Annotated in this window: 59 protein-coding genes, 10 tRNA genes, 1 other RNA gene, 1 pseudogene and 1 riboswitch; of the genes and pseudogenes, 28 read left to right on the top strand and 43 right to left on the bottom strand. The window is 71.7% G+C overall.

All coding sequences use genetic code 11. The features are described from left to right. Positions 1 to 571: 571 nt before the first annotated feature. Entirely contained in the window at positions 572 to 1,075 is a 504-nt protein-coding gene (locus BLT97_RS34060) for a MarR family winged helix-turn-helix transcriptional regulator (RefSeq protein WP_093617326.1), read from the bottom strand. A 158-nt stretch (positions 1,076 to 1,233) separates the two neighbouring features. Here BLT97_RS34060 and BLT97_RS34055 point away from each other — a divergent pair, with 158 nt between their 5' ends. Beyond that, the gene (locus tag BLT97_RS34055; protein ID WP_245769698.1) at positions 1,234 to 2,553 is read left to right on the top strand and encodes an MDR family MFS transporter; all 1,320 of its coding nucleotides are present in this window, start codon (positions 1,234 to 1,236) and stop codon (positions 2,551 to 2,553) included. Between the two features lie 15 nt (positions 2,554 to 2,568). Here the strand turns inward: BLT97_RS34055 and BLT97_RS34050 are convergent, their stop codons facing one another. The 3 genes from BLT97_RS34050 to BLT97_RS34040 all read right to left on the bottom strand — a co-directional run bounded on the left by BLT97_RS34050 (position 2,569) and on the right by BLT97_RS34040 (position 6,572). Next, positions 2,569 to 3,174, bottom strand: coding sequence for a tetratricopeptide repeat protein (locus BLT97_RS34050; protein ID WP_093617324.1), 606 nt, complete (start codon positions 3,172 to 3,174; stop codon positions 2,569 to 2,571). A 41-nt stretch (positions 3,175 to 3,215) separates the two neighbouring features. Next, positions 3,216 to 4,877, bottom strand: coding sequence for an ATP-binding SpoIIE family protein phosphatase (locus BLT97_RS34045; protein ID WP_093617322.1), 1,662 nt, complete (start codon positions 4,875 to 4,877; stop codon positions 3,216 to 3,218). Positions 4,878 to 5,168: 291 nt separating this feature from the next. After that, the gene (locus BLT97_RS34040) at positions 5,169 to 6,572 is read right to left on the bottom strand and encodes an NAD(P)/FAD-dependent oxidoreductase (protein WP_093617320.1); all 1,404 of its coding nucleotides are present in this window, start codon (positions 6,570 to 6,572) and stop codon (positions 5,169 to 5,171) included. A gap of 402 nt (positions 6,573 to 6,974) precedes the next feature. On the opposite strand from BLT97_RS34040, the gene BLT97_RS34035 reads away from it, so the two are divergent. After that, a complete protein-coding gene (locus BLT97_RS34035) occupies positions 6,975 to 7,790 on the top strand; it encodes a TetR/AcrR family transcriptional regulator (RefSeq protein WP_093617318.1) in 816 nt (271 codons plus the stop codon). Between the two features lie 190 nt (positions 7,791 to 7,980). Beyond that, positions 7,981 to 9,873, top strand: coding sequence for a sigma-70 family RNA polymerase sigma factor (locus BLT97_RS34030; RefSeq protein WP_093617316.1), 1,893 nt, complete (start codon positions 7,981 to 7,983; stop codon positions 9,871 to 9,873). Positions 9,874 to 9,913: 40 nt separating this feature from the next. Here the strand turns inward: BLT97_RS34030 and BLT97_RS34025 are convergent, their stop codons facing one another. The 4 genes from BLT97_RS34025 to BLT97_RS34010 all read right to left on the bottom strand — a co-directional run bounded on the left by BLT97_RS34025 (position 9,914) and on the right by BLT97_RS34010 (position 17,594). Beyond that, positions 9,914 to 13,297, bottom strand: coding sequence for an AfsR/SARP family transcriptional regulator (locus tag BLT97_RS34025; RefSeq protein WP_093617314.1), 3,384 nt, complete (start codon positions 13,295 to 13,297; stop codon positions 9,914 to 9,916). 108 nt (positions 13,298 to 13,405) lie between these two features. Further along, positions 13,406 to 13,909 carry a GNAT family N-acetyltransferase gene (locus BLT97_RS34020; RefSeq protein ID WP_093617312.1) on the bottom strand — a complete coding sequence of 168 codons (504 nt, stop codon included), beginning with the start codon at positions 13,907 to 13,909 and terminating at the stop codon, positions 13,406 to 13,408. Positions 13,910 to 13,955: 46 nt separating this feature from the next. After that, positions 13,956 to 15,155 carry an alanine--tRNA ligase-related protein gene (locus BLT97_RS34015; RefSeq protein ID WP_093617310.1) on the bottom strand — a complete coding sequence of 400 codons (1,200 nt, stop codon included), beginning with the start codon at positions 15,153 to 15,155 and terminating at the stop codon, positions 13,956 to 13,958. 330 nt (positions 15,156 to 15,485) lie between these two features. Then, positions 15,486 to 17,594, bottom strand: a complete 2,109-nt coding sequence (locus tag BLT97_RS34010; protein WP_093617308.1) for an asparagine synthase-related protein — start codon at positions 17,592 to 17,594, stop codon at positions 15,486 to 15,488. Positions 17,595 to 18,260: 666 nt separating this feature from the next. Between BLT97_RS34010 and BLT97_RS34005 the strand changes: the two genes are divergently transcribed. The 4 genes from BLT97_RS34005 to BLT97_RS33990 all read left to right on the top strand — a co-directional run bounded on the left by BLT97_RS34005 (position 18,261) and on the right by BLT97_RS33990 (position 23,544). Then, positions 18,261 to 19,706, top strand: a complete 1,446-nt coding sequence (locus tag BLT97_RS34005) for an NsdA family TPR-like regulatory protein (protein WP_093617306.1) — start codon at positions 18,261 to 18,263, stop codon at positions 19,704 to 19,706. Positions 19,707 to 19,880: 174 nt separating this feature from the next. Further along, on the top strand, positions 19,881 to 21,083 hold the full coding sequence (lhgO, locus tag BLT97_RS34000) for an L-2-hydroxyglutarate oxidase (protein WP_093617338.1): 1,203 nt from the start codon (positions 19,881 to 19,883) through the stop codon (positions 21,081 to 21,083). Between the two features lie 103 nt (positions 21,084 to 21,186). Then, complete coding sequence (gene trmB / locus BLT97_RS33995) at positions 21,187 to 22,002, top strand: tRNA (guanosine(46)-N7)-methyltransferase TrmB (RefSeq protein ID WP_176953988.1); 816 nt, start codon at positions 21,187 to 21,189, stop codon at positions 22,000 to 22,002. 96 nt (positions 22,003 to 22,098) lie between these two features. Then, positions 22,099 to 23,544, top strand: a complete 1,446-nt coding sequence (locus BLT97_RS33990) for a PrsW family intramembrane metalloprotease (protein ID WP_425442812.1) — start codon at positions 22,099 to 22,101, stop codon at positions 23,542 to 23,544. A gap of 54 nt (positions 23,545 to 23,598) precedes the next feature. On the opposite strand, the gene BLT97_RS33985 is transcribed toward BLT97_RS33990, so the two are convergent. From BLT97_RS33985 to BLT97_RS33935, 11 genes are all read right to left on the bottom strand, one after another. Then, positions 23,599 to 24,543 (bottom strand): aldo/keto reductase, encoded by a 945-nt coding sequence (locus tag BLT97_RS33985; RefSeq protein ID WP_093617304.1) that lies wholly within the window; start codon positions 24,541 to 24,543, stop codon positions 23,599 to 23,601. Between the two features lie 237 nt (positions 24,544 to 24,780). Then, the gene (locus BLT97_RS33980; RefSeq protein ID WP_093617302.1) at positions 24,781 to 25,833 is read right to left on the bottom strand and encodes a M23 family metallopeptidase; all 1,053 of its coding nucleotides are present in this window, start codon (positions 25,831 to 25,833) and stop codon (positions 24,781 to 24,783) included. 11 nt (positions 25,834 to 25,844) lie between these two features. Next, positions 25,845 to 26,032: riboswitch (cyclic di-AMP (ydaO/yuaA leader) on the bottom strand. A 201-nt stretch (positions 26,033 to 26,233) separates the two neighbouring features. After that, a complete protein-coding gene (locus BLT97_RS33975; RefSeq protein ID WP_245769697.1) occupies positions 26,234 to 27,379 on the bottom strand; it encodes a PP2C family protein-serine/threonine phosphatase in 1,146 nt (381 codons plus the stop codon). A 133-nt stretch (positions 27,380 to 27,512) separates the two neighbouring features. Continuing rightward, positions 27,513 to 27,586: transfer RNA gene (locus BLT97_RS33970), tRNA-Met, on the bottom strand. A gap of 93 nt (positions 27,587 to 27,679) precedes the next feature. After that, on the bottom strand, positions 27,680 to 28,375 hold the full coding sequence (locus BLT97_RS33965) for an alpha/beta fold hydrolase (RefSeq protein WP_093617298.1): 696 nt from the start codon (positions 28,373 to 28,375) through the stop codon (positions 27,680 to 27,682). A 76-nt stretch (positions 28,376 to 28,451) separates the two neighbouring features. Next, a tRNA-Lys gene (locus BLT97_RS33960) sits at positions 28,452 to 28,524 on the bottom strand. 103 nt (positions 28,525 to 28,627) lie between these two features. Then, positions 28,628 to 30,163, bottom strand: a complete 1,536-nt coding sequence (locus tag BLT97_RS33955) for an FG-GAP-like repeat-containing protein (RefSeq protein ID WP_093617296.1) — start codon at positions 30,161 to 30,163, stop codon at positions 28,628 to 28,630. Next, the gene (locus tag BLT97_RS33950; RefSeq protein WP_245769696.1) at positions 30,163 to 32,250 is read right to left on the bottom strand and encodes an FG-GAP-like repeat-containing protein; all 2,088 of its coding nucleotides are present in this window, start codon (positions 32,248 to 32,250) and stop codon (positions 30,163 to 30,165) included. Before BLT97_RS33950 ends, BLT97_RS33955 begins: the two co-directional genes overlap by 1 nt. A 262-nt stretch (positions 32,251 to 32,512) precedes the next feature. Then, entirely contained in the window at positions 32,513 to 35,254 is a 2,742-nt protein-coding gene (locus tag BLT97_RS33945; RefSeq protein ID WP_245769699.1) for an FG-GAP repeat domain-containing protein, read from the bottom strand. A 243-nt stretch (positions 35,255 to 35,497) separates the two neighbouring features. Continuing rightward, entirely contained in the window at positions 35,498 to 37,705 is a 2,208-nt protein-coding gene (locus tag BLT97_RS33940) for a DEAD/DEAH box helicase (RefSeq protein ID WP_093617290.1), read from the bottom strand. Between the two features lie 337 nt (positions 37,706 to 38,042). Further along, positions 38,043 to 38,573, bottom strand: coding sequence for a hypothetical protein (locus BLT97_RS33935; RefSeq protein ID WP_093617288.1), 531 nt, complete (start codon positions 38,571 to 38,573; stop codon positions 38,043 to 38,045). 238 nt (positions 38,574 to 38,811) lie between these two features. Here BLT97_RS33935 and BLT97_RS33930 point away from each other — a divergent pair, with 238 nt between their 5' ends. From BLT97_RS33930 to BLT97_RS33910, 5 genes are all read left to right on the top strand, one after another. Then, complete coding sequence (locus BLT97_RS33930; RefSeq protein WP_093617286.1) at positions 38,812 to 39,162, top strand: metallopeptidase family protein; 351 nt, start codon at positions 38,812 to 38,814, stop codon at positions 39,160 to 39,162. A 109-nt stretch (positions 39,163 to 39,271) separates the two neighbouring features. Further along, positions 39,272 to 40,933, top strand: coding sequence for a metallophosphoesterase family protein (locus BLT97_RS33925; protein WP_093617284.1), 1,662 nt, complete (start codon positions 39,272 to 39,274; stop codon positions 40,931 to 40,933). Between the two features lie 96 nt (positions 40,934 to 41,029). Then, positions 41,030 to 41,102 (top strand) — tRNA-Glu (locus BLT97_RS33920). Positions 41,103 to 41,140: 38 nt separating this feature from the next. Beyond that, positions 41,141 to 41,215, top strand: a tRNA-Asp gene (locus tag BLT97_RS33915). 23 nt (positions 41,216 to 41,238) lie between these two features. Further along, a tRNA-Phe gene (locus BLT97_RS33910) sits at positions 41,239 to 41,312 on the top strand. Positions 41,313 to 41,365: 53 nt separating this feature from the next. Here BLT97_RS33910 and BLT97_RS33905 read toward each other — a convergent pair. The 4 genes from BLT97_RS33905 to BLT97_RS38145 all read right to left on the bottom strand — a co-directional run bounded on the left by BLT97_RS33905 (position 41,366) and on the right by BLT97_RS38145 (position 44,036). Next, positions 41,366 to 42,232, bottom strand: a complete 867-nt coding sequence (locus BLT97_RS33905; protein ID WP_093617281.1) for a cytochrome c biogenesis CcdA family protein — start codon at positions 42,230 to 42,232, stop codon at positions 41,366 to 41,368. After that, positions 42,229 to 43,014, bottom strand: a complete 786-nt coding sequence (locus BLT97_RS33900; protein WP_093617279.1) for a DsbA family protein — start codon at positions 43,012 to 43,014, stop codon at positions 42,229 to 42,231. Before BLT97_RS33900 ends, BLT97_RS33905 begins: the two co-directional genes overlap by 4 nt. Before the next feature lie 82 nt (positions 43,015 to 43,096). Further along, the gene (locus BLT97_RS33895; RefSeq protein ID WP_093617277.1) at positions 43,097 to 43,603 is read right to left on the bottom strand and encodes a hypothetical protein; all 507 of its coding nucleotides are present in this window, start codon (positions 43,601 to 43,603) and stop codon (positions 43,097 to 43,099) included. A 55-nt stretch (positions 43,604 to 43,658) separates the two neighbouring features. Then, complete coding sequence (locus BLT97_RS38145) at positions 43,659 to 44,036, bottom strand: hypothetical protein (RefSeq protein ID WP_176953986.1); 378 nt, start codon at positions 44,034 to 44,036, stop codon at positions 43,659 to 43,661. A gap of 113 nt (positions 44,037 to 44,149) precedes the next feature. Between BLT97_RS38145 and hrpA the strand changes: the two genes are divergently transcribed. The 3 genes from hrpA (at position 44,150) to BLT97_RS33875 (ending at position 48,743) form a co-directional block, all read left to right on the top strand. Next, a complete protein-coding gene (gene hrpA, locus BLT97_RS33885) occupies positions 44,150 to 48,082 on the top strand; it encodes an ATP-dependent RNA helicase HrpA (protein ID WP_093617275.1) in 3,933 nt (1,310 codons plus the stop codon). Between the two features lie 125 nt (positions 48,083 to 48,207). Further along, positions 48,208 to 48,282 (top strand) — tRNA-Asp (locus BLT97_RS33880). A gap of 209 nt (positions 48,283 to 48,491) precedes the next feature. Then, positions 48,492 to 48,743, top strand: a complete 252-nt coding sequence (locus tag BLT97_RS33875; RefSeq protein WP_093617273.1) for a DUF6274 family protein — start codon at positions 48,492 to 48,494, stop codon at positions 48,741 to 48,743. Between the two features lie 514 nt (positions 48,744 to 49,257). Here BLT97_RS33875 and bldC read toward each other — a convergent pair. Beyond that, positions 49,258 to 49,464, bottom strand: a complete 207-nt coding sequence (gene bldC, locus BLT97_RS33870; protein WP_003949541.1) for a developmental transcriptional regulator BldC — start codon at positions 49,462 to 49,464, stop codon at positions 49,258 to 49,260. 518 nt (positions 49,465 to 49,982) lie between these two features. Continuing rightward, on the bottom strand, positions 49,983 to 50,903 hold the full coding sequence (locus tag BLT97_RS33865) for a DUF8083 family protein (RefSeq protein ID WP_093617271.1): 921 nt from the start codon (positions 50,901 to 50,903) through the stop codon (positions 49,983 to 49,985). A gap of 233 nt (positions 50,904 to 51,136) precedes the next feature. Between BLT97_RS33865 and BLT97_RS33860 the strand changes: the two genes are divergently transcribed. Next, a complete protein-coding gene (locus BLT97_RS33860; protein WP_093617332.1) occupies positions 51,137 to 52,249 on the top strand; it encodes a Leu/Phe/Val dehydrogenase in 1,113 nt (370 codons plus the stop codon). Between the two features lie 341 nt (positions 52,250 to 52,590). Next, a complete protein-coding gene (locus tag BLT97_RS33855; protein WP_093617269.1) occupies positions 52,591 to 52,842 on the top strand; it encodes a DUF3073 domain-containing protein in 252 nt (83 codons plus the stop codon). Between the two features lie 182 nt (positions 52,843 to 53,024). Here BLT97_RS33855 and purM read toward each other — a convergent pair whose 3' ends face one another. The 3 genes from purM to BLT97_RS33840 all read right to left on the bottom strand — a co-directional run bounded on the left by purM (position 53,025) and on the right by BLT97_RS33840 (position 56,916). After that, a complete protein-coding gene (gene purM, locus BLT97_RS33850; RefSeq protein WP_093617267.1) occupies positions 53,025 to 54,107 on the bottom strand; it encodes a phosphoribosylformylglycinamidine cyclo-ligase in 1,083 nt (360 codons plus the stop codon). Between the two features lie 56 nt (positions 54,108 to 54,163). Beyond that, complete coding sequence (purF, locus tag BLT97_RS33845) at positions 54,164 to 55,693, bottom strand: amidophosphoribosyltransferase (RefSeq protein ID WP_093617330.1); 1,530 nt, start codon at positions 55,691 to 55,693, stop codon at positions 54,164 to 54,166. Positions 55,694 to 55,809: 116 nt separating this feature from the next. Then, on the bottom strand, positions 55,810 to 56,916 hold the full coding sequence (locus tag BLT97_RS33840) for a hypothetical protein (protein ID WP_093617265.1): 1,107 nt from the start codon (positions 56,914 to 56,916) through the stop codon (positions 55,810 to 55,812). Between the two features lie 19 nt (positions 56,917 to 56,935). Between BLT97_RS33840 and BLT97_RS39145 the strand changes: the two genes are divergently transcribed. Together BLT97_RS39145 and BLT97_RS33835 are read left to right on the top strand one after the other, a co-directional pair. Then, positions 56,936 to 57,226: a putative leader peptide gene (locus BLT97_RS39145; RefSeq protein WP_425442811.1), complete on the top strand. Its 291-nt coding sequence runs from the start codon at positions 56,936 to 56,938 to the stop codon at positions 57,224 to 57,226. A 163-nt stretch (positions 57,227 to 57,389) separates the two neighbouring features. Then, the gene (locus tag BLT97_RS33835; protein ID WP_245769695.1) at positions 57,390 to 58,841 is read left to right on the top strand and encodes a sulfatase family protein; all 1,452 of its coding nucleotides are present in this window, start codon (positions 57,390 to 57,392) and stop codon (positions 58,839 to 58,841) included. A gap of 121 nt (positions 58,842 to 58,962) precedes the next feature. On the opposite strand, the gene BLT97_RS33830 is transcribed toward BLT97_RS33835, so the two are convergent. The 6 genes from BLT97_RS33830 to purS all read right to left on the bottom strand — a co-directional run bounded on the left by BLT97_RS33830 (position 58,963) and on the right by purS (position 65,361). Beyond that, positions 58,963 to 59,757, bottom strand: a complete 795-nt coding sequence (locus BLT97_RS33830) for an META domain-containing protein (protein ID WP_107407055.1) — start codon at positions 59,755 to 59,757, stop codon at positions 58,963 to 58,965. Positions 59,758 to 59,894: 137 nt separating this feature from the next. Continuing rightward, complete coding sequence (locus BLT97_RS33825; RefSeq protein ID WP_093617259.1) at positions 59,895 to 60,686, bottom strand: maleylpyruvate isomerase family mycothiol-dependent enzyme; 792 nt, start codon at positions 60,684 to 60,686, stop codon at positions 59,895 to 59,897. A gap of 78 nt (positions 60,687 to 60,764) precedes the next feature. Continuing rightward, complete coding sequence (locus BLT97_RS33820) at positions 60,765 to 62,045, bottom strand: hypothetical protein (RefSeq protein ID WP_143041427.1); 1,281 nt, start codon at positions 62,043 to 62,045, stop codon at positions 60,765 to 60,767. Positions 62,046 to 62,162: 117 nt separating this feature from the next. Next, a complete protein-coding gene (purL, locus tag BLT97_RS33815) occupies positions 62,163 to 64,412 on the bottom strand; it encodes a phosphoribosylformylglycinamidine synthase subunit PurL (RefSeq protein WP_093617255.1) in 2,250 nt (749 codons plus the stop codon). After that, positions 64,412 to 65,092, bottom strand: a complete 681-nt coding sequence (gene purQ, locus BLT97_RS33810; RefSeq protein WP_093617253.1) for a phosphoribosylformylglycinamidine synthase subunit PurQ — start codon at positions 65,090 to 65,092, stop codon at positions 64,412 to 64,414. The genes purL and purQ overlap by 1 nt, the downstream gene beginning before the upstream one ends. Then, complete coding sequence (gene purS, locus BLT97_RS33805) at positions 65,089 to 65,361, bottom strand: phosphoribosylformylglycinamidine synthase subunit PurS (protein ID WP_093617251.1); 273 nt, start codon at positions 65,359 to 65,361, stop codon at positions 65,089 to 65,091. The genes purQ and purS overlap by 4 nt, the downstream gene beginning before the upstream one ends. Positions 65,362 to 65,768: 407 nt before the next feature. On the opposite strand from purS, the gene BLT97_RS33800 reads away from it, so the two are divergent. The 8 genes from BLT97_RS33800 to BLT97_RS33765 all read left to right on the top strand — a co-directional run bounded on the left by BLT97_RS33800 (position 65,769) and on the right by BLT97_RS33765 (position 70,794). Further along, positions 65,769 to 66,104: a histone-like nucleoid-structuring protein Lsr2 gene (locus tag BLT97_RS33800; protein ID WP_093617249.1), complete on the top strand. Its 336-nt coding sequence runs from the start codon at positions 65,769 to 65,771 to the stop codon at positions 66,102 to 66,104. A gap of 166 nt (positions 66,105 to 66,270) precedes the next feature. Continuing rightward, positions 66,271 to 66,342 (top strand) — tRNA-Gly (locus tag BLT97_RS33795). An 80-nt stretch (positions 66,343 to 66,422) separates the two neighbouring features. Continuing rightward, positions 66,423 to 66,498: transfer RNA gene (locus BLT97_RS33790), tRNA-Gly, on the top strand. Between the two features lie 193 nt (positions 66,499 to 66,691). Then, positions 66,692 to 67,672, top strand: a complete 981-nt coding sequence (locus BLT97_RS33785) for an ABC transporter ATP-binding protein (protein ID WP_093617247.1) — start codon at positions 66,692 to 66,694, stop codon at positions 67,670 to 67,672. Continuing rightward, positions 67,669 to 68,463 carry an ABC transporter permease gene (locus BLT97_RS33780; RefSeq protein ID WP_245769694.1) on the top strand — a complete coding sequence of 265 codons (795 nt, stop codon included), beginning with the start codon at positions 67,669 to 67,671 and terminating at the stop codon, positions 68,461 to 68,463. Before BLT97_RS33785 ends, BLT97_RS33780 begins: the two co-directional genes overlap by 4 nt. A 22-nt stretch (positions 68,464 to 68,485) precedes the next feature. Next, positions 68,486 to 70,072, top strand: coding sequence for a sensor histidine kinase (locus BLT97_RS38775; RefSeq protein WP_245769693.1), 1,587 nt, complete (start codon positions 68,486 to 68,488; stop codon positions 70,070 to 70,072). Then, positions 70,069 to 70,683, top strand: a complete 615-nt coding sequence (locus tag BLT97_RS33770; protein WP_093617245.1) for a response regulator transcription factor — start codon at positions 70,069 to 70,071, stop codon at positions 70,681 to 70,683. Before BLT97_RS38775 ends, BLT97_RS33770 begins: the two co-directional genes overlap by 4 nt. A gap of 35 nt (positions 70,684 to 70,718) precedes the next feature. Beyond that, positions 70,719 to 70,794: transfer RNA gene (locus BLT97_RS33765), tRNA-Gly, on the top strand. 144 nt (positions 70,795 to 70,938) lie between these two features. Here the strand turns inward: BLT97_RS33765 and BLT97_RS33760 are convergent. The 6 genes from BLT97_RS33760 to ffs all read right to left on the bottom strand — a co-directional run bounded on the left by BLT97_RS33760 (position 70,939) and on the right by ffs (position 80,550). Beyond that, a complete protein-coding gene (locus BLT97_RS33760; RefSeq protein ID WP_093617243.1) occupies positions 70,939 to 71,844 on the bottom strand; it encodes a phosphoribosylaminoimidazolesuccinocarboxamide synthase in 906 nt (301 codons plus the stop codon). Between the two features lie 116 nt (positions 71,845 to 71,960). Continuing rightward, positions 71,961 to 73,478: a N,N-dimethylformamidase beta subunit family domain-containing protein gene (locus tag BLT97_RS33755; protein WP_093617241.1), complete on the bottom strand. Its 1,518-nt coding sequence runs from the start codon at positions 73,476 to 73,478 to the stop codon at positions 71,961 to 71,963. 284 nt (positions 73,479 to 73,762) lie between these two features. Further along, entirely contained in the window at positions 73,763 to 75,907 is a 2,145-nt protein-coding gene (locus BLT97_RS33750; protein ID WP_093617239.1) for a hypothetical protein, read from the bottom strand. 351 nt (positions 75,908 to 76,258) lie between these two features. Further along, positions 76,259 to 77,512: a phosphoribosylamine--glycine ligase gene (gene purD, locus BLT97_RS33745; protein ID WP_093617237.1), complete on the bottom strand. Its 1,254-nt coding sequence runs from the start codon at positions 77,510 to 77,512 to the stop codon at positions 76,259 to 76,261. A 484-nt stretch (positions 77,513 to 77,996) separates the two neighbouring features. Next, positions 77,997 to 80,387: a DNA polymerase III subunit gamma and tau gene (locus BLT97_RS33740; protein WP_093617235.1), complete on the bottom strand. Its 2,391-nt coding sequence runs from the start codon at positions 80,385 to 80,387 to the stop codon at positions 77,997 to 77,999. A gap of 64 nt (positions 80,388 to 80,451) precedes the next feature. Further along, positions 80,452 to 80,550: signal recognition particle sRNA small type (ffs, locus tag BLT97_RS33735), an RNA gene on the bottom strand. A gap of 108 nt (positions 80,551 to 80,658) precedes the next feature. On the opposite strand from ffs, the gene BLT97_RS33730 reads away from it, so the two are divergent. Continuing rightward, a tRNA-Ser gene (locus BLT97_RS33730) sits at positions 80,659 to 80,743 on the top strand. Between the two features lie 66 nt (positions 80,744 to 80,809). On the opposite strand, the pseudogene BLT97_RS33725 reads toward BLT97_RS33730, so the two are convergent. The 3 genes and pseudogenes from BLT97_RS33725 to BLT97_RS33715 all read right to left on the bottom strand — a co-directional run. Beyond that, positions 80,810 to 81,308: pseudogene (locus tag BLT97_RS33725) on the bottom strand (site-specific integrase); the annotation flags it as partial. Continuing rightward, entirely contained in the window at positions 81,224 to 81,919 is a 696-nt protein-coding gene (locus BLT97_RS33720) for a helix-turn-helix domain-containing protein (RefSeq protein ID WP_245769692.1), read from the bottom strand. The pseudogene BLT97_RS33725 and the gene BLT97_RS33720, both read right to left, overlap by 85 nt. A gap of 177 nt (positions 81,920 to 82,096) precedes the next feature. Further along, entirely contained in the window at positions 82,097 to 82,573 is a 477-nt protein-coding gene (locus BLT97_RS33715; RefSeq protein ID WP_093617233.1) for a hypothetical protein, read from the bottom strand. Positions 82,574 to 83,508: the final 935 nt, after the last annotated feature.

Here is an 83,508-nt window from a genome sequence, read left to right as displayed (position 1 = left end):
TCTCAGCGTCCTCGCTGATGTGCCATCCCAATGGGATGGACTTTTTCAAAGGAACCGCGTCCGACCTAATGGTCGAGACGGGGTTGTCAATCTGGCGTTGACTTTTGGCACGCTGTTGAGTTCTCAAGGAACGGACGCTTCCTTTGTACTCACCCGCAGAGACATTCTCTGGGGCTTTCCTCCGGGCTTCCCTTCGGTGTTTCCGACTCTATCAGACTCTTTCGGGCCCGATTTCCTCGGTGCTTTCCGGTTCTCGCTTTCGCGTTTCCCTTCCGGCGGTGTCGACTCTATCAGATCCTTTCGGGCCTGATTCCCGGTCAACTCGGGTTGCCTTTGCGGCTGTTGGGCCGTTCCGACGTCCAGAACCTTAGCGGATTCTCCGGCCGGCTCATAATCGGGCCGTTCGGTTCCTGTGAATTGATTTTCGGGCGCGCGAAGGCGCACGTAATTCAATCCCCAGGGGAATCGTGCGTTGGTTTGGTGTGCCGCTGTGAGCGGCGAGAGTGGCTGCCGCAGAACCGTTCCGGCTCCGTGACAACTCGAAGAACCTTACGGATCGAGCGGGGGTGTGTCAACCCCCGAGCTCGACCCGTTGCAGGAGCCGGGTCAGGAGCTCCCCCAGGACGCCCCGCTCCTTCGCGGAGAGGTCCTGGAGCAGGTCCTCCTCGAAGGTCGTGGCCAGCTCCATGGCGTCCAGCCACTTCTGCCGCCCGGCGTCCGTCAGGCCCACGATCACTCGTACGCGATTGGTCTCATCACGATCCCGGGTAACCAGACCTTCCGCGACCATGCGGTCGATCCGGTGGGTCATCGCGGCCGGGGTGAGGCCGAGCTGCTTGGCCAGGTCGCCGGGGCCCATGCGGTAGGGCTGGCCGGCGAGGACCAGGGCCTTGAGGACCTCCCACTCGGCGTTGCTGATGCCGAGGGTGGCGGTCTGGCGTCCGTAGGCGACGTTCATGCGCCGGTTGAGGCGGCCGAGGGCCGAGACGATCTGCTCGACCTGGGGGTCGAGGTCGGCGAACTCCCGCTGGTAGGCGGCGATCTGTTCGTCGAGCGTCGGCTCGTTCTCAGGCATGCCCCGGAGTATGACACGACCCCGCTTTGCGTTTAAGACCTTCGATGTTTATTGTTTAGGTCCGAACTTTAGCTTTGAAGTCTTCAGGTCGAAGGTGCACTGGTCAGGTGGCCCGTCGCGTCCTGCCTGGGCTTCGCTCGTATGAAGGCAGGTGAGAAGTGACCCAGGCGATGGGTGCCGCGATGCGGCGGATCCACGTGGGCAACGCGCTCAGCGCGTTCGGCCTCGGCTTCACCGTCCCGTTCCTCTACGTCTACGTGGCGCAGGTGCGGGAGCTCGGTGCGACGACGGCGGGTCTCGTGCTCGCCGTCTTCGCGGTGGCCGCGCTGGTGGTGCTGCCCTTCACCGGGCGTGCGGTCGACCGGCGCGGGCCGCTGCCGGTCCTGATGGTCGCCCTGGTCACGGCCGCGGTCGGTGCGATGAGCCTCGGGCTTGCGAACAACGCGCAGACCGTGATCGCGTCCGCCGCGCTGCTCGGTGCCGGTCAGGCCGTCATGCAGCCGGCGCTCGCGACGATGATCGTGGAGTGCTCCACCGCCGAGACCCGTACGCGGGCCTTCGCGACGCAGTTCTTCCTGCAGAACCTCGGACTCGGTGTCGGTGGCCTCATCGGCGGCCAGATCGTCAAGCACGAGCGGCCGAGCGACTTCACGCTGCTGTTCGCCATCGAGGCGTCGATGTTCCTGCTGCTCGTGGTGGTCATGGCCACCGTGCGGCTGCCGCGGCAGGCGCGGATCGCGGATGCGACCCCGCAGGCCGAGGGCGGGATGAAGCGGCTGTTCCAGCACCGCGCCATGGTGCAGCTGTGTGCGCTGGGCTTCGTGATGTTCTTCGCCTGCTACGGGCAGTTCGAGTCGGGGCTCTCGGCGTACGGCGTCGAGGCGGCGGGGATCTCGCCGTCCACGCTCGGCTTCGCGCTCGCCGCCAACACCGGCGCGATCGTGGTGGCGCAGTTCCTGGTCCTGAAGTTCGTCGAGCGGCGCGAGCGGTCCAAGGTGATCGCCTCCGTCGGTCTGCTGTGGGCCGTCGCGTGGATCTTCGCGGGGTACGCGGGGCTCGGGCACGGCAGCCAGGCGATGGCGACCGCGGCCTTCATCTCCACGTACGCGCTCTTCGGCCTCGGTGAGGCGATGCTGTCGCCGACCGTCGCGCCGTTGGTCGCGGACCTCGCGCCGAGCGGCATGGTCGGGCAGTACAACTCGGCCTTCGCGCTGGTCAAGCAGCTGGCCCTGGCGGTCGGTCCGGCGATCGGCGGGCCGATGGGCGCCTCGCTGCACGCCCCGTACATCCTGACGTTCATCGTCTTCTCGCTCGGCATCACGGTGCTCGCGGTCAAGCTCGGCAAGCAGCTGACGCCGGCGCAGAACCACCCGTGGGCCGTGCGGCAGGCGGCCGTGGCGGCGAAGGAGCGCGCGGCCGAGGATCCGGCCGGCCCCGGTGCCGTGCCCGCTACAGCGACAGCGACAGCGGCCGTCTGACCGGCTGCTGTTCGGCTACGCGTCCTCGGAGACGGACTGGCCCGCCCGCGCGGCGGCCAGTCCGTCTTCTGCTTTACGGGCCAGGGCGCCGGCGGTCGGTTCCTTGCTCGCGGCCGCGAGGGCGAGCAGGGCGCGGCACTCGGTGGCCGCCTCCTCGTAGCGCTCCAGGCGGTTGAGGGTGTGGGCGCGGTCGGCGCGGAGCTTCAGAGTGAGCGGGTGCTCCGGGGCGTGGATGCGCTCGTAGAAAGGGAGCAGCTCGTCCTGGCGGCGCAGGGCCTCGGCCGGGTCGCCCTGTTCGCGCACGGCCAGGGCGCACAGCGCGAGGGCCGCGAGCGCGAGGTGGTCGTCGGGGCGCTGGGCGCGGTGGGCCGCGAGGTCGTGGGCCTCGGTCTCGGCCTCCTCGTACCGGCCGAGGGCGAAAAGGACCGTGGCCAGGACGACGCGCGCCGTGGCCGCGAGCTGGTGGGCCGGGCCGAGTGCCTTGTCGGCCACGTCGATGACCTGGCGGATCAGCGTCTCCGCCTCCTGGGGGCGGTCCTCGTGCAGCAAGGACTGGGCCTGGCGGATGCCGCGCTGGACGCCGGCGGTCTCGGGGGAGCTGAGGCGGTCGAGGAAACCCATGGAGGGGAGGCTATGCCGGGGGTGCAGGTGGGCGGCACCCCCTAGAGCGCACCGGACTGCTTGAGGGTGAACTCGCACCACACCGCCTTGCCGCCGCCCGGTGTCCGGCGCGAGCCCCAGTTCGAGGCGAGGGCGGCGACGATCGCGATGCCGCGGCCCGCCTCGTCGGCCGGCTCCGCGCGGCGGCGCAGCGGCAGGTGGTCGTCCCCGTCGGTGACCTCGATGATCAGGCGGCGGTCGGTGCGGCGCAGCCGCAGGCGCATCGGCGGGGTGCCGTGCTGGAGCGAGTTGGCGACGAGTTCGCTGGCGGCGAGGACGCCCGCTTCGCAGAGCTCGGGCGGGAAGCGCCAGCTGGCCAGGACTCCGGTGGCGAAGGCGCGGGCGCGCGGCGCCGCTTCCACACCGCCGAGGAGTTCGAGCGAGGCGCCGCGGAACAGCTCGGCGTCGGGGCCGGTGTGCTCGGGGTGCTGGAGGACCAGGAGCGCCACGTCGTCGTCGTGGTCGGCGGTGACGCCGAGCGCGCGCAGCAGGCGGTCGCAGATCACCTGCGGGGTGCCGGTGGCGCCGGCCAGGGCGCGCTCGAGCTGGTCGACGCCGTGGTCGATGTCCTCGCTGCGGCGCTCGACGAGGCCGTCGGTGTAGAGGACGGCGGTGGAGCCGGGCGGGAAGTCCATGGAGCCGGAGGCGTGCAGCCAGCCGCCGGTGCCGAGCGGGGGTCCGGTGGGCTCGTCGGCCCGGTGCAGTGCGCCGAGTTCGTCCCGTACGAGGATCGGCAGGTGGCCCGCCGACGCGTAGGTGAGGCGGCCCTCGTGCGGGTCGTGGATCGCGTAGACCATCGTGGCGATCTGGCTGGCGTCGATCTCCGAGGCGAGCCCGTCGAGGAGCTGGAGCACCTCGTGGGGCGGCAGGTCGAGGCGGGCGTACGCGCGCACGGCCGTGCGCAGCTGGCCCATCACCGCGGCGGCGCGCACCCCGCGGCCCATGACGTCGCCGATGACGAGGGCGGTGCGGCCGCCGCCGAGGGTGATCACGTCGTACCAGTCGCCGCCGACCGCCGCGTCCGCGCCGCCGGGCTGGTACGTGGCGGCGATGCGCAGGTCGTCCGGCTGCTCCAACTCCTGGGGCAGCAGCGAGCGTTGGAGCGTGACGGCGGCTTCGCGGTGGCGGCGCTCGCTGGCACGCAGCCGCTCGGCGGCCTCGGCGTGGTCGGTGACGTCGGTGGCGAAGAGCAGGACGCCGGCCTCGCCCTCGGTCCCGGGGTGGGACGCGTCCTCGCTCTCCGGGTGGGAGGCGCCGGTGGTCAGCGGGGTGCAGGTGAAGGTGTACGAGCGACCCGAGGGCACCTTGCGCGACTTGACCGTGCGCGGCTTGCCGCTGCGCAGGACCTGGTCCAGGAGCGGGAGCAGGCCGAGCTCGCGCAGCTCGGGCAGGGCGTCCTCGGCGGTGGCGCCGCGCTCGCGCGGGCCGAAGGAGGCGGCGTACGCCTCGTTGACGTAGGCGATGCGGTGCTCGGGGCCGTGTACCAGGACCATCAGGCCGGTGATGCGGTCGAGGATCTCGCGGACCGGCAGGTCCTCTACGTCGGGGGTCGGCGCGTCGGAGCCGTGCTCGGCTCGGGCGGCGGGCACGGAACCCCGGTCGGACCGCGCGGCGGCGCGGCGCTGCGTACCGGGGAGCCTGGCGCTCCAGCGCGTGAAGTTCACGGAGGGAAGCCTCATGGAGGTCGTCGGGGCGTGGTGCCCTTGTGTTGTGGGGCGCTCCGGGGTCAGGGCGCGCCCGCTCGGTCTGGGTGGGCCGGTCCGCCGCTCGGCGGGCGACCGGAACGCTCCGGCCGGGGCGGGCCGGACGCACGGGTCAGGTGGCTTTCGGCTGCACCGGTCGGGTGCCTGTCGGAGCACCGGCCGGATGGCTGCCGGTGCGGACGTCGGTCAGTCTGGCCGACCGCACTGACATCCGTCAGACGCCGGTCCGCGCGGCGGAGTTCCTCGATCCGGTCAGGACGACTCCTTCGGGCGTTCGCCTCCGGCCGCGAGTTCGAATTCCGCACGCGGATGCTCGAGCGAGCCGAGGGAGACGATCTCGCGTTTGAACAGGCCCGACAGAGTCCACTCGGCCAGGACCCGGGCCTTGCGGTTGAAGGTCGGGACCCTGCTGAGGTGGTAGACGCGGTGCATGAACCACGCAGGGTAGCCCTTCAGCTTGCGTCCGTAGACGTGCGCGACACCCTTGTGCAGGCCGAGAGAGGCCACCGAACCGGCGTATTTGTGCGCGTAGTTCGTCCGCGGCTGTCCCTTGAGCGCGGCCACGATGTTGTCGCCGAGCACCCTCGCCTGGCGGACGGCGTGCTGCGCGTTGGGCGCGCATTCCTTGCCTTCCTCCGAGGTCACGTCCGGTACGGCGGCCGCGTCGCCGGCCGCCCAGGCGTGCTCGACCCCGTCGACGGCGAGCTCGGCGGTGCACTTGAGCCGGCCGCGTTCGTTCAGCGGCAGATCGGACGCGGCGAGGATGGGATGCGGCTTGACGCCCGCGGTCCATACGAGGGTGCGCGTCGGGAAGCGCGAGCCGTCGTCGAGCACCGCGACCCGGTCCTCGCAGGAGTCGAGCCGGGTCTCCAGACGCACGTCGATGTTGCGCCGCCGCAGCTCGCTGACCGTGTACTTGCCCATCTCGGGGCCGACCTCCGGCAGGATCCGGTCGGAGGCCTCGACGAGGATCCACTTCATGTCCTCGGCGCTGACGTTGTGGTAGTACCGGGCCGCGTAGCGCGCCATGTCCTCCAGCTCGCCGAGGGCCTCCACGCCCGCGTAGCCGCCGCCGACGAACACGAAGGTCAGCGCGGCGGAGCGGACGGCGGGGTCGCGGGTCGAGGACGCGATGTCCATCTGCTCGATGACGTGGTTGCGCAGGCCGATGGCCTCTTCCACGGTCTTGAAGCCGATGCCGTAGTCCGCGAGCCCCGGGACCGGCAGGGTGCGCGAGATCGAGCCGGGGGCGAGGACCAGTTCGTCGTAGGTGAGCTCGATCGGTCCCGTGCCCTCCTCGTCGGTGGCGAGGGTGGTGAGGGTGACCGTCTTCTTGGCGTGCTGGATCGAGCGGGCCTCGCCGATGACGATCCGGCAGTGCTTGAGGACGCGGCGCAGCGGGACGACCACGTGGCGCGGCGAGATGGACCCGGCGGCCGCCTCCGGCAGGAAGGGCTGGTACGTCATGTACGGCTCGGGCGTGACCACCACGATCTCCGTGGCACCGCTCTTGAGCTCGGCGGCGAGCTTCTTCTGCAGACGCAGCGCGGTATAGAGGCCGACATAGCCGCCGCCCACGATGAGAATGCGCGTGCGGGGCGCGTCGGAGGTCCCGGTCCGGTGGGCGGGGTGGGTCCCGCGGGAATCAGCCGTCACCTTCCCATGAGGCACCCGCGTCACGTGTTTGTCCACAGGCCCGGCAATTTGTGTGACCGTCCGCGGCGGGGTGCGCGCCGCCCCCGTACGCGCTGCGGCTTGGAAAAATACGCAGGTCAGCAAGGAGCCGAACCCGCCCTGGCAGCAGGCCAAAAAGGGACGGACCGGGGTGTACTCCGATCGGGGGGCGCTCCGTGCGGAACTGGCCCCTTCTGAATTGACTCCGGCTCAACTATGTTCGTGTGACGTCGGGGTGTGGGGGGTGTACTGCTTCAGGCGCGATGCGCAGGGTTCGCGGAGGGATCGCGGACGGCGCGCGGGCAGGGTTCGCGGACGGTCCGCGCACACCGAAACGACCAGGCGGGGAGTCTCCGGGGGGAGACGTCATTACCGGGGGAATGCATGCACATTCGTGATTCTCGTTGGGGCGCTGCATCCGCATCGGCCCCGGCTTCTGCTGCTTCGGCTTCGGCCGCATCAGCTTCTGCTTCCGTGCTGGGTGACGGCGCGGTGCGCCGCGGCGCGGACGGCGGCCGTACGACGCCGCTGCGCGTGGACGCCCAGCGCAACCTCGAGCACGTCCTGCGCGCGGCGCGTGAAGTGTTCGGCGAGCTGGGCTACGGGGCGCCGATGGAGGACGTGGCGCGCCGGGCGCGGGTCGGCGTCGGGACCGTCTACCGGCGGTTCCCGAGCAAGGACGTGCTCGTACGGCGGATCGCCGAGGAGGAGACGGCCCGGCTGACCGACCAGGCCCGCACCGCGCTCGGCCAGGAGGACGAGCCGTGGTCGGCGCTGTCGCGCTTCCTGCGCACGTCGGTGGCCTCGGGCGCCGGGCGGCTGCTTCCGCCACAGGTGCTGCGCGTGGGCGTGGCCGACGAGGCGGGCGCGGAGGGCGAGTTCGAGGACGCGCGGGTGCCGCAGCAGCGGCAGTCGGCCGCGGGCCTCGCGAGCCCGGAGCTGCGGCTTGTGGAACAGCGCGGGATACCCGCCGACGAGGTGGACGACGCCGGGGCGGCGGCGCTGCTCGAGGTGGTCGGTCGGCTCGTGGAGCGGGCGCGGGCAGCCGGTGAGCTGCGGGCCGACGTCACCGTCTCGGACGTGCTGCTCGTGATCGCCACGGCGGCGCCCTCGCTGCCGGACGCGGCGCAGCAGGCGGCGGCTTCGGCGCGGCTGCTCGACATCCTGCTCGAAGGGCTGCGGTCGCGGCCTGCGCGGTAGGAGTACAGGGCCTCAACTCCGTTGCCGGACAGGCCTTTTGGGCTGCCCCGAACGGGTGAACCTCGCTGATTCGTGAGGGGAAGTCACCCCGGATGAGTGGTTGCTGTGCATCCGGGCTCGGCGGGGTTCCTTCGTATGGCACGCTTTCCCGGGTGTTCGGGACCGAGTGTGCATGCGGGGGCTTCGCGCGATGAGCGTTGACGGGCGGGAAGAGCCGTTCGCCGGGGGCGGTGGGCCGGCGGACGGCGGACTGCCGGCGCGGCAGGTGCCGAGCCAGGGAGGGCCTTCCGAGGTGCCCGCGCCCGCCGGTGAGGCGGCCGAGCCCGGGGTGCCCGCGCAGCGCGAGCCCCAGGCATCGCTCGCCGACGACCTGCTCGCCGGGGGTGAACCACCGGTCTCCGACGCGGACTTGATCCGCCGCATGCGCGAGGGCGACGACTCGGCGTACGAGGAGCTCTACCGTCGGCACGCCGAGGCGGTGCGCCGCTATGCGCGCACCTGCTGCCGTGACGCCCACACCGCGGACGACCTCACGTCCGAGGTGTTCGCGCGCATGCTCCAGGCGGTGCGCGGCGGTTCGGGTCCCGAGCACGCCGTACGGGCGTATCTGCTCACGACCGTACGGCGGGTCGCGGCGGCCTGGATCAAGTCGGCGAAGCGGGAGCAGCTCGTCGAGGACTTCGCGGTGTTCGCCACGCAGGCGGCGCGCTCCTCCGAGGTGTCCGACGACGACACGCTCGACCTGGGCGCCGACGTGCTGGCGATGCACGAGGCCGAGCGGTCCATGGTCATGCAGGCCTTCCGCAGCCTCTCCGAGGAGTGGCAGGCCGTCCTGTGGCACACCGAGGTCGAGGACGATCCGCTGAGCGCGGTCGCCCCGCTGTTCGGGCACACCTCCACCAACACCACGGCGCAGCTGGCCAGCAGGGCCCGTGAAGGGCTCAAGCAGGCGTACCTCCAGGCGCATGTGAGCGGGTCGCTGGCCGAGGACGACGAGTGCGCGCGCTATGCCGACCGGCTCGGCGCGTATGCCCGCGGGCGGCTGCGCACCCGGGCCGAGCGCGGTCTGCGCAAGCACATGGAGGAGTGCGCCAAGTGCCGGCTCGCCGCGAGCCAGATCAAGGAGCTCGCGGGCGGCATTCCGGCGCTCGTGCCGGTCGCGGTCATCGGCTGGTTCGGCGCCGCGGGCTACACGGCGAAGGTGGCCGGGCTCATCGGCGGCGGTGCGGCGGGTGCCGCGGGGGCGGGTGCGGCCGCGGCCGCGTCGGGCGGCTCCGGTGGTGCGGCCGCGGGTGGTGCCGCCGCGGGCGAAGGGCTCGGCGCGCCGGCGAAGGCCGGTATCGCGGCGGCCGTGGTGGTCGCGGCGGGTGTCGCGGTGGCCCTGGCGCTCGCGGGTGACGAGGCCGAGCCGAAGGCCGATCCGAAGCCGAAGCCGCCGCCGGTGTCGCAGCCGGTGGTGCCGCAGAAGCCCAAGCCCTCGCCGAAGCCGGAGCCTCCCGCGCCGCCGGTGGCCGCTCCGGAGCCGACCCCCACGCCGACGCCTCCCCCGCCGGAGCCGAAGCCCACCCCGAAGCCGACGCCTCCGCCGAAGCCCAAGCCGACGCCCACCCCGACGCCGCCGCCTCCTCCCCCGCCGCCCGCGCCGGCCCCGGAGGCGTACCACATCAGCGAGTTGCAGTACGGGATCTTCGGGGACGGCACCCAGCCCGAGGTGCGGCTCGGGGAGTCCAGCTGGCTGTGGCAGCGGCAGGGGCTCGGGATCGCGGGGCAGCGGTACGCGCACGGGGTGACCGTGCACGCGTACTCCTCCGTGATGATCGACCTCAACCGTGAGTGCACGGCCTACGACGCGTACGCCGGGGTGGACGACCTCACGTTCGGGCACGGGGCCGTGCGGTTCTCCGTGTACGCGGACGGGGAGCGGCTCTGGCAGTCCGGGGTGGTGCGCGGCGGGGAGCCCGCGGTGCCGGTGCATGTGGATCTGACCGGGCGCAAGACGCTGCGGCTCGTGGTGGAGCCGCATTCGGTGGTGGATACGCCGGCGCTGGTGGACTGGGCCGAGTCGCGGATCAGTTGCCGGTGAGGGCGGCCTGCCGGGTGCGGGTGATCCGGAGGGCAGCTATCTAACCGAGGTGGTGCAGCAACGCCAGCGCGTCCTCCGGTGTGAGGCGTTCGCCCGTCGCCGTCTCCTTCTCGTACGCGTCCTCGCCCAAGTGCTCGCGCAACTCCCCGGCCAGCGCGGCCAGTTCCGAGCGGTCCGGCTCCGGGGTCGGCAGGGCGCCGCGCCACTGGGCGGCTGCCGCGAGCAGGCGGGCGGCGAGCGGGGCGGCCGAGACCGCGAGGCTGACCGCCGCCGCTTCGGCCAGGACCGCCAGGACGGGCTCCGCGCACTTGTCGCGGATCGCGAGGCGCAGCCCGTCGACCGCCTTCGGCAGCGCCGCTTCCGGCCCCGACTCCCTGAAGGTGATCTTCGCGTCGGCGTGGGCGATCCCGGCCTCGAACTGCGGGGGCGGGGTGCCGCGGGCGCCCCAGGCCACGCTCGAGCGCCATTCCGCACGGGCCCGCGCCACATCGCCCTCGGCCAGCGCGATGTGGGCGGACAGGAGGCGGACGAACGCGCGGGTGTCCAGGACTCCGTAGCGCTCGCTCTCGCTGTCGGACTCCGCGATGGCGCGCCGGGCCAGCGGCAGGTCGCCCGCGCGGTAGGCGATCTCGGCGAGCCGGGCGATCAGGAGCGGCGCCTCCGAGTACACCCCCATCTCGTACGCGAGATGCAGCCCTTCCTCGTACTCCGCCTGCGCCTCGGCGAAACGGCTGCGGGCCATCGCCGCCTCGCCCACCGCCGTGCACACATGGGCCTTGAGCCAGCGGTCGCCGACCTGACGGGAGAGCCGGCGCAGCTCCGCGAGGTCCTCGTCCACGGAGTCGAGCCCGCCGCGGCTGTCGACCGCGATGTGGGCGCGGAAGAGCAGGGCGACGCAGACCTCCCAGGGTCCGCCGTAGGTGCGGCAGGCCTGCGTGGCCGTGTCCATGGCCGCGCGGCCGTCGGTCGAACCGTCGAGCACGAAGGTCGTGAAGGGCCACAGGAGTCCGGGGAAGGTGGCGGACTGCGGGATGGGGCGCCCGAAGACCTCCTGGAGCAGGGCCAGTTCGGTGCGCAAAGACGGGTCGTCGAAGGGCATGCCGGGCGCGGAGTCCGAGAGGAGGAAGAGGCGGAGCAGGCGCAGGCGCATGCGGGGCCAGTAGCGCGGATCGGCCTCCGCCTCGGGGCCGAGCGGGCGGCCGTCCGGGCCGGTCGGGTCCGCGCCGAGCGCGAGGGCCGCGGCGCCCCAGTCGGCGCCCTCGCGGCGGTAGTTGCGCAGCGACCAGAACCAGCCCATCGCGAGGGCGAGCTCGAGCGCGGTCCGCTCCTCGCCCGCATCGATGGTGCGCCGCAGCACCGCGCGCAGGTTGTCCAGCTCGCGCTCCACCCGCTGGATCCAGGGCAGTTGGTCCGCGGTGCGCAGCAGGGGGTCGGCCCGCCGCATCAGCTCCAGGAAGTACGCGGTGTGGCGGGCGAGCGCCGCCGCGCGGGTCTCGGGGGCTTCGGCGGCGCGCTCGGTCGCGTACTCGTGGATGGTCTCGAGCATGCGGTAGCGCATCCCGTCCTCGCCGCCGCGCGAAGGCGCGGCCACGATCAGGGACTTGTCGACCAGCGCGCCGAGCAGCAGGGCTGTGTCGCCGGTGCAGACCGCCTCGGCCGCGGGCAGGTCCCAGCCGCCCGCGAACACGGACACCTCGCGCAGGAAGGTGCGCTCCTTCTCGTCGAGCAGGTCCCAGGACCAGTCGACCACCGCGCGCAGGGTCTGCTGGCGGGGCAGCACGGTGCGACTGCCCGAGGTGAGGAGCTGGAAGCGGTCGTCGAGGCGGTCGGCGATCTGGCGCGGTGTGAGCAACCGGAGCCGGGCGGCGGCCAGTTCGATCGCGAGGGGCAGTCCGTCGAGCCGGGTGCAGATCTCCGCGACGGCCGCGCGGTCCTGCTCGGGGTCGAATCCCGGGCGCACGGCGGCGGCCCGCTCGGCGAAGAGCCGGTGGGCGGTCTCTTCGGGCAGCGGGTCGACGGGCCGCACGGACTCGCCGGGCACCCCGAGCGGCTCCCGGCTGGTGGCCAGGATCCGCATCCGGGGGCAGTGGGTGAGCAGGGTCTCGGCGAGCCGGGCGGCGGCTTCGATGACATGTTCACAGTTGTCAAGGATCAGGAGCAGGTCGCGCTCGGCGCAGAACTCGGTGAGCAGCGCGACCGGGTCGTCGTGCGCGACGGAGAGCTCGCTCGTGAGCAGCACCGTGTCCCTGAGGCCCAGCGCGCTGACCACGGCTCCGGGCACGGCGTCGGCCCGGTCCAGCGGGGCGAGCTCGGCGAGCCAGGCCGGGGCGGGGTGGCCGGCCGCCGTCTCCTCCGCGAGGCGGGTCTTCCCGGAGCCGCCGGGACCGGTGAGGGTCACGAGTCGTGCTCTCTGCAAATCCGAACGGATGGCGGCCAGTTCGGGTTCCCGCCCGACGAAGGAGGTCAGCCGCGGGCGGAGGTTGCCGGTGGCGGAGGGGCGGTCGGGGTGGCGGTCGGGGGCACGGTCGCGTTCGTGGGCGTGGTGGCCGTCCCGGCCAGGGTCACTGTGGGGCGCGTGTGGCGGTGGGGTGACAGTGGTCGGGTCGCCCGTCGTGGCGTGCGGCTCCGCGGTCTGGGCCGAGACCGAAGCCGAGTCCGAGGCCGAGTCCGCGGGCGAGTCCGAGGGCGATGCCGAGTCCGATGCCGAGTCCGAGTCCAGCAACTCCCCGTACAACCGCCGCAGTTCAGGCCCGGGATCCGTGCCGAGGCCGTCCGCCAGCGTGCGGCGCGCCGTCTCGTAGGCCGCGAGCGCGTCCGCGCCCCGCCCGGTGGCCCGCAGCGCGCGGATCAACTGGGCGTGCAGCGGCTCGTCATAGGGGTGTACGGCGAGGAGTTCCCGTACTTCCGGAACGAGCTCGCGCCCGCGCCCGAGCCGCAGATCCGCCTCGATCCGCGCCCGCACCGCCTCCAGGCGCTGCGCCTCGGGGCGGGCGGCGGCCGCGCGGTCGGGCAGGTCGGCGAGCGCGGGCCCGCGCCACAGGGCAAGGGCTTCGCGCAGGATGCGGGCGGCCGCGTCCGCGTCGCCGTCGTCGAGGGCGGTGGCCCCTTCGCGTACGAGCGCTTCGAAACGGTGCAGGTCGACCTCGGCCGGATCGGCGGCGAGCCGGTAGCCGCCGGGCACGGACTCGACCGCGTCCTTGCCGAGCGCACGGCGCAGCCGGCCGACGAGCGCCTGGAGCGCGGCGGGGGCGTCCTGGGGCGGGTCCTCGTGCCAGACGTCGTCGATCAGCGACGCGACGCTCGCGGTGCGGCCCGCCCGCAGGGCCAGCGCGGCAAGGAGCGCGCGCAGCCGGGCGCCGCCGAGGGGCACCACGGTGCCGTGTTCGTCTCGCGCCTCGGTGGCGCCCAGGATTCGGTACCGCACGGGGTCATTGTGGCGGGCGGGCGCGGATCCCGAGGCGGGCGCGGGCGCCGGGGGTGCGTCGGGGTACCGCGCCGGGGTCCACCGGGGCACCACGCCGGGCGGCTCAGGTCACCCCAACGTACGGGTCAGCCACGCGACTTCACCGTTCTCCTCCATGGACACGCGGTCCCGGGTGAAGCCGAGCTTCTCCAGGACGCGGAGCGAGGGCGTGTTCCATGTGCCGACGGTGGACCAGAGCCGCTCGCGCCCGGTCGCGGCCGCGGCGCCGAGCACCGCGGCGGCGGCCTCGGTGGCGTAGCCGTTGCCGTGCACGCGCTGGAAGAGCTCGTACGCGATCTCCGGCTCCTCCAGCGTGGTGCGCCCGACGATCAGCCCGCAGTAGCCGATGAAGTCCCCTTCCGCACGGCGCACGACGGGCAGCAGCGCGATCCCCGTGCGCTCCGTCTCGGTGAGGAACTCGGCGATGGAGGTTCGGATGCGCTCGACCGGGGGCTTGCCCTTGCCGCGTTCGGCGAGCAGGTCGCAGAACTCCTCGGCGTCGGTCACCTCCCAGGGCCGCAGGATCAGGCGCTCGGTCTCGAGGTGGAACGGCATCGGCTGATAAGGAGGCATCTCCCCACCCTGCCCTACGCCTCATCGCGCGCTGCGGGCAGCCCGCTCACCCCTCGCGCACGATCCCGTCGACCAGTTCCTCCGGCAGCCCGTGGGTGTCGTGGAGGTAGTGGTAGTCCTCCGGCGTCAACTGCCGTCCCCCGTACCGCGAGAGGACCTTGCGGCCGCGGTCCAGGAGGCGGCGGAAGCGGTGCTCCTCGTCCCGCAGCACGTCGAGCACCGGGCCCGGCTCGACCGGCAGGCCGAAGTGGGTCTGGATGTGCTCCACGAGTTCGCGCGGCAGGTCGCCGAGCGTGCGGCCGGGGTCGTCCTGCCAGAGCGTGGTGAGCGTGCGCCGGATCAGACGGCGCGGGACGTAGCCGCGGCCGGTGTGGGAAGGGCGGACGCCGTCGCCGTGGATCACGGTGAACGAGCGCAGGTGGTCGCAGACCACGCGCAGGCTCTCCTGGTCGCCGAGGTCCCACAGCGGCGGTACGAGACGCAGCCACGGCTCGAACAGGTCCGTCCCGTACACCGAGTCCACGCCCTGGAGGACCGTCACCAGGCGTTCGAGGCCCATGCCCGTGTCGATGTTGCGCTGCACCAGCGGCGTGAGGTTGCCGTCCTCGTGGCGGCGGTGGCGCATCATCACGTGGTTCCAGACCTCGACCCAGCGGGGGTCGGTGGTCGGCGTGCCCCGCGGCGGGCAGTCACCGGTCCACACGAAGATCTCCGAGTCGGGGCCGCAGGGGCCGGTCGGCCCGTTGGACCACCAGTTCTCGTCCCCACCGGTCAGTTCGACGGGCAGGCCCAGCTCATGCCACGTATCGAGGGATTCGCCGTCCACGCCGACCTGCCCGTCGCCGCCGAAGACGGTGACGTGCAGCCGGTCCCGCGGGATGCCGAAGCCCTCGTGCAGCAGCTCGTACCCCCAGCGCAGGCTCTGCGGGCCGCCGTAGTCGCCGAGCGACCAGGAGCCGAGCATCTGGAAGACGGTGAGGTGGGTGCCGTCCCCCACCTCGTCGAGGTCGGTGGTGCGCAGACAGCGCTGCACATTGACGAGGCGGCGGCCGAGCGGATGCGGGCGGCCTTCGAGGTACGGGGTGAGCGGATGCATGCCCGAGGTCGTGAACAGGACCGGGTCGCCGGGCGGGGGCAGCAGGGTGCTGCCGGTGATCAGGCGGTGTCCGCGCTCCTGGAAGAAGTGTGTGAAGGTGTCGACGACCTGCCCGGTGGTGGGCGGGGTGTGCGTCGTGGGGGTGTGCATGGCGGGGCCTTTCCGAGGTCAGGGGTCCGGTGGGGCCGGTGACCGGAAAGGAGCGCTGCGGGGAGAAGGGTGTGCACCCGTCCATCGGGTACGGCACGACGACGCCGGCGATCCGTTTCCGGTCGCCGGGCTGTGCGGGAGAAGGAGATCAGGCGGCGGCAACCGGCGAGCGGGGCGCTCGCGCGGCTGCGGTGTGCGGATGCGTCAGGGTCCGCGAGGGACGACGCGTACGGCTGGTCTCCATGTTTTCCACCGTAACAACGGACGCGGCGGATGAGCTCGGGATTTATTCGGTACGGGGCGGCCCGGGGCACGCGACGAGGCGGCGGCTCAGCCCCGCCCGGCCCCCAGGCGCCCGTTCGCCGCGGCCCGTCCCAGGGCCCCGCGCTGCGGGGTGATCCCCGCCGGGACCGCGCGGGCCCTCGCGGGTGTGCCGGTCCAGCAGGTCCCGCGCCGGGACAGCAGCCGGCGCAGCCACAGCTCGACCGCGACCAGGTCGGCGAGCCCGTCCGCGGGCACGGACTCACCCGCGGCCGCCGCGCGCAGCGCCTTCTGCACCACGCGGCCCTCGACCAGGCCCGCCTGGGCGAGCAGCGGGGTGGCGAAGAGGTCCACCAACTCCTCGACGGCGACCCGGAGTCCGAGCTTGAGTGCGGCCGACGAGGTGGCGTACGAGGGTGCGCCCCAGCCCACCGGCAGGTCCGTGACGCCCGCGCCCTCCAGGACGGTGCGCAGCACCGCCGCCCGCGCGCCGGGCTGTATGCGCAGGGAGTCCGGCAGGGCGCGGCAGGCGCGGACGACCTGGTTGTCGAGGAACGGGGTGTGCAGGCGCTGGAAGCGGACCTCGGCGGCCTGTTCGAGGATCCGTACGTCGGCGGCGTGCCGGGCGAGGGCCGCGCGGGCCCTCAACTCCCCCGGATGCTGGCCCGGTCCGGCGCCCGGTCGCGTGGCCGACTGCTCCAGGCGAACCGATACTTCAGCGAGCGCCTCACCGGTCAGCCAGCGCGCGGCCGGACCCGGACGCACCCAGGTGAGGGCGGCGAGCGAGGCGCCGACGGGGCCCGCGGGCTCGTCCAGGATCCCGGAGCGCAGCCGCAGCGCGGCCTCCTCGATGCCGGAGCGGTACGAGGTGCGCGCGAGGCGGCGGGCCGCTCCGTACACCTTCGCGGGCACGAGGACCGAGCTCATCGAGCCCTCCGTGCGCGCCAACGCCGCGACGGGGCGCACCAGATGGCGTCGGCGGCGGTCCATGAGGAGGTCGGCGAGGCGCGCGGGGTGGGCGTCGAGCACCTGCCGTGCGCCGTAGCCGGACAGGTGGTCCGCGCTGCCGGCGGCGAGGCGCAGGCGGTGGCGGGCGGCGGTGACCAGGGATGGGCCCGGCTCGTCGGTGAGCGGGCCCTCCAAGTCGGCGTAGGGCAGGGCTTCTTCGCCGGCCGGGACGACGACGTGGTGCAGGCGCGGGTTGCCGGCGAGGGCGCCCGCGCGGCCGAGTTCGGCCTCCTGGCGGCCGGCCGTCAGGTCGTTGAAGGTGACGGCGAGCAGCCGCTCCCCCGCGCCCGTACCGTGCCCGAGCACCGTGCCGGGCATCCCGGGCAGCCCGGCGGCGAGCAGCGCGAGGGTGCCGGAGGCCGGGCCGCCGGACAGGTCGGCGCCGATGCCGGGCACGGGCATCCGGGCGGCGCGGCGCTCGGCGGGCCCCATGCCCGGGACGGGTCCGGGGTCGATGTCGGGCACATGGCGCGGTGCGGAGAGCCGCGCCCGTACCGCGTCGACCAGCGCTTCCCGTACGCCGTCCACCGCGCGCGTGGCGTCCAGCTCGGGTGCGGCCACGGCGAGCGAGGCCACCGGTTCGTAACCGGCGATCTCGCGCGCGCCGTCGCGCAGGATCAGCGCGTGCCCGGGCGGGATGCGCTTGACGCCCTGGTACGGGGTGGAGTCCTGGAGCGCCTCGGGCACGTCGGGGCAGGCGAGCAGGGCCGCGAGATGGCCGATGTCGAGGTGCGCCTCGATGAGGTCGGCGAGCGGCAGGGCGGCGGTGGCGTACGCGGTACCGGAGGCCCACGGCGTGTAGAACACCGGGCGCGCGCCCGCGAGATCACCGGCGACGGTGATCCGGCGGCCCACCTGGACCACCGCCGTATAGCTGCCGGGCCAGTTGGTCAGATGGCGCAGCGCGCCGCCGCGCGCGGCGAACAGGCCCACGCGCAGCTGCTCGTCGCTCGCACCGCAGGTGCCGAGCACGGCGATCCGCGTCTGGTCGTCGGCCCTGACCACCCGCACCTCGTCGGGCCGCCAGTCCCCCACCGCCCACAGCGGATCCGGGTCGCCCCACAGGAGTTGGGAGCCGACGGGGTGTACGGTCTCGCCGGTCTCACTTCCGGCGCCCATGGGGTCGGACGCTCTCGCGGTGGTACTGCTCCACCCCACCAACCACCGCATCGCGCCTCCACAGCCTGTGGACAACAAGAGCAACGACTGGCTCGGACGGTCCAACTGACGCGGAGAGTCCGGCTAGTTCGGCACCATGCTGCCACGAAGCGGGCGCATCGGAGGGGGAGGCGGGCGCGCCGGTTTGCGCCTCTGTGCTCCCGTACGGAATCCCGCACGTGCTCTCGTACGAGAAGACGTGCAGCGTTCCCGTACGACTCGGTACGCGTTCCCGTACGGCTCGGTACGGGTGCGTACGAAGGCGCAACGACTGGCCGGATCCGGCCATTTCGCGCGCTTGAGGGCATCCCTGGCACCCCGCGCGGGACACCGCGCGATCCGGGAGGCGCGCATGGCCTCCCGGACCGGTCCGCCGCCCGCGGGGATGTAGGCGGCGGCGTCCCCCAGCCCACCGGTTGCCAGCGCACGGTGGGCCGACCCACGCATCCTCATGGAAGCGCTCCCGCGGGAAGCGGTGAAGAGCGCACGGACGGGCGCACGGCCACACGCCGGGAGCACACCGCAGAAAGTCCGCACTCCTGTACAGACAAGTTTCCCGCCATCCACAACCTGCCCCTTAACGCTTGGAATGCGGGGAACTACGCTGGGTTTACGAATGCCGCGCGGTTATGCCCGAAGGCTGGGACCCGCGGCAGCCGTCTGTGTCGAGGGGTGCGCATGTCCAGGGAGCAACGCGGGCCGAACGAGAAGCTCGGCACTGTTCTCGCCCTCGCGGGAATCAGCAACGCGGGCCTGGCCCGCCGGGTCAACGACCTCGGTTCACAACGCGGGTTGACCCTCCGCTACGACAAGACCTCGGTGGCCCGCTGGGTCTCCAAGGGCATGGTCCCGCAGGGTGCGGCCCCGCACCTGATCGCCGCGGCCATCGGCCAGAAGCTCGGCCGGCCCGTGCCGCTGCACGAGATCGGGCTCGCGGACGCCGACCCCGCGCCCGAAGTGGGCCTCTCCTTCCCGCGCGACATCGGCGCCGCGGTGAAGTCCGCGACCGAGCTGTACCGGCTCGACCTCGCGGGCCGCAGAGGCACCAGTGGCGGGATCTGGCAGTCGCTCGCCGGTTCCTTCGCCGTGAGCGCGTACGCGACCCCGGCGTCGAGGTGGCTGATAACCCCCGCCGACAGCTCGGTGGAGCGCACGGCCGAACAGGTCCGGCAGATCGCCGAGTCCGCGCCGGCCGACGGGAAGCCGCTGCGCGTCGGCCACAGCGATGTGCAGAAGCTGCGCGAGGCGGCGCACGACGCGCGGCGCTGGGACTCCAAGTACGGGGGCGGCGACTGGCGTTCGTCGATGGTCCCGGAGTGCTTACGGGTCGAGGCCGCACCCTTGCTGCTCGGTACGTACTCGGACGAAGTGGGGCGCGCCCTCTTCGGCGCGACGGCCGAACTCACGCGCCTGGCGGGCTGGATGGCCTTCGACACCGGCCAGCAGGAGGCCGCCCAGCGCTACTACATCCAGGCGCTGCGCCTCGCGCGCGCCGCGGCCGACGTGCCGCTCGGCGGCTACGTGCTCGCCTCGATGTCCCTCCAGGCCACCTACCGCGGCTTCGGCGACGAGGGCGTCGACCTCGCGCAGGCCGCGCTCGAACGCAACCGGGGCCTGGCCACCGCCCGCACCATGAGCTTCTTCCACCTGGTCGAGGCCCGCGCGCACGCGCGCGCCAACGACGCCCATGCCGCCGGCGCCGCCCTGAAGTCCGCCGAGGGCTGGCTGGAGCGCTCCCGCGAGGGCGACAACGACCCCTCGTGGCTCGGCTTCTACTCCTACGACCGGTTCGCGGCCGACGCCGCCGAGTGCTACCGCGACCTCAAGGCGCCGCGCCAGGTGCGCCGGTTCACCGAGCAGGCCCTGTCGAAGCCCACCGAGGAGTTCGTCCGCTCGCACGGCCTGCGCCTGGTGGTGAGCGCGGTGGCCGAGCTGGAGTCGGGCAACCTGGACGCCTGCTGCGCCCAGGGCCTGCGGGCCGTGGAGGTCGCGGGCCGCATCTCCTCGGCACGCACCACCGAATACGTACGGGACCTGCTGCACCGCCTCGAAGCGCACGGGGACGAACCCCAGGTCATCGAGTTGCGGGAGCGGGCGCGGCCGCTGCTCATGGCTCCGGCGTGAGGTGCGTGGGCTTTCCCTTCCCTGCCGCCGCGGGGGTTTGAGCACGTTGTCAGTGGCGCAGTGCACTATCGGGGTGGGACTCGGGAGGTGAGGCGCGTGACGCTGCGCGGCCAAGGGGACGACGCTGCGGTCGAGGGCGCTGCGGTGGCGGGCGCTTCGACGGCCGGCGCCGCGGTGGCGTACGACTGCGATGTGCTCGTCATCGGCGGCGGCATCGTCGGTCTGTCGACGGCGTATGCGCTGACGCGCGCCCGGCCGGGGATCAGGGTCACCGTCCTGGAGAAGGAGCCGGGCCCGGCCCGGCACCAGACGGGGCGCAACAGCGGGGTGATCCACAGCGGGATCTACTACCGCCCCGGCTCCCTCAAGGCGCGGTTCGCCGTGAAGGGCGCCGCGGAGATGGTCAAGTTCTGTGCCGAGTACGGGATTCCGCATGCCGTCGGCGGCAAGCTGATCGTGGCCACCGAGCGCTCCGAGCTGCCCCGGCTGCACGCCCTCGTGCAGCGCGGCCGGGAGAACGGGATCCCGGTGCGCGAGCTGGGCCCCAGCCAGATCACCGAGTTCGAGCCGGAGGTCCGCGGGCTCGCGGGCATCCATGTGGCCACGACCGGCATCTGCGACTTCGGCGCGGTCGCGGCCCAGCTGGCGTCGTCGGTGCGGGACGCGGGCGCCGAGATCCGGTACGGGGCCGAGGTCACGCGGATCGACCGGCGCGCGGACCGCGGGGTGGCGGTGCGCACGGCGGCCGGGGACATCGTGCGCGGCAGGGTCCTGGTGAACTGCGCGGGGCTGCACTGCGACCGGGTCGCCCGGCTCGCGGGCGACGACCCGGGGATGCGCATCGTGCCGTTCCGCGGCGAGTACTACGACCTGGCGCGCCCCGAGCTGGTCCGCGGCCTGGTCTACCCCGTGCCCGACCCGGCGTTCCCCTTCCTCGGGGTGCACCTCACGCGCGGGATCGACGGCGGGGTCCATGTCGGGCCCAACGCGGTCCCGGCGCTGGCCCGCGAGGGCTACGACTGGGCGACGGTCCGCCCACGCGAGCTGGGCATGACGCTGGCCTGGCCCGGTTCCTGGCACATCGCCCGCGCGCACTGGCGCTACGGCGCGGGAGAGCTGCACCGCTCCCTGTCGAAGAAGGCCTTCACACGCGCGGTGCGCCGGCTGCTGCCCGCGGTGGAGCCGTCCGACCTGCGTCCGGCGAAGGCGGGCGTGCGCGCCCAGGCGGTGCTGCGGGACGGCACCCTGGCCGACGACTTCCTCTTCGTCGAGGGCGCCCGCACGGTCCATGTCCTCAACGCCCCGTCCCCGGCGGCCACGGCTTCGCTGCCGATCGGGCGGGAGGTGGCACGGAGGGTGCTGGCGCAGGTCGGCTGACCGGCCGCACGCCCACACTCGCCCCCCCGCTCGCACCCGCCCTCCCCAGGGGCCCACTGCTCGCGCGCCCACCCCCGCGACCCTCCGTAGAATCGGACCCACTGTGTCCGAGCACCCCGAAACCCAGCCCCCGGCGTCCGACCCCTACGACGACGCCACCCGCGCCGCAGCCGCCGCGGCCCGTGCCGAGAAGAACCGGCGCTTCGCCGACGGCGAGGGCCCCTCGCCCGACCCGGCCGGCTCGCACTTCGACCGCCGCATCCGCAGCTTCCAGCCGCGCCGCAGCCGCGTCAGCACGAACCAGGGCGACGCCCTGCGCCGGCTGTGGCCGCAGTGGGGCATCGAGATCGACGGCAAGCAGCGGCTCGACCTGGGCGAGCTGTTCGAGGGCCGCCCGGTCGTCCTGGAGATCGGCTTCGGCATGGGCGAGGCCACCGCGCAGATGGCCGCCGACGACCCGGACACCGGCATCCTCGCGGTCGACGTGCACACCCCGGGCCAGGGCAACCTCCTGGGCCTGGCCGAGCGCAACGGGCTGGGCAACGTCCGCGTGGCCAACGGCGACGCGATCATCCTGCTCACCGAGATGCTGCACCCCGAGTCCCTCGACGGCGTGCGCGTCTACTTCCCGGACCCGTGGCCCAAGAAGCGCCACCACAAGCGGCGCATCATCCAGCCGGAGTTCCTCACGCTCGCGGCCTCGCGCCTCAAGCCGGGCGGGTTCATCCACTGCGCCACGGACTGGGAGGACTACGCGGAGCAGATGCTCGAGGTGCTCACGGCCCACCCGGACTTCGAGAACTCTCAGCCGGACGGCGGCTACACCCCGCGCCCCGCCTTCCGCCCGCTGACCCGCTTCGAGGGCAAGGGACTCGACAAGGACCACGTGGTCCACGACTTGATCTTCCTGCGGAAGTAACGAACCGGGTTCTTCTTCACCGGCGGACCGCCTCCCGCGGCACCAACCTCCCCGGCACCGTCGCGTGCGCCCCCCGCCCCTCGTTAGGGTCGAAGGGTGAACGCACCGCCACAGCCCCTGCACCCGCCGGCCCACCCGGCCGCAGGTCCCGGCAGGCCCACGCGCTGGTGGCAGCGCCGTGCCGTGAAGGCGGCCGCGCTGATCACGCTGCTCGCCCTGTCCGGCCTGGTGATCCTCGCGCTCGTCCGCAAGGAGACCGGCACCGAGGGCTTCCTCGTGGGCCTCGGCCTCGCGATATTTCCCGTACCGCTCCTGATAGCCGCGTTCCGCTGGCTGGACCGGGTCGAACCGGCCCCCTGGCGGAACCTGCTCTTCGCCTTCGCGTGGGGCGCCTGCGCCGCGGCCCTGATAGCGATCATCGCGAACTCCTTCGCGACCCGCTGGATAGCCACCCGCACCGCCGACCCCAGCAGCGCCGACACCCTCGGCGCCACCGTCGTCGCCCCGGTCGTCGAGGAGACGGTCAAGGCGGCGGCCATCCTGCTCGTCTTCCTGTTCCGCAGACGGCACTTCAAGGGTCTCGTCGACGGAGTGGTGATCGCCGGCGTCACCGCCACCGGCTTCGCGTTCACCGAGAACATCCTCTATCTCGGCAACGCCTACGGCACCGACGAGGCCACCGGCACCGTCGGCATCGGCTTCGACTCGGTCACCGCAGCCACCTTCTTCGTGCGCATCGTGCTGTCGCCGTTCGCCCACCCGCTGTTCACGGTCCTGACCGGCCTCGGCTTCGGCTTCGCCGCCCTGGCCGCCGACCGCCACCGGGTGCGCCGCGTCCTGCTCCCCTTCGCCGGCCTGCTGCTCGCGATGGGCATGCACGCGGCGTGGAACGGCTCGGCCTCCTACCTCGGCGGCATCGGCTTCTTCTTCGTCTACCTCGGCTTCATGGTCCCGTCCTTCGGCCTGCTGACCTGGCTCACGATCTACAGCCGGCAGCGCGAACTGCGCACGGTCCGCGAGGAACTTCCGGCATACGTCGCCGCCGGCTGGCTCACCACCCCCGAGCCGTACACGGTGGGCACCCTGCGCGCCCGCCGCAAGGCACGTCAGTACGCCACGCAGACCTACGGCAAGGACGCGGCGCGCACGGTGCGCGAGTACATCTCGCTCGCCACCGCCCTGGCGTTCCTGCGGGCGCGCGGGCGCAGCGGCCGCGCGGGCACCGATTTCGTCGTACGGGAAAGGGAGTTGCTCGACGCGCTGTGGGCGCGCCGCGGCCCGGCCCGCCCGGCCCTCGACCACGCGGCCCGCGTCACGGCCCCGCCGTTCCCGCAGCCGTTCACCCCCTGGGCCAACCCCTACGGTCCGGTGATGGCGCCGGGCCCTTACGGCCCGGTGCCGGCCCGGGGCCCCGCCATCCCGTACATCCCGCACCAGCCGCGCCCCGCCGGCGGCTACGTCTCCGCGTCGGCGCTCCCGTATCCGGCCCACCAGGCCCACTACCCGTACGCGCCGCCCGCGACCTACCCGGGCGGCGCGTAATCGGGTTCGTCCTGGCCTTCCGGTTACGCGGAGGCCGCGGTCAGCGCCTTCCGGTTACGCGGAGGCCGCGGTCAGCTGCCCCAGCTCCGCCGACGTGAGCGTCAGCTCCGCCCCCGCGAGCAGCGCCGGGAGCTGCTCCACGGTGCGGGCCGAGGCGATCGGCGCGACCACCGTCGGCTGAGCCGTGAGCCAGGCGAGCGCCACGGAGGCGGGCTCGGCGTCATGCGCCTTCGCGACGGTGTCCAGGGCCTCGAGCACCCGGCGGCCGCGCTCGGTCTCCAGGTGTTGGGCCGCTCCGCCCGCACGCGGGCTGTCCACCTCGGTGCCGGGACGGTACTTGCCGGTGAGGAAGCCGGAGGCCAGCGCGTAGTACGGCACGGCGGCCAGACCCCAGCGGGAGGCGAGCTCCTGCTTGGGGCCCTCGTACGTTCCACGTGAAACCAGGTTGTAGTGCGGCTGAAGCGCCACATACCGGGCCAGTCCCTCGCGCTCGGCGAACTCCAGTGATTCCTGGAGCCGTTCGGTGCTGAGGTTCGAGGCGGCCACGGCCCGCACCTTGCCCTCGCGCACCAGCGCGTCTAGGGCCGTGACGATCTCCTCGACCGGCACGCCCTCGTCGTCGAAGTGCGTGTAGTACAGATCGATGTAGTCCGTCCCGAGCCGGCGCAGCGACTCCTCGGCGGCGGCCTTGATGGTGGCGGCGGAGAGCCCCTTGTACTCGGGGTGGGCGCCGACCTTGGTCGCGATCACCACGTCGGAACGGTTGCCGCGCGCGGCCAGCCACCTGCCGATCAGCGTCTCGGACTCGCCGCCCTTGTTGCCCGGCACCCAGGCCGAGTAGGAGTCGGCGGTGTCGACGAAGTTGCCGCCGGCGGCGGTGTACGCGTCGAGCACGGCGAAGGTCCGGGTTTCGTCGGCCGTCCAGCCGAAGACGTTGCCGCCGAGGCAGAGCGGATGGACTTCGAGGTCGGAGGAGCCGAGAGGGCGCAAGGAGGTCATGAACGGATCAACGTCCGTACGGGAAGCGCCTATTCCTGACTGCCGAAGGCGCACCAATCGGCTGTTTCCACGCAAACCGGCAGCCCTGACGTCGGGGGGTTGCCGTCAGGACTGCCGGGGTTCAGGGAAGCGCACACGCAGGTGCGGACAGGGGCGCACGGAGCGCCCCGCGCGAGAAACCCGCGCGGGCGCGCCCGTACGTACAGGGGAGGCGGGACTACAGGTTCCGTACCGGACTTACGGGTTGAGACCCTTGCTCTGGAGCCAGGCCAGCGGGTCGATGAGGCTGCCGCCCGCGGTCTCGACCTCGAGGTGCAGGTGCGGACCGGTGGAGTTGCCGGTGGAGCCCACGCGGCCGATGACATCGCCGGTCGTGACCTTCTGGCCGACGCTGACGCCGATGGACGACTGGTGGTTGTACGCGATCTCCGTACCGTCCGAGAGCTCGATGACGGTGCGGTAGCCGTACGAACCGGACCAGCCGGCCTCCTTCACGGTGCCCGTGTGGACGGCCTTGATCGGGGTACCTGACGGGGCAGCGAAGTCCAGACCCGTGTGCTGGCCCGAGGACCACATGGAGCCGGCCTGACCGAAGGTCGAGGTGATGGTGTACGAGCTCGTCGGGAGCGAGTAGCTCCGGGCCAGCTTGGCGAGGCGCTCCGCCTCTGCCTTGCGCTTGGCCTCCTCCTCCGCCTTGCGCTTGGCCTCCGCCTCGGCCTTCTCGGCGGCCTCCTGCTTCTCGGCGGCGGCCTTCGCGGCCTGCTCGGCGGCGAGCTGCTCGGCAGCGGCCTGGGCCGCGGCGTCCGCCTCGTCCTCCTGGCTCTGCGCCTGCTCGAGGATGCGGGCCCGCAGGGCCTCGCCCGCGTCGGCGGTGGACTGCCCGGCCGAACTCGTGGCGGCCACGGGCAGCGTGGCCGCGGTGGCCTGCGCGACGCCCGGCTGCTCCTGGGTGCCGGCGTCGGAGTCGTCGGATATCAGGGAGCCGACGACGGGGATCTTCTTGGCCTGCTCGCCGAGGTCCGGCATGGAGATCGGGACCGGCGGCTTGTCCTTGGCGGTGGCGATGCCACCCGCGCCCACGGCGGCTATGACACCGACGCCGAGGACGGTGGAGCTGCGCGCGAGACCGCCGCGCTGCTTGGCGACGCGGTGCTTGCCGCGCACCGGACGAATGGATTCCTCGGTCGGGTTCCACTCCTCCCAGGGCTCGTCGTCGAACCTGAACTCCTGGGTGCCGTCCGCGAAATACGGGGCGTTGGAGGTACTGCCACGGCCTGCGGGGGTCGCCACGGGGGCGGACTCCTTTCCTTCCTTCTCGCCTACCGGGTTAGCTGACGGGTTCGGAACAGGAAGGTTTCCTACGGGCGTTGAGGTCTCCCGGGACGTGCTGAGACCTCGCCGAAGCGCCTCTGGGAAAGGCGCCGCTTGCCCGATTCACCCCAAAAAGGTGGTTCCCCGGCTCCCTTGCGGGATTAAGCGTGTGCGCACGGAGCCATCTCTTGTGACGGCTGGGACGACCGCGCTGCGTTATCGAACGTTAATAGACGAGGGCCCGGGATTCCAAGCCGTTCCGACAGATCGTTAGCGCCCTTGGCCTGGACTTAGGGGACACGAAGGGGCGGAATCGGACGAGTTGCCAAGGAAGTTGGGAGAATCCGTGGACGCCGATTCCCTGACGCTGCGTCAAATGTTATGCAGAGGGCTCTTCCTCGGTCACCTTCGGTGACATCGCGGCCCCCACGGCCGGCCGCGCGACGGCGAGCAGCGCCATGTCGTCCGTCGCCCCGCCGCCGGTGTGCTCGCGCACCTCGTCGACGAGCGCCGAGAGCAGCGCGTCCGGTCCGGGGAAGATCCGTCCGCACAGCCGCGCCGCCGGATCGTAGAAGACCCCCTCGGCACTGCGCGCCTCGCTCAGACCGTCCGTGTAGAAGAGCAGCATCGCGCCGGCCGGCAGCTCCGCCTCCACCCCGCGGTCCGGCCAGGACGCCAGGTCGGTCATCCCGAGCGGCAGCGCGGCCTGCGCGGGTTCGAGGGTGCGCAGCCTGCCGTCCGCGTGCAGCAGCAGCGGTGCCGGATGCCCGCGGTTGATGAGCCGTACGACTCCGTGCTCGTGCGGGATCTCGGCGAGCACCGCCGTCGTGAATCCCTCCACGGCGTCGAGCCCGTCCCGCCGCGTGCCCTCGCGCGCCAGCGCCCGCTCGAGCCGCAGCGCCACCGCCTCCAGGGTGGCCTCCTGCTCGGCGGCCTCGCGGAAGGCCCCGATCACCACGGCCACCGCCTCCACGGCCCCGAGCCCCTTGCCCCGCACATCCCCCACGATCAGCCGCACCCCGTGCGGGGTGTCCTGGACGGCGTACAGATCTCCCCCGATGAAGGCGTCCGCCTGCGCCGCCTCGTACCGCGCCGCCACGTCGAGCCCGCCGATCCGCGCCGCGGGCTCCGGCAGCACGGCGCGCTGCGCGGCCTCGGCGATGTACCGGGCCGACGCCAGCTGTTCGCCGCTGCGCGTCACGACCCGGTTGATGAGCACGGCGAGCGCGCCGACCGTCACGATGGTGGCGATCTCGGTGAGGAACTCGGTCTCGAAGAGGTTCCCGTTGTAGAGGTGCAGCCCGACCAGCGCCGCCACCGCGGCCACGGCGGTCACGATGGTCAGCGCCAGGGAGAAGAAGGGCGCGGCGATCAGCGGCGCCGCGGAGAAAAGCGGAGCCCCGGTGAACTTCGGCGGCGTGACGATGTCCAGCAACAGCCCGCCGACGATCAGCAGCGGCGGCAGAGCGCGCACGAAGGCACGCGTACGGGTGCTCCCGCCCCTGCCCTCTCCGCTGCCACGCACTCCACCAGGTTTCCGGTACGGAGATCGCCGAGCGAACGGTGTGGCCCAAACGGGGCGGGACCCGCCGGCGACGGGCGCGAACACGACGAAGGCCCGGCACGCACTCTCGTACGCACCGGGCCTCGCCCTTCAGTAGCGGGGACAGGATTTGAACCTGCGACCTCTGGGTTATGAGCCCAGCGAGCTACCGAGCTGCTCCACCCCGCGTCGGTAAACACAAGTGTACGCCATCGGAGGGACGGTCCTCACCAGGGTTTCCCGGCACCTCCTGTGCACGTCGGGCGATGCCCCCTGCGCACATCAGGCAGCGCGCTCTGCGCACTCCAGAATCAGCCGCCCGACCCCGGCCGGATCGACCAGCTGCTGCAGATGCCCTCCGCTCAGCACCTCCACGCGCCACCCCCGCGCCTGCGCCTCACGGGCGGCCTCCTCGTATCCGCCGCTGAACCGCACATACGCACAGGGGTGGTCGTCCCAGCCCGCCGGCACGGGAACCTCCTGTTCGAAGTAGGCGAGCGGAAGCCGCGGCTGCTCCCCGGCGACGGCCCGCCGGGTCTCGGCGTCGGGAAAGAGCGCCGCCACCTCGCTCTCCGCCCACCAGTCGCTCCACCGGGGCAGCACCCCGTCCACCGCCATGGGCCGCAGGAGCTCCCGCATGCGCGCGGTGCCGACGGGGGTGGCCCCGGACCGCGCCGGCAAGGACGCGTCCACGAACACCGAAGCGGTGACCGGGAGTTGGAGCGCCGCCCGAAGCACCGGCACGTACAGCCCGGCATTGCTGTGCGCCACCAGCACGACGGGGGTGCCGGGCGCGAGGTCGCCGAGCCCGTCGCGTACGGCGCGTACGGCCTTCTGCCAGTACGGCCCGTCCCCGACGGGCGGCGGCAGCGCGGGCACCCGCACCGGATGCCCGGCGGCGGCCAGCCACGCGGCGACGGGCCGCCAGGTCAGCGGTCCGACGAGAGGACTGTGGACGAGCACGACATGAGTCCGCATCCGCCGATCCTGCCGACCCGCCCCCGCAAACAGAACAGCGCCCGGACCCACGGCAGGGTCCGGGCGCTGGCTCCGGTAGACCGTGTGGGACTCGAACCCACAACCAATGGATTAAAAGTCCACTGCTCTGCCAATTGAGCTAACGGTCCGCGGCGATGCACCCCCGAGCATAGCCGGACCGGCCCGGCCCGCCGATCGGGTATCGGTGGTCCGGGGGCGGCGTCGTCGTCCGGGCGTCTCGCACGCCGGGGCTCAGGAGAGGCTGACGAAGTTCTTCATCGCGGTCGTGGCCAGCTTCTTCGGCGTGGAGAAGTTGCCCTTGTGATCGGCGTTGTAGAGGTAGAGCGCTCCTGTCGGCGTACGGCCCACGATGTCCTGGCGGCCGTTGCGGTCGAAGTCGCCGCTGCCGACGATCGCGTTGTACATGTTCCAGCCGCCGCCGACACGGGTGCGGGTGGCGAAGTTCCCCTTGCCGTTGCCGCGGTACAGCCAGAGCACTCCGGCCTTGTCCCGTGCGACCAGGTCGGGGATCCCGTCGCCGGACACATCGCCGCGGCCCGCCAGGGCGGTGTAGATGTTCCAGCCGCCGCCGATACGGGAGCGGGTCAGGAAGCCGCCCTTGCCGTCGGCCCGGTAGAGCCACAGCACGCCGGCCGAGTCCCGGCCGATGAGATCCGGCTTGCCGTCGCCCGAGATGTCGCGGACGGTGACGAGCCGGCTGTAGATGTTCCAGCCGCCGCCGATGCGGGCGCGACGGTCGAAGTCGGCGCCGAACTCGCTGCTTGGCACGCGGTAGAGGGTGCCACCGGAGGTACGGGCGAGCAGGTCACCGAAGCTGTCACCGTTCAGGTCACCGGCCTGCAGGACGGCGGTGTAGCCGCTCACCCAGAACGAGCCGGCGTCGTCGACACTGCAGCCCCACAGACGGCGGTCCTGGTCCGTCACGCAGACGTCCAGCAGTTCGCCGGGCTCCCTGGCGAGGAAGCTGCCGCCGAACCGGTAGTCGATGTCGGTGTCGGTGGTCGCGTTGGTGATCATGGAGCGGTACGAGGCCACGCGGGTGTAGACCCGCACACCGTCCTGCACACAGCCGGTGGACCGAGTCGCCGACGTCGCGATGAGCTTGCCGCCCGCCACGAGCGCACCGCCCGCGTCACCGAAGCACTGGTCGTCATCCGCGACCGGCGCAGCACCAGGTGCCGGAACGGAGCACACCGCGCCCGACGGGAGCGCGCTGCCGAGCAGAGCCGCGCAGTCCGCGGCCGACTTGATCTCGACCTGTTCACTGTGCCGGGCACGCGGTGCATCGTCCGCGTCGAGCCCCGCCCAGGAGTAGAACGTCGCCTTCGCCCCGGGCGCCCACAGCGCGGAGTCCGAGGCGGAGGCGAGGACCGGCTTGCCGGAGTTGTCGGGTGTGCGCCGGGTGACGACGGAGACGGCGGCACGGCGTGTGGCGGCGTCGTACTGGGGATGGGAGCGGTACGTCGCCCCACCACCGCTGCCGCCGGAGAGCTGTCCGGTGCCGAGGTCGTACTCCCACTCGAAGTCGGCCGCGTCCATGCCCGTGAAGCAGTCGGGCGTCGCGAGGGTCTTCGTCTTCGACAGGACGATGCCGGTGCACGCGCGGTGCTGGCCGGTGGCCTCGTCGTCGTAGTAGACCGGGATGACCCAGGAGGGCACCGAGGTCGCGGCCTGCGCCTCGGGAGCGGCGCCGAGCACGCCGTCCACGGCCCCGGTGAGCAGCGTCGCCGAGGCGAACACGGCGATCAGCCGAATCGAGCGGCGCATCAGAACATCCCCTTGTAGCCCTGCCAGCCGGAGGCCAGCTGCACGCGGGCGCCGAAGCCGCCCGCTCCGTTGCCGTTGTTACGGAAGAGACCACCCGCGCTGTCGCGCACGACGATGTCGGGGCGGCCGTCGCCGGAGATGTCACCGACACCGACGACGGCGTTGTAGGTACGTCCCCAGTCCTTGAACACCTGCTGGCGCGGCGCGAACTTCCCGTTGCCCAGGCCGTCGTAGCGCCACAGGCCTCCGCTGCGGTCGTGGCCGAGCAGATCCGCCTTGCCGTCGCCGGTGATGTCCCCCACGCCGGTGATCCGCCCGTACGTCTTCCAGTTGGACGCGATCTTGACGCGTCCGGCGAGCTTGCCGTCGGACGTGCCCGCGTAGAAGTACATGTCGCCGGTGGTGGTCTGGCGGGCGATCAGATCGGCCCGTCCGTCGCCGTTCAGATCACCCGGCGAGGTCAGCACGTCGTACTGCCCCCAGCCCTTGCCGTACACGAGATGGCTGCTGCCCGGCACATGGCCGCCGCCGCATTTGCCCGTGTAGCGGCGCAGCTCGCCGTTCGGCATGCGCACCAGCAGCTCGGCGCAGCGGTCGGTGCCCGTGTCACCGAACGGGACGGCGAGGGTGCCGGCCGGCCAGCCGCTGCCGGAGTTCTTGGTGCCGAAACCGCCGGTGCCGTTCCCGATGTGGTGGGTCAGCGTGCCGCTGGAGTTGAGGGTGACCAGGTCGCCGTGGGCGCTGCCGCCCTGGTCGTGGAAACCCTGCAGGGCGCCGTACACATTGATGTCGGCGCTCGTCGTGTAGGTGCCGTTGCCGTCGGCGGCGGTCGCGGTCAGGGTCCAGCGGTAGGTGCCGTTCAGGAGGAACTGCCCCGCGTCGCCCCTGCCGTCCCACGCGACGTCGACCTCGGTGCCGGGTCCGTCAGCGCGGATCGTCCGGACGGTACGTCCCAGCTTGTCCTTCACCGTGAACGTCCAGTCGGCCGGCTTGTTGAGCTGCCAGGTGCTCAGCCATGAGGTGCCGCCGTACGGATTCTTCAGGTCGATCCACGCGTCGTTGACCTCGGACTCGATCTTCGCAAGGGACTGCGCGGGCACCCCGCTCTGCACCACATGGATCGCGTTGGTCTGCCCGACGTACGCGATGTCCCCGCCGAACTTGTCGACGCTCCAGGTCAGTCGACGCTGGTCGGTGGTGTTCCCGGCCGGCAGATCGGCGATCTCCCGCGCGGCGGCGGCCGTACCCGTGTGGAAGTCGGTGAGCATGAGCTTGCCGGCGACCCGGTCGTGCTGCACCAAGTAGCCGTCACCGACCAGGGCGGGCCCGGACGGCACAGTGAACTTCCGCTTGGTGGTGTGGTCGTACACACCGGCGGCGCCGGTCGGACCGCAGTTCCAGTACAGCCAGCGCCCGATGGCCTGCAGCTCCTTGACCGTGCACGGAGCACCGACGGCGACCGTCTCGACGACCTGCTTCTTCTTCAGGTCGATCGCACTGACCGAGCCCGCGGCCGCGTTGGCGGTCCACAGACGGGTGCCCCAGACGGAAGCCGCACCGATGGAGCGGGTCATCCGCACGCTCTGGCTCCGGTACCCCGGGACGTAGTCGATGTACTGCTTGCCGGTCGAGGCAGCGTTGTAGACGTAGAACCGGCCCGTGGCGTCCACGAACCTCCCACCGGTGACGGACGGTTCGTCGGCCGAGTGAAGGCTGTTGGGGCTCAGGTGGATCTGCGCCCTCTGATTGCCCGAGGCGTCCTCGAAGAAGTACCCGACGAACCCGTTGCCCGTGGCCCGCAGCGGAACACAGCCGCCGGCATCGCAGGGCACCCGCTCGACCGCTGACCCGACGGCGTACGTCCCGGCGTACCCACGCGACTCCCGGTCTCCCACCGAGGTGCCGTCCGCCGTGACATCGCGTACGAAGACCCACTGCTCACCGGCGGCCGCGCGCTCGACGGTCGTGAGTACACCGCCGGCGAAGTCGATCCCCCAGACACCGTCGGTCTGGACGGGGGTCGGCGAGTCGGCTGCCGCGCCTGTCGCCGTAAGTCCTGTGAAAGTGAAGGCTGTTGCGGCGGCCATGACGACGGACATACGGATCCGACGGGCCGCCCGAGAGCGCATGCGCGCATGCCGGGCCAAGAGGGTTCCCTCCCCGAGAACACTGAGAACGCGTCGCGGTCCGGGCCAAGCCCCCCTGGCCACACCCACCGCGCACGCGGGGCCGGATCGTAACAGTCGGTACGCGTGTGACGGAAGAGAAAAGAGAAGCGGGCCCCTTTGTGAAGAGGGGGCCCGCTTCCGCGAGTCAGGACCGGATCGTGACCGGAACCGAACCGGTGGCTCAGAAGATCCCCCGGTACCCGCCCCACCCGGTCGCGATCTTCACCGGCGACGAGAACGTGCCGGTCCCGCGGCCGCTGTGCCGCCACAGGTTCCCGGCAGTGTCCCGCATCACGAGGTCCGCCTTGCCGTCGCCCGTGATGTCACCGGCGCCGACGACCGCGTTGTACTTGGTACCCCACGTCGCGGCCAACTGGTGGCGCGGGCCGAGCAGTCCGTTGCCGAGGCCGTAGTACCGGAACAGCGCACCGCTCTTGTCCACGGCGAGCACGTCGCCATGGCCGTCGCCGTTCAGGTCACCGGCACCGACGATCTTGGAGTAGATGTGCCAGCCGCCGCCGATCCGCTTCGGGCTCGCGAGAATCCCCGAGGCCGTCGTCGGATACACGAACAGCTCACCCGTCGACGCCTTGCGCGCCACCAGGTCGGTGCGTCCGTCTCCGGTCAGATCCCCGGGCGCCGTCAGCACGTTGTGCGTGTTCCACCCGCCACCGATCAGGGAGTACGCCGTCGTCGGCGCGACGGCCTCGCCGCAACCCGGCTTGTACGCGCGCAACTTGCCGTCCGGCATCCGTACGAGGACGTCGTTGCAGCGGTCACCGTTGAGGTCGCCGAAGGGGACGGCGAGGGTGCTGGTCGACCAGCCGCTCGCGGAGGTGCCACCGGAGAACGTCCCGGCCCCGGTGCCGTGCTGGAAGGTGAGGCCGCCGGAGGAGTTGAGGGTGAGGAGGTCGCCGATGCCGTCCTGTCCTGCATGGTCCCGCAGCACAGGAGCGGCGAGCGCCCCGGCCGTGACCAGGTGGATGCGCTCGTCGGCGTCCACGAAAGCCACGCGGTTGCCATACGGATCCAGGGTCCAGCGGATCCGTCGGTCCGAGGTCGTGCCCTCGGGCCTGAGGTTGGCAGTCGCGGGCAGCTCAGCCAGATCGGCGGTGACCGCCTGCCCGGAGCGGACGTCGGTGCGCACCAGCCTGCCGCGGGCGTTGTCGTGGCGGACCAGGAACCCGTCGGCCAGCAGTGCGTCCCCTGTAGGAACGGCCACCGTTCGTCCACGGGAGCGGTCGAACACTCCGGCCTTCCCCTGCGCGGCACACGCCCAGTACACGAATCGGCCGTTGACCTGCAACTCGCTGGGCACGCACGCCGAGCCGACGTTGACCTCGATCGCCGCAGCGGTCGAGCCGAGACGGCTCATCGACAGGTGCCCCGCGGTGGACGTCGTGACCCACAGCTGTCCGTTCCACAGGGCGGCGGCGTCCGCCGTGCGTGTGGACACGACCTTGGACTGCGTCCAGTCGACGACGAACTGCTTCTTGCTCCCGCCGCCGGAGAGCAGCGCATACCGCCCTTCCGCGGCCTCCACCTCACCGTAGAAGCCGGGAACCGTCAGCGTCTGGACGTCACCGGCGGGCGTACGGCGATGAACCAGCTGGGAGTTGTCAAGGTCCGCGTAGACGACGGACCCGTCACCGGCCCCGAACAGTCGCGTGCAGCTGTACTGAATCTGGCACGGCTTGACCCATCCGCCGGCCTGCCGGACCGGCCCCGCCTGGGGGACCGCGTCGGCGGACACCGTACGGGTGTTGAACATGACGTCGTGGGACGGGGACGAGGTCTGGTCGGTCCAGGCAAGGGTGCCGCCTGCCAGTGACAGCCCGTCGACGGGCGCGGGCACCGCCGGCAGGTCCATCAGCTCATCGCCGACGATCTGTCCGTCCGGCGCCTCGGAGAGGCGGTGCACACCCCAGTTCGCCTTGTCGGGACCGCCCGCCACGATGGCCGACCCGTCCGCCGACGAGTGGATCCAGCCGTCCATCTGCGGAAGCAGCGTGCGCCATTCCCCGGCATCGGTCAGGGGCCGGGTGAGCACAGCACGGGTCTCGTCGCCGTAGGTGGCCACCACGACGTCGTCACCGACGATCGTGAAGTCGGTCTTCCCCTCGGTGCCCTGGGCCGGCACAGCGGTCACCGGTCCGTCGAGCGCGTCGCGGCGCAGCAGCCGCGCGCCGGCTCCCGGGAACCACCAACCGACGTAGTTCTCGCTCAGGAAGGGTGACCGGGCCGAGGTCGCCTTGTATGGGCTGAACACCTTGGCCCAGGTTCCGTCGCGGACATCGACGAGTACGAGTTGGTAGAGAAAGACCTCGGGGTCCTCCGTCGGCACGCGATAGCGCATGAGCAGCGAGCGGTCGTCACGCCCGCTGGGCGCGAGGAGCTTCGCGTCGGCGGGCCAGCCGGTCAGCTTCGTGTCGCTGGTGCCGCCATCGGCTGCGGACTTGAGCAGGTGCAGTTCACGTACGTTGGACGAGCTGCCCAGGTAGGCGACGACGACGCCCTCGCCGGCCGTGCCCGCGTAGGTCAGGCCAGTGGGGACGGTCACCGAACCCTTGTCCACGGCGGAGCCGATCGCGCGGAACCGAACGACGCGTCGGCCCTCGGCGTCGGTCGACAGGGTGAACGTGGTGTCCGACTGGGCGAGCCCAGCGGGCTGCTGGCTGCCGTCGAACTCGGTCACGTCCCGGGTCTGTCGCGTCGCGTAGTCGGTCCAGCGCAAGCCGGTGGCGCCCTCCGGGCGCGACAGCACACCGGTGTCGCCGAAGCCGCTGAACCCCGGGTTGCGCGGAGCTCTCCGGTCCGCGGCGGGGAGCACGATCTCGTCCTCTCCGACCGCCCGCGCCGACCCCGCCCGCGCCGTCTCCGCCGGCACGGCGGCCAGGACGCCGGTGGCGAGGGCGACGGTCACGGCCAAGGCCGCGCCCCCTCTGCCGAGCAGACGGCGTCGTATGACCTTGCTGACTTCCACGCAACCCCCCCAGCCACACCCACCTCATGCGAGTCGCCAGACTGTACAGCCCTTCACGTTCTCTCCACAACGGAGAAAGCCCAGCTCAGGGGCACAAAACAGCGGGCCCACCCCGAAGGGTGGGCCCGCTGTTCAACTATCGGGCGCTATGCCCGAGTTCGATGCCCGACGCTGTCGCGCCGCTCAGCCGTTCCGCTTCCAGCGCGGCTTGTCCTCGCGGCGGCCGAAGGACGAGCCCGAGCGGTGGTCCCCTCGGTGGTCGTCGCGGCGGTTGAACGGGCGGTCGGAGCCGCGGTGGCCACCGCGGTTGTCCCGGCTGTCGCGGTTGAACGGACGGTCCGAGCCGCCGCGGTGGTCCCGGCGGAAGCCGCCGCGGTCGTCGCGGTCGCGGTTGAACGGACGGTCGCCACGGTCGCGGTTGAAGCCGCCCCGGTTGTCACGGTCGTCACGGCGGAAGCCGCCACGGTCGTCACGACGCTCGAAGCCACGGCCACCGCGGTCGTCACGGCGCTCGAACGAACGGCCGCCACGGTCATCGCGGTTGCAGGAACGGCCGCCGCGGTCGTCGCGGTCGCGGTTGAACGGACGGTCGCCACGGTCGCGGTTGAAGCCGCCCCGGTTGTCACGGTCGTCACGGCGGAAGCCGCCACGGTCGTCACGACGCTCGAAGCCACGGCCACCGCGGTCGTCACGGCGGTCGTCACGACGGAAGCCACCACGGTCACCGTCACGACGGTCGTCACGGCGGTCGAAGGAACGCTCGGCGCGGTCGCGGCGCTCGTAGTTGCCGCGCTCGTCCCGACGCTGCTGCGGACGCTCGTACGAGGAAGAACGCTCGGTGCGCTCGTACGAAGCGGACGGGCGCTCCTCGCGCACCGGCTGCTCCGGCACCTCGGCCACGGCAGCCGCCGCCTCCTCGACGACGGCCTCGGCCGCACGCTCGGCGAGGGCGGCCTCGGGGTCCTCGCCGCGCTCGCGGGCCGCACGCGCGGTGAGGCGGTCGGCCTCCTCGCGCAGCTCGGTGGCGCGGCGCTGCGCGCGCTCCAGCTCCTTGGTGAGCTCGGCGACGGAGCGCTCGGCCTGCTTCGCGGCGTTGTCCGCGGAGTCGGCCTGGACCTCGGTCAGCGAACGGGCGCCGGTGATCTCGGCGACCTCCGGGTCGAAGGCACCGCCCTGGCCGATGATGTGGCGCGAGGCGTCGACGCCCGCGTCCTCCATGAGGCGGAAGATCTGGCGGCGCTGGTGCGGGAGGGACAGGGACACGACCGTGCCGCTGCGGCCGGCGCGAGCCGTACGGCCCGAGCGGTGCAGGTAGTCCTTGTGGTCGCCGGCCGGGTCCACGTTCAGGACCAGGTCGATGCCGTCGACGTGGATGCCGCGGGCGGCGACGTCGGTGGCGACGAGCGCGTTGACGTAGCCGTCCTTGAAGTCGGCGAGCACGCGGGTACGGGCGCCCTGCGTCATACCGCCGTGCAGCGCGTCGGCCTTCACACCGGCGTCCTGGAGCTGCTCGGCGATGCGGTCGGCGCCCAGCTGGGTGCGGACGAAGATGATCGTGCGGCCCTTGCGCGCGGCGATCGCGGCGGTGACCGGGGCCTTGTCGCGCGGCTTCACGATGAGGATGTGGTGCGTCATGGTCGTCACGGCGCCCTGCGCGGCGTCGACCTCGTGGCTGACCGGGTCGACCAGGTAGCGCTTGACGAGCGTGTCGATCTCGTTCTCCAGCGTCGCGGAGAAGAGCATGCGCTGGCCGCCGGTCGGGACCTGGTCGAGCAGCTCGGTGACCTCGGGCAGGAAGCCCAGGTCGGCCATCTGGTCGGCCTCGTCGAGCACGGCGACCTCGACGTTCTCCAGGGAGCAGGCGCCGCGGTTGATGATGTCGCGCAGGCGGCCCGGGGTGGCGACGAGGATGTCGACGCCGCGCTCGAGCGCGTAGATCTGGTTGCCCATGGACGTACCGCCGCAGACGACCTTCATACGGAGGCCCAGGACGTCGCCGTACGGCTGGAGCGCGTCGGCGACCTGCATGGCGAGCTCACGGGTCGGCGTGAGGATCACACCGCGCGGCTTGTGCTTCTCGGTGGAGCCGCCCGCGAGGCGGGAGAGCAGCGGCAGACCGAAGGAGAGGGTCTTGCCGGAGCCCGTGCGGCCGCGGCCGAGGATGTCCTTCCCGGCCAGGGCGTCCGGGATGGTCGCGGCCTGGATCGGGAAGGGGGTGGTCACACCGTTCTGCGCGAGCTTGCGCACGACGCCCTCGGGCAGGCCCAGGTCGGCGAAGGTGACGGTGTTTTCGTCAGCGGTCTCGTCGACGTCTGCCTCGACGGTCTCCAGGACCGCCTCGTCCCCGGCGGACGCGGGCATGACGGAGTGATCAGTACTGAAAGTGGACATGCGAAACTGCAACCTCTCGGAGTCTCGGCACGCGCCCATAACTCCGTGAAGTCACAATTCGACCGCCTCAATGCGGTCCAGTCACGGCAAGGGAGAGTACGCGCCACGCGGCGCTCTCTCTGTCGGCGCCGGGCAAATGGGATCAAACGATCTACCACTGTACGCACCCCCCGTAGCAAATGGCAAACCGGGCCCCTTCCGGACAGCCACGGACAGGGCATCGCCCCAGCTCAGACGGCCTCCTTCGCGTCCCACCGCGGCCCCCTTCGCGCCCCACCGCGGCCTTCTTCGCGTCCCACCACCACGGCGGCTTTACGTCCCATCGCGGCGGCCCGGATCAGGCCGGCCCGCGCTGCGGCGAAGGCTCGCGCTCGCGGATCTCCGACATCCGCTGCTCCTGCGACATCTGCGTCTGCGCCCCGGCCGAGTCGGACGGCTGCGGCGAGGGCTCCTGGCTCGGCGTGGGCGGGGGCGGCGTGGGCTCCGGGTCCGGGGGCGGCGGCTCCTCCGACGGCGGCACGGGCTTCTGCGTCTTCGTACGGGTGGGAGTCGGCGTCGGCGCGCCGGGCTTCCCGGACGGCTTGGCGGTGCCCGACGGCGAGGCGCTCGGCGAGGCGGAGCCGGAAGCGCTGGGGCGCGCCCCGTGCTTCCCCTCGGGCGCTCCCCCGCGCGCGCCGCCCGAGACCACCGCGGCCCCGTCGGGCCCGGTCGCATCGCCCTGCTGCGAGGCGGAGGGGCCCGGCGCGGGCTTGTCCCCGTCGCCCCCCAGGCTCACGCACCCCGCGCTCGCCGCGACCGCGAGCAGCACGGCGGCCCAGCGCAGCGGACGGCCGTAGGGCGGGCGGTCGGGAAGGGACGGCTGGCGCACGGCGGCACCTCCGGGGCGCGGCGAACGGGATCGCCGTGCCCAACTCCCTTACGCCACAAGAGGACACGCACGACGCACGTACGGACCGGTAGCCGCCAAACGGCACCACCCCCGGACCTCGTCCGTACCGACGCGCACACCACACCGGCCACAAACGGTCACGCGCCGATCAGGACCCGCCCCGGGCCAGTCGTCCGTCGGCCCGTCGAAATCCGCCGGTCTCACGGACAATGGCCGTGTGCTGGAGATGACACGTGAGGCCTTCGAAGAGCTGGTGAGCCAGGCGCTCGACCAGATCCCGCCGGAACTGACCCGGGTCATGGACAACGTCGCGGTGTTCGTGGAGGACGAACCCCCGGCCGACGACCCCGAGCTGCTCGGCCTCTACGAGGGCACCCCGCTCACCGACCGCGGCGAGTGGTACGCGGGCGTGCTGCCCGACCGCATCTCCATCTACATGGGCCCGACCCTGCGCTACTGCGAGACGCCCGAGGACGTGGTGGACGAGGTGGCCATCACCGTCGTGCACGAGATCGCCCACCACTTCGGCATCGACGACGAGCGCCTGCACCAACTCGGCTGGGGCTGACCGCCGGCCCGCAAGCACCAGGCCGACCCCGTACGCCCCGGACCGACCGCCCCGACCGCTCCCCCCACACCCGGGCATAACCCCCCGCCCTCATGGGCATACGCGCACAATGGCCCGCGACTCGACCGCCGCCATAGCCCGCCTGCGCACCGCGGCCACGCGCGTGCGCCACTCCGCAGTCCGCGGCACGAGAGCCGCCGCGGTACGTCTGGGCAGGTCGGCCTCCCGGATACGGAACGCGCCCGGCGCCCTCGTACGCCACTACCGCGCACGCCACCCGCACCCCGTCCCCGAACTCGTCCACCCCCCGCACCCCTACGCCCGCGCCGTCGGCATGGTCGCCGTGGTGCTGCTCGGGGCGTGGCTCGGGCTGCTGATCGTGGGCAGCGTGCGGATCCCGGTCGGGCCGATGGACACGATGATGACGCTGCGGCCCTCCCTGACCGGCGGCACGAAGATCAACGTCTCCCCGCTCGGCGCCCTCGAACTCGAGTCGCACCGCGCCCCGATCCGCCTCGACGTCGACGTCGACCGGCTCGACCCCACCCGCGCCCAGACCCTCGTCGACCACCCCGAACGCTTCTCGGGCCTCCAGGACGAGGTCACCTCCGACGTCGTCTCCGGCACCCGCGAACTGGCCCTGCGCTCCTGCATCGCCGTGGTCTCCGGCGCCACGATCCTCGGCCTCGCCGTCTACCGCACCCCGCGCCGCGCCCTGGCCGCCGGCGGCACCGCCCTCGCGCTCCTCGCGGCCTGCGGGGTCTCGGCCTTCGCGACCTGGAACCCCAAGTCCGTCCTGGAGCCGAAGTTCTCCGGCCTGCTCGCCTCGGCCCCCTCCCTGGTCGGCAACGCCCGCAGCATCGTCACCGAATTCGACATCTACCAGAAGGAGTTGGCGCGCCTGGTCACCAACGTCACCAAGCTCTACGACGCCACCTCCACCCTGCCCACATACGAGCCCGACCCGACCACGATCCGCCTCCTGCACGTCTCCGACATCCACCTCAACCCCGCGTCGTGGCATGTCATCGGCTCGCTCGTCGAGCAGTACGAGATCGACCTGATCGTGGACTCCGGCGACACGATGGACCACGGCAGCGCCGCCGAGAACCCGTTCCTCGACCCGGTCGAGGACCTCGGTGCCCCGTACGTGTGGGTGCGCGGCAACCACGACTCCGAGGCGACGCAGGGGTATCTGGAGCGGATGAAGAACGTCCACGTCCTCGACGAGGGCAGGGCGAAGAACGTGGCCGGGCTGCGCATCGCCGGCATCGGCGACCCGCAGTACACCCCCGACCGCTCCGTCATCGCCGAGGGCGACCCGGCGGAGCAGACCGCGGGGGCGGCCCTGGCCGCCGCACTGTGGCAGGAGCGCTCCCGCGGCACGCCCGTCGACATCGCCGTCGCCCACAACCCGGTCGCCGCCCGCCAGACCGACGGCGCGGTCCCTCTCGTCCTGGCCGGGCACGTCCACCACTCCGAGATGGAGGTCCTCGACCGCGGCACCCGGCTGCGGATCGAAGGGTCGACCGGCGGCAGCGGGCTGCGCGCGATCGACCCCGAGAAGGAGGACGACGAGCCGGACCCCATCGAGGCCTCGGTGCTCTACCTCGACCGGGAGACCAAGCACCTCCAGGCCTGGGACGAGATCCGCCTCGGCGGCCTCGGCCTGACAAAGGCCGAGGTCAGCCGCCATCTCCCGGAGGAGAACAGCCCGGGCGCGACCCCGTCGCCGACGCCGACGGGCACCCGTACCCCGAGGGCTCCGTAAACCGTTTTGGCGATAGCTCCCCCCATCCCATATGCTTCTCACGTCCCCGACGCGCTGCACGGTGTTCATCACAAGCGGTGCCCAGGCGGGCCGATAGCCCTCATCGTCTAGCGGCCTAGGACGCCGCCCTTTCAAGGCGGTAGCACGGGTTCGAATCCCGTTGGGGGCACGCAAGACAGTGTGCGACACTTAGTCGCACAACAGCTTGGTCCTGTGGAGCAGTTTGGAGTGCTCGCCACCCTGTCAAGGTGGAGGCCGCGGGTTCAAATCCCGTCAGGACCGCTGGGATTCCTCGTGAATCCCGTGGCTGGGTAGCTCAGTTGGTACGAGCGATCGCCTGAAAAGCGATAGGTCGCCGGTTCGACCCCGGCCCCAGCCACAGCAAAGGCCCCGATCTTCGGATCGGGGCCTTTCTCGTGCGGTGACGCTCCCTCACTCCGGCAGGACCGCCCGGCCGCCCTCGGGCGCCGGCTCCGGGGCGGGCCGCCGGCGCCGTGCCCGTACCGCCCACACCGCGGCCACCACGGCGACCGCCCCCGCGAGGACCGCCCAGTCCGGCACCGCGTCCCCCACCCGTCGCGCCCACTGCTCGACCGTGAACGAGCTGTCCACGTCCAGGAGTCCGGGCAGCGCCGTCGTCCCGTCGAAGACCAGGAACAGCGTGCCCAGGAGGATGAAGAAGAGGCCGGAGGCCAGGGACGTGGTGTGGAGTTCGAAGCGGCCGATACGGAAGGGGCGTCCGCGCAGCCAGCGTCGGCGGCCCAGCGAGAAGCGGTCCCACAGGAGGGCCAGGAGGAACAGCGGGGCCGCCATGCCCAGGGCGTAGACCGCGAGCAGCGCCCCGCCGTACGCGGGACTGCCGCCGAGGGCCGCCACCGTGAGGACGCTGCCGAGGATCGGGCCCGCGCAGAAGCCGGCCAGCCCGTAGACCGCGCCGAGCGCGTACACGGACAGGCCGGTGGTGGGGCGGATGCGGCCGGTCAGTTCGGTCATACGGCGCGAGGCGAAGCCCATGCCGAGGATCTGGAGCACACCGAGCGCGATGATCAGCCAGCCGCCGATCAGGACGAGCAGTTCCCTGTTGCCGTAGAAGAAGCGGCCCGCGAAGGAGCCGGCCGCGCCCAGCGGCACCAGGGTCGTGGCCAGGCCCAGGTAGAAGATGCCGGTGCGGGCGAGCAGCCGGCCCGTGCTGTCGATCGAGTACGCGAAGAACGCCGGCAGGAGCAGCGCGCTGCACGGGCTGAGCAGCGCGAGCAGCCCGCCGAGGAACGCCGCCAAGTAGCCGATGTCCGCGGTCACTTGGCGCCCTCGCCGGCCGCCTTGCCCCGGGGCGCTGCCGCGAGCGCCTCGTCGATGGCCTGCGTGAAGGTCTCCGCGGGCTGGGCGCCCGCGATGGGCCGGCCGTTGATCAGGAAGGAGGGGGTGGAGGCCGCGCCGAGCCCGTACGCCTCCTCCTGGTCGCGGGACACGGCCTCGCGGGCCTTCTTGCTGTCCGCGTCCCGCACGAAACGGTCCAGGTCCGCGACGCCCGCCTCCTCGGCCAGCGCCTTCAGACGGTCCGCGCCGAAGCCCTTCTCCTTCGCGCCGTCCGCGTACGCCGCCGCGTGGAACTCCCAGAAGCGGCCCTGCTGTCCGGCCGCCCACGCGCCGCGCGCCGCGGCCTCGGACTCCTCGCCGAAGATGGGGAAGTTGCGCCACTCGATCCGCAGCTTCCCCGCGTCCACGTACTTCTTCACGAGCGCGGGCTCGGTGTCCCGCGCGAACTTGCCGCAGAAGCCGCACTTGAAGTCCGCGTACTCGATCATCACGACGGGGGCGTCCGCCGGGCCCTGCGCCAGCGGGTCCCCGGCGTCGCGGCGCGCGAGCTTCGCAAGCTGCGTGTACGTGTCGTTCTGCCCCTGCTCCGCCTGCTCGGGCCGTGTCACCTCGGCGACCTTGTCGGAACCGGAGGCGGCCGCGGGGGTCTCGGGCTTGGTCGCGGTGTACGAGAACCAGCCGAACAGGAGCGCGGCGGCGACGACCGAGGCGCCGATGGCGAGGTTGCGGCGCTTCGGGGCAGGGGTGCGGGTGGAGTCGGACATGGGTTCTCCCGTAGAGAAGTCGAAAGAGAAAGTCGAAGAGGAGCCGAAAGAGAAGTCGAGGGCGGGGAAGCGGGCGGGCGCCTCAGGCCGTGGCCGGGCAGGCGACCTCGCCCGCCAGCCGCCGCACCGTGGCGACGGCGAGCAGCACCAGCGACGCGGCCGCGAGCGCCGGCTGGAGCGGAGCCCAGAGCGTCAGGGCGCCGGTGGTGCCGAGGGCGAGCAGCACGAGCTTGTTGCAGACCGGGCAGCCCACCGCGAGGAAGGAGAGCAGCGCCCCGGCCGACCCGAGCCGGGTGGCGCGCTCGCGGGGACGGCCCGTGCGGACGTACGTGGCGGTCAGCACCCCGGCCAGCAGCGCCGAGAGCGCGAACACCGGGTAGCTCCACCAGGTCGGCGGTATCTCGCGGCCGAACACCGGGTTGGGGATCAGGTCGGTGGGCAGGCCGAGCAGCAGCGCGCTCAGCACGGCCGCGGCCAGGGCGGCGCCCCAGCGGACGCGCGTCCAGAGCCCGAGGGCGCGGACGGCCTGGGCGGCAAGGCGTGCGGGTGCGGCGAAGGAACGCGCGGTGGGCCGCGCGGTGAAGGTCATGCAGGTCTCTCCTGTGCGGATACGGCGAGCAGGGCCCTGGGACGGCAGGGCGCTCCTACACGCGCAGCACGGAGAGGGTGACGGGGGTGGGCGGATCGCCCGGCGGCGAACCCCGCTCGGAGGTCACGGAGAGGAAGGCGCCGTCGGGTACGGGCGCCGAGCCCACGGCGGGCAGCGGCGCGGGCACCAGCTCCGCGGCGGCCCCGGCGCGCGAGGGCGCCGACGGCTGCGAGCCCGGCTCGCCCCGCTCGCCCTTGCCGCAGCCGACCCCGCCGTCCTGGTCCACGGCCACGACCTCCGTGACCGCCACCGAGGCGGAGCCGCCCGAGGCCGCGGCGCTCTGCCCGGCCGCGCACAGCACACCCACCACCGCGAGCAGCAGGCTCAGCAGCAGCGGCACCGCGAAGGAGCGGCGGGCGGGGGCGGCGGACATGAGGCCAGTGTGCCTTACGGGGGCGAGGAGGCGTGGGGCAGGGACACAGGCGGCGGAAGCGGACAGAAATGCGTTCGCCACCGCCGAGGCCCGGGTGAGATCCTGGGGTCCGTATGTCTACTTCCTTCGACGATCTCGCCAAGCTCGTGAACGGCGAGACCTCGCTCCGCGACGCCCACCGCCTCGGCCGCCGGCTCGAGGGGGCCCGCCGTATCCGCAAGCCCGAGGCGCGCCAGGCCGTGCTCGACGAGATCGCCGGCGAAGCGGAGAAGTCGGCCGCGCGCATACGGGAGCGGCGGGCCGCGATGCCCGCGATCACGTATCCCGAGCAGCTGCCGGTCAGCCAGAAGAAGGACGAGATCCTCGAGGCGATCCGCGACCACCAGGTCGTGATCGTGGCGGGTGAGACGGGCTCCGGCAAGACCACGCAGATCCCGAAGATCTGCATGGAGCTGGGCCGGGGCGTGCGGGGCATGATCGGCCATACGCAGCCCAGGCGCATCGCGGCCCGCACGGTGGCCGAGCGCGTGGCCGAGGAGCTGAACACCGAGCTCGGCGAGACGGTCGGCTGGAAGGTCCGCTTCACCGACCAGGTCAGCAACTCCACGTACGTGAAGCTGATGACGGACGGCATCCTGCTCGCCGAGATCCAGACGGACCGCGAGCTGCGCGCGTACGACACGATCATCATCGACGAGGCCCACGAGCGGTCCCTCAACATCGACTTCCTGCTGGGCTATCTCGCCCAGCTGCTGCCCAAGCGCCCGGACCTGAAGGTCGTCATCACCTCGGCGACCATCGATCCGGAGCGGTTCTCCCGGCACTTCGGCGACGCCCCGATCGTCGAGGTCTCCGGCCGTACGTATCCGGTCGAGGTCCGCTACCGGCCGCTCCTCGAAGAGGACTCCGAGGACGCCGACCGCGACCAGATCACCGCGATCGTGGACGCAGTCGAGGAGCTCCAGGGCGAGGGCAAGGGCGACATCCTCGTCTTCCTCTCCGGCGAGCGCGAGATCCGCGACACCGCGGACGCGCTGGAGAAGAAGAAGTACAAGTTCACGGAAGTCCTTCCGCTGTACGCGCGCCTCTCGCACGCCGAGCAGCACCGCGTCTTCCAACCGCACACCGGCCGCAGGATCGTTCTGGCCACGAACGTCGCCGAGACCTCCCTCACCGTCCCGGGCATCAAGTACGTGATCGACCCGGGCACCGCCCGTATCTCCCGCTACAGCCACCGCACCAAGGTGCAGCGCCTGCCGATCGAGGCGATCAGCCAGGCCAGCGCCAACCAGCGCAAGGGCCGCTGCGGCCGTACCTCGGACGGCATCTGCATCCGGCTCTACTCGGAGGAGGACTTCGAGTCCCGCCCGGAGTTCACGGACGCCGAGATCCTCCGTACGAACCTCGCCTCCGTCATCCTGCAGATGACCGCGGCCGGCCTCGGCGACATCGAGAAGTTCCCCTTCATCGATCCGCCGGACCACCGCAACATCCGCGACGGCGTCCAACTCCTCCAGGAACTGGGCGCGTTGGACCCGGCCCAGAAGGACCCGCGCAAGCGTCTGACGCAGATGGGCCGCAAGCTCGCCCAGCTGCCGGTGGACCCGCGCCTGGCCCGTATGGTCGTCGAGGCAGACAAGAACGGTTGCGTACGCGAGGTCATGGTGATCGCGGCGGCGCTGTCCATCCAGGACCCGCGCGAGCGCCCGGCCGACAAGCAGACGCAGGCGGACCAGCAGCACGCCCGGTTCAAGGACGAGACCTCCGACTTCCTCGCGTATCTGAACCTCTGGCGCTACATCCGCGAGCAGCAGCGCGAGCGCGGATCCAGCTCCTTCCGGCGCATGTGCAAGCAGGAGTACCTGAACTTCCTGCGGATCCGCGAGTGGCAGGACATCTACACGCAGCTGCGCACCGTCGCCAAGCAGATGGGCATCCATCTCAACGAGGACGATGCCGCCGACCAGCAGGTCCATGTCTCGCTCCTCGCCGGGCTCCTCTCCCACATCGGGATGAAGGACGTGAAGGACGGCGCGAAGAACGACTACTTGGGCGCCCGCAGCGCCAAGTTCGCGATCTTCCCGGGCTCGGCCCTCTTCAAGAAGCCCCCGCGCTTCGTGATGTCCGCCGAGCTGGTGGAGACCTCGCGCCTGTGGGCGCGGGTCAACGCGAAGATCGAGCCCGAGTGGATCGAGCCGCTCGCGCAGCACCTGGTCAAGCGCACCTACTCCGAGCCGCACTGGGAGAAGGATCAGGCCGCGGTGATGGCGTACGAGAAGGTGACGCTCTACGGCGTACCGATCGTCGCGGACCGCAAGGTCAACTACGGGCGGATCGACCCCGAGGCCTCGCGCGAACTCTTCATCCGCAACGCACTCGTCGAGGGCGACTGGCGCACGCACCACAAGTTCTTCGCCGACAACCGCAAGCTCCTGACCGAGGTCGAGGAGCTGGAGCACCGGGCCCGCCGGCGCGACATCGTGGTCGACGACGACACCCTCTTCGACTTCTACGACCAGCGGGTGCCCGAACACGTCGTCTCCGGCGCACACTTCGACTCCTGGTGGAAGCAGAAGAAGCGCGAGGAGCCCGAGCTGCTCGACTTCGAGCGCTCGATGCTGATCCGCGAGTCCGCGGAGGCCGTCACCAAGGCCGACTATCCGGACTCGTGGCGGCAGGGGCAGCTGAAGTTCCGCGTGACGTACCAGTTCGAGCCGGGCGCGGACGCCGACGGTGTGACCGTCCACATCCCGCTCCAGGTCCTCAACCAGGTCAAGGACGAGGGCTTCGACTGGCAGATCCCGGGCCTGCGCGAGGACGTGGTCACCGAGCTGATCAGGTCTCTGCCCAAGCCGATCCGCCGCCACTACGTCCCGGCGCCGAACTACGCGAAGGCCTTCCTGGAGCGTGCGACACCGCTCCAGGAGCCGCTGCCGGTCACGCTCGCGCGCGAGCTCCAGCAGATGGTCGGGGTCCCGGTGTCGGCCGACGACTTCGATCTGTCCCGCGTACCGGACCACTTGAAGATCACGTTCCGGATCGTCGACGAGCGCCGCAAGAAGCTCGCCGAGGCCAAGGACCTGGAGGCCCTGCGCCTCAAGCTCAAGCCGAAGGCCCGCCAGGCCATCTCGAAGGCGGCGGCCGCGACGGCCGAGCGCTCCGGCGGCCCGTCCATCGAGCGCACCGGCCTGACGGACTGGACGATCGGCACGCTCCAGAAGGTCTTCGAGACCCGCCGCGCGGGCCAGCCGGTCAAGGCCTACCCGGCCCTGGTCGACGACGGCACCTCCGTCTCCGTACGCCTCTTCGACACCGAGGCCGAACAGCGGGCCGCGATGTGGCGGGGCACCCGCCGCCTCATCCTCCTGAACATCCCGGTCAATGTCTCGAAGTTCGCCTCCGGCAAGCTCACGAACCAGCAGAAGCTCACGCTCTCCGCGAGCCCGCACGGCTCGATCCAGGCGCTCGTCGACGACTGCGTGACGGCCGCCGCGGACCGCCTGATCGAGAGCTTCGGCGGTCCCGCCTGGGACGAGGAGTCGTACCGGAAGCTGTACGAGAAGGTGCGCGCCGACATCGTGGACGCCACCGTGCACACCGTCGGCCAGGTCCAGCAGGTGCTCGCCGCCTGGCAGGCCTGCGAGCGCCGCCTGAAGTCCACGCGGAGCCCGGCGCTGCTGCCCAACCTCCAGGACGTACGGACGCAGTTGGACGCCCTCGTGAAACCGGGCTTCGTCACGTCCGCCGGACTGCGGCGCCTGCCCGACCTGATGCGCTATCTCACCGCGGCCGACCGCCGGCTCCAGCAGATGCCCACCGCCGCGCAGCGGGACACCGCGCGGATGGAGAAGGTGCACGAGATGCAGGACGAGTACGCCTGGCTGCTGGAGCAGTTGCCGCAGGGCCGGCCCGTCCCGCAGGAGGTCCTGGAGATCCGCTGGATGATCGAGGAGCTCCGCGTCAGCTACTTCGCGCACGCCCTCGGCACGGCGTATCCGATCTCCGACAAGCGCATCGTGAAGGCGGTGGACGCGGCGGCTCCGTAGGGGCGCGGCGGGGGTAGCGGTCCGGTCGCTTTAAGTGAGTTCGACCGCTGGGCCTGCACTGCTGTACAGTCTCATCTCGCAGCACACCGCAGCGGAAACCGCCGCGATCAAGTGCCGCGAAACCTGGTCCTGTGGAGCAGTTTGGAGTGCTCGCCACCCTGTCAAGGTGGAGGCCGCGGGTTCAAATCCCGTCAGGACCGCAGTAACGAGAAGCCCCGCATCAACTGGTGCGGGGCTTCTCGCATGAGCACGGTCAACCCGCAGGCCGCGCCCGCGGCGGAGCCGCCATCGATACAGCAAATCCCGTCAGGACCGCAGTGAAGAGGCCCGTACCGGAAGGTGCGGGCCTCTTGCGTTGCGCCACCGCCACCGGTACTTCACCACTAGGGCCATCCCCTGGAGGTGACCGATGGCGGAACCCGCACGGCACGCGACCCGGGCGCTTCTGCGCGCCCATCTCTCGGCCGCCGCCGGCTACCGCCACCTCACCCGCCACTGCCCCATCTGCCACCGCCTGCTGCGTCTCGCGATGCAGCCGGACCGGCCGGAGCCGCTGGAGCCGCTGGAGCGAGCGGAGCGGCCGGAGGGCCGGGAGGCCGCCACGCAGCCGTCGACCGCATCCGATCCGGTCTCCGAGGACGAAAGTCCCGTCAAGGGATGACCAAAGCCGACTGTGGGCATCCACCCCCGGTGGGAAGCTGATGAAGGGTCACGGAGTTTCCTCCAGCCCCACTACCGCAGCGACGGCATATGCCACAAGCCGCCTGACGTGTGACGGGTGTCACCGAATGCGTTTGGGGAAACCCGGAACTTACACCCCTCCTACAACTGGTCAATTTAATATGTGCAATTGCACCCCCTTCTGAGGTGCACCCGCCGGGTCCGGCGAGAGAGCACAGGGGCGCCGGCGGGGCCGTACGGGATGATCCGGCGACCGACCCCCACAAGCCTCCCCAGACCCGAACAGGCCCGCTCAGGGCATGCGGCAGAGGCATGAACCAGGGGCATAAAAAGATCGCGCTGGACCCGGCGGAGTCCAGCGCGATCGACGACGCACCCGAATGTCTTGGGCAGGGCCTCTGTTGGGGCAGTGACCCGTGTCGTATGGAGCTATGGGCGGACAGCGACCGGGTTGGGGGACCCAGAACTGCCCTGCTGCGGAGCTAAGGGGTGAATCAGGCCTCGCTGCGCTGCTGCGGGATGCCCGCCAGCAGTGCGCGGACCTCAGCCTCGCGGTAACGACGGTGCCCACCCAGCGTGCGGATGGACGTGAGCTTGCCGGCCTTCGCCCAGCGCGTGACCGTCTTGGGGTCGACGCGGAACATCGTGGCGACCTCAGCCGGGGTCAGCAGCGGCTCGGCATCAGGGGTGCGAGCGGTCATGAGCGGCCTCCTCGGGAGAACCGAACCTTCTCGGTTCTTTCCTCTAAATTCTGCACCTTGACCCGCGTTGCCCGAAATGGCGGACGCGAGTCGAGTCGGTTATAGGACGAACGGCTTGTCCTCGGCACTACAACTACACCATCTGTCCAGCCGCGTCGGCCAAACCGATGGAATTGCCCTCTCAGGTGTCCATCAACGACGGAAGCCGATGGACCATGCCATAGCGGACAGTCACGCCTTTGTGACGATCAGTCACAGCGTGATCAGAAGTCATCAGGCCCCCCAATCAGAGTGCAATGCCGAGCGTTCCGCCCCCAGTTGGGCGGAAGGAGCCCTCCCCGGACTCCTTGTCCTATTTTGGCATGGAGCAAGGGGAAGGATGCAAGGGTGATGTAAGTGCGGTCCGTCACGCTTGACCCAATGGCCCGGATCGGGACCTACGTCCTCGCAGCCCTCCGACCATAGCCCCAAGCGAGATGCGCAGAAGACCCGAGTGACTGTGAAATGTCCCGGTTTGGTCAGTTTGCGAACTGCCGTGCGCGGACGGCCCGCCACCGGTCCATAAGCCGTGCATACACGGCACCCGCCTCGTCCCCGTCGCCTTCACGCAGCGCGGCGATCCCCGCCGCCACGTCCGCGGCCGAGTGGTCCTCGTCGAGGTGGTCGGAGGGCAGGGCGTGCACCAGGCCGCCGTAGTCCAGCTCGACGAGCGAGCGCGGATGGAACTCTTCGAGCCACCGCCCGACGTCCGTCACGCCCTCGACCAGCGGCCCCTCGTCGAAGTGCTCGCGCAGGGTCCGCAGCGCCCGCGCGACCCTGCGCCGGGCCTGCACCATCGGTGTGCGGTAGCGCAGCAGGGGCGCGGCCCCGCCGGTGCCCGCCTCTTCCCCGTGGACGCGCTGCTCCTCGTGCGCGCGCGTCTCCTCGTACGCGTGCTCCTCTTCGTACGCGTACTTCTCCTCGTACCTGCGCTCCTCGTCGGAGAAGAGGACGAACCAGCTCAGCGGGACGTGCCAGGTCGCCTGGCGGATCCAAGGGCGGGCGTCCGGGTTGCGCTCCAGCCAGGACGCGTAGTCCTGGGCGGTCTGCCGACGGACCACCGGCGGCAGCACCGCGTCGAGCACCGGCCGCGGCAGCTGCTCGTCCAGGGCGCCCAGCGCCTGCCAGCCGCGCAGCCGGGTGCGCCAGGGGCACACGCACAGCACCCCGTCGACCTGGAGGACGAAGGCGTCGCTGCTCTCGTGGACGGGGACCGGGACGGGCGGGGTGGGCACCAAGTCGCGCAGGGAGCGGCGCAGTTCGTCCTGGTACGAGGGGCGCTGCCCGCGCTCCGCGTACCGCAGCCAGTGCGAGCGCTCGGGCTCGGGGAACGCGGCCAGCGGCTCGTACACGCGCAGATAGGACGTGTAGGGGACGCACACCGCCGAAACCTTGGGCACGCCTGCTCCCTCCCCTGCCGGGCCGCTCGGAAACGCCGTCGGCCGCCTGGCGGACCTGCCGCGGAAACCCGCCCGGAACCCAACGGAATCGTCCCACGGCACCCGCTCGCGAGAGAGTGATCCGCAGCACTGCGGTGCTGGGGAGGCACGACAGGTCTTAATCTGCTGTCCAACGGCCTCCCCACCCACAGGAAGCCGCTCCAACCGCCGCAATATCCATGGGAGTCACCACCGTGACCGAAGTGACCGGCGCCCCTGCCGACGTGCTGCACACCCTGTTCCAGTCGGACCAGGGCGGCCATGAGCAGGTAGTGCTCTGCCAGGACCGGGCGAGCGGCCTCAAGGCCGTCATCGCCCTCCACTCGACCGCTCTGGGTCCCGCCCTCGGCGGCACCCGCTTCTACCCGTACGCCACGGAGGCCGAGGCCGTCGCCGACGCCCTCAACCTCGCGCGCGGGATGTCGTACAAGAACGCCATGGCCGGGCTCGACCACGGCGGCGGCAAGGCCGTGATCATCGGGGATCCCGAGAAGATCAAGACGGAGGAACTGCTCCTCGCCTACGGCCGTTTCGTCGCCTCCCTCGGCGGCCGCTACGTCACGGCCTGCGACGTCGGCACGTACGTCGCCGACATGGACGTCGTCGCGCGCGAGTGCCGCTGGACCACCGGCCGCTCCCCCGAGAACGGCGGCGCCGGCGACTCCTCGGTCCTCACCGCCTTCGGCGTCTACCAGGGCATGCGCGCCAGCGCCCAGCACCTGTGGGGCGACCCGTCGCTGCGCGGCCGCAAGGTCGGCATCGCGGGCGTCGGCAAGGTCGGCCACCACCTCGTGGAGCACCTCGTCGCCGAGGGCGCAGAGATCGTCATCACGGACGTGCGCGGGGAGTCCGTGCAGCGGATCCTCGACAAGCACCCGGGCGTGGTGACCTCGGTCGCCGACACCGAGGCGCTGATCCGCGTCGAAGGCCTCGACATCTACGCCCCGTGCGCGCTGGGCGGCGCCCTGAACGACGACACCGTGCCGGTGCTCACCGCGAAGATCGTCTGCGGTGCGGCCAACAACCAGCTCGCGCACCCGGGCGTCGAGAAGGACCTCGCGGACCGCGGCATCCTCTACGCGCCCGACTACGTGGTGAACGCCGGCGGCGTGATCCAGGTAGCCGACGAGCTGCACGGCTTCGACTTCGACCGCTGCAAGACCAAGGCCGCGAAGATCTACGACACGACGCTGGCGATCTTCGAGCGCGCCAAGGCGGACGGCATCCCGCCGGCCGCGGCGGCGGACCGGATCGCGGAGCAGCGGATCGCGGAGGCGGCGGCCGCCGCGCGGGCCGCACGGGTCTGAGGGCTCTGCCGCGGCCCTGTTCGAGCGCGCTCAAAGGGGCCGCGGCACGGCCGGTGGAGGCTGTCGCCGGGCGTGGCATACCGTCATCGACGAGACAAGCCTCACGCCCGTCGGCGGGTCGCATGACAAGAACAGGTTAAAATCGGGGCTGACCAGCGGGGACAGGGCATTCTGCGGCTCCTCGCAGCAGGCGCGTCCTGTGGGCGGCGTACCGTATGGGCGCTGAAGCAGGTACCGTTGAAGCTCTACGGCACGGTCTCTCCACGGAGAGTCCGTTCCTGATCATGAACGCGTGTCAAGACTCTGGGGCCAGCGCGCCCCATATCCAAGGGGGTCGAGCCATGGGGCGCGGCCGGGCAAAGGCCAAGCAGACGAAGGTCGCCCGCCAGCTGAAGTACAGCACCGGCGGGACTGATCTGTCGCGTCTGGCCAGCGAGCTGGGCGCATCGACTTCGCAGCAGCCGCCGAATGGTGAGCCGTTCGAGGACGACGAGGAAGACGACCCGTACGCCCAGTACGCGGATCTGTACAACGACGACGACGAGGACGACGAGGAGTCGGACCCTCCGTCGTCGCAGCGCCGCGGCGCTTGACCTTTTTGTTGCGTTAACAGGACCCGGTCCGGTGCTTTCTGCCGGACCGGGTCCTGTGCTGCTCTCACCCGGCCTGCGATGGCGTGCCCACTCAGCCCGGGAGATGAGAAGCGGCGCGCGGCGGAGACGCGAAACGGCGCCCGCCCCACCAGGGAGCAGGCGCCGTCACATGCGCGGGGCGGTCAGGCCGAGGCGTAGTCGCCCACCATCTCCGCGCCCGACGCGTGGTCGCCGCGCTCGGTGATCTCGCCCGCGACCCAGGCCTCGACACCGCGGTCGGCCAGGGTCTGGACGGCCACGTCCGCGGACTCCTGCGGGACGATCGCGATCATGCCGACGCCCATGTTGAGCGTCTTCTCCAGCTCCAGGCGCTCCACCGCGCCCGCCTTGCCGACCAGGTCGAAGATCGGGTCCGGGGTCCACGTGGAGCGGTCCACGGTCGCGTGCAGCGCGTCGGGGATGACGCGGGCCAGGTTGGCCGCGAGGCCGCCGCCCGTGACGTGGCTGAACGCGTGCACCTCGGCCGTGCGCATCAGGGCCAGGCAGTCCAGGGAGTAGATCTTCGTGGGCTCCAGGAGCTCCTCGCCGAGGGTGCGGCCGAGCTCGTCGACCTGCTGCTCCAGGCGCATGCCCGCGCGGTCGAAGAGGACGTGCCGCACGAGCGAGTACCCGTTGGAGTGAAGACCCGAGGACGCCATGGCGATGACCGCGTCCCCCGTACGGATACGGTCCGCGCCCAGGACTCGGTCCGCCTCCACGGCGCCCGTACCCGCGCCCGCGACGTCGAAGTCGTCCGGGCCGAGCAGGCCCGGGTGCTCCGCCGTCTCGCCGCCGACCAGGGCGCAGCCCGCGAGGACGCAGCCCTCGGCGATGCCCTTCACGATCGAGGCGACCCGCTCCGGGTGGACCTTGCCCACGCAGATGTAGTCGGTCATGAACAGCGGCTCGGCGCCGCAGACCACGATGTCGTCCATGACCATCGCGACGAGGTCGTGGCCGATGGTGTCGTAGACGCCGAGCTGGCGGGCGATGTCCACCTTCGTACCGACGCCGTCGGTGGCCGAGGCGAGCAGCGGGCGCTCGAAGCGCTTGAGCGCCGAGGCGTCGAAGAGGCCGGCGAACCCGCCGAGGCCGCCGAGACCGGTGGTCTCGGGGCGCTGCGTCTTCTTCACCCACTCCTTCATCAGCTCGACGGCGCGGTCGCCCGCTTCGATGTCGACGCCTGCAGCTGCGTACGAGGCACCGGACGGAGTGGTCTCAGACATTGCCTGGGATCTTTCGGGTCGAGGTGATGAGAGAGCGGGTGCTCACTGAGAAACGCTTACGGCCGGCGGATCGCGTCGGTCGCAGCCGTGGCGGCGGCGCCCGCCGCCAGTTCCGTCTCCAGGAGCTGCTTGCCGAGGAGTTCGGGGTCGGGGAGCTCCATCGGGTACTCGCCGTCGAAGCAGGCGCGGCACAGGTTCGGCTTGGCGATGGTGGTCGCCTCGATCATGCCGTCGATGGAGATGTACGAGAGGGAGTCGGCGCCGAGCGAGGTGGCGATCTCGTCGACCGTCATGCCGTTGGCGATGAGCTCGGCGCGGGTCGCGAAGTCGATGCCGAAGAAGCAGGGCCACTTCACGGGCGGCGAGGAGATGCGGATGTGGACCTCGGCCGCTCCCGCTTCCCGCAGCATCCGGACCAGCGCGCGCTGCGTGTTGCCGCGGACGATCGAGTCGTCGACGACCACCAGGCGCTTGCCCTTGATGACTTCCTTGAGCGGGTTGAGCTTCAGACGGATGCCGAGCTGGCGGATCGTCTGCGAGGGCTGGATGAAGGTGCGGCCCACGTAGGCGTTCTTGACCAGGCCCGAGCCGTACGGGATGCCGCTGGCCTCGGCGTAGCCGATCGCGGCGGGGGTGCCGGACTCCGGGGTCGCTATCACCAGGTCGGCCTCGACGGGCGCTTCCTTGGCGAGGCGGCGGCCCATCTCCACGCGGGAGAGGTACACGTTGCGGCCCGCGATGTCGGTGTCGGGGCGCGCGAGGTACACGTACTCGAAGACGCAGCCCTTGGGCTTGGCCTCGGCGAAGCGGGAGGTGCGCAGCCCGTTCTCGTCGATGGCGATGAGCTCGCCGGGCTCGACCTCGCGGACGTACGCGGCGCCGCAGATGTCGAGGGCGGCGGACTCGGAGGCCACCACCCAGCCGCGCTCGAGGCGGCCGAGGACCAGCGGGCGGATGCCCTGCGGGTCGCGGGCCGCGTACAGCGTGCCCTCGTCCATGAAGACGAGGGAGAACGCGCCGCGGACCTCGGGCAGGACCTTGGCGGCCGCTTCCTCTATGGTCAGCGGCTTGCCGTCCGCGTCCTGCTGGCCCGCGAGGAGCGCGGTGACGAGGTCGGTGTCATTGGTCGCGGCGACCTTGACGGAACGGCTGCTGTGGTCCTGGGGCAGCTCGGCGACCAGCTCGGCGAGGTGGGCCGTGTTGACCAGGTTGCCGTTGTGGCCGAGCGCGATGGAGCCGTGCGCGGTGGCGCGGAAGGTCGGCTGTGCGTTCTCCCAGACCGAGGCACCAGTGGTCGAGTAGCGGGCGTGACCGACCGCGATATGACCCTGGAGCGAGCCGAGAGAGGTCTCGTCGAAGACCTGGGAGACGAGTCCCATGTCCTTGAAGACGAGGATCTGAGAACCATTGCTGACCGCGATTCCCGCGGATTCCTGGCCTCGGTGTTGGAGGGCGTAGAGCCCGAAGTAGGTAAGTTTCGCGACCTCTTCGCCGGGAGCCCAGACACCGAAGACGCCACAAGCGTCCTGGGGGCCCTTCTCGCCGGGGAGCAGGTCGTGGCTGAGTCGTCCGTCACCACGTGGCACGTCCACGAGTGTAGGCGAGATCGACCCATGCTCCGAATGCGGTACCCCTGGATCTTCGTACGAACGTACGGGAAGCCCCTCGGACGTGGGACGTTCGAGGGGCTTCCGGCAGTGGGTCAGTCCTGCGGGTCCACCGAGGGGATCAGGCTCGAGGACACGTCGGGCACCTCGGGCACCTCGGACACCTCCGGGACGTCGGAGACCGTGGGCACCGGCACCTCGGGGACCGTGACCTCGGGGAGGTCCTGGACCGACGGGATCGTCGGGTACATGGTGCTGGTGTTGTAGTAGCTCGACTCGTAGATGAGGGTCGGCTCGGCGGGGCGGTGCGCCCCGCGGTCCGCCGGGCCGGTGGTCGAGCTCACACTCGGGCTCGCCGTCGGGGTCGGCGGCTGGGAGACGGGCGGCTGGGAGACGGGCGGCTGGGAAGCGGGCGGCTGGGCGCCGCCGAGCAGGCCGCCGAGGACGCCGCCGACCGTGCCGAGCAGGCCGCCCTCGATCTTCGCGCCGACGTTGGCGTCGAGCTTGAGGCCGAGGACCGCGAGCAGGTCGATGTCGTTGAGCAGCGAGAGCTGGGCGTCGACGTTCAGGAGCGGGGAGCCGCCGACGAAGACGTTCACGCCGAGGTCGGCGTTGAGCTTGGCGGCGATGTCGGCGTCGAGTTTGACGTCCGCGTCGAGCTTCACGCTGTTCGTCTTGACGTCGACGTTGCCCTTGGTGAGCTTCGGGGCGGTGAACGTGCCGAGCTTCACCTCGGCCGAGGCCTTCGCGTCGGCCAGGGTGCCCACGATCGCGCCGGCCGTCAGGTCGGCCTTGAGGTCCTTGAGCAGCACGGCGGTCTTGGCCTTGGTGTTCACCAGGCCGAGGCAGGTCTTCGCGAGCTCCAGGTTGCCGGCGACCTTGGCGTCCACGGTCGCGAGGCCGCCGGCCTGCACACCGAGGCTGAGGCCGGTGGCGAGCTGGAGCAGCTCCTTGCCCTGCTCGTCCTTGGGGACCTGGCAGTCGGCGGTGAGCTGCGTCAGGACCAGGCCCTGCGCCTTGAGGTCGGCGAGCAGCTTCGCGTCGAGGTCGAGCTTGACGATGCCGCCGTCGACGGGGGCGGTCTTCTCGCCCGCGGCGGCCGGGGGCGGGGTGGGCTCGGCGGCCGCGGAGGCGGCGGGCAGGGCGAGGGCGGTGGCCGTGAGAGCCGTGGCGAGCAGCGCGGCGGGTATGTGGGGCTTCATGCGTCTCTCTCCTTGACGGATGCGCAGACGGGGGCGCGGTATGGCGCACGTACGCACAGTCGAGCCAAGGGCACGGAGAGTGACTTCGCGATTTCTGGGGGTACGTACGGGGGACGCCGCGCGTGATGCTCTGGGCCGGCCCGTCCCGGAGCGCTGCGGCGGGTCCGCAGTCCGGACAGCCGTTGACAGGTGCGCGGCGACTCGGACACGCTCCTGCGTCATGCAGCCTCTCGGTGGCCGTCCGGTCCCGCTCGTTGCTCGCCGCCACGTCGACCTGGTCCGTGTCGCGAGCGCGATCTGTTGCGCGTGAGCGCCTTCTGAATCCGGCGTTCTGAACTCGGGTGTCTGAGTCCGGGTTTCTGAACTCGCCTTCTCTTACGGGGACTTGCCCCCGTTCTTCCCGCTGACCCCGCCCTGCCGTGCGCCGCTTCGGTGCGTCCGGGCGGGCTCGTATCGCCATGTCTGGAGACATCGTGAGCTCGCAGGAGCAGCAATCACCCCTGTCCGCAGCCAAGTTGAGCCGCCGCACCCTCGGGGCCGCCGTCGGAGCGAGCGCTTTGGGCGTGTCCGCCGCGGGGCGGGCCGCCGCCGGGGAGCGTGCGGCGGAGGGCGCGCCGTCGGAACGGCCGTTCCGTGCGGCGCGGGGACGGGCCTCACGGCGGCCCAACATCCTGTTCATCCTGGGCGACGACCTCGGCTGGGCCGACCTCTCCTCGTACGGATCGACGCACATCCGCACCCCCCACCTGGACCGGCTCGGGCGCCAGGGCGTGCGGTTCACCGACGCGTACAGCGGGTCCGCGACCTGCTCGCCGACCCGGTTCAGCCTGTACACCGGGCGCTACCCCGGCCGGACCGAGGGCGGGCTCGCCGAGCCCATCGCGGACAAGTCGGTGGGCCTGGAGCCCACGCATCCCACGCTCGCCTCGCTGCTGCGCGACGCGGGCTACGCGACCGCTCTGATCGGCAAGTGGCACTGCGGCTATCTGCCGGACTACTCCCCCACCAAGTCCGGCTGGGACGAGTTCTTCGGGAACTTCGGCGGGGCCCTGGAGTACTACTCGAAGCTGGGCCTCGGCGGCGAGTACGACCTGTTCCGCGGCGATGCGCGCGAGGGCGACGCCGAGTACAAGGACCTGCGCTACTACACGCGGATCCTGACGGAGGCGGCGAGCGACTACGTACGGCGTGAGCACGGCGAGCAGCCCTGGCTCCTGAACCTCAACTTCACCACCCCGCACTGGCCTTGGATCGCGGATGGGGACGAGGAGGAGAGCGCCGAGATCGTACGGCGGATCAAGGCCGGCGACCGGCGGGCGCTGTGGCACGCGGACGGCGGATCGCTCGCCAAGTACAAGGAGATGGTGGAGGACTTGGACCGCAGCGTCGGTGAAGTCCTGCGGGCGCTCAAGGAGTCGGGGCAGGAGCGCGACACCCTCGTCTTCTTCGCGTCCGACAACGGCGGCGAGCGCTTCTCCTACAACTGGCCGCTCAGCGGCAACAAGGGCTCGCTCCAGGAGGGTGGCATCCGCGTGCCGGCGCTGCTGCGCTGGCCCGCGCGGATCGACGGCGGACAGGTGAGCCGGCTGCCCGTCTTCACCCCGGACTGGACGGCGACGCTGCTCGAACTGGGCGGCGCGCGCCCGCATCCCGCGTATCCGCTGGACGGGACCTCGCTCGCCGGGTACCTCACGCGCGGTGAGGAGGTCGGGGAGCGGGATCTGTTCTGGCGCGTACGGGGCGAACGGGCGCTGCGCCGCGGGCCGTGGAAGTACTACCGCGGCACCTCGGGCCGCGACCAGCTCTTCGATCTCGCAGCCGACGAACGGGAGCAGGCCGACAAGGCCGCCGCGCGGCCCGAGTTGGTGCGGGAACTGCGGGCCGCGTGGGAGCGGACGGACGGGGAGCTGCTGGCGTACGTCTGAGTCCTGACGGGTCGAGGGCTGCCGGCCCGCTCCCTCTTGCCGGGTGAGGAGTCGTGGCCTGCACCCCTCGCCGGGTGAGGAGTCGCGGCCTGCGCCCCTCGCCGGGCGGGGATCCGGCGCCCTACCCCTTGCCGGCCGTGGCGGTCAGGCCGGTGTCGCCCTTGGTCAGGTGCAGCGTGCGGTGCGTGATCTTGTACTCGGACTTGCCGTCGAAGAGTCCGAGCAGGGCGCGCTCCGTCTTCATCACGTCGTCCGGGCACATCTTGCGGGTGGTGCCGGCCGGGCCGAGCGTGAGGGTGCCGTCGTCGTGCACGGTGGCCTTGGCGTTCACCCGGTTGCAGCCGAGGCTGCCGGTCACGCGGCCGTCCTTGCCGAAGGTCAGACGGGCCTTCGCCCCCTTCGGCAGGGAGGCCGCCGTGTCCCCTTCGAGGACCGCGGTGACCTGCCACTCGGTGCCGGTGAGGGGGGCGGGCTCGACCTTCGCGAGGGTGATGAAGTCGCCGCCTTCGCCGGTCAGTTTGACCTTCTGACCGGCCTGCTCGGCCTTCAGCTCGCCCTCGAAGACGCCGAACGCGCGCTCCTCGAAGTCGTCCCCGCAGTACATCTCGGTGCGCGCGAGCGAGCCGACCTTGAGGGTGCCGCCCGCGAGATCGACCTTGCCGGAGAAGGAGTTGCAGCCGAAGGTGCCCTGCACCTCGCCGTTCTTCTTGATCTCGAAGTACGCGCCGCCGCGCGGGGGTTCGGCCTTCTTGCCGCCGACCGTCAGGCTCTCGACGCCCCATTGGACTCCGGTGAGCTCGGGGCCCGGCACGACGGACGTCTGTCCCGCGCCCTGCCCGCCGCCTCCGCCGGCCTGCTGGTCGCCGCAGGCGGCGAGCAGTCCGACCGCGGCGACCGCGGCGGCGGAGCTGATCACTGCCTTGTGTGTTACTCGCTGGGTGTACCGCATGCAGATGTGACGGGCGAGGTGCGGAGCCGGTTCCCTCATGGCTCCGGGGTGGTGCGTGCCGGCGCCGGGGTGGTGGTGCGTGCCGGCGGTCCGCCCGTGCCCCTTCAGCCCATCAGCGGCAGCAGCCCCGACAGATCCGCCCGCTCCCCGCTCGCGCTCACCGCGGCCGCGTCGACCGCGTCGGCCCAGCTCGTACGGCCGGTCGCGAGCCGCACCCAGGTCAGCGGGTCGGTCTCGACGACGTTGGGCGGGGTGCCACGGGTGTGCCGCGGCCCTTCGATGCACTGCACCACGGCGTACGGAGGGATGCGGACCTCCGTGGACGCCCCGGGGGCCTTGGCGGCCAGGGTGTCGGCGAGCATCCGGGTGCAGGCGGCCAGGGCCTGGCGGTCGATGGGCAGGCCGAGTCCGGTCGCGCGGTTGAAGTCGTCGGTGTGCACGACGAGTTCGACCAGGCGCGTGACGAGGAAGTCCTCGAGGGTCATGGCGCCGGTCCGCATCTGGATCAGCCGCCCGGCGGGCGCGGCCGCGAGCAGCTCGCCGATCCGGTCGCCGATCTCGCCGTACCAGGCATCGAGGTCGGGGTGCTGCTCGGCGAGCGTCTGCACGGTCTCGGCGATGGCGCCCGCGTACGGCGCGGAGGTGCTCGGGTAGCGGTCGAGCGTCAGCTCGGCCTTGCGTGGCTCCTCGGCCTCCAGGGCACGCACCACCGCGTTCATCGCCATCCCGATGTGCGCGGCGAGCTCGCGCACGGACCAGGGCTCCAGATCCGTGGCCCGCGCCAACTGCGCCTCGTCCAGGCCGCGTACGGCCTCTCGGACTGTGGCGAACTGGGCGAAGAGGGCCTTGCGGGTTTTGGCGGGGTCGTAGGTGCGGGGGCGGGGTTTGGGCGGCATGGGGCGAGCCTACGACGTGCGGGTGTCCTCGTGGCGGGCACGTTCGGGAGCCCGCCCGGGCCGCGTGCCACGGTGGGTTCACCCCCGGTGGACACGTACTCCTGTGGCACCGAGCGGCCGGGCCCCGCCCGCACCGCCCGCGAGGAGCAGCGCGAGTTCGGCGCCTTCGTACAGCTCGCCGTACAGGATCGCCTGGCGGTCGTTCCCGCCTTCGTCCCCGTCATCGCCGTCGTGGTCGTCATCGCCGTCGTGGTCGTCATGCCCGTACGGCCCGTGGTCGTCCTCGGGGCCGTCGTCCGTCCCGGGCCCACCCACGTCCTCGGCGATCCGTCCGGACAGCGGAACCAGGACGAGGAACGCGCGCTCCGGCTCCTCTTCCGTCGCCACGCGCAGGCGCCCCCGCCCACCGTCCGACACCAGCACCCGCAGCACCGGCTGCGGACCCGAGCGCAGGGCGCGGATCCTGCGATGGAGCACCACACCGCCCGCGGTCAGCGCGAGTCCCGGGACGATCAGGAGGAGGGCGCCTGCCTGCTGTCCGAGCGCGTCGTAGGGTTCCGCCACCAGGCGGGCCCAGTCGCCGTCGACCAGCACACCGGCCTCGCTGCCGCGCGGAAAGTCCTCGGGGAACGTGGCCGGCAGACTGCGCTCGGTCCCGTCCGGCAGCCGCACGCGGAGCCGGACGTCACCATCGGGGCCGAGGACGCGTGCCGTCAGACGTTCCGCACCGCGCGCGCGGTCCGCCGACTCCTGCTCGGCCAGGGCGCCCTGCCCGAGCAGCAACCCGCCGAGCAGGCACAGGACCCCGCCCAGCACGATCCTGCGGCGTGCCCGTCCGTCGCGCGGCAGGTCCTTCGGTACGAGGGCACGCCGGCCTTCCGCTGCCTGCAACGCCAGTGCCCGCTGCCGGGCGCGGCCCCGGAGCCGCAGCACGACGGCGGCCCAGACCGCACCCGCCAGAGCGGTGAAGAGCCCCACGCCGATCCGGTCCGCGGAGGTGAACAGGATGTCGTCGGCCAGCACCTGGACCAGTCCGGCGGCCCCGACCACGGGCAGCAGGACCGCAGCCGCCCACGGCAGCCGCCACACGCAGTAGGGGGCCAGCAGAAGGGGCGGGACGAAGGCGTACCCCAGCCAGTCGGTGCCGCACGGGTCGGCATCCGTACACAACGGCGCTGCGGGGTCCGAACCGGCCAGCACCACGAACACGGCGACGATCCCGGCGCCGAGCAGCAGTGCGGCCGGCCCGCCTCCGGCCAGGCCCGGCACAGCGGCCGCCCAGCGGGAGGCGGCATCGGACCGCAGCGGGGCCGCCTCGGGGGCCCGGTCGGCGGGCAGGGGTTCGAAGAGGGTCGTCACCGCCGCAGTATCGGCCTGCGGCATCTTTCTGAACAGAGCTCCACCGCCCACGTCCGGAACACCTCGGCCCCGCCCAGAACCCTGGACGGGGCCGAAGTGACGTACGGCGAAAGGCGTTTACGCGAGCAGACCCGGGATGGTCGCCTCGTGCGCCTCGCGCAGCTCGCTCAGCGCAATGCTGAACTCACCCTGAACCTCGACCGCATCCCCGTCGATCACACCGATCCGCACCGCCGGCAGCCCCCGCGCCCCGCACATGTCGGTGAAGCGGAGCTCCTCGCTGCGCGGGACGGCGACGACCGCGCGGCCCGCCGACTCCGAGAAGAGGAAGGTGAAGGCGTCCAGGCCGTCGGGGACGACCAGGCGCGCACCGCGGCCGCCGCGCAGGCAGGACTCGGTGACCGCCTGGATGAGGCCGCCGTCCGACAGGTCGTGCGCGGCGTCGATCATGCCGTCGCGCGAGCCCGCGATCAGGATCTCGGCGAGCAGCTTCTCGCGCTCCAGGTCGACCTGCGGCGGCAGACCGCCGAGGTGGTCGTGGACGACCTGCGACCAGGCCGAACCGCCGAACTCCTCGCGGGTCTCGCCGAGGAGGTACAGCAGCTGGCCCTCCTCGGAGAAGGCCATCGGCGTACGGCGCGTGACGTCGTCGATGACACCGAGGACGGCGACGACCGGCGTCGGGTGGATCGCGGTCTCGCCGGTCTGGTTGTAGAGCGAGACATTGCCGCCGGTCACCGGGGTGCCCAGCTCCAGGCAGCCGTCCGCGAGACCGCGCGTGGCCTCGGCGAACTGCCACATGACCGCCGGGTCCTCGGGCGAACCGAAGTTGAGGCAGTTGGAGATGGCGAGCGGCTTGGCGCCGGAGGCGGCGACATTCCGGTACGACTCGGCGAGCGCCAGCTGCGCGCCCGCGTACGGGTCGAGCTTGGCGTACCGGCCGTTGCCGTCCGTCGCCACGGCCACACCGAGGTTGGACTCCTCGTCGATGCGGACCATGCCGGAGTCCTCGGGCTGGGCGAGGATCGTGTTGCCCTGCACGAAGCGGTCGTACTGGTCGGTGATCCAGGACTTGGAGGCCTGGTTCGGGGAGGCGACGAGCTTCAGGACCTGCTGCTTCAGCTCGTCCGAAGTGGCCGGGCGCGGCAGCTTGTTCGCGTCGTCGGCCTGGAGTGCGTCCTGCCAGGACGGACGCTCGTACGGCCGGTGGTAGACCGGGCCCTCGTGGGCGACGGTCCGCGGCGGTACGTCCACGATCTGCTCGCCGTGCCAGAAGATCTCCAGCTGCGAGCCCTCGGTGACCTCACCGATGACCGTGGCGATGACGTCCCACTTCTCGCAGATCTCCAGGAAGCGCTCGACCTTGTCGGGCTCGACGATCGCGCACATGCGCTCCTGCGACTCGCTCATGAGGATCTCCTCGGGCGAGAGCGTGGCGTCGCGCAGATGGACGCGGTCCAGCTCGACGCGCATACCGCCCGAACCGGCCGAAGCGAGCTCGCTCGTCGCGCAGGACAGGCCCGCGCCGCCGAGGTCCTGGATGCCGTCCACGAGGTTCTCGCGGAAGATCTCCAGGGTGCACTCGATGAGCAGCTTCTCCTGGAAGGGGTCGCCGACCTGGACCGCCGGGCGCCGGGACGGGCCCGTCGAGTCGAAGGTCTCCGAGGCCAGGACCGAGACACCGCCGATGCCGTCGCCGCCCGTGCGGGCCCCGTACAGGATGACCTTGTTGCCGGCGCCGGAGGCCTTCGCGAGGTGGATGTCCTCGTGCTTCATGACGCCCACGCACAGCGCGTTGACCAGCGGGTTGCCCTGGTAGCAGGAGTCGAAGACGACCTCGCCGCCGATGTTGGGCAGGCCCAGGCAGTTGCCGTAGCCGCCGATGCCCGCGACCACGCCCGGCAGCACGCGCTTGGTGTCCGGGTGGTCGGCCGCACCGAAGCGCAGCGGGTCCATCACGGCCACCGGGCGCGCGCCCATCGCGAGGATGTCGCGCACGATGCCGCCGACGCCGGTCGCGGCGCCCTGGTACGGCTCGATGTAGGAGGGGTGGTTGTGCGACTCGACCTTGAAGGTGACCGCGTAGCCCTGGCCGACGTCGACGACGCCCGCGTTCTCACCGATGCCGACCAGCAGCGCATCGGACTCGGGGGCCTTCTCGCCGAACTGCTTCAGGTGGACCTTGCTGCTCTTGTACGAGCAGTGCTCGGACCACATGACGGAGTACATGGCGAGCTCGGCGCCGGTGGGACGGCGGCCGAGGATCTCGCGGATCCGGGCGTACTCGTCCTCCTTGAGGCCGAGTTCCTTCCAGGGCTGGGAGACGTCAGGCGTCTCGGCCGCGTGCTTGACGGTGTCGAGAGTCATCAGGCAGTGACCAGCTTCTTGAGGATCGAGGTGAAGAATCCGAGCCCGTCCGTGCGGCCGGTGCCGACCAGGGGCTCGACCGCGTGCTCCGGGTGCGGCATGAGGCCGACGACGTTGCCCGCCTCGTTGGTGATGCCGGCGATGTCGCGCAGCGAGCCGTTGGGGTTCATGTCCAGGTAGCGGAACGCCACCCGGCCCTCCGCCTCCAGCTCGTCGAGCGTGCGCTCGTCGGCGACGTAGCGGCCGTCCATGTTCTTCAGCGGGACCTGGATCTCCTGGCCCTGCTCGTAGTCGGACGTCCACGCCGTGCCCGCGTTCTCGACGCGCAGCTTCTGGTCGCGGCAGATGAAGTGCAGGTGGTTGTTGCGCAGCATCGCGCCGGGGAGCAGGTGCGCCTCGGTGAGGATCTGGAATCCGTTGCAGATACCGAGGACGGGCATGCCCGCCTTGGCCTGCTCGATGATCGTCTCCATCACCGGCGAGAAACGGGAGATGGCCCCGGCCCGCAGATAATCGCCGTAACTGAAACCGCCGGCGAGCACGACCGCGTCGACCTGCTTGAGGTCCTTGTCGCGGTGCCACAGAGAGACCGGCTCGGCCCCGGCGAGCCGGGCCGCGCGCAGCGCGTCCTGGTCGTCGAGGGTGCCGGGGAAGGTGACGACGCCGATCCGAGCGGTCACTTGGACGCTCCCGCGACCTCGGAGGTCTCCTCGACCTTCACGGTGAAGTCTTCGATGACGGTGTTGGCGAGGAAGGTCTCGGCCATTTCGTGGATACGGGCGAGCGCGGCCTCGTCGACGGGACCGTCGACCTCGAGCTCGAAACGCTTGCCCTGACGTACGTCCGCGATCCCGTCGAATCCGAGGCGCGGCAGTGCACGCTGCACCGCCTGTCCCTGGGGGTCGAGGATCTCCGGCTTGAGCATGACGTCGACTACGACGCGTGCCACTGGCACTCCCGGTGTGCTGGTGCCGAGCTGCGCTTCAGCGGCGATGCCGAGCGCTGCTTCAGCACGATGCTGAGCTGGTTCGTTCAGCGTATCCGACGTAAATTTCTACTCGCGTAGACTCGTAGGTTCCTACGTGATCGCGCTCACTTTTCGATGATCACGCAGCAATGGCGCACGCAATGGGCAGGGAAAATTCCGGGAAACCCTGCGAGAAACCTCCCGCACGGCATTGCCTCCGGACACGCGGAGAGATTTAGTCGGTCTTCCCAATGCAATGCCGGGCACGATACAAAGGATTCGTCGGCGGATTCGCGGGCAAATAAGCAAAAGCCGGACCATGGGCCTGAAGTGCCGATAACGCAGGCACGACGGCAGATACAGGGTTCCGCAGGAAAGGACCGATATTCGTGGCGCAGCGTGTCGTGGTCACTCTCTTCGACGACATCGACGGCTCAGAAGCGGCGGAAACGGTCGCCTTCGGTCTTGACGGCAAGTCGTACGAGATCGACCTCAATCAAGCCAATGCCAAGAAACTCCGCAAGGCGCTCGCGCCCTACCTGGAGGCGGGCCGCAAGCAGTCCGCGCGCGGCACCGCCGGCAAGGCGAACAAGACCGTGAAGCACACCGCCGTGGCGGCCGACCCGGCGGCGGTCCGGGCCTGGGCCCGCTCGCACAAGATGGACGTGCCGGCGCGGGGGCGGATCCCGAAGAAGGTCTACGAGGCGTTCGAGGCGGCCAACTGACGCGGCGGGCGAGCGGCCGGAGCGCCGGTCCGGAGCCCTCAACTGACGCCATGGCCATGGTCGTCCGGAGCCCCGCCGCGCTACCGACTTGCATTGCACCCCCGCAGGTCGGCTAGAGTCTGGAGCGCGCCGCGGGGCCCGGGAGACCGGACACCACGGAGGACGCGCGGGTGTAGTTCAGTAGCAGAACACCCCCCTTCCAGGGGGGAGGCGCAGTGTGCAATTCCTGTCACCCGCTCCGATACAGGGCTCCGACCACTCTTCTGGATCAGGTAGTCTTGTATCAGCGCCGCCCGGTGAGAGCCGGTCGGATGCTGTGCGAACGTAGCTCAGTTGGTAGAGCGCAACCTTGCCAAGGTTGAGGTCGCGAGTTCGAACCTCGTCGTTCGCTCCACAAGCGAAAGCCCCCGGGAAACCGGGGGCTTTCGGCGTTTCCGGGCCGCTTCCCGACGGGGGCGGCGCACCTCACCGAGCCCCGTTCCCCGCCCCCGTACATGACAGGTGTCATACGCACCCGTGAGAGCTGTCATCCCGGCTCATGACGGCCCGCACTGCCCGCAGCCCCCGTCCGCGGGGAGGCTTGAGGCATGAACACCACCACCGAAGAGCGCGTGATCGACGTCACTGATCTGCGCCGCACCTATGCAGGCGGCTTCGAGGCGGTGCGGGGGATCACCTTCCACGTCGGCAAGGGCGAGCTGTTCGCACTGCTCGGCACCAACGGGGCCGGCAAGACCTCCACCGTCGAACTCCTCGAAGGGCTCGCACGCCCGGCCGCCGGCCAGGTGCGGATCCTGGGCCACGACCCGTACGCCGAGCGCACCGCCGTACGGCCGCGGATCGGCGTGATGCTTCAGGAGGGCGGCTTCCCCGCGGAGCTGACCGTCGCCGAGACCGTACGGATGTGGGCGGGCTGCACCAGCGGCGCGCGGCCGCTCGGCGAGGCGCTCGAACTCGTCGGGCTCGCCAAGCGCGCCGGCGTACGGGTGAAACAGCTGTCCGGGGGTGAGAAGCGGCGCCTCGACCTGGCGCTCGCGCTCCTGGGGCGGCCCGAGGTGCTGTTCCTCGACGAGCCGACCACCGGTCTGGACGCCGAAGGGCGGGCCGAGACCTGGGAGTTGGTGCGCGAACTGCGCGACCGCGGCACCACGGTGCTCCTGACCACGCACTACCTGGAGGAGGCCGAGTCGCTCGCCGAGCGGCTGGCGATCCTGCACGAGGGCGAGATCGCCGCGACCGGCACGCCCGCCGAGGTGACTGCCTCCCAGCCCTCGCGGATCTCCTTCGAACTGCCCGAGGGCTACTTCGTCGGGGATCTGCCGCCGCTGGCCGGGCTCGGCGTCACCGGGCACGACGTGGTGGGACGGACCGTGCAGCTGCGTACGCCCGAGCTGCAACGGGCCGCGACCGGGCTCCTGTTGTGGGCGCAGCAGGCCGGGGTGGAACTGCGCGGGCTCGATGTCCGCTCGGCCTCGCTCGAGGAGGCCTTCCTGCAGATCGCGCGCGACATGCGCGGCGGCGAGCACGGCGACGCACACGCCGTACGGACGAAGGAGACCGTGGCATGAGCACCCTGGACCGGGGCATGAGCGCCCTCACCACCCCCGCCGGGCGGCTCGCCGCGCTGAGCCGGGCCGAACTGACCCTCCTGGGGCGCAACAAGAGCGTCCTGGTGACCGCGCTCGTGATCCCGCTGATCCTGCCGTTCACCGTGCAGACCACGCTCAAGGAGTCCGCGCTCGAAGGCACCGGCGTGCAGATCGGCGAGGTGATCCTGACCGCCGCGGTCGGTTTCGCGCTGCTCTTCGCCGTCTACAACGCGGTCACCACCGTCTTCGTCGTACGCCGCGAGGAACTGGTCTTCAAGCGGCTGCGCACCGGCGAGCTGCGCGACCTGGAGATCCTCACCGGCGCCGCGCTGCCCTCGGTCCTGATCGGCCTGGCGCAGTGCGTGGTCGTCACCGTCGGAGCGGCCCTGCTGCTCGATCTCGGGGCGCCGGCCGCCGTGTGGTGGTCCGTGCTCGGGGTGCTGCTCGGGCTCGGCCTGTGCGTCACGCTGGCCGCCGCGACGGCCGGGCTCAGCCGGACGCCGGAGAGCGCGCAGGTCATGGTGCTGCCGCTGATGTTCGTGTCGATGATCGGCTCCGGCATGGCCGTGCCGCTCGAGGTCTTCCCCGACCGGCTCGCCTCCGTGCTCGAACTCCTCCCCCTCTCCCCCGTCATGACCTTGGTGCGCGGCGGCTGGACGGGCGAGCTGCCGGCCTCCGAAGCGCTGACGGCGCTGGTCGTGGCGGTGGCCTGGATCGTCCTGTCGGTGTTTGCTGTACGGCGGTGGTTCCGGTGGGAGCCGAGGCGCTGAACAGGCGGACGGGGAGCTAGACGTGCTGGAGCGGTACCGGCGGTGGCGCCGGCAGGTGTGGGACGAACGCAGCCATGTGGAACGCATGGAGTTCCAGAGCCTGCTCATCGTCCGGTTCATGGTCTGGTTCTTCTTCGCGGCCTGGCTGGTGATGCCGGTGGTCGAACTGGCCCTGGACCCGACCGGGCTCGAGCTGCTGCTCGGCTCGCTGCTGCTGCTCTGCGCGGGCGCGCAGTGCGTGGTCGCCTGGCGGCTGCTGCCGCTCGCGTTCGACCAGTACCTGGGCCGCGGCACCGTGCCCGGCAAGGGCGTGCTGCTCGCCGGTGCGCTGATGACCGGCACGCTCGCGCTCGACCTCGCGCTGGAAGCGGTGGGCGGGCTCGACCACGGGTTCACGGTGTTCGTGGCGCTCTTCGCCGTCATCCCGTACACCGCCGAACGCTGTCTCGTCCTGCCGCTGCGCACGTACCAGCAGTGGAGCCTGGCCGCCGCGGTCGTGGTGCCCGGGGCGTTCGCCCTCGCCGGCGTGCACGACATGCGGCTGCTCGGCTACGGCCTCGGGGTCTACGGCGGCGCCATGATCTGCCTGGCCAGCATCCGCTGCTCCGCCTGGAGCCTGCGCGTGATGTGGCAGGCCGAGCAGGGCCGCGAGGCGCAGGCGCGGCTCGCGGTGGCCGAGGAGCGGCTGCGGTTCGGGCGCGATCTGCACGACGTGATGGGCCGCAACCTCGCGGTGATCGCCCTCAAGAGCGAGCTCGCGGTGCAGCTGGCCCGGCGCGGCCGCCCGGAGGCCGTGGAGCAGATGATCGAGGTGCAGCGGATCGCGCAGGAGTCGCAGAAGGAAGTACGCGAGGTCGTACGCGGCTACCGCGAGGCGAGCCTCGGCTCCGAACTGGCCGGTGCGCAGGCCGTGTTGACCGCGGCGGGCATCGACTGCCGGGTGACGGGAGCGGAGGCGGCCGGCGAACTGCCGACCGCGGTGCACGCGGCACTCGGCTGGGTGGTGCGCGAGGCGGCCACCAACGTGCTGCGACACGGGGACGCGAGCCGGTGCGAGGTGGCACTGCGGGTGGCGGAGGGGCGGGCTGTGCTCACGGTGGAGAGTGATGGTGCTGGTGGGGTGGGGCAGGGGGCGCGGGCGGTGGGCGAGGGTGTTCGGGCGGTGGGCCAGGGTGTGCGCACGGCGGGCCAGGGTGCGCGCACAGCCGGGGTGACAGACCCCTCCCGCCCGGGGGCCGCGCCAGCCCCTCAAGGCTATCGGGAGCCACTGACAGAGCAGGATTCCGAAGGCTTCGGGGGCCGCGCGGGAGGCCTCGGGTCAGGGGCGGGGGAGCCTGGTCGTTCCGGTCGTTCCGGGTCCGGAAGCCTCGGTTCCGGGGTGGGCTCCGGCGGCTCCGGGGCCGGTGGCTTCGGGTCCGGGGCAGGCCCCGGTGGTTCCGGGCTCGCCGGGCTGCGGGAGCGTCTTGCCGTGCTCGGTGGGCGGCTCGAAGCGGGGCCGGCCGAGGGCGGGATGTTCCGGCTGCGCGCCGAGGTGCCGCTCGGGGTGCCCGAGTCCGCCGCAGTCGCGGCGCCTGCCTCCCGTACAGACGAAAGCGAGACCACCCGATGAACCCGCCGCTGCGCGTCCTGCTCGCCGACGACGAGCACCTGATCCGCGGGGCGCTCGCCGCGCTGCTCGCGCTCGAGGAGGACCTGACCGTCGTCGCCGAGGCCGCCTCCGGGCCCGAGGCCCTCGCGATGGCGCTCGCGCACCGGCCCGACGTCGCCGTGCTCGACCTCCAGATGCCGGGCGCGGACGGTGTGAACGTGGCCACATCCATCCGGCGCGAACTGCCCACCTGCCAGACCATGATCGTGACGAGCCACGGCCGGCCCGGGCATCTCAAGCGGGCGCTGGAGGCAGGCGTACGGGGATTCGTGCCGAAGACCGTGAGCGCACAGCGGCTGGCGGAGATCATCCGTACCGTGCACGCCGGGAACCGTTACGTGGACCCGGAGTTGGCGGCCGACGCGATCTCCGCGGGCGACTCCCCGCTGACCGCGCGCGAGGCCGAGGTCCTGGAGCTCGCGGCCGACGGCGCACCTGTCTCGGAGATCGCCGAGCGGGCCGCCCTGTCCCCCGGAACGGTCCGGAACTATCTGTCCTCCGCCGTCTCGAAACTTGGAGTCGAGAACCGTCATGCGGCGGTGCGTCTCGCGCGCGAGCGCGGTTGGGTATAGTGGTCTCCGCGCCACGGCGAAAAGCCCAGCGCGATGCGAACGTAGCTCAGTTGGTAGAGCGCAACCTTGCCAAGGTTGAGGTCGCGAGTTCGAACCTCGTCGTTCGCTCCACAAGGAAAGGCCCCCGGTTTTCACCGGGGGCCTTTCGCGTGGGGCCGTGCGGGGCCTTTCGTGTGCGGCCGGTGCGCGGTCCTCCGCGTGGGGCCGGTGCGGGCTTTCGCGTGGGGCCCGGTCCGGGGACCGGGCCCGTGGCGGCTACCAGGCGGTGCCCGTCAAAAGCTCGTACGCCTCGATGTAGCGCGAGCGCGTGCGCTCCACGATCTCGGCGGACAGCGGCGGGGGCGGGTTCTCGCCGTCGGGGCCCTGGCGCTCCCAGCCCGCCTCGGCGGACTTCAGCCAGTTCCGGATGATCTGCTTGTCGAAGGACGGCTGGGTCTGCCCCGGCTGCCACTGGTCCGCCGGCCAGAAGCGCGAGGAGTCGGGGGTGAGCACCTCGTCCGCGAGCACCAGGGTGTCCCCGTCGAAGCCGAACTCGAACTTCGTGTCCGCGAGGATGATGCCCCGGTCACGGGCGATGTCGCGGGCCCGGCCGTAGACGGCGAGGGTGGTCTGGCGCAGCTGGGCGGCGGTCTCGGCGCCGACCTCGCGGGCGACTTCCTCGTACGACACGTTCTCGTCGTGCTCGCCGACCGCGGCCTTCATGGCGGGCGTGAAGATCGGCGCGGGCAGCTCGGAGCCGTCGACCAGGCCCTCCGGCAGGGCGAGGCCGCAGACCGTGCGGGACTCCTCGTATTCGAGCAGGCCCGAGCCGGTGAGATAGCCGCGCGCGACGCACTCCACCGGGACCATCCGCAGCGACTTGCAGATCAGGACGCGGCCCGCCCAGTCCGCGGGCGCGCCGACCGGGACCTCGGTGGACAGCACGTGGTTGGGGACGAGGTCCGCGAGCTGGTCGAACCACCACAGGGACAGCTGCGTGAGGATGCGGCCCTTGTCGGGGATCTCGGTGGGCAGCACCCAGTCCATCGCCGAGGTGCGGTTGCTGGCGACCATCACGAGGTCGCCCGCTTCGTTCTGGTACAGGTCCCGCACCTTGCCGGTGTGCAGGTGCACCAGGCCCGGCACCTCGATCGGCTCGGGCTTTTCTACGAATCCGGGCATGGTTCCTCCCCGTCGTTTCGGCCAGCAGTCCGATTCTCGCCTATCGCGGAGGGTCCGCCGACCACGGTGGGCGGCACGGGCGTGCGGCTCAGGGTCGCGCCCGTGCCCGGCTCGCCTCAGTCGCGCTTGCAGATGCGGTCGAGGAGATTGGCGGTCGCGCGCTGGACACGGGTGTCCACATGGCCGGGGCGGTCCAGGGCCGGGGACCACGCGAACGTACCGGAGGCGAAGACCAGCGCACCGGACGGCGCCCGGTACAGCGAGGTCTCCTGATGGCGCCGCGCCCCGTCCCCGTCCTGGTACGGGGAGTGGGCGAGCAGGATGCGGCTCTGGTGCTCGGGCAACTGGGTGCGCGGGAAGTAGCGGTCGGCCTCGCCCGCGACCAGGCCCTCGATCTCGTCGCCCTCGTGCGCGCCCGTCGCGTCCCACAGCCAGTGGTCGGCATTGCGGACGACGAGGGGGGACGGCTCCGGTACGCGGCCGGCGTACTGGATGCCCATCAACTGCTGCTCGGGGCGGTCGACTTCACGCCACAGGGCGGCCTTTCCGGGGCCGCGGCGCTTGCGGCAGGTGAGGAGGCGGTCGGGCACGCCGGAGGGCGAGGGACTCAACTCCACCTGCCAGTACATGGTGTTGGCGGAGAGGAAGACCAGGGAGGTGCCGCTGTCGCGGGCCTGCTCGGTGGTACGGCGCATCGGCACCGACCAGTACTCGTCGTGGCCCGGGAAGACCAGGCCCCGGTAGCGGGTCGGATCCACGCGGCCCGCGTGCAGATCGCGGGTGTCGGCGTACGCGAGGTCGTACCCGTAGCGCTCGGCCCAGCGGATGAAGTCGTAGGCGTGGCCCACGTGCAGGGGCAGGCCCGCGCCCGCGTACGGGCGGTCGAAGGAGACCGTGGTCGCCGCGTCGCTCTCGCCGAGCAGCGAGCCGTCCTCGTCCCACGCGTGGTAGAGGCTCGCGCCCGTGCGGCCGTCCTCCGGGTAGAGGTTGTACGCCTGCCAGGTCACGTCGGGCAGCAGGAGCAGCAGATCGGCCGGGCGGTCGTCGCGGACCGTGAACGGGATGTGCGAGCGGTAGCCGTCCATGGTGGTGAGGACCGCCACGTACGCGCCCGTGTTCCAGTAACTCGGGATCTGCAGCCGCCAGGAGAGCCACCAGTGGTGGCAGGAGACCGTGCGGTCGGCGGTCAGCGGGGGTGGCTGGACGATGCCGGAGAGCCGGGGGCTCGTGGTGATCTTCGCGGCGCCGTCCCCGCCGTAGTGCCCGATCCGGTAGATGTCGACGCTGAACTGCTGCGGCGGGTCCACGGTGATGTGGAAGTCGAGGGAGTCGCCGGGGGCGGCGGCACCCGTGGAGGTGAATCCCTTGATCTGCTGGTGGACGTCGTCGGCGGTGCGCGGACCGGTGGTGCTGCGGGGTGCGGGGATGCGTGCGCCGGGTGCCGGGGCATGGTCGAGGTACCAGGGGACGACCTGGCCGGTGTCGTCGAAGTAGTGCTCGCTGCCGCGCAGCCACGGGAGCGGGCCCTGGCCGAAGGGGTCGCTCACGGCGTGGGCGAGGGCGCCGGACTCCCAGCGCCTGATCGGCGCGGCCGCCCTCGGCGTCCCGCTCTTCGGCACTCTGCTGTTGCCCATGCTGCTCCCCTCCCTCGTCCCCCGGGTTCTGCTTCTGCCGGGCCCGCCGCTCGGTCCGGTCCCGGTCACCGGTCTTTCGTCTCCGGTCCCCGGTCTTTTGTCTCCGGTCTCCGGCCGTTTCGGATGCGGCGGGCCGGCCTGTCGGTGGCCGGCTGCCGTCCTGTCCATGTCGGCGGCCGGTCCCAGCACATCACATTACGCACGCATCCCGTCACCGTTCGTCGTGAATTGACGTGAACGGAACGTGGCGCTCCGGTGCGGTGGGCTGGGGTGCGGCGGGGGCGTCACACCAGGCGGACCGGCTTCTCCGGGCGGACGCCCAGGCCCGCGAGCCAGCCGCGCAGCGGCTCCGGGTCGCCTTCCTCGACGAGGCTGAGGACCCGGGGGGCGAGGTCGGCGGTCCGCTCCCCGTTCACCATCAGGGTCGGGCCGTCGAGCCAGTCGAGGCCGGGGGCGGCGCCGGCCGTGTCGACGGCGGCGCAGCAGACCATCGCGGTGACGTGGTCGGCCAGCAACTCCCGCCCTGACCGCGGCGGTTGCATCGGGAACAGCGGCAGCAGAGCCTCGTCCCAGGCCGCGAGCTCGGGGGCGGGCTGGGGCGGGGTGCGCGGCGCCGCGGTCTCCTCGCGGGAGAGCTCGACGCTGAGCAGCGCGGCGAGTTGCTCGCTCTGCGGGGCGAGGGTGAGGGCCTCGGCGGGGTCACGGCCCTCGGGCGGGACGATGGGGAGGTGGTCGTCGGAGGGATCGGGGTGATCGGCGGTGACGGGTGCGTCGGCAGTGACGGGTGCGCCAGTGGTGCCAGGGGTGTTGGTGGCGTCGCGCCCGTCGATGGGGTCGGGGCTGATCAGCTCGTCGGAGGCGTCGCGCACCTCGGTGATCTCGGAGGTGACCGGCACGTCGGCATCGGTACCGAGATGGTCCGCGGCGCCGGACTCCGTACGCGTACCGTCGTCGGCCGCCGCGGCAGCCGACAGGTGCTCCATCACCCGCTCCAGCGTGGGCGCCTGCGGGTCCATGTCCGGGGCCGTCGCCCGGCCCACGCCCAGCGAGTCCAGCGCGCGGTGCAGACGGGCCGCGTCCGTACGCCACTTGCGGTCGACGATCTCCTCCGGATAGTCCTGCCAGTCGACGGGCGCCCAGCCGGCCCCCTGCTCCCCGTGGAACAGCCGGGCCGCGAGGAGGGACGCGGCCTCGTCCACCGCGCCGGGCTCCTCCAGCAGATCGCACGCGGGCCGCTCGCCGAGCCGTGAGGCGAAGCCTTCCGCGAGCCGGTCGCGGCGGGACAGCTCGGTCAGCGCGGCCACGACGCCGGCGTCCAGGCGCGAGGGCCAGCGGCCCATCCTCCAGGCGGGCAGCGCCACCTTCGTGAGCAGCCGGTCCCAGCCCGCGTACGCGAGACCGACCTGCTCCTGGGCCACGATCCGCAACCCGTAGTCCACCGTCTGCGCGCGGTCGGCGGCGGCCGCCGCCACCCCGCGCTCCATCTCCGCCGCATGGTCGCGGCAGGAGCGCAGCATCAGCCGCGACACCCAGCCGACCCAGCCGAGCACCGTGCGGGCCACCGGCCCGCGCCCTGGCCGCTCGGTCACCGCGACCGCGGCGTCCAGACCCCGCACGAAACGGCGGGCGGCGGCTATGTCGGGGTGGGCGGAGGGTCCCGTACCGGCTACGACGGGGGCGAGCAGCGCGCGCAGCTCCGCGACGCGCATCCACCACAGGAACGGGGAGCCGATCACCAGGACGGGGGCGACCGGGCCCGCGTCGGCGGCGTCACGATGTGCGGAGACGGTCTCGCCCGCCCGGACGACGGCGGCGTCCGCGCCGCGTACCGCCTGGCTCACATCCCCCCGTACGGCCTGGCCCTCGTCGGTGCGGACGGCCGTGCCCGCGCTCCCCCGTACCGCCGCGGCGCCTTCCCCCCGTACACCCGTGGATACCGCTTCCGCCGCGCCGGCAGGCGGCAGCGCACGCCGCCCGCGTATGACCGCGAGCACCCGCTGCACCACACCCGGGCGGGGCGGTGCGTGGGCGCGGTGGGTGCGGTCCTCGAGCCAGCTGTCGCAGTCCGGCGTCAGGGCTATCGCGGAGGGCGCCGGGACGTCGAGCCGGTCGGCGAGGTCGCGCACCAGGCGGTAGAGGTCCGGGGCGGACTCCTCGGCGATCGGAACGGTGGGGCTCAGGGCCGGCTTCGAACGCGCCACGACCAGCGCGACGGCGGCCGCGGCGAGCAGCACGACCACGGCGACGGCGCTCGCGATCCAGCGCGCCAGGTCCCAACTGCCGCCGCTCAGACGGCCGGTGACCCCGCCCGCGAGCAGCACGACGGCCACGGCGGCGGGCAGCAGGGCGACCGCGAGGGCCCTGCTGCGGATGCGCAGGACGGCGAGCGCGCGGGCACGTGCGCCTCCTGCGCCCCGCTCACCACCCATACCCGTTCCGGACACGGCCGGAGGTCACCCCCTTCGTCCTGCGACGGCTTTGCTCACTCCCCCACTGTGGCACCCGTCACTGACATCGCAATGCCAGTGGGCTGTTTGGCTTCGGGCACCCGGGAACGCTTGCGCCGCACCCTAGTTGGGGCCTCGGGGCACGTCAGCCGTATGGGGGATCGGTCACTCGATGGAATGGCTTTGGGCAAAGGTGCGGGACGAAAGAGGGCCGGACCCTGTGTCAGGTCCGGCCCTGTTTCCGGTGCGGTTCGGCCTCGGTCGGCCTCGGTCGGGCGCGTTACGGGTGTGCGTCCGGCGCAAGACGGGCGTGCGGGGCGGTGTCCTCCCCCGTCAGGCGCCCGCGGCCGCCTTGGCGGCGATGTCCGTACGGTGCTGGGAGCCGTCGAGGCGGATCCGGGCGACAGCGCGGTAGGCGCGCTCGCGGGCCTCGGTCAGGTCCTTGCCGGTGGCGGTCACGGAGAGCACCCGGCCGCCCGCGCTGACCACGGACCCGCCGTCGTGCCGGGTCCCGGCGTGCAGGACGTACGCGTTCGGGGCATCCTGTGCGGCCACCTCGTCCAGGCCCTCGATCACGTCGCCGGTGCGCGGGGTGCCCGGGTAGTTGTGCGAGGCGACGACCACGGTCACCGCCGCCTCCTCGCTCCAGCGCAGCGGGGCCTGGGCGTCGAGGGTGCCGTTCGCAGCGTTCAGGAGGACACCCGCGAGCGGGGTCTTCAGGCGGGCGAGGACCACCTGGGTCTCGGGGTCGCCGAAGCGTGCGTTGAACTCGATGACGCGTACGCCGCGGCTCGTGATCGCGAGGCCGGCGTACAGCAGGCCGGAGAAGGGGGTGCCGCGGCGGCGCAGCTCGTCGACCGTCGGCTGCAGGACGGTCTCCATGACCTCGTCGACCAGCTTGGGGTCGGCCCACGGGAGCGGTGAGTAGGCGCCCATGCCGCCGGTGTTGGGACCCTCGTCGTTGTCGAGGGCGCGCTTGAAGTCCTGGGCCGGGGTGAGCGGCAGGACCGTGACCCCGTCGGTGATGGCGAAGAGGGAGACCTCGGGGCCGTCGAGGAACTCCTCGATGACCAGGCGGTCGCAGGCGCGGGCGTGGGCGCGGGCCTGCTCGATGTCCTCGGTGACGACGACGCCCTTGCCGGCCGCGAGCCCGTCGTCCTTGACGACGTACGGAGCTCCGAAGGCGTCGAGTGCCTCGTCGATCTCCTCGTCGGTGGTGCAGACGTAGCTGCGCGCGGTGGGGACGCCGGCGGCGGCCATCACGTCCTTGGCGAAGGCCTTCGAACCCTCGAGCTGGGCGGCCTCCTTCGACGGGCCGAAGCAGGGGATGCCCGCGTCCCGTACGGCGTCGGCGACGCCTGCGACGAGGGGGGCCTCGGGGCCGACGACGACGAGGTCGGCTTCCAGGTCGCGGGCGAGCGCGGCGACGGCGGCGCCGTCGAGGGCGTCGACCTGGTGCAGCTCGGCGACCTCTGCGATGCCGGCGTTGCCGGGGGCGCAGTGCAGGGCGGTGACGTCGGGGTCGAGGGACAGGGAGCGGCACAGGGCGTGTTCGCGGGCACCGCTGCCGATGACGAGGGCCTTCACGGTGGGAAGCCTAGCCGGGGGGTTCGGTGTGTTTGCACGGATGGGGGCTGTGGAGGGGTTGTGGGATGGTCTGAAATCGTCGGGGTCGGTGGGGTGACTCTGGGGGCTCCCGCTGTGGTGCGGTTCGCGTGCCGGCTGTGGCGTGGTTCGCGTTCGGCTGTGGTGCGGTTCGCGTGCGGGCTGCGGTGCGGTTCGCGTCCTGCCCCGCGTGCGGGTTTCGTTTGGGGTCGGTGCCGGTCCGGGGTACCGGTTACACGGGCAATGGCGCCGCAAGTCTGCGAGCGTGCACGTCCGGGTGGGGAGCGCCCGTGTAACCGGCACCCCTCCCCGTCCCCTCACGCCCGGAGCGCGGCCGCGGGTCCGGTGGGGGTGCGCGTCGCGGCCACGCCCGGTGTCGTACGAGGGGCGTGGCTGGCCCGCGGCCGGTGTCGTACGGCTCGTGCCCGCAGCGTCGATGCGGGCCCAACGGCGCCGGACCCCGAGGTCACTCGTTGGCGATTTCCTCGATGATCGTGGCGCCCAGTTCGCGGACGATCAGGTCGTGGCCGCTCAGGGCGCTCTCGTCGAGGTCCGGGTCGTCCTCCTCCGGGATGTCGTCCTCCAGGGAGACCGGCGGCTCCTCGTTGTACGAGGGCGGGGCCGGCGCGGGCGCGGAGGGCTGCGGTGCCGGGGCGGCGGGCGCCGGGGCCGGCGCCGGCTGAGCCGGGGCGGCGGGTGCGGCGGGCTGCTGGGGTGCGGGGGCGGCGGGGCGCTGCGGGGCGCTGCCGCCTTGCGGACCGCTGGGGCCGCCCCCGTACGTACCGCCGGAACCGCCGAAACCAGTGGCCGCCGGGGGCGGGGCCGAGCCGCCCGAGGGGTCGACGATCGCCTCGATCTTCCAGTGCGCGTTGAACTGCTCGGCCAGCGCCTGCTTGAGTACGTCCTCGCTGCCGCTGCTCGTGAAGTTGTCGCGGGCGCCCGCGTTGAGGAAGCCGAGCTGGAGGGTCTGGCCGTCGAAGCCGGCCACCTGCGCGTTCTGGCTGAGCAGGATCCAGGTGAAGCGGCGGCGGTTCTTGACCGCCTCCAGGATGTTCGGCCACAGCGAGCGTGCGTCCAGGCTGCCGGGCGGCGGGGCGCCGAGCGAGGCGGACGGTGCGGCGGCCGGCGGGGCCTGGGGGGCGGGAGTCGCGGGCTGCGCGGCGGGCTGGGGGCGCGACGGTGCGCCGTTCGGCGCTGCGCTGCCGCCGGCCGTGGCCGCGGTGGGCCAGCCGCCGGGGCGGCGCTCGCCGGACGCCTGGCCGCCGGAGCCCGGGGTCGCGGCGCCCGGCCAGGCGCCGGGCCGCTGGGCCGGAGGCTCTGAGGGAGATGCCGCCGGGGCGGGGGTCGCAGGGGCGGGCGGTGTGGTGGGGGCTGCGTTTGCATTGGGCCCTGCGGTGGGCCAGGCGCCCGGCTGGCCGCCGCCGGGCTGACCGGCACCTGGCTGCGGGGCTGCTGCCGGGGCGGGGGCCTGGGGTGCCGGGGCTGGTGCCTGCTGGGGAGCGGGCTGAGGAGGGGTCGAGGTGCCGCGCACTGCGGCGCGGGCCGCCGCGGCGCCGCCGCCGGGCGGTACGGCGGGGCCGGGAGCGTCCAGCGGGGCGTGGGCGTCGGGCCCGGGAACGTAGGCCATCGACGGCCCGGACGGCATCTGCCCCCCGGTCTGTGCCCCTCCGGCGAACCCACCGCCGGCTCCCGCACCACCGCCGCCGCGCTCCAGGCGGTCGATCCTCGCCAACATCGAGCGCTCGTCGTCGTACGCGGCGGGCAGCAGCACGCGGGCGCAGATCAGCTCCAGCTGGAGACGCGGCGAGGTGGCGCCGCGCATCTCGGTCAGGCCCTCGTTGACGAGGTCGGCGGCGCGGCTGAGTTCGGCGGCGCCGAAGTTCCGCGCCTGGGCCTGCATGCGCTCGATGACATCGGCGGGGGCGTCGATCAGCCCCTTCTCGGCCGCGTCCGGGACGGCCGCCAGGATCACCAGGTCGCGCAGGCGCTCGAGCAGGTCGGCCACGAAGCGCCGCGGATCGTTGCCGCCTTCGATGACGCGGTCGACGACCTCGAAGGCCGCGGCGCCGTCACCGGCGGCGAAGGCCTCGACGACGGAGTCGAGCAGCGAACCGTCCGTATAACCGAGCAGCGCGGTCGCCATGGCATACGTCACACCGTCCGCGCCCGCGCCGGCGAGCAGCTGGTCCATGACGGACATCGAGTCACGTACGGAACCGGCGCCCGCGCGCACGACCAGCGGCAGCACCCCGTCCTCGACGGGGATGTCCTCCTTGCCACAGACCTCGCCGAGGTACTCGCGCAGGGTGCCGGGCGGGACGAGCCGGAACGGATAGTGGTGCGTACGCGACCGGATGGTCCCGATGACCTTCTCGGGCTCGGTGGTCGCGAAGATGAACTTGAGGTGCTCCGGCGGCTCCTCGACCACCTTGAGCAGGGCGTTGAAGCCCGCCGACGTGACCATGTGGGCCTCGTCGATGATGTAGATCTTGTAGCGGCTGCTGGCCGGCCCGAAGAAGGCCTTCTCGCGCAGATCACGGGCGTCGTCCACGCCACCGTGCGAGGCGGCGTCGATCTCGATGACGTCGATCGAACCCGGCCCGTTCCGCGCCAGGTCCCGGCAGCTCTGGCACTCGCCGCACGGGGTCGGAGTGGGACCTTGCTCACAGTTGAGACAGCGGGCGAGGATGCGCGCGCTCGTCGTCTTGCCGCAGCCGCGCGGGCCACTGAACAGGTACGCATGATTGACCCGGTTGTTCCGCAGCGCCTGCTGCAGCGGGTCGGTCACATGCTCCTGCCCGATGACCTCGGCGAACGACTCCGGGCGATAACGGCGGTACAGCGCAAGGGACGACACGCATACGAGGTTATCGGCCCGCACTGACAGCCCGGTCCACGAACAGCTCGTACCCGAACCCGGAAACGCAAGCGCCCCCCACGCACCCGCCAGAGCCGACCTACCCTTGCTGCCTTCCGGCCCTGGGGGAGTTCAGTCAGATAGCGCCACGTGAGGGGCTGCGCCAAGGGTACCCGATCCGGGGCCGTGCGAACGAGCCCGTCCCGATCACGCACCCCACCTCCGGGAACGGGTTCGCGAGCACTCCTCCGCGTCTTGTATTGTTTGCGGCGGAGGATTCGCCTAGAGGCCTAGGGCGCACGCTTGGAAAGCGTGTTGGGGGCAACCCCTCACGAGTTCGAATCTCGTATCCTCCGCAGCTGGCTGACCAGCCAGAACGAAGGCCCCGACCGGGAAACCGGCCGGGGCCTTCGTCGTTGTCCTCAGGCCCCGTTGTCCTGGTCTTTGTCCATAGGGCCTGTTTCCGAGGTTCCCCAGATCGCTTTCCCGATCTTCTGGGCGACCTCCTTCAGGAGTGCATCGGGCACGTGCAGGTACCGGGCCCGCATCCTCGCGGCGCCGCCGGGCTCCCAACCCATGATCTGGTCGATGACCCGGTCAGGGACTCCCAGCAACATCAGGACTGTCCCGGCCGTGTGCCGCGCGTCGTGCAAGCGACCGTCCCGGACCTGAGCGTCTTCGAGCAGCTGCTTCCAGTCGTGGTAGTCGGTGTTCGGGAGGCTCGCCGAACGCATCGTCGCCGTGCCCACCGAGCGAGAGCGCGCGAGCGAAGTCGATGCGATGCGAGACGCTGCGCTCCTGAGGCATGTGGTCCACATCGATGCGGCCGTTGTCGACTACGTACGGGTGGCCGCCTCGTAGCGGCCGTTGGCGAGCAGCGCGTGAGTGCCGGACCGTGCGGCGGACGCGAGTACGAGAGGGTCATCTGACGAGTCCGCCGCCTGCATGGCGCGCTCAGCCGCCAGCCAGGAAAGGTCGGACTCGCCGATCTTCGCGAGCGTGGTGGCCGCGAGGTGGTGCGTGCGGGCGGACACTGCCCAGCAATCGCGCCGGTCTGCTTCTCGCCGCGCCGCTCGGTCTTCCAGCTCCTGTGCGACTTGGAGCAGAGCCGGAAGAGCCGCGATCACGCTGCCGAGTCGGCCGCCCTGGTAGTCGTCCCAGGACTTCTCGACCCGTACCGCAGATGGCGCCGGAGTCGGGAGCTGAACATCCGCCTCAGGGCCGAAGAGCAGCCGCGACAGGCGCCGGGGACTCATGAGCGCGTCACGGATCGCGGGGATGTCATCGCGCTGCTTCTCGTCCTCTACGAGGATGCTCTGCCCGACCAAGTCGCTCAGCGGGACCCGCAGAATCCGCGCCAGCTCCGCGAGCATGTCGATCCGTGGTGGCTTGCGCCGGCCGGTCTCGGCCTTGGCCAGCCAATCTGTGCTGCGTCCAACCAATCCGGCCAGCACCTCTTGCGTGTATCCGCGGCGCTTGCGGTAGAACGCGATTCGTTCGCCGATGCTGAGGTGATCTCCAAGACCACGCATGGGGTGCTGCCTCCGCTGTTGAGTAGGGGCGCTGTTCACGGTACCGATGGGACGGATCGCAGGGCAGAGGGCCCGATGCCGCCGCCATCGCTTCAGAGTGCGGCGCCGCAAAAGAGAAGACCCGGACGGAGTGTCCGGGTCTGTGATCTGTCGAGGCCCTGCTGGGTCGGAGAACTCTCAGAGGGCGGTATGGCGTACGGCCGATTTGGCGCGGAAGGCGACCGTGAACGCAGCGCCGATGCCAGTGAGGCCGAAGGCAGCGATACCCGGATTCACGTAGGGCGGCACATCGTCCGTTAGGTACCGACCACCGTCGCTGCGAGTGCATTTGAATCCGAGTGGCACGTACGACACCGAGTAGTCGGTGATGAGCGCGTCCCGATCCGCATCGCCGGTGCGGCACGGGATGATCGGCGACGAGTCCGCGCCGCCGTCCTCTGCGCTGACCACCGTGCCGCCCACGCAAAGCAGCCCCCACGCGACAAGCGCCACGGCCGCCGCCCCAGTCAGCGCGGCACTCCCGCGCAGGACCCGGTCGCGGGCCGTCGCCGCACCCGGCAGTAGCTGGCCTATGCCGTACCCGAAGAGGGCAACGGCGCCAACAAGCGAGCCAACGAGAACGACCAGGAAGAACGCAGCAGAGACCAAGACCATGGGCCGATTCCACCGGGCATCCCGTTCACTTGCCGTGACGGAGGCCACAGTTCCGGACTCAACTCGATCGAGGGCCAGATTTACGTCGGGTTCAGCCGATCGAAAGAGGCCCGGAGCTGTCGGCGGCGGTCCGTCGCGGCGCGCGCTTTGGACTGAGCGCCGTTGTCCTGGTCGTTGTCCAGTTCGCCGTAGAGCACTGTCGTACGCAGACGTCCGCGCACCCCCTCTGACCTGCCGCGCGAACGTCTACGAACGCCCCCAGACGATCACTCGCACAGTTGGAAAGCGTGTTGGGGGCAACCCCTCACGAGTTCGAATCTCGTATCCTCCGCACTCGCCCACCAGGGCAGGCAAAGGGTCCGACCGCTCAGCGGCCGGGCCCTTTGCCGTGGGGTGGTCCCGGTTCTGATCTCGGGTGCGCAGAGCGGACGGCCGCGGACGCGCTTCGGCCCTTGCCTCCGCCGGCGAGCCGGAGGCGACCAGTCGGCTCGACGAATGGGCCACTGGACCGGACTGTCGTCGAGTCGGAGCCCGCGGGGCCCGTGTGCGGGAGCAAGCCGCGCACACTGCATCGTCGGGGGCGTAGCTGACAAGCGGGCACGCACCACACGCCCCGACGTCTCACCTGCCGCATGAGGTTGCCCCGGCCGGGCGCTGTGCGTTCCTCTGAGTTCACGCGACGCATCGCGCAGGGGCTTTGGCCTGATTCACGTTGTGTTTGCAAGGGCATCCAGGTGAGGATGATCGATGCCCGAGGTGCATATGTTTCGCATGCGCAGAACGGGGTTTCGGGGCCGAGCCCGGTCCTGCCTGGTAGACCGAGATCCACGGGGGTGGGTTCGCGTGAAGTTCGACATGGGTGCGTCCGTGTTGTCGAATCTGCGGTCGCAGTCGCAGACGTCGAGTGACGATCTGGGGTCGCTGATCCGTCAGTT

It is taken from the genome of Streptomyces indicus (genome assembly GCF_900100315.1).
In the GTDB taxonomy this organism is placed as follows: Bacteria; Actinomycetota; Actinomycetes; order Streptomycetales; family Streptomycetaceae; genus Streptomyces; species Streptomyces indicus.
This window is presented reverse-complemented; position numbering and strand designations above follow the sequence as displayed.

Bases quoted from the DNA above. Each gene is read 5' to 3' on its own strand.
- BLT97_RS33750 (WP_093617239.1), bottom strand. From the start codon at position 75,907: ATGGGTGGTGAGCGGGGCGCAGGAGGCGCACGTGCCCGCGCGCTCGCC.
- BLT97_RS34030 (WP_093617316.1), top strand. From the start codon at position 7,981: ATGAGCGTTGACGGGCGGGAAGAGCCGTTCGCCGGGGGCGGTGGGCCG.
- BLT97_RS33720 (WP_245769692.1), bottom strand. From the start codon at position 81,919: ATGCGTGGTCTTGGAGATCACCTCAGCATCGGCGAACGAATCGCGTTC.
- BLT97_RS38145 (WP_176953986.1), bottom strand. From the start codon at position 44,036: ATGTCCGCCGCCCCCGCCCGCCGCTCCTTCGCGGTGCCGCTGCTGCTG.
- BLT97_RS33955 (WP_093617296.1), bottom strand. From the start codon at position 30,163: ATGCGCCGCTCGATTCGGCTGATCGCCGTGTTCGCCTCGGCGACGCTG.
- BLT97_RS34015 (WP_093617310.1), bottom strand. From the start codon at position 15,155: ATGCACACCCCCACGACGCACACCCCGCCCACCACCGGGCAGGTCGTC.
- bldC (WP_003949541.1), bottom strand. From the start codon at position 49,464: ATGACCGCTCGCACCCCTGATGCCGAGCCGCTGCTGACCCCGGCTGAG.
- BLT97_RS39145 (WP_425442811.1), top strand. From the start codon at position 56,936: ATGCGCAGACGGGGGCGCGGTATGGCGCACGTACGCACAGTCGAGCCA.
- BLT97_RS33825 (WP_093617259.1), bottom strand. From the start codon at position 60,686: ATGCCGCCCAAACCCCGCCCCCGCACCTACGACCCCGCCAAAACCCGC.
- BLT97_RS33875 (WP_093617273.1), top strand. From the start codon at position 48,492: ATGGCGGAACCCGCACGGCACGCGACCCGGGCGCTTCTGCGCGCCCAT.
- BLT97_RS34050 (WP_093617324.1), bottom strand. From the start codon at position 3,174: ATGGGTTTCCTCGACCGCCTCAGCTCCCCCGAGACCGCCGGCGTCCAG.
- BLT97_RS33780 (WP_245769694.1), top strand. From the start codon at position 67,669: ATGAGCACCCTGGACCGGGGCATGAGCGCCCTCACCACCCCCGCCGGG.
- BLT97_RS33755 (WP_093617241.1), bottom strand. From the start codon at position 73,478: ATGGGCAACAGCAGAGTGCCGAAGAGCGGGACGCCGAGGGCGGCCGCG.
- BLT97_RS33840 (WP_093617265.1), bottom strand. From the start codon at position 56,916: ATGAAGCCCCACATACCCGCCGCGCTGCTCGCCACGGCTCTCACGGCC.
- BLT97_RS34060 (WP_093617326.1), bottom strand. From the start codon at position 1,075: ATGCCTGAGAACGAGCCGACGCTCGACGAACAGATCGCCGCCTACCAG.
- BLT97_RS34035 (WP_093617318.1), top strand. From the start codon at position 6,975: ATGCACATTCGTGATTCTCGTTGGGGCGCTGCATCCGCATCGGCCCCG.
- hrpA (WP_093617275.1), top strand. From the start codon at position 44,150: ATGTCTACTTCCTTCGACGATCTCGCCAAGCTCGTGAACGGCGAGACC.
- BLT97_RS33950 (WP_245769696.1), bottom strand. From the start codon at position 32,250: ATGGCCGCCGCAACAGCCTTCACTTTCACAGGACTTACGGCGACAGGC.
- purL (WP_093617255.1), bottom strand. From the start codon at position 64,412: ATGACTCTCGACACCGTCAAGCACGCGGCCGAGACGCCTGACGTCTCC.
- BLT97_RS33940 (WP_093617290.1), bottom strand. From the start codon at position 37,705: ATGTCCACTTTCAGTACTGATCACTCCGTCATGCCCGCGTCCGCCGGG.
- BLT97_RS34005 (WP_093617306.1), top strand. From the start codon at position 18,261: ATGTCCAGGGAGCAACGCGGGCCGAACGAGAAGCTCGGCACTGTTCTC.
- BLT97_RS33900 (WP_093617279.1), bottom strand. From the start codon at position 43,014: ATGTCCGACTCCACCCGCACCCCTGCCCCGAAGCGCCGCAACCTCGCC.
- BLT97_RS33785 (WP_093617247.1), top strand. From the start codon at position 66,692: ATGAACACCACCACCGAAGAGCGCGTGATCGACGTCACTGATCTGCGC.
- BLT97_RS33855 (WP_093617269.1), top strand. From the start codon at position 52,591: ATGGGGCGCGGCCGGGCAAAGGCCAAGCAGACGAAGGTCGCCCGCCAG.
- BLT97_RS33760 (WP_093617243.1), bottom strand. From the start codon at position 71,844: ATGCCCGGATTCGTAGAAAAGCCCGAGCCGATCGAGGTGCCGGGCCTG.
- BLT97_RS33770 (WP_093617245.1), top strand. From the start codon at position 70,069: ATGAACCCGCCGCTGCGCGTCCTGCTCGCCGACGACGAGCACCTGATC.
- BLT97_RS33715 (WP_093617233.1), bottom strand. From the start codon at position 82,573: ATGGTCTTGGTCTCTGCTGCGTTCTTCCTGGTCGTTCTCGTTGGCTCG.
- purM (WP_093617267.1), bottom strand. From the start codon at position 54,107: ATGTCTGAGACCACTCCGTCCGGTGCCTCGTACGCAGCTGCAGGCGTC.
- BLT97_RS33965 (WP_093617298.1), bottom strand. From the start codon at position 28,375: ATGCGGACTCATGTCGTGCTCGTCCACAGTCCTCTCGTCGGACCGCTG.
- BLT97_RS33925 (WP_093617284.1), top strand. From the start codon at position 39,272: ATGGCCCGCGACTCGACCGCCGCCATAGCCCGCCTGCGCACCGCGGCC.
- BLT97_RS34010 (WP_093617308.1), bottom strand. From the start codon at position 17,594: ATGCGGTGGTTGGTGGGGTGGAGCAGTACCACCGCGAGAGCGTCCGAC.
- BLT97_RS33895 (WP_093617277.1), bottom strand. From the start codon at position 43,603: ATGACCTTCACCGCGCGGCCCACCGCGCGTTCCTTCGCCGCACCCGCA.
- BLT97_RS34020 (WP_093617312.1), bottom strand. From the start codon at position 13,909: ATGCCTCCTTATCAGCCGATGCCGTTCCACCTCGAGACCGAGCGCCTG.
- BLT97_RS33985 (WP_093617304.1), bottom strand. From the start codon at position 24,543: ATGACCTCCTTGCGCCCTCTCGGCTCCTCCGACCTCGAAGTCCATCCG.